The 115343-nt window shown below is 33.5% G+C and carries 106 protein-coding genes and 1 tRNA gene (2 of these 107 only partly in view); 57 read left to right on the forward strand and 50 right to left on the reverse strand.

Annotated features, from left to right (window positions below; genetic code table 11):
• Positions 1-549 carry the end of a hypothetical protein gene (locus NEF87_RS18755; RefSeq protein ID WP_457917024.1) on the forward strand. It extends 576 nt beyond the left edge of the window, so the window shows 549 of its 1125 coding nt (coding positions 577-1125); its start codon lies off the left edge, out of view; its stop codon occupies positions 547-549.
• A 42-nt stretch (positions 550-591) separates the two neighbouring features.
• Here NEF87_RS18755 and NEF87_RS18760 read toward each other — a convergent pair whose 3' ends face one another.
• Both NEF87_RS18760 and NEF87_RS18765 read right to left on the reverse strand, forming a co-directional pair.
• The gene (locus tag NEF87_RS18760; protein WP_457917025.1) at positions 592-1236 is read right to left on the reverse strand and encodes a cyclase family protein; all 645 of its coding nucleotides are present in this window, start codon (positions 1234-1236) and stop codon (positions 592-594) included.
• A gap of 66 nt (positions 1237-1302) precedes the next feature.
• Positions 1303-2139 (reverse strand): tetratricopeptide repeat protein, encoded by an 837-nt coding sequence (locus NEF87_RS18765; RefSeq protein WP_457917026.1) that lies wholly within the window; start codon positions 2137-2139, stop codon positions 1303-1305.
• A 222-nt stretch (positions 2140-2361) separates the two neighbouring features.
• On the opposite strand from NEF87_RS18765, the gene NEF87_RS18770 reads away from it, so the two are divergent.
• The 6 genes from NEF87_RS18770 (at position 2362) to NEF87_RS18795 (ending at position 10592) form a co-directional block, all read left to right on the forward strand.
• The gene (locus tag NEF87_RS18770) at positions 2362-4335 is read left to right on the forward strand and encodes a hypothetical protein (protein WP_457917027.1); all 1974 of its coding nucleotides are present in this window, start codon (positions 2362-2364) and stop codon (positions 4333-4335) included.
• Between the two features lie 49 nt (positions 4336-4384).
• The gene (locus NEF87_RS18775; protein WP_457917028.1) at positions 4385-5581 is read left to right on the forward strand and encodes a cysteine desulfurase family protein; all 1197 of its coding nucleotides are present in this window, start codon (positions 4385-4387) and stop codon (positions 5579-5581) included.
• 22 nt (positions 5582-5603) lie between these two features.
• A complete protein-coding gene (locus NEF87_RS18780) occupies positions 5604-6542 on the forward strand; it encodes a PadR family transcriptional regulator (RefSeq protein ID WP_457917029.1) in 939 nt (312 codons plus the stop codon).
• 89 nt (positions 6543-6631) lie between these two features.
• On the forward strand, positions 6632-8002 hold the full coding sequence (locus tag NEF87_RS18785) for an MFS transporter (protein WP_457917030.1): 1371 nt from the start codon (positions 6632-6634) through the stop codon (positions 8000-8002).
• Positions 8003-8057: 55 nt separating this feature from the next.
• Positions 8058-8924: a class I SAM-dependent methyltransferase gene (locus NEF87_RS18790; RefSeq protein WP_457917031.1), complete on the forward strand. Its 867-nt coding sequence runs from the start codon at positions 8058-8060 to the stop codon at positions 8922-8924.
• A gap of 81 nt (positions 8925-9005) precedes the next feature.
• Positions 9006-10592 carry a Gldg family protein gene (locus tag NEF87_RS18795; protein WP_457917032.1) on the forward strand — a complete coding sequence of 529 codons (1587 nt, stop codon included), beginning with the start codon at positions 9006-9008 and terminating at the stop codon, positions 10590-10592.
• Here NEF87_RS18795 and NEF87_RS18800 read toward each other — a convergent pair.
• On the reverse strand, positions 10585-11424 hold the full coding sequence (locus NEF87_RS18800; protein WP_457917033.1) for an HAD-IIB family hydrolase: 840 nt from the start codon (positions 11422-11424) through the stop codon (positions 10585-10587). The genes NEF87_RS18795 and NEF87_RS18800 overlap by 8 nt on opposite strands.
• Here NEF87_RS18800 and NEF87_RS18805 point away from each other — a divergent pair.
• Complete coding sequence (locus tag NEF87_RS18805) at positions 11418-12227, forward strand: histone deacetylase family protein (protein WP_457917034.1); 810 nt, start codon at positions 11418-11420, stop codon at positions 12225-12227. The genes NEF87_RS18800 and NEF87_RS18805 overlap by 7 nt on opposite strands.
• Before the next feature lie 6 nt (positions 12228-12233).
• Here the strand turns inward: NEF87_RS18805 and NEF87_RS18810 are convergent, their stop codons facing one another.
• Together NEF87_RS18810 and NEF87_RS18815 are read right to left on the reverse strand one after the other, a co-directional pair.
• Complete coding sequence (locus NEF87_RS18810; RefSeq protein ID WP_457917035.1) at positions 12234-13220, reverse strand: MJ1477/TM1410 family putative glycoside hydrolase; 987 nt, start codon at positions 13218-13220, stop codon at positions 12234-12236.
• A gap of 31 nt (positions 13221-13251) precedes the next feature.
• Positions 13252-14277 carry a serine hydrolase domain-containing protein gene (locus tag NEF87_RS18815; RefSeq protein WP_457917036.1) on the reverse strand — a complete coding sequence of 342 codons (1026 nt, stop codon included), beginning with the start codon at positions 14275-14277 and terminating at the stop codon, positions 13252-13254.
• Between the two features lie 123 nt (positions 14278-14400).
• On the opposite strand from NEF87_RS18815, the gene NEF87_RS18820 reads away from it, so the two are divergent.
• Complete coding sequence (locus NEF87_RS18820; protein ID WP_457917037.1) at positions 14401-15144, forward strand: endonuclease III domain-containing protein; 744 nt, start codon at positions 14401-14403, stop codon at positions 15142-15144.
• Between the two features lie 12 nt (positions 15145-15156).
• On the opposite strand, the gene NEF87_RS18825 is transcribed toward NEF87_RS18820, so the two are convergent.
• The 3 genes from NEF87_RS18825 to NEF87_RS18835 form a co-directional block, all read right to left on the reverse strand.
• Entirely contained in the window at positions 15157-17007 is a 1851-nt protein-coding gene (locus tag NEF87_RS18825) for a hypothetical protein (protein ID WP_457917038.1), read from the reverse strand.
• Between the two features lie 217 nt (positions 17008-17224).
• Entirely contained in the window at positions 17225-17914 is a 690-nt protein-coding gene (locus NEF87_RS18830; RefSeq protein WP_457917039.1) for a response regulator, read from the reverse strand.
• Between the two features lie 83 nt (positions 17915-17997).
• Positions 17998-19854, reverse strand: coding sequence for an ATP-binding protein (locus NEF87_RS18835; protein WP_457917040.1), 1857 nt, complete (start codon positions 19852-19854; stop codon positions 17998-18000).
• A gap of 133 nt (positions 19855-19987) precedes the next feature.
• Here NEF87_RS18835 and NEF87_RS18840 point away from each other — a divergent pair, with 133 nt between their 5' ends.
• Complete coding sequence (locus NEF87_RS18840; RefSeq protein WP_457920135.1) at positions 19988-20458, forward strand: arsenate reductase/protein-tyrosine-phosphatase family protein; 471 nt, start codon at positions 19988-19990, stop codon at positions 20456-20458.
• On the opposite strand, the gene NEF87_RS18845 is transcribed toward NEF87_RS18840, so the two are convergent.
• Positions 20455-21093: a histidine phosphatase family protein gene (locus NEF87_RS18845; RefSeq protein ID WP_457917041.1), complete on the reverse strand. Its 639-nt coding sequence runs from the start codon at positions 21091-21093 to the stop codon at positions 20455-20457. The two genes, NEF87_RS18840 and NEF87_RS18845, sit on opposite strands and share 4 nt — an antisense overlap.
• Positions 21094-21157: 64 nt before the next feature.
• On the opposite strand from NEF87_RS18845, the gene hisJ reads away from it, so the two are divergent.
• The 5 genes from hisJ to NEF87_RS18870 all read left to right on the forward strand — a co-directional run bounded on the left by hisJ (position 21158) and on the right by NEF87_RS18870 (position 30087).
• Positions 21158-21997, forward strand: coding sequence for a histidinol-phosphatase HisJ (gene hisJ / locus NEF87_RS18850; RefSeq protein ID WP_457917042.1), 840 nt, complete (start codon positions 21158-21160; stop codon positions 21995-21997).
• Between the two features lie 78 nt (positions 21998-22075).
• On the forward strand, positions 22076-22426 hold the full coding sequence (locus NEF87_RS18855; protein ID WP_457917043.1) for a hypothetical protein: 351 nt from the start codon (positions 22076-22078) through the stop codon (positions 22424-22426).
• Between the two features lie 358 nt (positions 22427-22784).
• Positions 22785-25154 carry a right-handed parallel beta-helix repeat-containing protein gene (locus NEF87_RS18860; RefSeq protein ID WP_457917044.1) on the forward strand — a complete coding sequence of 790 codons (2370 nt, stop codon included), beginning with the start codon at positions 22785-22787 and terminating at the stop codon, positions 25152-25154.
• Positions 25155-25393: 239 nt separating this feature from the next.
• The gene (locus NEF87_RS18865) at positions 25394-26758 is read left to right on the forward strand and encodes a hypothetical protein (RefSeq protein ID WP_457917045.1); all 1365 of its coding nucleotides are present in this window, start codon (positions 25394-25396) and stop codon (positions 26756-26758) included.
• Positions 26759-27153: 395 nt separating this feature from the next.
• Positions 27154-30087: a hypothetical protein gene (locus NEF87_RS18870; RefSeq protein ID WP_457917046.1), complete on the forward strand. Its 2934-nt coding sequence runs from the start codon at positions 27154-27156 to the stop codon at positions 30085-30087.
• Positions 30088-30093: 6 nt separating this feature from the next.
• Here NEF87_RS18870 and NEF87_RS18875 read toward each other — a convergent pair whose 3' ends face one another.
• Complete coding sequence (locus NEF87_RS18875) at positions 30094-31902, reverse strand: methyltransferase (protein WP_457917047.1); 1809 nt, start codon at positions 31900-31902, stop codon at positions 30094-30096.
• Positions 31903-31961: 59 nt separating this feature from the next.
• On the opposite strand from NEF87_RS18875, the gene NEF87_RS18880 reads away from it, so the two are divergent.
• The 5 genes from NEF87_RS18880 to NEF87_RS18900 all read left to right on the forward strand — a co-directional run bounded on the left by NEF87_RS18880 (position 31962) and on the right by NEF87_RS18900 (position 36468).
• Positions 31962-33089, forward strand: coding sequence for a hypothetical protein (locus tag NEF87_RS18880; RefSeq protein WP_457917048.1), 1128 nt, complete (start codon positions 31962-31964; stop codon positions 33087-33089).
• Positions 33089-33826 (forward strand): MBL fold metallo-hydrolase, encoded by a 738-nt coding sequence (locus NEF87_RS18885; RefSeq protein ID WP_371803025.1) that lies wholly within the window; start codon positions 33089-33091, stop codon positions 33824-33826. Before NEF87_RS18880 ends, NEF87_RS18885 begins: the two co-directional genes overlap by 1 nt.
• 56 nt (positions 33827-33882) lie before the next feature.
• Entirely contained in the window at positions 33883-34350 is a 468-nt protein-coding gene (locus NEF87_RS18890; protein WP_371803026.1) for a hypothetical protein, read from the forward strand.
• Between the two features lie 109 nt (positions 34351-34459).
• Positions 34460-35683: a TGS domain-containing protein gene (locus NEF87_RS18895; protein WP_457917049.1), complete on the forward strand. Its 1224-nt coding sequence runs from the start codon at positions 34460-34462 to the stop codon at positions 35681-35683.
• Between the two features lie 191 nt (positions 35684-35874).
• A complete protein-coding gene (locus NEF87_RS18900) occupies positions 35875-36468 on the forward strand; it encodes a Rab family GTPase (RefSeq protein ID WP_371803028.1) in 594 nt (197 codons plus the stop codon).
• A 14-nt stretch (positions 36469-36482) separates the two neighbouring features.
• On the opposite strand, the gene NEF87_RS18905 is transcribed toward NEF87_RS18900, so the two are convergent.
• From NEF87_RS18905 to NEF87_RS18920, 4 genes are all read right to left on the reverse strand, one after another.
• Positions 36483-37271 (reverse strand): TrmB family transcriptional regulator, encoded by a 789-nt coding sequence (locus NEF87_RS18905; protein ID WP_457917050.1) that lies wholly within the window; start codon positions 37269-37271, stop codon positions 36483-36485.
• The gene (locus tag NEF87_RS18910; protein ID WP_371803030.1) at positions 37268-37987 is read right to left on the reverse strand and encodes a hypothetical protein; all 720 of its coding nucleotides are present in this window, start codon (positions 37985-37987) and stop codon (positions 37268-37270) included. The genes NEF87_RS18905 and NEF87_RS18910 overlap by 4 nt, the downstream gene beginning before the upstream one ends.
• Positions 37988-38073: 86 nt before the next feature.
• A complete protein-coding gene (locus NEF87_RS18915; RefSeq protein WP_371803031.1) occupies positions 38074-39147 on the reverse strand; it encodes a polyprenyl synthetase family protein in 1074 nt (357 codons plus the stop codon).
• 80 nt (positions 39148-39227) lie between these two features.
• Positions 39228-40142: a B12-binding domain-containing radical SAM protein gene (locus NEF87_RS18920; RefSeq protein ID WP_457917051.1), complete on the reverse strand. Its 915-nt coding sequence runs from the start codon at positions 40140-40142 to the stop codon at positions 39228-39230.
• Positions 40143-40267: 125 nt separating this feature from the next.
• Here NEF87_RS18920 and NEF87_RS18925 point away from each other — a divergent pair, with 125 nt between their 5' ends.
• A complete protein-coding gene (locus NEF87_RS18925; RefSeq protein WP_457917052.1) occupies positions 40268-41122 on the forward strand; it encodes a hypothetical protein in 855 nt (284 codons plus the stop codon).
• Positions 41123-41141: 19 nt separating this feature from the next.
• Here the strand turns inward: NEF87_RS18925 and NEF87_RS18930 are convergent, their stop codons facing one another.
• Entirely contained in the window at positions 41142-41672 is a 531-nt protein-coding gene (locus tag NEF87_RS18930; RefSeq protein WP_457917053.1) for a hypothetical protein, read from the reverse strand.
• Positions 41673-41726: 54 nt separating this feature from the next.
• The gene (locus tag NEF87_RS18935) at positions 41727-42242 is read right to left on the reverse strand and encodes a metallophosphoesterase (RefSeq protein ID WP_457917054.1); all 516 of its coding nucleotides are present in this window, start codon (positions 42240-42242) and stop codon (positions 41727-41729) included.
• Between the two features lie 29 nt (positions 42243-42271).
• Here NEF87_RS18935 and rlmN point away from each other — a divergent pair, with 29 nt between their 5' ends.
• The 3 genes from rlmN to NEF87_RS18950 all read left to right on the forward strand — a co-directional run bounded on the left by rlmN (position 42272) and on the right by NEF87_RS18950 (position 45494).
• Positions 42272-43342, forward strand: a complete 1071-nt coding sequence (gene rlmN, locus NEF87_RS18940) for a 23S rRNA (adenine(2503)-C(2))-methyltransferase RlmN (RefSeq protein ID WP_457917055.1) — start codon at positions 42272-42274, stop codon at positions 43340-43342.
• Between the two features lie 343 nt (positions 43343-43685).
• On the forward strand, positions 43686-44945 hold the full coding sequence (locus NEF87_RS18945) for a hypothetical protein (protein WP_457917056.1): 1260 nt from the start codon (positions 43686-43688) through the stop codon (positions 44943-44945).
• A gap of 81 nt (positions 44946-45026) precedes the next feature.
• Positions 45027-45494, forward strand: coding sequence for an ester cyclase (locus NEF87_RS18950; RefSeq protein WP_457917057.1), 468 nt, complete (start codon positions 45027-45029; stop codon positions 45492-45494).
• Positions 45495-45496: 2 nt separating this feature from the next.
• Here NEF87_RS18950 and NEF87_RS18955 read toward each other — a convergent pair whose 3' ends face one another.
• Entirely contained in the window at positions 45497-46348 is an 852-nt protein-coding gene (locus NEF87_RS18955) for a nitroreductase family protein (protein WP_457917058.1), read from the reverse strand.
• A 99-nt stretch (positions 46349-46447) separates the two neighbouring features.
• Here NEF87_RS18955 and NEF87_RS18960 point away from each other — a divergent pair, with 99 nt between their 5' ends.
• The 3 genes from NEF87_RS18960 (at position 46448) to NEF87_RS18970 (ending at position 47960) form a co-directional block, all read left to right on the forward strand.
• On the forward strand, positions 46448-46648 hold the full coding sequence (locus NEF87_RS18960; RefSeq protein ID WP_457917059.1) for a hypothetical protein: 201 nt from the start codon (positions 46448-46450) through the stop codon (positions 46646-46648).
• A 67-nt stretch (positions 46649-46715) separates the two neighbouring features.
• Positions 46716-46973, forward strand: coding sequence for a hypothetical protein (locus NEF87_RS18965; RefSeq protein WP_371803041.1), 258 nt, complete (start codon positions 46716-46718; stop codon positions 46971-46973).
• 96 nt (positions 46974-47069) lie between these two features.
• On the forward strand, positions 47070-47960 hold the full coding sequence (locus tag NEF87_RS18970) for a hypothetical protein (RefSeq protein WP_457917060.1): 891 nt from the start codon (positions 47070-47072) through the stop codon (positions 47958-47960).
• Here the strand turns inward: NEF87_RS18970 and NEF87_RS18975 are convergent.
• Complete coding sequence (locus NEF87_RS18975) at positions 47952-48227, reverse strand: hypothetical protein (RefSeq protein WP_457917061.1); 276 nt, start codon at positions 48225-48227, stop codon at positions 47952-47954. The two genes, NEF87_RS18970 and NEF87_RS18975, sit on opposite strands and share 9 nt — an antisense overlap.
• Positions 48227-49879 (reverse strand): DUF362 domain-containing protein, encoded by a 1653-nt coding sequence (locus tag NEF87_RS18980; protein ID WP_457917062.1) that lies wholly within the window; start codon positions 49877-49879, stop codon positions 48227-48229. The genes NEF87_RS18975 and NEF87_RS18980 overlap by 1 nt, the downstream gene beginning before the upstream one ends.
• A 133-nt stretch (positions 49880-50012) precedes the next feature.
• Here NEF87_RS18980 and NEF87_RS18985 point away from each other — a divergent pair, with 133 nt between their 5' ends.
• Positions 50013-51215, forward strand: a complete 1203-nt coding sequence (locus NEF87_RS18985) for a hypothetical protein (protein ID WP_457917063.1) — start codon at positions 50013-50015, stop codon at positions 51213-51215.
• Positions 51216-51235: 20 nt separating this feature from the next.
• Here NEF87_RS18985 and NEF87_RS18990 read toward each other — a convergent pair whose 3' ends face one another.
• Positions 51236-51637, reverse strand: coding sequence for a hypothetical protein (locus NEF87_RS18990; protein ID WP_371803046.1), 402 nt, complete (start codon positions 51635-51637; stop codon positions 51236-51238).
• Between the two features lie 108 nt (positions 51638-51745).
• Here NEF87_RS18990 and NEF87_RS18995 point away from each other — a divergent pair, with 108 nt between their 5' ends.
• From NEF87_RS18995 to NEF87_RS19015, 5 genes are all read left to right on the forward strand, one after another.
• Positions 51746-52915, forward strand: a complete 1170-nt coding sequence (locus tag NEF87_RS18995) for a hypothetical protein (RefSeq protein ID WP_457917064.1) — start codon at positions 51746-51748, stop codon at positions 52913-52915.
• Positions 52916-52949: 34 nt separating this feature from the next.
• Positions 52950-53837, forward strand: a complete 888-nt coding sequence (locus NEF87_RS19000; protein ID WP_371803048.1) for a DUF2156 domain-containing protein — start codon at positions 52950-52952, stop codon at positions 53835-53837.
• Between the two features lie 139 nt (positions 53838-53976).
• Positions 53977-55560: a hypothetical protein gene (locus NEF87_RS19005; RefSeq protein ID WP_371803049.1), complete on the forward strand. Its 1584-nt coding sequence runs from the start codon at positions 53977-53979 to the stop codon at positions 55558-55560.
• An 805-nt stretch (positions 55561-56365) separates the two neighbouring features.
• Complete coding sequence (locus NEF87_RS19010; RefSeq protein WP_457917065.1) at positions 56366-56536, forward strand: hypothetical protein; 171 nt, start codon at positions 56366-56368, stop codon at positions 56534-56536.
• A 171-nt stretch (positions 56537-56707) separates the two neighbouring features.
• Positions 56708-57535, forward strand: coding sequence for an MBL fold metallo-hydrolase (locus NEF87_RS19015; RefSeq protein WP_457917066.1), 828 nt, complete (start codon positions 56708-56710; stop codon positions 57533-57535).
• Between the two features lie 104 nt (positions 57536-57639).
• Here the strand turns inward: NEF87_RS19015 and NEF87_RS19020 are convergent, their stop codons facing one another.
• Together NEF87_RS19020 and NEF87_RS19025 are read right to left on the reverse strand one after the other, a co-directional pair.
• A complete protein-coding gene (locus tag NEF87_RS19020; protein WP_457920136.1) occupies positions 57640-58521 on the reverse strand; it encodes an SDR family oxidoreductase in 882 nt (293 codons plus the stop codon).
• A 93-nt stretch (positions 58522-58614) separates the two neighbouring features.
• Positions 58615-59538 carry an aldo/keto reductase family protein gene (locus NEF87_RS19025; RefSeq protein ID WP_457917067.1) on the reverse strand — a complete coding sequence of 308 codons (924 nt, stop codon included), beginning with the start codon at positions 59536-59538 and terminating at the stop codon, positions 58615-58617.
• A 124-nt stretch (positions 59539-59662) separates the two neighbouring features.
• Between NEF87_RS19025 and NEF87_RS19030 the strand changes: the two genes are divergently transcribed.
• Both NEF87_RS19030 and NEF87_RS19035 read left to right on the forward strand, forming a co-directional pair.
• On the forward strand, positions 59663-60028 hold the full coding sequence (locus tag NEF87_RS19030) for a winged helix-turn-helix transcriptional regulator (RefSeq protein ID WP_457917068.1): 366 nt from the start codon (positions 59663-59665) through the stop codon (positions 60026-60028).
• Between the two features lie 213 nt (positions 60029-60241).
• The gene (locus NEF87_RS19035) at positions 60242-60766 is read left to right on the forward strand and encodes an N-acetyltransferase family protein (protein ID WP_457917069.1); all 525 of its coding nucleotides are present in this window, start codon (positions 60242-60244) and stop codon (positions 60764-60766) included.
• 69 nt (positions 60767-60835) lie between these two features.
• Here NEF87_RS19035 and msrB read toward each other — a convergent pair whose 3' ends face one another.
• The 3 genes from msrB to NEF87_RS19050 all read right to left on the reverse strand — a co-directional run bounded on the left by msrB (position 60836) and on the right by NEF87_RS19050 (position 63548).
• Complete coding sequence (msrB, locus tag NEF87_RS19040; protein ID WP_457917070.1) at positions 60836-61231, reverse strand: peptide-methionine (R)-S-oxide reductase MsrB; 396 nt, start codon at positions 61229-61231, stop codon at positions 60836-60838.
• Positions 61232-61300: 69 nt separating this feature from the next.
• The gene (locus NEF87_RS19045) at positions 61301-62197 is read right to left on the reverse strand and encodes a DMT family transporter (RefSeq protein ID WP_371803069.1); all 897 of its coding nucleotides are present in this window, start codon (positions 62195-62197) and stop codon (positions 61301-61303) included.
• Positions 62198-62216: 19 nt separating this feature from the next.
• Positions 62217-63548, reverse strand: coding sequence for a Gfo/Idh/MocA family protein (locus NEF87_RS19050; protein WP_371803070.1), 1332 nt, complete (start codon positions 63546-63548; stop codon positions 62217-62219).
• Positions 63549-63685: 137 nt separating this feature from the next.
• On the opposite strand from NEF87_RS19050, the gene NEF87_RS19055 reads away from it, so the two are divergent.
• From NEF87_RS19055 to NEF87_RS19065, 3 genes are all read left to right on the forward strand, one after another.
• Positions 63686-66436 carry a leucine-rich repeat domain-containing protein gene (locus NEF87_RS19055; RefSeq protein WP_457917071.1) on the forward strand — a complete coding sequence of 917 codons (2751 nt, stop codon included), beginning with the start codon at positions 63686-63688 and terminating at the stop codon, positions 66434-66436.
• A 314-nt stretch (positions 66437-66750) separates the two neighbouring features.
• Positions 66751-67449, forward strand: a complete 699-nt coding sequence (locus tag NEF87_RS19060) for an ArsR family transcriptional regulator (RefSeq protein ID WP_371803072.1) — start codon at positions 66751-66753, stop codon at positions 67447-67449.
• Between the two features lie 311 nt (positions 67450-67760).
• Positions 67761-69071: a hypothetical protein gene (locus NEF87_RS19065; protein ID WP_457917072.1), complete on the forward strand. Its 1311-nt coding sequence runs from the start codon at positions 67761-67763 to the stop codon at positions 69069-69071.
• Positions 69072-69109: 38 nt separating this feature from the next.
• On the opposite strand, the gene NEF87_RS19070 is transcribed toward NEF87_RS19065, so the two are convergent.
• Entirely contained in the window at positions 69110-70186 is a 1077-nt protein-coding gene (locus NEF87_RS19070) for a linear amide C-N hydrolase (protein ID WP_457917073.1), read from the reverse strand.
• Between the two features lie 188 nt (positions 70187-70374).
• Positions 70375-70572, reverse strand: coding sequence for a hypothetical protein (locus NEF87_RS19075; RefSeq protein WP_457917074.1), 198 nt, complete (start codon positions 70570-70572; stop codon positions 70375-70377).
• Positions 70573-70915: 343 nt separating this feature from the next.
• On the opposite strand from NEF87_RS19075, the gene NEF87_RS19080 reads away from it, so the two are divergent.
• Positions 70916-71821 carry an SDR family oxidoreductase gene (locus NEF87_RS19080; RefSeq protein WP_457917075.1) on the forward strand — a complete coding sequence of 302 codons (906 nt, stop codon included), beginning with the start codon at positions 70916-70918 and terminating at the stop codon, positions 71819-71821.
• Positions 71822-71869: 48 nt separating this feature from the next.
• Here NEF87_RS19080 and NEF87_RS19085 read toward each other — a convergent pair whose 3' ends face one another.
• The 3 genes from NEF87_RS19085 to NEF87_RS19095 form a co-directional block, all read right to left on the reverse strand.
• Positions 71870-72415 (reverse strand): GyrI-like domain-containing protein, encoded by a 546-nt coding sequence (locus tag NEF87_RS19085; protein ID WP_457917076.1) that lies wholly within the window; start codon positions 72413-72415, stop codon positions 71870-71872.
• A 68-nt stretch (positions 72416-72483) separates the two neighbouring features.
• Complete coding sequence (locus NEF87_RS19090) at positions 72484-73461, reverse strand: hypothetical protein (RefSeq protein WP_457917077.1); 978 nt, start codon at positions 73459-73461, stop codon at positions 72484-72486.
• Between the two features lie 24 nt (positions 73462-73485).
• A complete protein-coding gene (locus NEF87_RS19095; RefSeq protein WP_457917078.1) occupies positions 73486-74265 on the reverse strand; it encodes an endonuclease V in 780 nt (259 codons plus the stop codon).
• Positions 74266-74304: 39 nt separating this feature from the next.
• On the opposite strand from NEF87_RS19095, the gene NEF87_RS19100 reads away from it, so the two are divergent.
• Positions 74305-75627, forward strand: coding sequence for an MFS transporter (locus NEF87_RS19100; RefSeq protein ID WP_457917079.1), 1323 nt, complete (start codon positions 74305-74307; stop codon positions 75625-75627).
• Positions 75628-75775: 148 nt separating this feature from the next.
• Here the strand turns inward: NEF87_RS19100 and NEF87_RS19105 are convergent, their stop codons facing one another.
• Together NEF87_RS19105 and NEF87_RS19110 are read right to left on the reverse strand one after the other, a co-directional pair.
• A complete protein-coding gene (locus tag NEF87_RS19105) occupies positions 75776-76264 on the reverse strand; it encodes a hypothetical protein (protein WP_457917080.1) in 489 nt (162 codons plus the stop codon).
• Between the two features lie 2 nt (positions 76265-76266).
• Positions 76267-76599 (reverse strand): DUF6290 family protein, encoded by a 333-nt coding sequence (locus NEF87_RS19110; protein ID WP_457917081.1) that lies wholly within the window; start codon positions 76597-76599, stop codon positions 76267-76269.
• A 426-nt stretch (positions 76600-77025) separates the two neighbouring features.
• Here NEF87_RS19110 and NEF87_RS19115 point away from each other — a divergent pair.
• Positions 77026-77131 (forward strand) — tRNA-Asp (locus NEF87_RS19115).
• A 92-nt stretch (positions 77132-77223) separates the two neighbouring features.
• Here the strand turns inward: NEF87_RS19115 and NEF87_RS19120 are convergent.
• The 4 genes from NEF87_RS19120 to NEF87_RS19135 all read right to left on the reverse strand — a co-directional run bounded on the left by NEF87_RS19120 (position 77224) and on the right by NEF87_RS19135 (position 84124).
• A complete protein-coding gene (locus NEF87_RS19120) occupies positions 77224-80520 on the reverse strand; it encodes a hypothetical protein (RefSeq protein WP_457917082.1) in 3297 nt (1098 codons plus the stop codon).
• 262 nt (positions 80521-80782) lie between these two features.
• Positions 80783-82930: an ATP-binding protein gene (locus NEF87_RS19125; protein ID WP_457917083.1), complete on the reverse strand. Its 2148-nt coding sequence runs from the start codon at positions 82928-82930 to the stop codon at positions 80783-80785.
• A 149-nt stretch (positions 82931-83079) separates the two neighbouring features.
• Positions 83080-83355, reverse strand: a complete 276-nt coding sequence (locus tag NEF87_RS19130; protein ID WP_457917084.1) for a hypothetical protein — start codon at positions 83353-83355, stop codon at positions 83080-83082.
• Complete coding sequence (locus NEF87_RS19135; protein ID WP_371803083.1) at positions 83348-84124, reverse strand: hypothetical protein; 777 nt, start codon at positions 84122-84124, stop codon at positions 83348-83350. The genes NEF87_RS19130 and NEF87_RS19135 overlap by 8 nt, the downstream gene beginning before the upstream one ends.
• Positions 84125-84261: 137 nt before the next feature.
• Here NEF87_RS19135 and NEF87_RS19140 point away from each other — a divergent pair, with 137 nt between their 5' ends.
• The 3 genes from NEF87_RS19140 (at position 84262) to NEF87_RS19150 (ending at position 86719) form a co-directional block, all read left to right on the forward strand.
• Positions 84262-84756 carry a hypothetical protein gene (locus tag NEF87_RS19140; protein ID WP_457917085.1) on the forward strand — a complete coding sequence of 165 codons (495 nt, stop codon included), beginning with the start codon at positions 84262-84264 and terminating at the stop codon, positions 84754-84756.
• 35 nt (positions 84757-84791) lie between these two features.
• Positions 84792-85523, forward strand: a complete 732-nt coding sequence (locus NEF87_RS19145; RefSeq protein WP_457917086.1) for a metallophosphoesterase — start codon at positions 84792-84794, stop codon at positions 85521-85523.
• Between the two features lie 125 nt (positions 85524-85648).
• Complete coding sequence (locus NEF87_RS19150; RefSeq protein WP_457917087.1) at positions 85649-86719, forward strand: hypothetical protein; 1071 nt, start codon at positions 85649-85651, stop codon at positions 86717-86719.
• Between the two features lie 11 nt (positions 86720-86730).
• Here the strand turns inward: NEF87_RS19150 and NEF87_RS19155 are convergent, their stop codons facing one another.
• Entirely contained in the window at positions 86731-88227 is a 1497-nt protein-coding gene (locus NEF87_RS19155; protein ID WP_457917088.1) for an amidase, read from the reverse strand.
• Positions 88228-88360: 133 nt separating this feature from the next.
• Positions 88361-88993 (reverse strand): histidine phosphatase family protein, encoded by a 633-nt coding sequence (locus tag NEF87_RS19160; protein ID WP_457917089.1) that lies wholly within the window; start codon positions 88991-88993, stop codon positions 88361-88363.
• Between the two features lie 453 nt (positions 88994-89446).
• Between NEF87_RS19160 and NEF87_RS19165 the strand changes: the two genes are divergently transcribed.
• Positions 89447-89878: an iron-sulfur cluster assembly scaffold protein gene (locus NEF87_RS19165; RefSeq protein ID WP_457917090.1), complete on the forward strand. Its 432-nt coding sequence runs from the start codon at positions 89447-89449 to the stop codon at positions 89876-89878.
• On the opposite strand, the gene NEF87_RS19170 is transcribed toward NEF87_RS19165, so the two are convergent.
• On the reverse strand, positions 89875-91821 hold the full coding sequence (locus NEF87_RS19170; protein ID WP_457917091.1) for a hypothetical protein: 1947 nt from the start codon (positions 91819-91821) through the stop codon (positions 89875-89877). The genes NEF87_RS19165 and NEF87_RS19170 overlap by 4 nt on opposite strands.
• Before the next feature lie 166 nt (positions 91822-91987).
• On the opposite strand from NEF87_RS19170, the gene NEF87_RS19175 reads away from it, so the two are divergent.
• The 4 genes from NEF87_RS19175 (at position 91988) to NEF87_RS19190 (ending at position 95752) form a co-directional block, all read left to right on the forward strand.
• Positions 91988-92956 (forward strand): hypothetical protein, encoded by a 969-nt coding sequence (locus NEF87_RS19175; RefSeq protein WP_457917092.1) that lies wholly within the window; start codon positions 91988-91990, stop codon positions 92954-92956.
• Positions 92957-92977: 21 nt separating this feature from the next.
• The gene (locus NEF87_RS19180; protein WP_457917093.1) at positions 92978-93811 is read left to right on the forward strand and encodes an SDR family NAD(P)-dependent oxidoreductase; all 834 of its coding nucleotides are present in this window, start codon (positions 92978-92980) and stop codon (positions 93809-93811) included.
• Between the two features lie 133 nt (positions 93812-93944).
• Complete coding sequence (locus tag NEF87_RS19185) at positions 93945-95021, forward strand: zinc ribbon domain-containing protein (protein ID WP_457917094.1); 1077 nt, start codon at positions 93945-93947, stop codon at positions 95019-95021.
• 53 nt (positions 95022-95074) lie between these two features.
• Positions 95075-95752 carry a GTPase domain-containing protein gene (locus NEF87_RS19190; RefSeq protein WP_457917095.1) on the forward strand — a complete coding sequence of 226 codons (678 nt, stop codon included), beginning with the start codon at positions 95075-95077 and terminating at the stop codon, positions 95750-95752.
• A gap of 17 nt (positions 95753-95769) precedes the next feature.
• On the opposite strand, the gene NEF87_RS19195 is transcribed toward NEF87_RS19190, so the two are convergent.
• From NEF87_RS19195 to NEF87_RS19210, 4 genes are all read right to left on the reverse strand, one after another.
• Entirely contained in the window at positions 95770-96969 is a 1200-nt protein-coding gene (locus tag NEF87_RS19195) for a DUF2085 domain-containing protein (RefSeq protein ID WP_457917096.1), read from the reverse strand.
• 25 nt (positions 96970-96994) lie between these two features.
• Entirely contained in the window at positions 96995-97699 is a 705-nt protein-coding gene (locus NEF87_RS19200) for a hypothetical protein (RefSeq protein ID WP_457917097.1), read from the reverse strand.
• Between the two features lie 76 nt (positions 97700-97775).
• Positions 97776-98492, reverse strand: coding sequence for a winged helix-turn-helix transcriptional regulator (locus tag NEF87_RS19205; protein ID WP_371803096.1), 717 nt, complete (start codon positions 98490-98492; stop codon positions 97776-97778).
• Positions 98493-98528: 36 nt separating this feature from the next.
• Positions 98529-98966, reverse strand: a complete 438-nt coding sequence (locus NEF87_RS19210) for a hypothetical protein (RefSeq protein ID WP_371803097.1) — start codon at positions 98964-98966, stop codon at positions 98529-98531.
• Positions 98967-99102: 136 nt separating this feature from the next.
• On the opposite strand from NEF87_RS19210, the gene NEF87_RS19215 reads away from it, so the two are divergent.
• Positions 99103-102837 (forward strand): hypothetical protein, encoded by a 3735-nt coding sequence (locus tag NEF87_RS19215; protein WP_457917098.1) that lies wholly within the window; start codon positions 99103-99105, stop codon positions 102835-102837.
• A 160-nt stretch (positions 102838-102997) separates the two neighbouring features.
• Positions 102998-104344, forward strand: coding sequence for a hypothetical protein (locus tag NEF87_RS19220; protein WP_457917099.1), 1347 nt, complete (start codon positions 102998-103000; stop codon positions 104342-104344).
• Positions 104345-104388: 44 nt separating this feature from the next.
• Here NEF87_RS19220 and NEF87_RS19225 read toward each other — a convergent pair whose 3' ends face one another.
• Together NEF87_RS19225 and NEF87_RS19230 are read right to left on the reverse strand one after the other, a co-directional pair.
• Positions 104389-105159, reverse strand: coding sequence for a class I SAM-dependent methyltransferase (locus NEF87_RS19225; protein ID WP_457917100.1), 771 nt, complete (start codon positions 105157-105159; stop codon positions 104389-104391).
• Between the two features lie 29 nt (positions 105160-105188).
• The gene (locus tag NEF87_RS19230) at positions 105189-105476 is read right to left on the reverse strand and encodes a hypothetical protein (RefSeq protein ID WP_371803101.1); all 288 of its coding nucleotides are present in this window, start codon (positions 105474-105476) and stop codon (positions 105189-105191) included.
• Positions 105477-105865: 389 nt separating this feature from the next.
• On the opposite strand from NEF87_RS19230, the gene NEF87_RS19235 reads away from it, so the two are divergent.
• Positions 105866-106393 carry a hypothetical protein gene (locus NEF87_RS19235; protein ID WP_457917101.1) on the forward strand — a complete coding sequence of 176 codons (528 nt, stop codon included), beginning with the start codon at positions 105866-105868 and terminating at the stop codon, positions 106391-106393.
• Between the two features lie 22 nt (positions 106394-106415).
• Positions 106416-107222, forward strand: a complete 807-nt coding sequence (locus NEF87_RS19240; protein ID WP_457920137.1) for a RuBisCO large subunit C-terminal-like domain-containing protein — start codon at positions 106416-106418, stop codon at positions 107220-107222.
• 155 nt (positions 107223-107377) lie between these two features.
• Here NEF87_RS19240 and NEF87_RS19245 read toward each other — a convergent pair whose 3' ends face one another.
• Both NEF87_RS19245 and NEF87_RS19250 read right to left on the reverse strand, forming a co-directional pair.
• On the reverse strand, positions 107378-108136 hold the full coding sequence (locus tag NEF87_RS19245; RefSeq protein ID WP_457917102.1) for a hypothetical protein: 759 nt from the start codon (positions 108134-108136) through the stop codon (positions 107378-107380).
• Between the two features lie 234 nt (positions 108137-108370).
• The gene (locus NEF87_RS19250) at positions 108371-109795 is read right to left on the reverse strand and encodes a hypothetical protein (protein WP_457917103.1); all 1425 of its coding nucleotides are present in this window, start codon (positions 109793-109795) and stop codon (positions 108371-108373) included.
• Positions 109796-109982: 187 nt separating this feature from the next.
• Here NEF87_RS19250 and NEF87_RS19255 point away from each other — a divergent pair, with 187 nt between their 5' ends.
• Both NEF87_RS19255 and NEF87_RS19260 read left to right on the forward strand, forming a co-directional pair.
• The gene (locus NEF87_RS19255; protein WP_457917104.1) at positions 109983-110750 is read left to right on the forward strand and encodes a hypothetical protein; all 768 of its coding nucleotides are present in this window, start codon (positions 109983-109985) and stop codon (positions 110748-110750) included.
• A 4-nt stretch (positions 110751-110754) separates the two neighbouring features.
• Positions 110755-111123, forward strand: a complete 369-nt coding sequence (locus NEF87_RS19260) for a transcriptional regulator (protein ID WP_457917105.1) — start codon at positions 110755-110757, stop codon at positions 111121-111123.
• 43 nt (positions 111124-111166) lie between these two features.
• On the opposite strand, the gene zupT is transcribed toward NEF87_RS19260, so the two are convergent.
• Together zupT and NEF87_RS19270 are read right to left on the reverse strand one after the other, a co-directional pair.
• Entirely contained in the window at positions 111167-111991 is an 825-nt protein-coding gene (gene zupT / locus NEF87_RS19265; protein ID WP_457917106.1) for a zinc transporter ZupT, read from the reverse strand.
• Positions 111992-112414: 423 nt separating this feature from the next.
• On the reverse strand, positions 112415-113155 hold the full coding sequence (locus tag NEF87_RS19270) for a hypothetical protein (protein WP_457917107.1): 741 nt from the start codon (positions 113153-113155) through the stop codon (positions 112415-112417).
• Positions 113156-113523: 368 nt separating this feature from the next.
• Here NEF87_RS19270 and NEF87_RS19275 point away from each other — a divergent pair, with 368 nt between their 5' ends.
• Together NEF87_RS19275 and NEF87_RS19280 are read left to right on the forward strand one after the other, a co-directional pair.
• On the forward strand, positions 113524-114051 hold the full coding sequence (locus NEF87_RS19275; protein WP_457917108.1) for a hypothetical protein: 528 nt from the start codon (positions 113524-113526) through the stop codon (positions 114049-114051).
• A gap of 314 nt (positions 114052-114365) precedes the next feature.
• Positions 114366-114908: a hypothetical protein gene (locus tag NEF87_RS19280; protein ID WP_457917109.1), complete on the forward strand. Its 543-nt coding sequence runs from the start codon at positions 114366-114368 to the stop codon at positions 114906-114908.
• A 153-nt stretch (positions 114909-115061) separates the two neighbouring features.
• On the opposite strand, the gene NEF87_RS19285 is transcribed toward NEF87_RS19280, so the two are convergent.
• Positions 115062-115343, reverse strand: partial view of an LVIVD repeat-containing protein gene (locus NEF87_RS19285; RefSeq protein WP_457917110.1) — the end only. 756 nt of this gene lie beyond the right edge of the window; 282 of the gene's 1038 nt are visible here — the last part of the coding sequence; its start codon lies beyond the right edge, outside the window — the gene reads right to left on this strand; its stop codon occupies positions 115062-115064.

Genomic DNA, 115343 nt, shown 5'->3' on the forward strand with positions numbered 1-115343 from the left:
GTTTATATGACCGGTCATGCCTCTTCCTCCGGCACTGGGGAGTTGGGAAACACTCATATTCGAAATCAACAAATTCGCGATTATTGTGTTACAAATAATAAGATCTTGTTTGATTTTTATGATATCGAATGTTACAATCCTTCGGGAGACTACTTTGGCAATAAAAATGTAACAGATGCTTGCTCTTATGATAGTGATGAAAATGGTAGTTTGGATGGGAATTGGGCAACAGAATGGCAAGAACAACATACTGAAGATGTAGACTGGTATTCCTGTGGGGCCGCTCATAGTGTTGCATTAAATGCCAATATGAAAGCTTATGCTGCGTGGTGGATGTTTGCTGTTATTGCAGGTGCCGATATTAACACAGCAACAACTAATACGGATTCCAGTAGTTCCAGTTCTACTTCATCTAACACAGATCCAAGTTCTACAACAACAGGGGAATTTTTAGGGATGAGTTATAACACTCTAATCGGGGCTGGATTTGGTTTAGGATTTGTTGCAATTGTTGTTACCTTAGGTATTGTTATTAAAAAACAAATGTAATTTTTTTTTTAGTTCTACTTATCGCTGACACTGAGAGGTTTTTCATTCTCTTGGGAACAAAATTGCTCTCACTGGGGCAGCTTCCACATTTTCCAAGGCTAAAGGGAAACAGCTTAACCAATATTTTCCTGGTTTTACTTCATGCAGATTTATTCCTTCTAAGATCAAAATATTTGCCTTTAAGAGAAGCTTATGAATTGGAAATGCGATATTACCAAATTGTTCAATTGATAAGTAATCAATCCCAAGAAGTTGGAATTTTTTTTTGACACAAAATTCTGCTGCTTCTTCAGAAAGATATGTATAAGTTTCATAAAATTCTTCCCTCAATAATAAATTTTTTCGGGAATTTCGGGTTTTAAATAAAATTCCTTGACATTCCGAATCATCCAAGTTTTCAATTGCTTTGCGTTGGATAGATTCCTCATTCGAAATTTCAATCACACAAATTGGAATATGAAAACGATCTACTGAAAAATCTTGACTCATCAATCCATTTTTAATAAAATGTCGTGGAAAATCAATATGGGTGCCAGAATGAACGCTCATATGTATTTTGGATAGATTATAGGCGCATTTGTCTGATATTTCAGCATCTTTTTCTGAGTGAAAAGGTGTATCGCCGGGATAATGGATCATGGATTTTTTAAGAGGGATACTAATATCAATGAGTGAATGAGGGTCCATAGGGAAAAAAGGATGAGAAGGCTTAAGAAAATTGTTTAAATATTAAATGCGGTTGTTGCATTCTTGTCATAGTTTTCCGGCTTTTTTTTTCGAATTTTCAGTCCATTCGTTAAAATTTTCATCTAACGTTACTAAAAAATCAGAAACCGTTGATTTATTCACCAAAAGATATTCCCCTTCAATAGTAAATCCAAATTCAAATGCCCAGTCCACAATTTTACGGTTAAATTCTAGTCCAGACATATTTAATCCTTCCTGTAACCTATCTAATCGTAACTTAGTTGAAACCTGCAATGTTTTTTTTAACCGATCAATTCGTTCTTTCTGGATTATTTCAGTGAGAGTCCTAAGTTTTTGCCCTAATAATTCTTGATTCTCAGTATCCTGTTCCAGCAATTTTCCAAAAAGATCTTTCGCTTCTTCATAATTATGTTGAGCTTCGAAAAGTTCCCCTAAATTGAACACATACTCGAAATCATTTGGATCAGTTTCAATGGCCTTGGTAAAACTTCGTTCCGCCTCTTCCAATTCTTTTATTTCTTTTTGGATAAGTCCCAAATTATTCCAAGCATGGGCGTTTTTGGGGTTGAGCACTATTGCTTGCTGTAAATAACGATTTGCTTTCTCCCACTTCTGCAGCTGGATATAAAGAGCACCCAAGTTTTGTAGAGTTACATCATCATTTGGTCGTATTTCATCCGCTTTAACTAGTAAGCTTTCACAAGGAAACCATTGTTCTTCCGCAAAATAAATCGAAGCCAATTGAATCATCAAATCCGTATCATTCGGCTCTTTTTCTAACGCCTTTTTATATTTAATTTTTGCTTCTCCAAAATCTCCCATTGAGTAGAGGTAGTTGGCTGTTTTTTTCAACGATATTGCTTTTTTTTGCTTTCGAAACATAATATAACAACATTCTAACTTTTTTTGCACTCTTCTAATTAATTCTTACATAGTCTACCCCTTAATTAATTTATCTTGTTTGTGTTTAGATGTAAATCTCTATAGGCACCAAATAGAATTTTTCTATTCATCAGTTTATGCAATATTTTTTTAATTGATCGCAGGAATGAAATATGACACAATGTTTTTATAAAAAAACAACTCTAGTTGGAAGGAGTTGCTATGAAACGAATTCGAATTATTATGCTCTCATTTTTCATTATGATGGGATCCAGTTTATTTCTCAACCAAAATTCATCTGATACGATTGAACCTCAAAGTATCGATTATAATTTAGCTCCTATCAGTCAAGCGGAACCTATTATCGCGGATCACACTATTATAAATACCACTCGATTTGATCAAATTCCTGAATCAATTATTAATCAAACTAAGGATGCCCTTCATATTGCCTATGGGCATACTTCCCATGGATCGCAAGTTACAGAAGGGATGTCTCCTCTTTCTGCTTTTAAAGAAGCCAATGGGGGGACTGAGGGTTTATATGATTGGCATGATGGACCCGAAGCTGGATCTTTAGATTTGGACGATTACTTTATGAGTGGTGATCTGGGTCATAATGGTGATCTTGCTTGGGCCGCTTCAACACGTACATATCTTGATAACAGTGCAAATTCTGATGTTAATGTCGTAATGTGGTCGTGGTGTGGAGGGGTGTCTGATAACACCGAAGAAGGAATTAATATTTATCTTAATGAAATGAATTCTTTAGAATCAGAATATCCTGGAGTCAAATTTGTTTATATGACTGGTCATGCCTCTTCCTCCGGTACTGGGGAGTTGGGAAATACTCATATTCGAAATCAACAGATTCGCGATTATTGCGTTACTAATAGCAAAATATTGTTTGATTTCTATGATATTGAATGTTATGATCCTGATGGAAATGAGTATTTTACAAGAAATGTTACTGATGGCTGTTATTATGATGGTGATGGTGATGGTTCATATGATTCTACCTCTAACTGGGCTACCGAGTGGCAAGATTCACATACGCAAGACGTGGATTGGTATTCTTGCGGTTCAGCTCATAGTCAACCTCTCAACGCGAATATGAAGGCTTATGCTGCTTGGTGGATGTTCTGTCGCATAGCGGGATGGGATGGTTCGTTTTCTAGTTCGACCGAACCTTCTATCTCAGATGAAATTGGAGGTTTCATAGAATATTCTTCTTCTGTTCCATCTTTCACTTGGGATGTAACTAATTTCTTACCTTCACAATATGAAATTTTCATCAATGATAGTGGACAAGGATTGAATATCTCCAGTGATGCATCAATCACCTACAATTTTACTGGATACTCTCTTGGCACATATAATATTACATTGAAAGTTTTCAATTCCTCAGGAGATTGGATCCAAGATGATTTGTCTTTGACTATCCAAGATATGACAGCCCCTATCTTAGAACAACCTTTACAAAATATTATTGCGGGGTTAGATGAAAATCCTATTCCTCTTGCTTGGGACATATTTGATTTGCTTGGAGATTATTATATTCTTTCATTGAATAGTGTTGTTGAGGTGGAAGCTGTTTGGGATGGTGAAGATCTCTCCTATTCGTTAACGAATCCTGGGATTGGGGAATATAATGTCTCACTTTTCTTGAATGATACTAGTGGTAATTCGGTGATATTTTCCCAAATTCTCTATATTTCCGATAGTCCACAAATTTTATCCCACGAAAATTGTTCATTTGAACAAGGTAGTGAAAATAACTTCATAAATTGGACCTGCTATGATTCAAATCCTGCTTTTTATCAATTTTATGTAAATAGTGTGAGTCAAGGAATTTTTGCATGGGATGGGGCGGAAATTAACTTTGCATTTGATGGATATGCAATAGGAGTTTACAATTTGACATTGTGGGTGAACGATACAGAGGGCAATTGGGATCAAGAAACCATTTTTATAACAGTTGTAGCCCAGACAACAACCACAACAGATTCAACAACTACAACAGAAACGTCATCTACTAGTGACACGTCCACGACGACAAGTGATCTGCCACCTTCATCTGAAACAAGTGGGGGATTTCTAGGAATTAGCACAAATACTCTAGTTGGAGCGGGATTTGGTGCCGGTTTTCTGGGGGTGGTTGTGGTCATGGCAGTAGTAATTAAAAAACAACGATAGTTATCTTCCTCACAAATCTTTTTTTCATCTTTTACATTAATAAAAATAAATGTCAAACTCATCTCGGATTTATTTTGATTACAATGCTACTACTCCAGTACACCCTGAAGTAGTGGACATCATGAATAAATATTACTTGGAAGATTTTGGTAATCCGGGATCGGTTCATGAGTTTGGGTTAGATGCCCATGAAGGGCTAATCCACGCTAGAAAAACCATTTCTCATTTTATTGGAGCTTCTCCAACAGAAATTATCATTACTAGTGGAGGTTCAGAAGCTGATAATCTTGCTCTACAAGGTGTGATGTATAAATATCGAGAAATGCATCCCGATGTGGTACCACATTTAATTATTGATACCATTGAACATCCTGCAGTCTGGGAAACGGCGAATTTTCTCGAACGGGAAGGATTTGAAGTAACTCGGATTCCGGTAGATCGAGAGGGATTGGTTAATCCTCAAGACGTGAAAGAAGCAATTAAACCTAATACTGCCCTTATTTCTATCATGTATGCTAATAATGAAACTGGGACAATAAATCCGATATCAGAAATTGGCAAAATTGCTCATGATCATCATGTTCTATTTCATACCGATGCGGTACAAGCTATTACGAAAGTCCCGATTAATGTTAATGAAGAAAATATTGATTTATTGAGTGTCTCCGCGCATAAATTTTATGGCCCGAAGGGGGTAGGTTTTTTATATGTGAAAAATGCTCCCAGTGCTCAAAATTATGAATGTACTGCATCTCAATTGCTCCGTCCGTTGATGTATGGTGGTTCTCAAGAGTTTTCATTACGTCCCGCTACTGAAAACGTGGCTGGGATTGTGGGGATGGGGAAAGCACTTGAAATAGCACAAAACGACTTTGATGTAGAATATCAACGACTCACTCATATACGAAATAGATTGATCAAAGAAATTTTGGAAACAATCCCAGATACTAAATTGAATGGAAGTTTAAAATCACGGATTCCAAATAACATTAATATCTGTTTCAAAGGGGTATTTGCCTATGATTTAATGGTAGAGTTGGACAATCATCATATTGCTTGTTCTGTAGGGGCTGCTTGCCATGCAGGGGAAACAAAACCCTCTCGTGTATTGATGGGGATCGGCTTATCTGAGGATGAAGCGGCCAGTTCTTTGCGATTTAGTATTGGAAGGTGGACTACGGATGAACATGTTGATCAATTATTATCAAATTTAAAAGAATTTGTTCCAAAACTGCGAACTAAATAGAAAAAGGTATCCCATGATTTTTATGAATACTCGACAAATAGAATATGAAATCTTGAAAAGATTATTCAACAAACCTCATTGTGGGTATGATCTATATGTCTATTTGGAATTGCTGCAATTAGTGTCTAAACCTTCACAAGTCTATAAAATACTTCAGCGGATGGAAAACCAAGAGATTATCAAGATTCACTCTCTCGAACCTTCAAAATATGGTAGAAAGAAAAAAAACTATACGATAACACCGAATGGGGAGAGATCGTATTTAAAATCCATTATTTGGAAATTTATTGATTTGGAAGTGTTATATTCCACTTCAATAATGATTGAAACTCGGAAACAAATTGAAAAACATCCTTTTTATTTTCCATTTAACCAAGGATCTTCGAAATCAAACACTAAAATTCTATTTGATCACAGCTATATGTTTTACCCCCAAGAATTATATGAATTTTATGACTTTTTCTCAACCTTTGATTCCCAAGTTAATCTATATTTCAAATTCCAAAACATGTCGTATTATCAAGGAATCGTGAAAAAATTCAACAAAAAGAATCAAAAGATGCAAATTTATTCCGAAAATTCAAAAATATCCAATTTTTTAACATATGAATACATTTTTGCTATAGGTTTTGGTTCAACTAAACTCCTTAGGGAGAAATTTGAAGAACCGTTTGGGTGGCTCTCCCAATTGCAAACAACTGGAACTTTTTGTTATATCATGCCAAATGAAAGCGAACGAGGTAAATCTGATTCCATCGATTTAATTTTTACTCAATTTAAGCATGAAATTCGGAGAACGATTAAAGAATTAGCTGGGGTTTCTTTTGAAGAAGAATTATCTCCAATTCCACAGATTACGGATGAAGAAATAGAGCAAATACTGAAAAAATATTTTAAAAATATCTTGAAATTGTCTATAATGAACGACTTGGTCATTTTCCTCTGTAAAACATGGATCTAGTCCGAAATTGCATTATTTCATAAATTTGGATTTGAAATTAGGTGCGTTTTGGAGCTATTATTTTTAAATAAGGGTAAAAACTCAAGAGTATGATGAAGAAATTTAAAGAAAAATCCACGATGCAAGTAATTTATTTGATGGCTTTTGTGAATAGTGCCATCGGATCTTCCATGATCCCCTTGTTGGTCAAGTTATCTCAACAATTCTGGCCAAATGAACCATTCCATGCATTAGATATGGGGTTAGTCATTTCGGTTCAAGCGTGGAGTTTTGCCATAATGTGTCTATTGATTGGGCCTCTTTCAACTTATATTCGTAAAAAAACCATAATTATTATCCTGAATTCTTTAGTTGGGTTTGGAATTATTTTAATTTCTCTCATCAATCAATATCCGGCTCTTATTGTTGGAAATATCTTGATCGGGATGGGTGGAGGGATGGGTCCTATAATTCAAGCGTTAATTTCCGATGCTGTGGCTCCTGAAGAAAAAAGCAATGCCTATGGTAAATTAGCCATTGCATACACTGTTGGCTATGCGATTGGGATGCTCATTTCCTCCGTAACATTTCTTCCTTGGAATATCCTTTTAGCGTTATTAGGTTTCGTAGCTTTCTTAAATTCTATATTATATTTGTCATTTGGAAAATCATTTCGTTTAGCCGAAAATGATGCGGTTTTACAGAAGGTTATGAAAAATTCTAAAGCCAAATATGAGTATAAAATGAATTTTGAGAGTGTGAAAAGAATATTCAAATCAAAATCTAATCTTTTGATGATAATTGAAGGCTTTTTCTCAGTAATTATGTTCGGTATCATTGATGTTGCAATTATACCCTTCTTTCAAGTAAAATATGCGTTTATAGATACGTTTTATGTTGTATTACTTCTTGGATTGTTGAATCTTGTTGGCACATTAATAGGAACTCGTATTTTTGCTAGAATATCGAATAAAATTGGGAAAAGATCTTACCCTAAAAATTTCCATGGGCGAATTAAAGCAATCATATTTGCCTTTAGCTTTCTAATCTTTAGTCTGGCCTTCTTCTTCATTGTTCCGTTTTCTTCAAATATTCAAAGCATTCCAGAATTTTTCACGGATCCAATAATGTTGCTAAAATTTGCACTAATTCTTGTGTTTATGGCAACAACTTCCATATTTGATATTAATCAACCAATTGTAATCGAAGCTTTGAATCTTCCTGAAACTCGAAGCACCTTATATTCGACCAATCGATTTATTGAAGCGATAGGTCGAGGTATTGGTCCTGTTATTCTCGGGTTTTTCCTCCAAAAATTTCCAGGTAATTATCCGATTGCTATTTCGCTATCTCTTCTCTTCGTGATTCCAGGAATTATTTGTTGGCTCTTCATTTACCATTATTTTGAAGGAGATTATCAACCAATTCTAAAAACTTTGAATGAAAGAAAGGACGAAATTGAACAAAAACTTTCCAATTAATCTTCCCCAGCTCCAAATCGGAAAATTTTTTGATTATGGTATTTTTTTTATCTTAATGGGTTTTAAAGAAATGCTTCAGGAAGAATTGCTAAAAACTAATTCTATTCCTGAAGATCTATTACAACATTTACCCCGTGGTTTCCAAGAATTAAATCGACGTGCTATTTTGAATCTTAAACCTCCACTACAACCCTATGGAAAAGAGATTGCGATAGCCATGCACTCCATTCTGCATCGCATAGAAGCGGTATGGGTACGATCAGGTCAAATTGAAGGCAAATTCCGTCAACCTAAAGGTTTGACACATGTATGGGGGGATGAAAGTACCGAAGTAATTGTCTCTGAAAATGGTGTTCGCTATAAATTTGATTTTACGCGCATTATGTTTGCAAAAGGGAACACACATGAACGTTCCCTTCTTCCAAAGAAAATTAAGAAAGGTGAAGTCATTATTGATATGTTTGCTGGAATCGGGTATTTCTCCCTAGGGATTGCAAAGTCCAAAAAACCCCAAAAAATGTATTCAATTGAATGGAATCCCGAATCCTTCAAATATTTACAAGAGAATGTGAAGTTAAATCACGTTGAATCTATCATTACACCGATTTTTGGAGATTGCAAAGAAAATATCATGAAATTGGTCAAACAAGGGGTGCGAGCAGACCGCATTATTATGGGATTACTTCCTGCACCCGTAGATGCAATTGAATATGCTATACAAGCAACTAAAGATGAAGGGACCATTGTTATTTATGAAGGGGTAGAACCGAAAGAGTCTACATTGATGTTCGATGAATTTACCCAGATTGCGAATGATAATGGGTATGAAACGCAATTATTAGAACGGCGCTTAGTGAAAGCTTTTAAACCCCATGAATATCATGTTGTCATTGAAATTCTTGTAAAAAAGAAATTTCAATAAATCCCTTGCGGAATCTTTTTTATCTTGATTGATGATATTGTAGTATACGAAATTTATTTTATTTTGGTTAGGTGTTAACTCTTGAGTAAGAACAATTTAAAAAACACAATTTGTTTTGACTATTCCCATAATAATATGTTAACTATTGAGTCTCCTAGCTATGCTGATTTTACTCAATTTCTCTTTGGTTCTTCATTTAGCCTTGGAAAGATTCAAGCTGGCTTTTCTGGTATAGATAAACTCGAGAAGTATCGCATGGTTGTAATTGGAGGTCCTCGAGAATCTCAATTTTCTGAAGTGGAAATTAAGGTTCTGGTTGAATTTGTAAAAAAGGGGGGAAGCTTACTAATAGTTCATGATGAAGGGGGAGATTATGGAGCAAATACTAATCTTTCCGCTTTAACTCATCATTTTGGGTTTGAATTTTCAAACAATATTGTTTTTGATTCCATGAATTTTCAGGGGAAGCAAACTCGCGTAATCGTGAAGGATTTTGAAGCTCACCCCACGACTCGTAATTTAGATGGGATTGTTCAATCCAGTGCTTGTAGTATAAAAATAAACAAAATTATTGAAGCCGATGAGAATATTCATATCTTTCCCCTCGCTCGTTCCAGCATCAATGCTTTTCATACTCAATGGGACGGGGAAGAGTGGGTAAAAGAAGTAGATGCACCTCGCAGTGTTCTAGCCAGTTGTACGCATTTTTATAATGGGCGAGTTATTGCTCTTTGTACAGTTTCAATGTTTTCTTCATTATCGTCTGCCTATGGTTATTTTGCTTTATCCAATCAAGATTTCTTAACAAGTATCTTTACTTGGTTATTAGAGCCTCCAGAATCTGTGAAGGGGCTGTCTCGTGATGAAAAATTAATCAATATCCCTTTGAATTATAATTTATTCGTTTGGTTAGAAAAGTTAGTTCAAGAAAAAGCTTGGGATAATATCGGAGATATTGTTAACTTTGCGGTCAAATTTTTCAAGGATGATTATGTAAATATCATGTTAATGGGTGAAGAAAGGAGAAAACGTCTAAAAGCAGAACGAAAAAAGCAACTTATTGATTTACAAAAAATTGCAGATGGGACAGAACGAAAACGCCAAACAAAATTATTGGAGAATGAAAGTAAAATTTTAAATTTAGGTGGTTATGAAGTCGATACTGTGCGAGAACTTGAAGATATTATGTCGAGTCTTCGAGATATCACTGGTGGGGAAGTGGGAAACGATATTAATTTTAATGAATTAAAAAAATCTCCTCAAACTCCAAATAAGAATGATTCGGTGTCATTATCATCAAATAAAGAAAAAAAACAAAAAGAAAATTGTCTTGAATTCAATCAATTAGCCTTAGATGATGATAAAATTTTGAAGAAACAACTTTCCTCTAATACTCTTTCGGTTTCTTGTGAGGAACCAGGCGATGTTCCCCAAAACACTGTCATTAATGAACAAAATATGATTTCTGATGACATTCCTATTGAAAAGAATACTCGTAGGTCCACGCTCATTTCTGGGAAAGAAGTATCTCCAAAAATGCATTCTTTAAAGGCCCGAGCCGATGCGGCGTTGGATGCGGCAATGAAATCCCTTGATTCCTTTGATGAGTTTACAAAAAAGTTGGATGCTTTCAAAACATTGAAGGATGATGACGATCCTGTTAAATAAATTCGTCTAAATGTTCTTCAATATATTGAAACACTCCTCCTTCATGGTTTGAAGGAATAATAAGATCCGCAATTTTTTTTACTGAATCAACAGCATTTGCTACTGCAATTCCTTGACTTGCAATTTTTAGCATATCGGTATCATTATGATTATCTCCAATCGCTATTACATCTTCTATTTTTACATTAATTACTGATAATAAATGCTTAAGCATTTTGTCTTTTCCCGCTTCATGAGAATTAATTTCCAACCAGAACCATTCTCCCGCGATTCCTGATGTGGAGTATGCAACATCTTCAATATAAATGATATTTACTTGATTTCCATACTTTTCTTTAACCCATTTTAGTAAGGGATCGAGTTGTTCTTTTTTTGCATGGTATTGAATGCTAACACACTGTAATTCGAGTAAAGGATATACTTTATCGGATGATAAAAATGTTATTTCCTTTTGAGGTCCCCAAACACCTTTATTAAAATGCATTTGTTGCTTTTTAGGGTCAAATGCAGCAAAAACAATCGGAAAAAGTTGGAATTCTTGTCCTTTTTGAACTAGATGTTTACTGATATTATCATCAATATGAGTTATTTTCAGGTATGTTTCAGTTGCAAGTTCTGCTAGAATTGCACCATTGGTGAGAATTACGGGATATTTTAAAGTTAATCCATTAATTGCTTTCATCGTTTTTTTTAAATCTCTTCCTGTGGCGATTGTAAAAGCTAAACCTTGATCGATCCATTTATTAAGTTGCTCAATATACTTTTTTGATAATTTACCAGGTGTATCTAAGAGAGTCCCATCTAAATCTGTGATAATGAATTTCTTTGCCATTAAAAAACCTTAACTTAATAAAAAATACCGATGAAATAAATATACCGATGAAGATCATTTTTCATAAAGCTTTCTTAAAATCCTATGATCATACCCCCGCTGGAGATCAGAATCGTTTGCTTCCTTCTTGGAAATTATTGAAGTCAGATCCTTCGAATGAGTTTATTGAACCTAAACCTGCTGCAATTGAATGTTTAGAACGAGCTCATACCAAATCTCAAATCGAAGAAATTAAAAAACATTCTTATTATAAAACTGCTTCTCTGAGTGCTGGTGCCGCAATAAAATGTGCGGATTTAGCAAAAGATGGTATTAATTCTTTTGGTTTAATCCGACCTCCGGGTCATCATGCTTCACGGGATTCTAATTGGGGGTTTTGTTACTTTAACAATATCGCAGTATCTTTACTTCATCTACGAGCAACCTCTTCAATTAAACGTGCATTTATCCTCGATTTTGATTTGCATGAGGGTGATGGAAACATTAATATATTGTCTCCATTCCATGATTATGAAATTCTTAATCCTGATGCTTCTACAGAAGAAGAGTATTTGATGATCGTGGAAAATGCATTAAAGAATGCTCAAGATTGTGATATCATCGTTGCTTCTGCGGGATTTGATCAAGGAATAGGAGATTGGGGTAACCTACTAAGTGAAGAAAGCTATGATAAAATTGGGCGAATAATGAAAGAATTTTCCTTAAAGCGCTGTAATGGGAGAAGATATGCTCTTTTAGAAGGGGGTTATAATTCAGAACGCCTTGCACTGAATATCAAGGCATTCTTGGATGGTTTTAGATAAAAAATCTCAGTCTGGTAAGAAATTAGAATTCAACTGGATATTTGCTAAATTTCTAGGACCAGCATAACATAAATAGCCTTGATTTGTTGCTGAAGCATACACATCATTAATAAACCGCGGAAAAGTACAATATTCAACTTCAAGGACGAATTTTCCTGCAGAAAGAAATGTCTGTAAATACTGATTGGTGTAATCGCATTCTTCCTTTGAATTTTTCCAATTATCCTCATATTCCACATCTTCTCTTCCAATTCCATCGACATAATCGAGATATCCTTCAAGTTCTGCCAATCTTTCACCATTTTGTGGGACGATAAGAAATTCCGGATTTATTGATTTTGCGTATTGCGAAATGTTTTTGACAAAATTCACCATTTTTTGGGGGGCTAAGCTATCGCCTAGTTCTTCAAAATACTCAAATGCATCAATGATGTCCATATAGATACCTGCAAATCCTTGAGTTATAATCTTATCTACATAAGACTCATTTGTTCCGAAGATTATATTTGCCCATTCTTCTTTCCAAAATTTCACTTTATAATTTCCTTCCCAGTCTGGATTTTCAATATCTAACCAATCAGGTGCAGATTCATCTGGAATTCCATCATTATCTGCATCCCAATTCTGATCCCAATAGTCTCTATACGTTTCTGCTTCTCCAATTGAGATATAACTCAATAAAATTTTTGGTTGTTTAGAATTGAATTGAATATAATGAATTTCTTCTTGAGTCCAAGCTGTAGTATCATAAAAGGCATCCATGATAATCAAGTCAAAGGGAGTAGATTTAAGATCTTCTACAACCCCTTCTTTTGAATTATACTGATCATATTGGAGAATATAAGTGAAATCATTCACTTCAATATCATTTATTTGAAAAACATTTGGCTCATAATCGTTTCCTTGATAAAATGGATTATATATATAGAAAAATCCCCCTAAAATTATTATGATTAAGGCTGAAACGGTCAGAAGTAATATCTTTTTTTTCATAAACATATCTTTGCAATATAGATTAAAAAAACTATTTCTTAAGAAATGGAAGTAATGCTTTATAGATAGGAGCTTCTCCCGATGTAGTGTTCGAAATTATACTTATAATCCAATCTTTTTCTTCAACGAACTTAGTGTTAAATCCCACTCCGGCATCTTCACCCATTAATCCAATCAAAAGATTGGTATCGTTCCCAATTATATACATTCCCAATCCGTAGAATACATCTCTTGAAGGATTTATTTCAACATGTTTTGTTTTAAAGAGGGTTGTCAACTCTTCATTGAGAATAGAATATGAGTTGAAACATCTCCAAATTTTTTTTAGATCACTAACTGTAGTATAGGCTCCTCCGTCGGACGCGCCCCTGATTGGTAAATTGTAAATATTTGTTTGCCATGTCCCATCCTTTTTATCCATATATCCAATGGCAGTTCGATCTGGCAGTTTATTCATTGCAAAAAATCCAGAATCATACATTTCACAAGGTTTGAAAATTTGTTGTTTAATAAAATCTCGATATTTTAAACCTGTCACATCCTCAATAATAATTCCTAAAAGGATGTAACCTCCGTTAGAATAGCAGAATTTATCACCTGGCTGAAATTTCATGCCTTGATCTTGAAATATTGGAATGTAATCAGATGGGGTTTCTAAAAAATACCATGGTAAAGATAAATAGTAATTGTCAAAATCTTCAACTAAATCCTCATCATAATGGTCAAAAACCCCTGATGTATGGGTAAGGAGGTGGCGGACAGTTATATCTGGTGCAAAATTTGGAAAGTTTGATTTGACTAGATCACAAAATCTTGAGTCTAATTTAATCTTTCCTTCTTCTATTAACTTTCCTATTCCCAAAGCGGTAAAAAATTTGGAACCTGATGCCATTCCAAATCTTGTTTTGACTGTATTAAGAATTTTATTGCTCCGATCTGCATATCCATAAGCTTTTTCAAAAATTATTTTTCCGCATTCTTCTATCGAAATAACACCTGAAAAATGAAATTTTTCTGTTGCGTTTTTAATTAATTCGTGTATTTGCGGATATAGCATATTTAAAAATATCATTATTTTGAATTAAATTTTTCTTTGGGTTTTAGGAAATAAGTAAGGTTCACATTTAACTTAAACCCGAAAATTTTATTCTTTTAATGCAAACGTACATATAGAAATATAATGGTTGCAAGCAATTTCATAAAACCAAGTCAAAATAAAGCTACACGAATTCAAATGCTTCATGAAATGTTTGAACAGATTAAGGGAACAACTGTTCTTTTAGAAGAATTACAGCCGGATCCGAAAAATTATAATTTTGATTCCGCAAATATTCGTAAGGAACATGCTTTTAAAACTCTAATTGCCACCATGCTTTCCGTTCGATCAAAAGATGAAACAACCTTGAAAGTGATTGAAAACTTATGGAAGCATTATGATACTCCTCAAAAATTAGCTCATGCTCCTTTAGAGCATGTTGAACAATTAATTCACAGTTCTGGAACTTATCGCCAAAAAGCAAAGCGAATTATTGAAGCTAGTCGAATAATTCATGAAGAATATAATGACGAAGTTCCACCTTCACAAGAAAAACTCATGAGAATTAAAGGTGTGGGGCGAAAAGTGGCTAATTGTGTTCTTGTGGTGTCTTTTAACATTCCCGTGATTCCAGTGGATACCCATGTGCACCGGATTTCAAATCGTACTGGGTGGGTAACAACCAATTCTCCCGAAAAAACAGAATTAGCTTTGGAACAAGCATTTCCAAAATCTGAATGGTTAGTGATTAACTATACATTGGTATCTTTTGGAAAAACAATTTGTAAACCAATAGGACCCAAGTGTGAAATGTGCGTAGTAAATGATCGCTGTATGAAACGTATTGTTATTGCCCCAAGAAAACAAAAGAAGGTTAGTAAAAAATAATTTTGGTAAAAACTAACTAAGATCTACACAAGAATCAAAATCATTTTCGGAGCAGGGTAAAAGCCACATTCTTTGTTGAATTGGTATTTCTTTCAATTTTGATATGCTTTCCATCAATTCAATATAATAATTTTGCTTTTCTTTCCGTTTTTCGCTTGTTATTAACCTTTGTTGAAATTCTCGTTTAATGATGACTGGAATCTCTTTAATTAAGTCTTCAATTTTCTCAGGAGATAATATAAATTCAGTATCTTCACCAATTAACATTACATATTCTCGATTTAATTGCCATAATTGTTTTGCTAAATTTGAAACTAAAATAATGAAATCTATGAGTGATTTACTCTTTTCAATATATTGGCGTAATGCATAGATAATTGGTTTATATTCGTCTCTGTTTTCTGTGTTGAATCGTAAATTTTCAATTGGTTTGAGTAAATCCAATACATTTTTTTCAACATTTACTATTGAATAAAGAATTCGGCTGGCAATGTTAACCTCTTCTCGATATCCTGAAAAAACTTTATTTTGATTTAAACGAATAAATGCTCCTTGGAAAAATATCAAGAATTCCGAAAATATTTTGTCATCCGCTCCTATGTTTGTAACTGTATCTTCTTCCATGCTTTTCTTTTTAAGTATTTTTTCCAAATTTTTCCATTCTTTTTCCATTTTTCGTAATAATTTTAATTTCATATCGTTGGATTTATCTGAAACCTGAGTTTTATGATTGGATGAAGTGGCGGCGATATTTTTAATATGAATTCCTGCTCGTTCACATGTTTCTATGTCATGAAGTGGGATAGATGCTTGAAAACCTCGGGAAAATAGATCTGCTGTTATTTTATTGGTCGTTTTAATAATTGAATTGAAGAAATCTAATAGATCTTTTAAGGTTGCTTGTAATTCTTGGAAAATTTCATTATATTCATTCCAAAAAATCTTAAGTTTACGGAAGTAAGTTAAAAGATTTTCAGACGTGAAAATATCGGAAAAGTTCTCAATGTCTTTTAATGGGGGTAGCTGTCTGTTTTCGAGATCTATTATTGGAAAATGCAATTCGCCAAAAATTCTTTCAATTTTTTCAATTTCACAATTCATAGATGGTGATTTACAATCTTCAATTAGATTCTGATGGATATTTTTGATGTCTTTATCTTTAGTATCTCGATGTTTCATTGTTTTTAATAATCTATTCTGCAATAAGGTTATTTGAGTTGATGATCCCAATTTTTCTAGAATTTTATTTAGACGGCCATTAAATTCATCCGAATAATCTGTTGTAGAGATCATTGTTAATAAACTCATCGTATAGGCGATAATTCCATCATATTTCTGGGAAATTTCATTAATCAAGGGACCTTGAAGATTATTGTAAAGAATTTGTTCTTTTATATTGACTTGTTCTATTTTTTTTGCCCCTTTTGTCTTGTCCGAGATATCGGTACCAAATACAAAGGACACTAATTGTTCCCATGATAAAAATTGACTATATTCCTTATAATTTTGTCTTGAATTTTGTAAAATGTATTCTAAGATATGTTCAATTGTAGTTAAAGAATGATTTTGCATTTTTTTAATTGGTCTGATTTGTTCCTGTAAATTAGTAAATTTTTCTTGTTTTAAATCAATTTTTTGTGAAATATCTAGAGGAAATTCCAGTGGGTGTTCCGAAATAGCTATAATTATTAAATCCATGAAAATTTCCAAAGATTGAATTTTATAGTATATTTCATCAGATATTTCATCGGAAGCCATTTTAGAAATTGCTCGTGAATAAATTTGGCCTAAAAGATTAATTTGATTTAAATGCTGGTATAGCAAATGGAATGTTTCCTGTTCAAGATCTTCTTTCACGAGCATGGCTACATTCTTTGTTTCTTGAGAAACAATTTTTTCAATATTTGATGAAATTTGTCGTTTTAATTGGTTAATGCGAATATTAAACGTGGTGATTCCTCCAAAAACGAAGATCGATCTTTGTTAAGATACTTAATCTAACAAAGTATATGCTGTTATATTAAATTTTGGTGTAAAAGATTTGTGAAATCTAAAATCAAAAAAACATCGTTCAAAGTTGTTATTCTGGAAATTCTTTTAGTATTTTTTTTAAAGTTGAATTGTTTTGCGCGATGTTATTCAGTAACGTGCGTTGCTCTTCATTAAAATCATTTCCAAACTTCTTCTTTAGCGTTACCAACGATTTATGCATAAGTTCAATAGATTCTTTAATTTTCTTCAATGAGTCTGAATCTATCGCCGATCGTTCAAGATTGAAGAAAGATTGATTTAATGTTATTGGTTTTCGAGTATTATTTTCTAAAACTTCCAACTCATGTTTTTTCCTGATTAAAACATTTTGAATTGTCTCAATCAGCAATCCTCGGCTAACAGGTTTTTCTAAATAATCTGAAGCTCCAATATGAATCGCTTGCATTGCTGTTTCTAAATTTGGTTCGCCAGTAATAAAAATTATTGCTGCATCCAGATCAAATTCTTCTTGTAATGTTGCAATTAGTTTTATACCACTCATCTTTGGTAAGACGATGTCCGCTAATATTAAATCATAATGTAAATTTTCAACACATTTTTTAGCAGTTTGGAAATCAAATGCAGTTTCACAATAAAAACCCGCTCTTTCTAAAATTTTCTTGATACTTTGACGAAGCAGTCTTTCATCATCAATTATTAGTACTTTTGCTTGATTTTGAATGTTATTTGAGTCAGAATCATCTTTTGAAGTTGTCTTTGTTTTTGCTTTTTTACCCATAACCATCGTACTCCTAATTGCTTTCTTTACGCTTTAACACTAGGATTAGGATATTATTATAAAAAAAATTATCTTTTCACTCTTTATATTTCGGGAAAATCAATCGTGATTTTAGTTCCTGAATTCTTCCGATCTTTTTCATTTTGAGAAGGATCTAATTTTTTTCCTTCAACATTTATGTAAGCATGATGATTATGCAAAATAATTTGAGCTGTTGCTAAACTTAAACCAACATGATTTTCTTCTGGATCATTGGGATTTTGGTTTGGATTGTCCCAAAGGGTATAAAATGGTTCAAAAATTCTACTTATTTGATCCGTATTTAATCCAATTCCATTGTCCGATAATTCAAACCGAATATATTTCTTTTGATTCAGAATAAATTTATTAATATATATCTCAATTTCTGGTTGTCTGGAAGGATCATAAATTTTGGCTAAATTAATCGCTCGTGTTGAATTTTCCAACATAACGCGTATGACGTATTTTAGCTGATTAAAATTACCTAGGATTTTTGCTTTATTTATTTTTTTGGAAAGTTTTAATTTGATATCTGCATAAGCGGGTTCGTCTTTTAATTCATTGATAACTTGATTGATAACTTCAAATAGTTCTGTATTATCACGATAATGAACTTCTTTGGCAACTTCAGAAAAGTGTCTTAATTCTTTCAAAATGAATTTAATTCGTTCTCCTTCAGAGATGATATCTAAAACTTGCGGTTTTAAAAAATGACTAATATTTTCTGTTATTGTGTTTCCTCCCTGAATTCTAAGTTTTTCTAATTCCTCAATATCATCTAAATGAATAGATAATGCAGAAATAATTCCCATTAAAGGATTGTTTATCTGGTGGTTTAGCTTATCACTAATTAAGCCAATAGTTGCTAATTTTTCAGCGATGATCAATTCCTCTTGAGTCTGGAGTAATAATTCATCTTTTTGAATTAAAGCCAAATCTTTTTGATTTAATGCAAGATTGTACTCATCCACTTGTTTTTTTAGATTCTGTTTTTCTGAAATATCTTGTCCTGTCAAAAGGATAGAATCCAAATTTTCTTTTTGGTTACGAACTGGTACTAGAGACATATTGATAGTTCGATGTATTTCTGTTTCTGCACCTTTCAGTTTTTTTGTTTTGAGCAAAATTTTAAAATTGAAAATTGTTTTGCCCTTTCTTGCTTCCCCAAATTTTGAATAGAAAAATTCTTCATTTTCATCCGAAACTAAAGGAAGTTTTTGATTCATCATGATATTTGCAGGGAAACCTGTTGATTTCTCAGCAGCTTTATTCCAAAATTTAATTTTGCCTGTGAGATCTGTATTAATAATTATATCTGGGCTTGAATTTAATAATAAGTCAAGAAAATTTCTTGATTCTTCCGAATCTTTTTTAGAGTCTTCTAATTGTTGATTTAATCGAGCGTTTAATATTGCAATGCTCGTTTGTTGTCCAATTTCTTCTAAGAGGATTTCTTCATTCTGAGTTATTTTTTTTGTGCGTTCTTTAAAATAAAAGCACATTGTTCCAATGATAGTTTGATTATGTGAAAACAAGGGAATTCCGTATGCGTACTGATAACCGATAGGCTTCATAATTGCGTAGGCATCCATATTCTTGGAATAGTTAGATAAACAGAGTGGTTTTGTATGCTGTTCTCTAAAAATTCTCCCGTCAAGCCCTCCTTGTTCTGGAATGAGGATCATTCCTTTTAACGGAATATCATTTGGAATATTATATAGGGTATTAAAAAATCCAAGCTCGGATTCCCAAAATACTATTGTACTTGCATCTGCTTTTAAAATAGATGAATATCCTTCTAAAAACCTCTCTAAAACTTTTTCTGGTCTATCAATTTCTAATAAGAGATATAGAGTTTGTCGAATTTCTTTGATTTGCTGTAAAAAGGCTGGATCAATATTTGGGGATTCTTTAACCATTAAGCAATACTATTTTTTTTTACCTAATATCCTTTTGGAAATAAATAAATTCTAAGACGTTTTGGAATTAATTAAGTGTTTATTATTTATTTGGTGATGTCAAATTTCCCATGTATTTAAAGGTATAACCTCCATTGCTTTTGTATGTATTGATGATCTGCGATTAAGTCCGGTTGCTTCTTTGATTTTAAGAGATTTATTAATTAAATCTAAAAAATCTAATGTAAGGAATATTCAAGTAAGCCATGCTGGTTATAAAAGGCGTGGTTCTACCGTGTCTGATGCAACTAAGGGATTTTTGCAAAAAAGGGGCTTTGGTACGACAGACATGCTCGAACCGCATCGTGTCTCAAAAGCGTGGTTAAAATCCAAAGATATAATTTTCACAATGGATCGATTTTTGCGTCGGGATTTGATATATGATTTTTTCGCCAGCAATAGAAAAGAAATGGAAAATAAAATTTTAGTTCTCAATGATGCTGCTGGAATTAATGAAAAAATAAGAGATTTCGAAGATGATCACAATTCAGATAGTTCTGGTGTTTTTAATCTTATCGAAAGATGTTGCAATGAATTATATCTACAAATTGACAAAGTAAATTAGACAATTTGATTTTGGAAAGCAAGTTTTGTTTTATTAAGACTTATTTTATTGTATTCTTCTTCGTTTATTGATAAATTGCCCTCTGTTGATTTAATTTGAATTATTTCTGTGTTTGAAAGGTGGTCAATGGTATGAAATTCTTCTAATGTAATTCCTTTCGCAATAGAAATAAGAATCTTCAAGGGACTATTATGGGCTACGATTAAAATATTGTTTTTCGCCTCACTAATGAGTTCTGATAAGAATCGAGTAATTCGATTGTATAAATCATGCAATGATTCTCCTTTAGGTGGTCTAGAGTGCACTGGGTTGGTTCTCCATTCTTCCTTCAAATTTGGATTTTGTGAATGTACTTCTGACCAAGAATAATTTTGCCAATCTCCATAATTCCGTTCTCGTAACCGTTCATCTGCAATTAGAAGCGATTTTGTTGTTTTATTAATGATTTCGGCTGTTTGGGATGCTCGTAATAAATCTGATGTATAAATCCGATCAATTTTTATATTCTTAAATTTAGATGCTAATATTTTTGCTTGCAATCGACCTTGTTGATTGAGAGCTATGTCCATGTGTCCTTGGATTTTTCCTTGTTTATTCCAATCAGTTTCTCCATGCCGAATTAGGTAAATATTCATCTCACAAAAATGAATGTTTGATATTCAAAAAATTTTTTGAAAATCCCAATTTTTCATAAATATAATGAAATTTTGGGATAATCACACTCATAATTACTTATGTAATCATGCTAAAGGCACCGTGGAAGAGTACGTTATATCGGCAATTGAGAAAAACTTATGTGAAATAGGCTTAAGTGATCATTTTCCCATGCATTTAATTTCAAAAGAGGCTAACGTTGAACAATGGGCTATGCGAATGGAGCAGTTTCCAAAATATATTGCATCATGCCAACAAGTCCAAAAAAAATACCAAGATAAAATTATAGTTAAAGTTGCTTCTGAAGTAGATTTTACTCCAAAATCATTTTCAAATTATAAGATTGCCTTAGAACCATTTCTTGATGATTTAGATTATATTATCGGTTCTGTGCATGTTATAGATATTGATGGTGTAGGGGAACGTGCGGTTGATAGTCCAGACAGTTTTTCTTTAATGGAAGAAGTTGGATCTAATATTATATATAAAAAATATTATGAAACAAACATAAAAATGGTGAAAACTGGATTCTATAACATCGTTGGGCATTGTGACTTACCTAAGAAATTTGGGATATTGCCTAATGAAGAAATTTGGGAATATACATTGAAATTTTTGGATGCCGTTGAAGAAAGTGATATGGCAATAGAAATCAACCATGCGGGATTTTGTAAACCGGTTGCAACGCAATATCCTGATGATAAAATCATTCACGAAGTGATTAACAGAAATATTCCTATTACTTTTGGTTCAGATGCTCATGAATCAAGATATGTTGGTTACGGATTTGAAGAAACTTATAATAAACTTATGAAATATTGCAAGAAGCAAACTTCTCAATTAGTTTTTGCTAAGTTTAATAAACGAAATATATATTTTCAATAGAATTTTTTATTTCTCCAACTAATTTGTGTGGTGTTCTACACATCGAGGTGTGATTTGTTTAAATTGAATGGATATTGAATGAATGCTTTAACTATGCCTATGACCATTGAAGTGGAATTACCTTCGGATGTTTTAGCTCTTAATGACTCCCAAATTCTTCAATATTTCCAGATATATACGTTAGATGAATCGACGGATCAATGGGTATTCGATAATTTTACGAAAACCATTGATAGAACATCGGGAACTTTGATTATTGAGATTGATCATCTTTCTGTTTTTGCAGCAGGTTATGTGGCCCCTCCTTCTGATGGTACTGGTGAGGGCGATGGCGATGATGGTGGATTCAATATTCCTGAATATACTCCACTTTTCGTTGTTTTTGCTTCCTTGGGTGCATTAACTTTGATTATCAAAAAACGAAAATAAAAAATCTTTGATTTATCTAGTAATTCTTGACTGAGAAATCAGTCCTTTTTTCTCTTTTCTTTTGCATTGTATGTGATTCAAGTTACCATGCGGAATTTATCAATCGATAAATTCTTTGATTATTTCAATTCTTTTATTCATTTCTTTTATTCATTTCTTTTATTCATTTATTTCGTAAACGGCTTTAATCAGATTATTTCACAGATCATTGAATCATTGAGATTTGCGTTTCCCAAAACAAGAAGATCGATCAATTCTAAAATAATTTTATCACAATTGGGAAGAAATTTAGTTACATAAACTTCTAAAACAGTAATTTCTAATTTAGGGATATTCAGAAAACTATCTTGTGAAAACTATGCAAAGTATGAAATGGAAAACTATTCGCCAAAAAAAAACGCTTTACTTAATTCGCGTTTTTTTTGTTGCGATATTTATTTTAGGCGTTGGAAGTAGCCTTCTCTATAATGATTCGATGAATATGGCATCGAAATCTCAGACTGAATTACTCTTCAATGAAATTCAATCTGCTGTTGAGCACTCTCCAATATATATTAATGGGGATGCTGAATTGGATGCCTTCTGTTCTGGAAATGGCACAACTGGTTTGAGTTGGGCAACGGCCCATGTAATTGATGGATATGAACTTAATCGAACTGATGAAACATACGGAGTGTGGTTGAACCAAACCACCCGACATGTCATTATCAAGAATGTTCAAATGATACCACAATTTTCATATGCGATGGCACTTATTAATGGATCAAACATCAAAATCCAAAATATGTATACTAATGAAGGGGCATACTCGATTTTCATGGAAGGCTGCGAAAATATTACAATTACGAACAGTAATTTTGAAAATACTGGATATGGAATTTATATGGAACAATCTCAAAACGTCACTATTTCACGTTGTCGTTTTGGATTTGATGGTTCTGGAATAGTTATGACAAAGCCTTTATATGTGCTTAACTCCGCAAATATTACAGTTGATCTATGTGAATTTGATGATTTATACAAACCTAATAGCGGCGATTGTTATTGTTCGGTTATTGATTCCGTAGATTTTGCAATGTTCAATTCTACTATGCAAAGTTCACAATCTATGAATAGCGCCCCTGCCTTTTTGCAAATTTCTGGTGGCTCTCATTCGCAAGTGACTAATAATAGCGTTTCAAATACAGAAGAATGGGGATTACGTTTTCTGGATCATTCTGATTTCCTTGTATTAAATAATGTGATTGATGTTACCGATGATGACTCCATTTATCTCTCTGGCTGTCATAACGGCTATTTCGCTCACAATAACCTCTCGAACGAAGGAATTTTATTTCATGATACTGCAGTCTCCGAAAATATGACCATTGATACCACGAATTTAGTCAATGATCAACCACTTTATTATTATGAAAACACAAGCCAGATAGATGAAAGTTTGGGGGAAATTGGACAATTGATTCTCAATCATGTCAATAATTCTCAAATTTCAGAGACTCAGATCGGCGAAAATGCTCGTGCGATTCAAATGTTTGGATGTGAGAACATTACCTTCGATCAATTAAATCTTACAGATTTTCATAATTTTGGAATTTACAGCAATTATATCAATAATTTTACTTGTACAAATCTGACATTAGATGGGATTGGTTATGGCATTTACAGCTACGAAATAGATACCTTGCATGTAGAAGGTTGTAATATAACAACCACAGGCACTGCGATTTATACTCGAAATGCACAAGATGTATTCATAGATAATAATGAACTCCGAGCGAATTCAAGGGGTGTTAATTTTCAAGCCGCAGATACTGTAATTTTGACCAATAATGCGTTTATCGATTGTAGCTATGAATACAATTATTATGATGTAACCAATTTTTCGCTAGACGATTCCAATACCCGAAATGGTATCCCAATGTTCTATCGCACCGATCTTTTTAATCAAACATACAACATTGGGCCAAAATCTGAATTTCATTTAGTAAATTGTCGAAATTTAATAATTTACAACTTAGAACTAATCATTGGATCAAATGGAATTATATTGAGAAATTGCACCAACATTCAATTTGTAAATTTCACCATTACCGAATCAGAATACGCTTTTGTTTTCTCGGATTGTGAGAATGTCTTCATGATTAATGGCACCTTGACGAACTGTGATTCGGGAGGCGAACTGGAAAATTGTAATAATACTCTTATCCAACGCACCTTCTTTAATGGATCTACCGATTACCTTATTAGTCTTTATGACTGTTATGACCTTAATTTTACAGAAAATGGATTTTTAAATTTCTCATATGGGATTTATGCAGATACCTGCTTCAATGTTTCGATTGTCGATAATATATACGGCAATAATGATTCTGTCTTCATCGAAAGTGAAGATGTCAGTAATTTAGTGGTTGAAGACAATCTCGAAGATGACGAATACGATCGCGATTCTTTTGGACCATTATATATCGATCCCGATCCTTTTGGGAAGAAAGATAATTCTCAAGACCCAGGGGATGGGACAGACACATCCACATCAACTTCGACCAACACCACTACTGATACGACCGATACTAATACAGATCCACAACCTACCTCGGGGCTCGATCCATTAGTTATTATATTGATTATCGCAGGCAGTGTGTTAATAATTGGGTCGGTCATTTTCTTATTACTTAAAAATGATGTAATCCAGACTTCAAACAATCAAAATTCAACACAACACAAATAAGTGGTTAATTTTCATCTTTTTTCTTTTTTAAACTCCATTTCAATCTCAAATCCTTAAAATTTTCTTAAATTGGTTTATAATTAAAATATTTACAAGAGATTGTACCACTGCAATTTTTCATTTAAAAAGAATTCTTGCCAAAATTTCACCAATTTGCGGAAGATCTTTCTATAGAACTTAAAAGCTTTGGGTTCATATCAGTTAATATCTCACTCAAAAAAGTGGATGTTGTGATAAAAATGAAAAAAATTTTAGCTTTAAGCATGATTGCATTTTTATTCCTTGGAAGTAGTATTTTATCGGTTCAAGCTCCTGGTTCGGAAGAAAATTCTGGAACTGGAACTGATCCGATTTATACCTACGATATTAATGTGGGGGATAATTTTGTCTATAATGTCGTTTTTAATATAACTCTTGGATTTGAAAACCAGAGTGTCGTTTCCGAAATTGATCGTTGGTTGAATGAAACCTACTCAACTGAAGATTATGCCGATATTTCTGACTCTTGGATGTTTATTTCTGATTTAGTTGGTTTTATCAATCAAGATCTCCAGATTAATTTAACCATATCCCAAAAATACCTCGCATGGGAAAATAAAACCGAATATTATGGAGATACTCGATATTCTGCCTATGATGTTTTTAATGCATCAATTCGAATGCGGGAAAATGGTGATGACGAATGGATTACACCTGCCGAATTTGAGAAAAATAAAGTTGATGAATTTGTTGCTATTGCAGTAAATAACTCTGATTTAGAAGCTGATGATCCTTCTGTAGTGAATTATACTGCTGAAGCAAAAGAGTCAATCGATAACGAACCAATGGATTGGGATAATACTGAGATTTCTCGTGTCCAGTCGGATTACAAGTATTATTACGAAAACGGAACTTTATATGATCCTACCACTGAATCGGATTATGATCCAAACGAACCAAGTGCTCCTTTAGAGCATTTTGAACCTTCAGGTTTGCCTTTCTTCTTACCCAACACTTTCAATTTCTCCGAATGGTTGGGGTATGCTGAAAGTGATGTGAATTATGATGTTGCTCAAACGAATGTCACCGACCGTACTTTTGATTCTTTTGATGATTATATTTCAAAGATGGGAATTATTGCCTTAAATGCAAATGAACATGGTATTGGAATCGCTTTTACTTCCGATGATGCTGATGAAACCTTTTTCACTAGTGAAACGGGCAATAATTTGACAGAAATTAAAGAGAATCTTAAAGATTATCTCGCTGTGTTTCATGGTGCTATTGAATATGATGATAGTTTTGCATTGGCCTCTTTTGTATCCTACATGGATTTTTCATTTTCGTTAGATACAATGGAAACTTTAGCCAACAATGAAAGTGCTCCATATATCAAAGACGAAAAAATTCAGTTAGGTATTGTCACCTCTGTTGTACAAGATGGGTTTACTGCCCCTACTCCTGAACAGATTGAATCAGGGGAACTTGGTGATGATCGTGATATGGAAGTTGATGCTGGATTCTTTGGATTCTTAGACAGCATTCCAGGGTATTCCAATGTGCTCATTGGCATTTTAGGATTGGTCAGTGTTGTGGGTTTGATTGTAAAAAATCACAAGAAATAAACTGAAAAGTTTGTTGTATTTTACCTAAATGTCTTTTTTTTGGTTTTTTTTATCGTTTCATTTTTAATGCAATAGATGTAACCAATTGAATATCGCTTTCATCAATCGCATGTAATAAAATTCATTAATTTTTGTTGTATATGGGGATGGAAACGACCGTTTTTTTTTAAGTGGATTATGAAATACTACTTTAGAGAATACAATGATTTTTACAAATCTCTATTCTGTTATTTTGAAAGATTTGGAACAAAATTGCTCAAAAAAAAACTAAAGGACTGATTTGTTTGTGAATAATCATTTTTAAGATGGATAGATATATAAATTCAATTTTCATTGTAAGATCCTATACCTAAAACAAAGGTATTACGTTACCTTAAACTTAGAGGTATTACATTATGAAGCGAAACACGAAATTTTTAGTGTCCTTAGCCTTCATTTTTACCCTATCTTCTTTCTTTAGCAATGTTAGTGCTACTTTTCCAGAAGATTGGGGTGTTACAGAAGGAGATACGATATACTATACTGCTGGTTTTGATTTAGAAATCAACCTTCCAGATGCAGTATGGAATGAGATTAATGAATCTTTATGGTATGAAATTAACCAGACACAATTTAATGATATGGGTGTTGGTTATAGTAATTCCGTTGCAGCCACTTTTGATGCAAAAGGTATTTTTGACGGTTTACTGGCTTTACCAACAGTCTTTAACTTGAAAGTTGACATAAATGAAGTAGAAACTGTTCGGGAAGATAAAGGAGATTATTGGGTAGATTATGATGTTTTCAATGTATCAATCAATGCTGCTCTTCCTGGTGAAACATATCTTCCCTTCGAGAATTTCACAATGAACTATGCTGAGAATATCATTATCCCATTTATTGATGATGTATTTCCCGAAGTCATTGCAGAAAATTTAACTGCTGAACTTCAAGAAAGTCTTGATAACGCAACGGTTAGCTTTGGTGGGGAAGGGTATGATTATGCATTACATGATTTTGACATCCTATCTTGGCCGGATGACACCAATGAAACAATTTCTGAAGATGGAATTCAAAATTTGGTCAGGGATAGTTTTGCATTCTTCGATGGTGGGGATGGATTTCCTATATTTGTGCAAAAAGATGTTGATTTAGGCAAGATTGTTGATGAAATGAAAGATGAGATCAATTTAATATTATTACAAAGTCATCTACTCTATTTAGGTGGAGTAAATGGTTTGTTAGAAGAAATTGGTCTTGATTTGATTGTGTCTGAAAAAGAAGCATATATGGCATGGAATACTAATAGTCCAAAAGACATCTTTGGTGCTTTATTAGATGCTGGGAAGATTGTTGGAATTGATTTCTTGAATACTAAAATTAATGAAACTCGAGATTGGGATTTACAATTATTAGATGATTCATTTTATGCTGGTTTTAAAGCTGGTATTAAGTGGAACTCAGATGGTATTTTAGAAAACATGCATTTTGAGGTTGAAGCCGGAGTTGATACCGTTTCCGTTGAAGTTTTTGGTGTGAAATTGGTTGTGGATGTTTCCGAAGGTGCTCGATCAACTTTAAATGGCAAGTATACTGGTAAACCGTCCAATCCTACAAAATACGCTCCAAATGTAGATGAAGATTGGGGAGTGACTGAAGGAAGTAAAACCGAATTTACATCTGGATATGATTTCAATCTTGAAATGCCTCAAGCCGTATGGGATCTAATTGATGAAGAAGTAACTAAATTAATTAATAATACTGACGCATTCAATTTAACCGCAGGTCAAGAATTTGATTCTGAAATGTTTTATGATTCCATTATTAGTAATATTCCACGAGTTATGAACATTGAATCTTACATTACAGATATGTTCAGTGCTGATTATAAAGATACTGAGGATAATAATGGCACTTCCGAAGAAGTAAATGCCAATTTTGATGTTTTGGTCTCCCAATTTCGATCAAAACTTCCAGGCGAATCTTCTTATCGTCCTCCCTTGACAATGATCGAAGATATTTATAATGGAATTGTTGGAAGTTTAGCAAATGGTCTTCCTGCTCCTGTAGCAGATAATGTTACTGCCATGTTGGAAGAATTTGAAGAAGGATTGCTCAATCAAACAGATCTTGGAGGAGGTTATGATTTAAATCTTCTTGATATTGCCTCACAAATCGTACCTTCAATTCCTTATTATTGGGGAACATCTGCAAATAGTTCACAAATTCCGACCTTCCTTAATGAATTTGGTGTTTACAGTGAATCATGGGCAGATATTCTTGGCTATGCTCTTCCATCAACACTCTATATTCCAAAAGATACTAATTTAGCTGATGCTTATCAAGGTTTTTATGATTTCATGGTAGCTGAAGGTGAACTTAATGCTGGGGAATTAGAAGAATTCTTCTTAAACATGTCTGTTGATCGCTTTGAAGTCTATGAAAAAATGGCTTACCTTGAATGGGAAGTTGAGGGTATGGATGATATTTTCTGGAATACTACGGGCATCCCAATAGATGGGCTTAATTACTTATGTGATATGTTTAATCAAACCTTTGGTGTTGAATTGGATAATGAATCGATTTACTTGACAATGATTGCAACCCTTCGTTACGATGACAACGGAATATTAGATAACATGCACTACCAAATTGGTTATGAAATGACCACCAATACGAGTGAAAAACTTTCCTTTGAATATGAAAATGATATCTCTCAAGGTGCTTGGAAGAAAATCAATGAGCGGTTTTATGGAGAACCTTTGATCGAAATTTATGACCATTGGGTTGATCCAGATGATCAGTTCACACTCAACTTTGGAGCAGGAGTAAATCAAGAATTAATAATTGAATCTGAAGAATATGATACTTCAGTCAAAATTGGTTATGATGCTATATCTGCAGGAACTTTATCTATTCAAGTGTGGACTAAAAACCCTTCTGATGGAACTGTGAACTTTACTGGAGAGGCGATCTATTTTGCAGTGGATGTTTCGAGTGGTAATGCTTTAACATTGCCAATTACCATTGAAGTTGAACTGCCTGCTGATGTATTAGCTTTAACAGACGATGAAATTCTGCAATATTTCCAAATTTATACATTGGATGAGTCAACAGATGAGTGGGTATTTGATAATTTCACCAAATCCATTGAACGATCGACCGGAACTTTAATTATTGAAATCGATCATTTATCTGTGTTTGCTGCAGGTTATGTTGCCCCACCAGCTGATGAAGGAAATGGTGATGGAGAAGATGAAGGAGGATTTAAAATTCCGGGCTATACTCCACTCTTTGTTGTCTTTGCTTCATTAGGTGCAATTACTTTAATCATTAAGAAACGTAAATAATTTGTTCTAAATTTTTTTTAATTTTTCCTTTTTTTCCCTTTCCCTTTTATTTAAAAATTGAATAAAATTTTGTTCTGAAATGTCCCGATCAATTATATTTCTTAGTGTTTTTTGATAATAATCTTCAATTTGCCGATATTTAGTTTGTTTAATGAGTTTTGATAGATCAATACGCATCAGAATTTCCTTTGTATAGGGACGTTTAGCATCAAGAAAAGTGATTGATTGCAGAAATTTTTTGATTTCAGGGAGATTTAAGACAATCCAATAATAAAAAGCTTCATCATAGTCATCAAAAGAGATAAAATAGCACGTATCATCCAATATAACTGGTTTATTATTTTGGGGGGGAATTAAACTGAAGTGCAAGTCTTTATAAAATCCAGAGATTCCAATTTTATATGGCTTAAAAGAATAATCTCCAATCCCAAAAATGGAAAAAACGGGTTTGTTTACATAAATTTTCGATTTTCGATTTTGAAATTTTTCTCTATGGATGTTCAAATAATTATATAACTGAGGAAAGTCCGTTTTCAAATAATCTGTAGATTGTCCTACTTTTTCTTGAGTAATAATGACTTGATACCTTGTGGAAGTTATCAATTTTTTTTTCAAATCTGAAGATTTCAAGAAAGGATAGATTTTTTCTTGTTCAAGCGCGATTGTTTGGTTTAAACCATTTTCATATAATCTACTTGTTGAATTAATTTGCTTAAGTACCATTATTTTGGTGAGATCATGCTTTACACCTTGTCTCCATGCTGGATAAAATATACCATCAAAATATGCGTACTTTGAATATTGACAAATATTGGAAACAAATTTATTATTAACCCAACCAAATTCTGAACTAGATGTTTCTTCTACAGTCTTATCTATATGCTGAATTCTACCTTTGTTTTCTGCTGTTTCTCCAAAAGAAGAATAAAAAAGTGCTGCTGCAGCGTGAATGTTGAATTCCTTTTTTGCATCAATTTCAACTGCTTTAATGTTGGAGATTTTTTGAGTCTTTAATCGGTTATTCTTAACAAAGTTGCGAATAACTGTATTTTTGCATAGTATTGCAGTATTTCCCTTCAATTTTTCCTTAGTGAGTTTCTGCACCAAATCATTAATGATAAATTCGGCGATATCGAAATTGCTCTTACCCGTAATAGAATCGATTCCACGAAATTGTTTAATTTTATTGGATTTCTTTGGGATATTTTGCGATCTTAACGAAGAAAGTTCAGAATTAGTTATCCAAGGGGGATTTCCAATAATTAAAATCTTGGATTCTGAATGAATATTTTTTTTTATATTTGTAGTGAGAGAATGGTGAAATATGTTATCACAATAAAAATCTATAATGGGATGAATTGGGTTTAAAATGGCGTAATGGAGGATATTAAGCTTAAAATCCCACTCATATTTCTTTTGTAACTCCACACAATAGATGTATTCAAGATTTGGGAAGTAATTCAATGCAGATAGAATGAAATTTCCCTTTCCGCAGGTGGGTTCAATTATAAGCGTTGGATTTTCACCATTTTCTATTAAATATTTACAAATTTTATTTGTAAGGTGAATTGGTGTCTGAAAATCTCCCATATCTGCTTTTGGTTTTTTTTTTTTTTTTTTCTTTTGCTTCAATGTGGCGAGATGTTTTTTGATTCTCTCTAAAAAATGTTCAATTTCTTTCTTATCATGAAAAAAATTAGAGATTTTTGTCTTAGATTGGAAAATGTGATTAATTTCTTCACATTTTTTTGAACTTTTAAGATAATATTTGAGGTCCGTAAATAATGTGAGTAGAAATTCTTCTGAAAAGTTCATTGAATAATGTAATCCAATGAAGTTATTAAAAGGAATCATTCACTGATTTATTTAAGAAAATGAAGGCTGAAACAAATTCTCATGAAATCAATGATCCAAGTTTATCAATACCGGAAGAAAATATTAACTCACCAAGATTTGAATGGTTGGATCAATTTCGAGGGATGTGTGTCATCCTATACATTATTGGGATTATGTCTTGGGGGTTATCTGGTGAGATTGTAGATGGAATATTGCCTGTTGGCTCCACTTTTTATAATCATGGATGGGCCATCTCCTTTAAATTATTTGATCAAAGCCCCTTTGATTTTCCTTCAATAATTACAATTATTGATTTAGGTCAACCCAATCTGATATTCTTAGTTGGATTTATGCAAGCATACAGTTTTAAGAGGAGAGAGAATCGTTTCAGTAAAAAATCCGCTTGGATCCATGTTTTTAATCGTTTTGGATTATTATTGGCAACAAGTGTTTTATTCGAAGATATACTACTTTCTCATGGGTTATTCACTGCCCTATTTGCGGGAACTTTTGCTTCCCTGGCATGGGCATCATTGTTTGGTGGCGTTTCTGCAGCCTATATTAGGAAAGCCGATAATCGAGTTATGATTGGCCTAATAATTATGACTATTCATGCTATTTTATATGCTATTCCAGGACTAAACTCTTTTGAATTTGGTTTCGAACACCAAATATTCTATATTCCTTGGAAAATGATTAATTTATCTGCAATATCTATTGTTGCATCTGGATATAGCATATATTTCCTCGGACAAGGTGAAAAATTTGAACCTGAAAACATTTTATTTCGATCACGTATATTACCGCTCTGCTTAATTATGTTTGGGGCAAATTATTTAATTGATTTTCTTCAATGGGCTGATAATCCCCATTGTACGACATCTTTAGCCTTTTTAACCATCGCAATTTCCAGTTTGGGAATGTTCGTTTTTTATGAGTTCAGTCGGTACGATTTTAAAATACCTTTCTTTTCAGCATTTGGAAAAAACATGTGGATCATGTTTATTATATCTCCCGTATTAGAATGGATTTTGATTGCATTAATTAAGGATGTTGTAATGGCAAGCAGATGGATGGCTTTACTTCTGGCGGGAATATTTCCCTTGGTTCTTATGGGCTTTATTGCAAAAGTTTTAGAAAAAAAGAAAATTCTAGTGAAATTATAATGTTCGGAAAACAACGAAAGAAATACTATAAAGAAATTTTGCCTAATTTATTTTATTTTAGTGAAGGTCAGATGCTAGATTGCAATATGTACATAATCAAAGATATTGATGAAAACTTATGCTTGATTGACGCAGGAAATGGCTTGTCTCTTTCTGGATTAGAAGCTGCTATTGAAGAATTAGGGTGGGATCTCATGAAGTTAAAGAAAATTCTCATTACTCATGATCATTTGGACCACATAATGGGGTTGTATCCTCTTCTTGAGAAATTTCCTGCCAATAAACCCCAAATTATCTGTCATGCATTTACTGCTGATTTACTTGAAGAAGGAGATGAAAAAAAGGTTGTTCCAAGCGGGTTTGGGATAACTGCAGATCGGTTTGGTATTAATGTTATTCCATTATCTAATATTGATCGTAAAGATGAGGGAGATAATGTTTCCTTTGGTGATTATTCCTTTATCGTGTATTATACCCCCGGTCATAGTAAAGGGTCTATTTGTTATTATGAACCACAAAAAAAATTGCTCTTCTCTGGTGATGTGGTGTTCCCACAAGGAAGTTTTGGTCGATACGATTTTCCAGGGTGTTCATTAGCTGATTTAAAAAATTCCATAAAGAGAATTGATGGGCTTGATATCGAAACACTTTGTGCTGGACATATGGCCCCGGTAGAAATAGGTGCAAATAGACAAATAAGTATGTCAAATCGCAACATAAACAGCTCCATGTGGTAGTAAGAAGATCAAAACCAAACCTTAATAGGTATCAGAAACCAACTTACAACTATACAATGGCAATATTAGAAGCCTCAATCCTTTTTCAATCTGATTCGGTTTTAGAAACCCAATTTTATGAAACAGAGGATGTATTGGATCGCAAAATTCGAAATTCATTACTCCAAGCAATCACCGATTTAACTAGTGAAGCATTTGGCGAAGAAATGCAAAGTTTTTCACTAGGAGAATATTCGATTGTGTTTATCTCTCATAAAGTAGGGGTGTCAACTGATGAGGATAATTCGGAAAATATCGCAAATGAAGAAAGAATAATGATGTATTGTATTGTTAATAAAAATACAGATGAAAAAATCATTTTAAAATCAATGAATGATGCTTTGTTTCAATTTACAAATCGATATTCAATGAATGATCTGTATCAACGGAAGTTAAAGAAATTTAAAAAGTTTGAAAAGCGCTTGGAGAAAATTTTTGGTGATCTTATCCTAAAAAGTGAAGATCGGTTCAAGAGTTTGTTTTAATCTTTTTTCCTTTGTTATACATGATAAATATAAAAACAAATATTTTCAAAATGCAATGCTTTGTTTTATTTGAAGAAAATTGGATCCGTAATTTTGGAGGTAATTTATTTTGAGTTCAAATTTGACATTAGAAGCGAAATTGGCATATCAACGTTATCTTGACGCTAATGGAATTGATGCTCGGATACAATATTTGCAAGAATTTCTTTCAGAAGTACCAAAACACAAAGCTACTGAGAAGATTGTTGCTCTAAACAAAACTAAACTTTCTAAATTAAAGGCAGAAAAAGAAACTATAGAACTAAGAAAAAAAGCATTATCTGCGGGGAGTGAAGATCCATTTGCCGTTAAACGGGAACCACACACAATCCAGGTTATGATGATAAGCGATTTAATGGATAAAGGACAAGGTGTTGGGAAATCAACGTTGCTAAAGAATCTCACAGGGGAGTCTTCAGTAAAACCAGGAATATATACACCAGAACCCAAAGTGGGGATTTATGATTGGGAACATGTTAAATTTCAGGTAATTGAAATGCCTTCTTTACAAAATTCTTTAAATCTTTCCAAAATTTTAGCAAGCATTAGAAATACGGATATACTAACTATTCTTCTGGATTTATCCCAAAACCCTTTGGTTCAATTTAATAACATAGTTTCTCTTCTTACTGACCATAATATCTTTTTAAATCGTGCTCCACCAAATATCAAAATTGAACGTACTGGATCTGGTGGAATTCAGTTATTTTTCCATTCAAAGGAGGCTAAAAAATCCGAAAATATGTCGGAATTCATATTAGAAATGGTGAAGGCATATGGTTTACAAAATGCTACGATAAAAATCTATGAAGAAGTAACTGTAGAAACTTTAGAGATGGCGTTTAATCGGAAATCTGTCTATAAACCCGCAATTATCTTAGCAACTAAGGCAGATGTGGCTAATACTAAAAAAAATTATGAACTTTTTAAGAAAAAGGCTTCTTCTGTAATATCCACACCTTTTGAAATATTACCTGTTGCAGTCATATATTCTTCAACTGGAGAACAAATTAGGAAAGGAATGGATCATTTTGGTGAAAAAATTCTCCAACATTTGAATCTAATGCGAGTTTATACTAAATCCAAAAAAGGGGTAGCTGAAAAGCCGTTGGTTGTTCCTTATGAATCAACTATTGGAGATGTCGCGCTGAAGATACATAAGGATCTTTATCACGCATTCAAATTTGCGTATGTATACAGAGTCAAAGGAAACCATTCAACTACTCGAATACGTACTGGGCTAAATTTTCTTGTGCAAGAAGATGATGTGATTGAGATATTTTCCCGATTTTAATCACATATACTATTTATTTCAGTGATCCCAAAACTCTTTATAAATTGCTTCACTAAAAGATTTAGAAATATTTTTGAAATGTTCTTAATATGTTTGATTTAATAGATTTCTTCCATATTTTTTATATAAGCGAAAAGTGTTACGTTTATACGATCGAAAAAACAATTTAATGCTTGCTAAGAGTGCAAAACATGTCAAATATTGCCGAAACTGATGACCCGGAATCCATTAGATATCAATTTAAAATTGTTCTATTAGGTGATGGTGGTACTGGCAAAACGTGCCTTGTAAATCGGTATTGTTTCAATGAATTTCTCGATACCAAACTTACCATTGGGCTATCCTTTAATTCTTATTCTATTCCCGCAGAAGAGAACGGAAAATCTTTTCGCATCGGATTATCAATATGGGATTTTGGTGGTCAGGAACGTTTTAGACCGTTATTGCCACAATTCATTAGTGGGTGCAATGGGGCAATTTATGTATTTGATCAACTCGCGTTCCATTCGCTTGAAAATTTGCATAAAGAGTGGAAAAGCTTACTCCATTCAAATGCAGGAGAAGTGCCCTCTATATTAGTGGGTACAAAAGCAGATTTAATTGATGAATCTCACTCCTTGATCGAGAAAGATACTTTGATGGAATATCAGCAGAATTTAGGAGTCTCGAGTTTTGTTAGTACTTCGGCGAAAACAGGTAAGAATATTAATGAAATTTTCAAACATTTGGTACGGGAAATTCTAAAAAAGTCACCCTTTGCCAAACGGAATATCATAATTCCCTAAAAAGTGTTTTTTGCCTATTCTATAGCTTTTTCCCACATTCTTGAAAATAATTCGGTTAGAAACGTGACATAAGAAGTTGAATTGGAGCTAAAGATGGAGTATTCTAATTCTTTTGGTTTTGCAATGTTAAAATTACCCTTGATCAGCTGAATTCCAACGTTATCATCAGAAATGAGCACTCCTTGTTCTACATTTGGATAGAATTTGATGGTGCCATATTTCTTCAAAATACTGATAAATGATCGTTCTCGAAATCGTTCTTCAATGATTAAATGGGTTTCAATTCCTTTAGCACGAAGAAAATCAAGATTCATTTTAATAATTGGAAATATTTCATTCATGTTTTTAATAAACGCTTTAATTGATCGATTAGTTCCATTCAGAACATTCCGAAAGTGATCCGTAGATGCTCTATTGCCTTCATAAATCGTCAATTGTTCTTTTTTTGCTGGATGTTTTTCCCCAAACAATTGTTTTAGAAAGGGGAGGGAACAATCCATATTTTGTTGAAATTCAGTTTCTTGGGTTTTTTTTATATTTCCAAAAACTTCGGAAGGATCATTTCCAATAAATGTACTTGGGCGTCCTTCTAATTTTGTGATTATCCTTCGCTTAACCATATCATTTAACACTTCATAAATTCGGGAATAAGGAACACTTGTTAATTTACTTAACTCGTGGGCGTTCATTTCTCCAGAATCTAAAAGAGCAATGTAAATGTTGGTAAAATAATCTGTAAATCCTAAATTTTTCAAGGCACCACGAACATCAGAATCAATTTTAATATTTTTCCCTAATTTCAAAAGTTTTCACCTGTATATATTTTTGATAATTCATTATCCATTAATTCTAGCGCAAATTCGTAAAGCCTTCGCATGTATTTCCAGTCTCGGATGTTCCATGTTGGTTTATAAAATGGGATATTGATAGCATCTAAATTTCGTTCAAAACAATCAATCATTTGATCAAAAATGGATAAAACTGCATCTAAAGCTTCTTGACATAATTCTTTCGTGGCATACTTTTTACGAATTAATTCAGATACAAATTTTACATCTGGTTCATTGCAGTTAATAAATCGAGTTGCTTGGATGATTGAAATTCGATAGGTAAGCCGACTAATTAATTCTAACTCACTTCGGATGGGATGAGAGGAAGATGTGTGTTTCAAACTCCAATCTACATTCGCGTATTCAGCAAAAGTTTTTTTAACTTTTTCATCTAAAAAGTCCGGATCAATTAAATCATCTTCAATATGGTTGAGACATTCAACAGCAGAATTCAAAACAATACGAATCTGAGTTTTCCCTTTTCGTCTAATATAATCCTTCAAAATATAGTCGTAATAATTATTTGCGGTAAATTCTAAGAAGCTAGAATCTGAGTTTTCTTTAACATATATCCTTCGCAGAAAATCTAACCCGGAGTCTAGAAGATTAATGAGGTAGTGGCGAATCAGGTTATAATTACGTTTAATGATAGGATCTGGGATATCGATAATTAAGGGATTTGAGGACATAATAATGACTTGGGTAAATTAATTGGAAGATCAGTTTTTTTAGAGAGGTAAGATTGCAAAATATTTGCTAATAAAAAAGATTTTTCCTAACTATTTGTGATGTAAGTTAGGAGTTGACCATAAAAAGCCATGGAATCATTGCGTAATCCAGGATAAATTTGTTTTAATGAGTTGTAAACTTCATTTATCAAACTTTTGGAATACATTTCTGCAAAATTTGTTGCTCCTGTTGTCTGATAGATCTCTCGCACTACTTGAAGTTGATCATTAGTTGCTTTTGGATTCCCTAAAATTTCATTTAATTGTGTTTTTTGTTCTTGGTTAGCATTTTGATATGAAATAATTGTTAAGATTGTTGATTGCCCACTTTTTATATCATGATCGATAGAGTGCAGTTTTGGATCTCCGAATGTGCCATTGATATCATTCTGTATTTGTTCAACAATTCCTACTTTATTCATAGCCTCCATTAATGGTTTCATCTGAGATTTGCGTGCATTTCCAAAAATAGCCCCTAAGGCAACTGCTGTTTCCATTTGTTTTGCTCGTTTATCTGCTAAGATAAGATAATTTTCCAGGGTGATCTTATCAAGAGAAATCTCTCGTTTATAATATTCGTCTAACAAATTACTCCGAGTAACTCCTGCTAAACCCGATAAATAAACTTGAAGTGCCTTTGATTTACGCTTATGATCGAACTTACTATCGGTGATGATTTTTGAACCAAAGATCGATGTTAGATTTCCTCCATAGATTGCGGATGCTGTCTCGTAATTTTCTCCATTATTGTGCTTTTTTGTAAATTTTTCTCCCATAAACCGATGAAAAGTTTTCTTTCCTCGTCTGAATTCTTCTTGATCAATTAAATCATCCAACATTAGATTGGAAATGTGCATTAACTCAATCGCAATGCTGACTTGGTATATTTGTTCTGCATTATCTAATATATTTCTCTCGGAACTAATACCTTTGAACGTTTCTATCAAACTAATTGGGTGAAGTCTTCTTCCTCCTTGAATCACAAATTGAGATCCATAGGTAAGAAATTCTCTCAAAAATGGTTCTTCTTCTAATTCAATTGCCTTTTTATAAAAATTTTGAATAAGTAGATCAATTTTTTTCTTTTCTTTCTTCAAATGTTTAGCAAATTCCACATCCATCAATTTTCCCCCTAAATTATCCTATACTATTAAATAGCCAAAGAAACCTTAAAGAGTATTGATATAATCTCGAAAAAAAATTATAACCCTCGGAAATATTCTGGTTTCAAAGATTGAGGGTTCTTTATTCCTTGATCAATAGTAGTCAACAATTTTTGTTTGTCTTTGGAAAGGATTCCTTTCAACGGAAGATAATTGGATGCATGATTGGCTCGAAAAATGCAACCGTTCAGATCATCCGATATGTTTTCAATTATCATTCTTAATTCTTCCAAAATTTGAAAGCTACTCATGGGGTGTAATTTGTGAGATAGAACTTCTTGTTCTATCGGTGTTCCTGGAGGGATCATCAAGGTTAGTGCCGAAATATACCATGTTGTTGGCGAAAGTGGATTCATGTGATTAATTAATTCCGCTGTCTTAATTGCATGTCGACGGCTTTCTTGTTCATTACTTCCTGCTAATCCTAATATAATTGTTCCGCTAAAAACAATTCCTGCTCTATGACATTTTTGAGCAGCTTTTGCCAATTCTTCTGCATTAGTGCGCTTTTTTATTCGGTCTAGTAGGATATCATCACCCGTTTCAATTCCTACGTATACCATATTTAATCCTGATTGAGCGATTTTTCTTAAATCCTCATCTGATTTTCGATTAATATCCTTCGCATGTGCATAAGCACTAATCCGTTGCAAATTTGGGTGAATCTTATAGCCATATTCAGAAATTTCAATGAGATCTGCTGGTTTCATCACAAAAGCATTCCCATCCAATAGAAAAATTCGTTCGATTTGATTTTTATACAGAATTTTTGCAGTTTCAATGTCCTTTTTGATATCAAAAACATCACGAATTGCAAATTTTTTATCCTTGTAAGGGTAGCAGTAGGTACACTTGAAGGAACATCCAATAGTTGCAGTTAATAAAAGAGATTTTTTTCCTTCGGAAGGAGGTCGATAAACTGGTTCACTATAAAACAATTCTGGAGGGGTCACAAACTAGTTAAATCCATTAAAACCAAAAAATTTTTTTTAAATGGCACTTTTTTTTTTTACACCGGTCTTTATTTTACGATTACGATTATTAACATTGAACTTATGTAATTTTTAGAGTGTGTAAAATGGCAAAAAAAGCATCTAAATCCAAGAAAAATATTCGAACAATTGCGTGTAAACACCTCGAATCCATTAACGCGGTAAGCAATGCGGGAAACCCTCTTTGTTACTGTTCCAAACGTGAATTTACGATTTCTCCTTATAATTTAGTTTGTCAAGTTTGTGATATCTATAAACCAAACCCTCAAGATATATCTCATGCTGAAATGTATGTGGCAGATGATGCTGGGGATTTTGAATATAGCATTGATGATATCGAAATTAGCGATGATGATTTTGAATCTGAACCCGATATCGAAGAAGATGAAGAATTTGATGATATTCCTGTAAAGAAGAAGAAAACTAAAAAAGCCGCTCCTGTCACCGAAGAGGATGATGATGAAGACATCGAAATAGAAAAAGTAGTTGAAGAAGAAGATGATGTCGGAATTGTTATTGGACTCGAGAAAGAAGAAGAAGAAGAAGAACTCGATTATGTGGACGAGCGCGAAGAAGGATTGGGTAAGAAACACGGGACTCTTGGAAAGGATGACGACGAAGAAGAAGAAGAAGAAGAACTTGATGAGGAGTTAGATGATTTAGATGATGAATTTGATTCTGCCAATTCTTCTGCTGATGATGGGGATGATGATAGTGATGATGAGGATGATGATTACGATTTTGAGGAAGAGGTCATCGCCAAAATCAAAACAATCGGTGATAAAGAAATTTGTCCATTCTGCCAAAAATCAAAAGTATCCGTTTTACGTCATATTACAAAGTGTAAACGAGCCCCTGCCGAAGCGATCGCCGCTTATGCAAAATATAAAACCAAGAAAAAGAAAACAACTCGCAAAAAGAAAACTACTGCGAAAAAGTAAGTTGTTTTTGGATTTTTTTTTAACTTGATTTTCCAAACAGTAAATTCTTCAAAGCCAAATATTCTTCTTCTATTGATTGAGGTTTATTGAAGAATTTTTCATTTAAATGAGTTCGGATAGAATGTATAAGATTGGTGATGTTCTGATTTGTTCTTCCCACTGAATTTAAATTCGTTAATTCCATATCAGATTCTAGTTTTTTCTGAACTTGTCGAGCTATTTCCTTGAGATCAATGCCAAACGCATGAACTTTCATTGGAATTATTAGCATTATGGCATAGCGTAATAAATTCCCACGAGCTTGTTGATTATTGGCTTGAATTCTCTGAATTCGGATCATACATGGTTGATCGAACTTATTCAAGATAAAAAGGGCAAGATCTTCCGTTTTAGATGCTAGCGAATCTTGCAATATGTTCCTTTGTATTTTCTCAGATAGCAAACTTAAATCCGAACAATCGCCAATATATAGGGGACCTAGTTTAGTATGGTAATGAGCCAATGCCACTCCAATTTTGGGTTCATTTTCTAATGAAGATTCTATCTGCATGGGGGATTCTCCTTAACTCGTTTTATTCAAACAACAAGCTGCTAAAAACTACAACTAAATATCTATTATAGATATTGCTGAAGTATTTAAAGGTTCGGTGTTAAGCTCAACAATAGCGAATGTTGATCTATCTGCCAAAAACCCCGATACTGTCCCAGGATTTAAAACTATAGTTCGTCCTTCCTTCTTGATTTGAATTTGATGGGTGTGGCCGGTGCATACAAGATCATATTGCTGAGATTTAATGATATTTTTAAGAAGGAGGGGATTTGTCCCGTGATAAATTGCTATAGATTTTCCATCCCAAACGGTTTCATAAAAATCTCCTTTAAATTGTAATGTTTCTCCAAAATGTTTCAACATTCCGGCTCTTTCTCCATCGTTATTCCCAAAGACTCCTATGGCTTCAACACCTGTTCCCTCTAATTTCTTCATTGGGCGAACCATGAAAGGTGATATCACATCCCCACAATGGATAATTTTATCTACCTTCTTTTGTAAAAAGATTTCAATCGTTTGCTCAATTTTATCCCATTGATCATGGGTGTCGGAAAAAACTCCAATTTTCATAGATATCAATCATCATTTCGGGCTAAAAAATGTTGTTTATTAACGAAGGAGCGCTATTAAAGGTAGGAATGAAAGAAAATATCTTATCGTTTACCAGTGAAGAATTAAAATCCGTATTCAAACAAAAATATAATCAACCCTCCTACCGAGCAGTTCAAGTATTTGGCTGGTTATATAAAGATATTTCGTCTTTCGATGAAATGCAAAATGTTCCTAAAAAGTTACGTGAAAATTTGACCCGTGATTTTTTTAATGGGCAGATGGGGATATTTCAATCCCACCGATCTCATGATGGAACAGAGAAATTCTTGTTGAAATGCCAAGATGATAATATCATCGAAGCGGTCAAGATGGAATATCATCATGGAACATCTGTCTGTATATCTACCCAAGTGGGGTGCGAAATGGGGTGTATTTTTTGTGCTTCCGGTAGGGAAGGATTAGTACGAAACCTCTCTGCCGGGGAAATGATCGGTCAGATTTTGGCTATTCAAAAACATGCAAAAAAACGAATTTCGAATATTGTCCTTATGGGTGCTGGAGAACCTCTCCAAAATTTTATAGAAGTACAAAAATTTTTGGAACTTGTTCATGATCCTAAGGGTTTGAATGTAGGGTATCGTCATATCACACTTTCTACTTGTGGATTAGTTCCAGAAATATACAATCTCGCAGAATTGAACCTTCCTATCACTCTCGCCATTTCATTGCATTCTCCTTCAGATATAGAACGTTCTCGTATCATGCCGATTAATAGAAAATATCCTCTTAAAGATTTAATTTATGCTTGCTTGGCATATACTAAGAAAACTAAGCGTAGAATCACTTTTGAGTATGCATTGATTAAAGGTAAAAATGATACCATCGCTGATGCAGAAGCCTTGATCAAATTAATTAAACCGGTTTCGGGTCATGTGAATTTGATTCCAATTAATACAACTGATACCAAACTTCAGGCTCCGGATCTGCAATGGGTTCAAAATTTCAATGAGTTTTTGAATTCTCATGGACAAAATGCAACCATTCGAAGAAATATGGGCTCTGACATTAATGCAGCATGTGGACAACTTCGATGGCAATATTTGAAAAAGTCTGAATAGGGAAGAAATCATCGACCTTTTTATAGGTTTTTAGAATATAATTTTTTATATATTCCGATTTTTTTGTGGAGACTCTAAAAATGGTTATTTTAAATTTTATTTTATAAAAATATTCTTTAAATATTCGCACAACTTGATTATATCATTTTATTGCTTCTAATTACGATGAGATTCATTTTCGATTGAATTCATCAAATTCGAAAAATGGATTTTTTCTTGTTTTTATGCTTATACTAAAGAACTTAGTCTAATTAATTCTTGTTAAGGACTCCAAAATCGAGCAATCATATCCTTTAAATAGGAGATAAAAAATGTAATTCTCTAAGTAAAAAAGTGATAGAAAATGAAAAAAAACGCTTTGCCAATTGGGGAACAGGAATCTGATAATGGGTTCTTTTGTGATTGTTGTGGCTCATCCAGCGTGTTTCATGATGAATTTGGTCATTTTGTGTGCCATGATTGCGGGTTATGTTGTGAAGATCCTGTAATCAACGCTTCCTTAGCTCCCTTGAATAAAAATCGGGAAGGAATCCTTCTCATGCATCATTCTACCAAAATCGGAGAAGGTACTTTGATAGGTTCCAAGAAGGAACGTTCATCACGAAAATTTGCTCGCTTATCTCGATTACAAAATATTTGTAATACTACTCCAAAAGATTCGGCTTATATCCATTTTAATCAATTGTGTGCTGAATTTGATATCGTTTTAGATATGTCCCTCTTTATGAATCTTTTTGAAAAATTGTTTCACAAGATGCCTGCTTGTACGAAAGCACGTAATATTTCCAAATTTTGTACGACCCTTTTTATTATTGTTTGCCGGAAATTTGGTCAAGACTTTGAAATAAAAAAAGTCTTAGACTTTGCCCAAATGGGTTTGAAGGATTACTATGCAATTCGTCGTCCAATCCATAATGTTGAGCCAAATACAGATCGTCTTTCAGTGAAGGATTTGGAAAATTTCTCGGTGAAACTTATTTCTCGACTGGTGGATCAATATGAGCTGGGTTTTACAGTATTTCGCCTAACAAAACACCTTATCCGAAATTATCGTCAATATTTAGGGGAGAAGGTTCGTATAATCGCAGGTTCTGCTTTAATTGTTGCCTTAGAATATTTAAAACATCCAATTAAATTGAGTGCTTTCCAAATTTCCAAAGATTTAGGTGTTTCTGCCTCTACAGTATATACTCGTAAGAAACAATTTCCAATGGAAAAATTGCAGTGGAATTCTGAATTAGAAGAAACAAAAACTATTAATTTATCACCCAAATTAAAAACTGACTTAGTTGGAGCTTTGAATCAAAACGTTAATTCTATTGTATCGGCAAACTCTATTATTAAATCGAACAAAATTCGAGGAGATTTGAAAAATCCAACCCAATGTGGTTCAATCAATACATCCTTCAAATTTCATTTGAATAGCATTATATCAATTCCATTACAAAATTATTATGGAAATTGGCTTAATCTCATATTAAGAGCAAAAAACTATTCTGATTTGTTTTTATACTCAAGTCACGTTCCCTTAATATCTCCTCTTAGTTGGACTAAGAATTCAATCAATAGTAATGCAAATAGAGGAGAGTTTCATTCGTCTTGAGCTTTTTTGTAAATAGCATTAAAAATTTTTAAATAGAAAATGATTATCTTTTTTTCCTTAAACTTTAAACTATTAAATAACATGAACGATAGAAATCTGGAATTCATTGGAAAACAATGGTTTGAAGTAATGTGGAGTCTCCCTGACTTAGATTTAGCAGATGAGTTGGTTGACACTTCTTATCATCCTGATTGGATTCAGATGGATAAGCAAGGCCCTGCCCTAGTTCAACATGAAATTAGATATTTTCGTTCCATTTTTCCTGATTTATCCTACAATATCTTGGAGATGAAAGCAGATGAAAACAAAGTATGGGTATGGTATCGGGGAACTGGAACTCAAGAAGGTGCTGGATGGGGGTTCAAACCTACTGGAAAAACCATTTCTTTTGAAGGTGCTGCAATTATTTATGTAAATTTCGAGGGAAAAGTTAGTAATCTCAAAGATGCGTTCTCTTTTTATGACATTTTTGTGGATTTGGGTGTAATTCCTCCATTTTGGGAATTGTATTCTCATCTTAAAGATTTTCCCAAAAAAAAGGGGCTTTAAGATTATTCAGCTTTCCAAGAAATTGTATATTTCCATTCGCGGGTGGAAGGAATTTCAGGGTTATTAAATAACCAATGTCCCGATACGCTCCGTTCTTGCATAGTAAGGTCAAAATGGCAGACTGCAATGCCTATGTCAAGTTTTCGCATTTTTTGATACGCCTTAGCCATTTTACTATCTTCATTTAGTATGTAAAAATGAAATAGATCGAGTTTCTCATCCTTAACTATACGCCATGGTTGTTTATTACTTGCTGAAGGGCCGAGTCGAACATTTTCCAAAGCCTGTTTGTATTCTTCTCTTGTTTCTGTTACTAAAGGTGTTGTGGCATCATTCAGGAAAAATAATTTATTCCAATCAAGACGTTTTTTAGCCTTTATGGCTTTGCGAATAATATTTTCTTTGATTCTTCGCTTTTTGGGCAATCCAATTGGAACTATTGCTGGGATTATTTCATTTTCTTTCAAGGTCAATTGTTGTGCAAAATTCGACTTATTAAATGTTCCTCCCAACCAACAAGTCCCTAATTTCATCTCGGTAGCTGCAAGGATAATGTATTCTAATAAATATCCACAGTTTTCCCAACTATACTTGGATTCAGATATTGTGCTTAGAATAAAATGTTGTGCACCTTTAATCATTCCGTAGGTACCATATTGTTTTTTTTCCGAGCCAGCAACATCTGTCATGTCAAACCATGAAAAACGGCAATTTCCTCCAAATGGACTTGTGATATTTTTACATTCAAACATTTCTTTCAATTTATCCTGTAGTGGGCTAGAAATTGGTGTCTCCTCAAAAGTACGCCATGATGTACGTTTCAAGATCAGACTATCTAAAGAAGTTGAAAACATATATAAAAAAAAGTTTGTTTCCCATAAGAACGTCATCATTGGAAATTATAAACATAAGAAAATTTTCCGACTTTTTATAGTTTGGTTTTAAAAATTGTTATGGCAATTGCTTCCAAACTTGCTTTTAATATTGCAACTGCAGATTTTCTTTTGATTTGTTCTTTTTGTCGGAAGGTAAAGTTAGATGGTGTTTGGACTTCGTTCTCATCTGAAGAGGAAGCGATCTTTCATGGTCGTTTTTCCCACGGCTTGTGTCCTAAATGTATGCAACTTTACTATCCAGAATTTGTAGATGATTAATTACTTGACTACCAATAGAGGTTTTTTTAGGTTAGGAATCATTTGTGTCTTTGTTTAGGGATAATAAATGACAAATTTCAAATCAACTAAGAAAATGAGACAATTTTCCATCGATTTGGGGACTGCTGGATCTGTTTCGTACATGATGAATACAGAAACAATTTTTGAAGATTGGCCCTTAGAAATGAAAATGGAATGTTTGAATACAATCCTCATTCTGAAATCTTTAGGGATGATCTCTCCGAAAGTCTATGATCAGAAATACAAGAAAATTGTCGAAGAATATTCGTTAGATCTTCAAGATTTGCTTCAATTCATTAAATAGTAAATATTTTTCTCAATTTTATTTTAAATTTAATTTTACTCCGAATTGGAATGTAATTCTCTTAAGGAATTGCACATAAAGTAAAAATTAATTCTTATGGCTTTAAAAACTTCCATGAAAATATATGATATGGATCATCATCGCCAATCATTTTTTGGGCAAAAAACAGGATTGTTATTGGATTCTGCTAACATCACAGATCCTTTTATTTATCTACGGTTTTTGCAGAAAAAACCTTCTGGTCAATGGGAAAAGCCTTCCCAAAAAGAAGGAAAGAATATCAAGTTGAATTTATTGGAAATTATTCAAGTCATACGAATTTTCTCCTCGGAAACGGCAAAATGGTCAACGGTTCACAAATTTGGGGATGAAAACACCTCGATTACTGTGGAACGTTCTAATGGGACTGTGAACTTCTTTGTCTCGGGGTATAATAAGTATTTTAAATATCCTGAAACGAAATTATTTGCAGATTTGCTCGATCATATTTATCATGAAAAAATTGAAAATGCCACTGGGTCAAAACAGAATCAAATTTCTCAATCTAATATTTCTGCCTCTTCAATTCATTCTTCTTCTTCTGTAACTCCAAATATCCCAACTAAAAACATCTCTTCTTCATCACAATCTTCTATGCAAACAACCCCCTCTTATTCAGATCAAATTACCCAATTGAAATCTGCCCCCATTGAATACCCTCCAGAATTAGATGATATTCCTCCCACACCATCCACCTCTCCAAAGCTATCTTTTACTCCCGAGGAATGGTTTAATGCTTTACAGCAAAAAGAAGAATTTCGTTTAGTTCCAGGGGATGTGATTAGAACTAGTGGGAAAGCTCTTGCGTTCCAAATTTTGGGACATAATGAAATATGGGTGCCGAACTCATGTGTAAATAATGTTAATGATTCATCTACTCACGGTTTGTGGATAAAAGAATGGTTTCTTAAAAAAAAAATAGATGACATTTTTTCTACTTCAGCTTAGCTTCTTAGGTTGAAACATTCCCTTTTTAACGGGAATCCACCATGTGTAGCCGAAGATTAGACAGTAAATTATGATGCGACTTGGTGTATAATGTGTGGATTTAGTGAGTATTTTTCCTAACAGCAGTAATTCGAGACCATGAAGCCCAAGAAGGACTAGCAAAGGCCAAAAAATCATATTTATAATAGCCAAGATTAAAAAAAATATCCACAATCCTACTACCAGTCCTTCTTGCACTCTCCAAAGAGTCTTGTTGGTAAATTTCATTATAATTCTAACCTTTCCAACTTGAGAAATTTCTTTTTTTGTAGATTTGTCATTTCAGGAAACGGCCATTCAATAAATTGTTGATTTTGTTCTTCCTGTGTTATAATTCTTGGTTGGTAAATACGATCCTCGGTTTCTAACGGACAATCGAGCCAAATTCCTTTACGGATCAATTTGGATCGAACTCTCCATGTTTTTAACATTCCTTGCAACATTCTACCCAGTTGACGGTTTTTAAATGGATTGAGGATATAATTTTTAATTCTTAACACCTTAAACAATGCTAATAACGGATCCAACGGTTTTGGCATACATCCCTCAAGGAATATGTCTGTCTTTTCTTTTAACCAAGAAGTACAACTTCCCATTGCTATTGTAATTCCGGGGAGTTCTTGAATTTTGTCTTTCGAATAGAAATGGCCAAGATTGTCAATATAATAGTGATCATTTTTAATTTTAAGCCCTCCCCCAATTATTACATTTAAATCAAAATCTGTACGATGACCCATATATCGAATGTATTCTAAAGCCGTAATTATTGATGGGACGCACCCCCCATCACATGCGGTACTTATCTGAGTTTGTTGAATCGAAGTTAATTGCTCCAAATCTTCAAGCGAATCGAATGTTGGGGCAGTATTTTTAGAATGTCCTACATAAAAATGAACATTAGGATATGTATGTTTCATTTTCCTAGCAAAAACATTCCGAATTGCAGCTCGAAATGGAATTAGGGGTTCTTCACCAATTATTTTGACTTTATCATCCCCGAACCCGAGTTTTGTTGCTTCAGTTATTAATTGAATTGCATCGGGATCATGCCCTATAATTCGAGTTGCAACCCGATCTGTCTCCACACTATTAGTACCACTAATTATAACTCGAGAATCCACAGGATCGACTGGAGCAGGTGTGTTGCCTTCCCCGCCGACAATACCATCAATGATTACCAGATCAGGTTCAAACAAATAGAGCATATCAACTAATTTTTTGTTAATTTGGTAATTATGATTTCGTTGCCGTAAGTTATAGGGAATTATTCCCATTGCATTTTTGAACCCGAGCGTAACTCCAGTATAGAGATTAGTTTTCAGTTTAGGTATTGAGATGTAAAATGCTTCTCCTGTCACCACTTCATGAAACACATCGGGAACGATAATTTCTTTCATTACCTGAGCTTGAGGGAGAATGTATCGTTTCATGGGTCGTTCTTCCAAAGGTATCAATTTAAGCTGGTGATGCTTTGCAATTTTATTCAATCCGCTAATTTTAAAGCTGGATCGAGTTGGCATTCCTCGACCAGAAGATTCAGCAATAATAATTTCTTTTGCGTAAGGTTTGACAAATTGGACAATGGCATCAATAACTCTTGGATCCGTCGACTCGGGGTAGTTATCTTCAACAAATCCACATTTATGAAAAACACTGACTAAATTAGGTTTGAGAATAACCTTCTTTCCAGTGAGTTTCTTAATGAAGTGCGTACTATCATCTAAAGAAGTAAGATTATTGAAAATTGTTTCTCGAATTGCCTTAATATCAGACCGATCAAAATAAGAGGGAGTTCCATAATTTTTTGGCAATGCCACATAATTTTTCTGATAATCTAAGGGAGGAGCACGTGAAATTACTACTGCATTCGTTTTGTTCATAGATTTCCATCTTTCTTCTGTTTTTTTTCTTAAAAAAGATATCCAGATAAAACTCATTAAAAAAAGTGAAAAAACAACGTGTTAGAATTTAAATAATGCAAAATTTAAATGCGATTTCCCTTTTTCATTGCCTATGAAAAGCCAAAATCCTCAGTTGAAATCATATTTTTCTAAAGATTTTCTGATGGTTTATATGATATTTTTCTGGTTTTACATGATCAAAGAAATCATTGTGAATAATTTTCAGCTAATTTATGGTATAAATGAGATCGTGGATAATTTCTTCGCTCTATCTCAAATATCCATAGTTTTATTACCATTTGTAATTCTAAAATTAAGTAATAAATTTGGAAATATTCTCCCTGTAAAAATAGTCATGTTATTTTATTCTTTGATAGGATTATTTTTTCTTTTCCATACGCAAACTATGTTAATCTACATCTTCATTTTACCAATAATTACTCGTTTTGTTAACAATTCGTTAAATCCTTGGATTATAAAGAAGTCTGTAGATGTGAAATTAAGTACCACTTTTGCGCTTAGAGATCTCTTCATGTATTTAGGATTTGGTATTGCATCTGTGGTGAGCTTAATCATGGCTGGAGATGTAAAAAATAACCGTGCTCCAATCATTGGTAGTGTATTTATTGTATTTTTTTTAACATTTCTAATGTTATTCCTTAAAAATGATAATCTGAAGAATGAAATTAAAATTGACCACTTATCTGAAATTCCAAATAATACATTTGATATCAAATCTTTTAAAGAATTATCAAATAAACGAGTGTTTCTTGCTTTTTTAATTATCGAGTGTTTAATTTCATGGATCTTAATGACCAGTATACAATTGGTTCGAATTTTGGATTCATATGATCTTAGTCAGCGCTTGATTTTTTCGTCTCTTTCAATATCGTATTTACTCGTAGGGATTATCAGCACAATTTTATCTTTATTTCCAATAAAATCGGAGAACAAGAAAAAAATATATCTATTTGATTTAATTTTTGATGTTATACCATTCTCAATGTTTCTTTTATCCCAAGGGAATCAAATTGTTAGGGTGATCGCCATATTCTTACTTATTGCCCGAGATTTTGTAAAACCATTTAGCATGGATTATATATATTCTTGTTTTGATAAAACAGAAATAAATTATGTTTGGGGTATTGTAGGTGTAATTCCTGCCTTAATTGCAGCGATTACGACTTCTCTCGTTGGGAAAATCGATGGTATTGCTCAGTTTAACGTGATGTTGATTGTTTCAATTGGTCTTGCAATTACCTGCACTATTGTTGCCATTGTTTGGCTACCAAAATCGTCAGCGAAAGATTGCTAAAAAAGTGTGGTAGAATTGATTTAATTATGGTGTTCTTCAAGCTGACGACTTAACGCTTGACACTTCCCTATCCAACACTTTTCATATGTTTCAGTATCTACAATTTTATGTTTCAGATCCTCTACATGGAAAATTTTCTCATCTTGGCACCATTGAATACAAATTTCGTACATCTTCCAGTCATATTCTTCAGTTTCCCAATAAACCGGTACTTTTTTTAAACCATTCTTAGAGGCTAAGAATGCCCGGGTGTGTCCATCCAGAAATACTGTTTTTTCCCCAAATTTTCGTATTGAAATTGGAGGAATGTTTTCCAAAGCAAAGGGATTGATTTGGTTTTCTAAGGTTTTGATTTTATCTTGATTTAGAAACAATTGGCTTGGAGTCAAATCTGCTAAATCCATGTAGAATGTTTTCTCCATAGGTTTGAAAGTTCATAATAGGTTAAAAAATTTCTAACACAAGATTTTCCTTTTTTATAGATTCATAAAATAAGATTGTAGATATATGGGATCGGAGGATTTGGCTTTATGGGTGTAAAATTGAAATCTCTCATCATTAGTGAAAGAAAAGAAATTGATGATATAAAGGGATCCAAGATCGCGGTGGATGGCATGAATGTACTATTTCAAATTTTGTATAATCCCATCCAAATGCAAAAAAAATTACCTGATACATTTTATCTGGATTCCACCCGTCGTGTTATCACCCATCTCTATGGATGGATGCAAAAGATTAAATATTTTTATAAACATCAGATTCTTCCCATCGTAGTTTTTGATGGAAAACCCGATCCATTCAAGCGTCTTAGTACTAAGGATTATGCACGGGATTTCCTTGCGGTCGAAAAAATGTACAAAGATTGCATAGATAAAGGGGAAAAAGCACTCGCAAAACGTCACGCACTCAGTCGTTCTTATATGTTCATGAATTGTGTTCATGAGTCTAAAATTTTGTTGGAAGCCTGTGGAATTCCAGTCCTAATGGCTCCTTCAGAAGCGGAAGCTCAATGTGTGTCATTACAACAACAAGGATTAGTGGACTATGTGCTTTCCAATGATTATGATGTTCTCCTATTTGGAGCTACCAAGGTTATCAGAAAATTAACTTTCCAAAGCCGAAAAAAAATCAAAGGTAAGTGGACAATTTATAAACCAGAGATCGAAATTTTGGATGGTCCTGCTAACTTGAAACGACTTGGAATAAATCTCCATCAGTTAATCGATTTGAGCATTCTTTTAGGGAATGATTATTTCTCGGGAATTGCTGGAATTGGTTCAAAAAAGGCTCTGGAATCCCTTGAATATTATGGATCTATTGAAAAAATGCTCTTATCTCATCCAAATAGGTTTTCTGGGCTATCGATAAATAAATTGCACAAAATTAGAAATTTATTTTTAAATCCTGAAAACATTAAGATCTCCGAATTGTCCTTCAAAACCTTCAACGAATCAAAATTACATGAATTACTTCTGAAAGATCATTCTCTTAATCCAGAAAAAGTCAAGAGGAATATAGTATCACTTCACGCACTTCATGACAAAGTGTGTAAAAAAAAAAATTTATCTCATCCGCAAAGTGCTCAAAAAGTCTTTCCTCCTTTTAACAAGCACCTCCAACGTCGTTTGGATCGAGCAAAAAAAAAAAGAAATCTACCCGATCTTCCATCGCTGTCCTTCACTTCCGCTGATCACCTATGAACCTTTTAAATAATATAAGCACAGAATTTTACATATGAGTTTAAAATTGCTCAAACCAATTACCTTGGCCGATAAACAGCTATTTCAAAAATTTCTTCAGCAATCAAATTATCCTATCTCTGAATACACCTTTCCAAATTTGTACATATGGCGCAATTATTACAATTTTCAGTGGATTGTCTATAATGAGACTCTCCTTTTATTCCAAAAAACACCGAATGATGGTTTAATTGCTTTTCCTCCTCTTGCTTCATCGATGAAAGTAGCATATCAAACATTAATGCGATATTTTAACGATAATGATCTCGCTCCAGAAATCCACAGAATTCCTGAATGTGCACTTCAAATTTTACGAGAGTTAGATTTAGGGGGAACTATCATGGAAGATCGTGACAATTGGGATTATATTCATGAAAAAATTCAACTGGCTACGCTTTCTGGGAAGAAATATCAAAACATACGGAAAAAATTGAATAAATTTGAACATCGCAACAATTGGAAGTACGAAGCCATATCTTCCGAAAATGTTGAAGAGATCTTCGATATGCAAAATGAATGGTGCGACTTCCGATCCTGTAGTGAAAATGCATCATTAAATCAAGAAAATCAAGGAATTATCGAATTACTAAATAATTGGAACGATTTTGAGTTAATGGGAGGTGTGATCAGAATTGATGGTGTTATTGCAGCTTTCACAATTGGAGAATGTCTCCCTAAAGACTGGATGGTTATTCACGTGGAAAAAGGAGATGTTAATTTTGATGGAATTTATCAAGCGATAAACTATAATTTCATAAAAAATATCCCCAATACGATATTGTGGGTCAACCGTGAGCAAGATTTGGGTCATGAAAGTCTTCGAGAGGCTAAAATGCGGTATCATCCCGATCATTTTAGTAAAAAATACACTTATTGGAAATGAGCTGTCATTTTGAATAAAAAGAAGAAAAAATAGTTCTAAAAAATCTGAAAGTGAAAATTTTAAAATGCTTCGAGTCTTACTAAAACGAATAGTCGAAATATGATTTTTCTCTTTAAATAGAAGGAAATTAATATTAAATATGGAATCGTTTCTTCCTAAAGAGTCTCAAAATTCATATCTTTGCTCAGATTGTTCATCAAAGCTTAAAACTGATCCAATTGGTTGGTTAAATCATATGCAAGAATTTTCTCTCGATATGCTCAGCTATAATTTTCTCGAACTTCTTGGAGAATATCAGAAAATCCTTTTAGACCATAAAAGGTTTGGAAAATTTGATTTACAAAAAGCTAAATATATGATTACGCGCTATGAGCACATCTTTTCAGCTCATACTCTCGATTTTTTAAATGATTACATTAAATCGTCTGAAATTTCGGAACTTGAAAAATTTAAATGGTCTCTAACTCGCGATTTAGTTTTAGAATATAAAGCCCAATTCTTACTTTTTGAAGATGTCTTTAATATTCAATATAAAAAACATATGATGAGTGTTCCTCTTGAAGGAAAACAGTCTGTTCCGGTATCTAAAGCACTTTCAATGATTTTTGATCAAAATAATCCTGATTCACATGTTATCATGCAATCTTATATTCGTGAAATGGACAAATTAAATCCGATTTATTTAAAAATTATCAATAAGTATCAATCCCAAGCCCAACTTTATGGTTATGCTTCCTTTTTAGATTTAATGAAAGATAATCATCAAATGGATCTTGATCGTATTTATTCCAAAACAAGGGAGTTTTTGAAGTCATCTTTTACGACCTATCAAGAAAAATTAACAAGCCTAAGTAAACCTTATTTGGGTAAAACATGGAATGAAGTATCCTACGCAGATATGTGGAAATTATTCTCCGGGTTTTGGCTTCCTCATCAACCTATCACAGGTGAAAAGATGGTTTCATTTTTCAATAAAACTTGTAATCATCTTGGTTATCAATTTGAAGGCAATTCATTGATTGAAATTGATCTTGATTCTCGAAGCGGTAAACTGGGGAATTCTTATTGTGGCTTTCCCCTCGGGGAAAAGAATAAAAAAATTGTGTTAGTTGTTTATCCCTATTTTCACCATAATGATTTATCTACTTTTCATCATGAATCAGGTCACGCAATTCATTTGTCGAATATTTCTCCTTCCTTATCTCCTCTTTTTCGCGCCATTGGTGATTTCGCAGTTGCAGAAACACCCGCATATTTATTTCAAAAATTGCTCCATAAACCATCCTATATTGAAGATATTCTAAGCTATTCTTATGAACACGCCCAAAAATTTGCTCAGTATTATTCCTTTATTCATTTATATAAACAAAGGAAATTGTGTTCCCAATTTATTTTTCTTTATAACATTTTTCAGAATTCGTGGCAATTGACTCCTACGCAATTTGAAAAGATTTTTTATGACGCTGAACAACAATATAAACTTGATTTTGGCTTTGAACGGAAATGCTATGATTTTGTGCACATGGTAGAAGAAAAACCCTTCATTGCAGCTCATTATTTGAGAGCTGAAAACGCTTCTTCCATAATTGAATCAAGGCTGACTTCGAAATTTGGCTTAAAATGGTGGAATTCGGAAAATGCAGGGAAATTTTTGCAAGAAAGATATTTTTCACACGGATTTGGTAAGTCTCTTGAATTTCTTCTTCAAAATTTTATGAAGTAACGATTGTTCATATATTGTCCTACGAAGATACAATTTTAGAAAATATTATCTAAAAAAATTCACTAAAAATTTAATAAGAAAAACTGTGAATCCAATTTCATTTTCAATTGGGAAGTTGTATTTTCTTTTCTGTTGTTGAATAATTCAACGTTTAAATTTGGGACCGATAATCCTTTTTTGGCTTGGAAATGAAACAATTATTCACCTATATAAATGATGGTAAGATGCTATAGAGATAATCCGAATTAAATCATTTCGAGTTTTAAAACTCAGTTAAGAAGGAGTTTTACCTTTAATTATATAGATAAGTACTATTATAGGTGAAACTAAAAATGAAAAAACAAATTACCTTCGTAAAACCAATGCCTGAACGCTTCATTTTCATTGCATAAAATGAAAAATGAGCACAAAAGTGTTCGTTGCCCTTTTTTTCTCTCTCTTCAATATTTTATTAACTTCGAAATAAACTATTCATTTTTCTCCGAAATATCGTAGGTATCTTAATATATTTTAACTCTTGATGAAAAAATCTATGGATATTCTGAAAAAAGTCTTGGTATTCTTCGACAATTTTGTCAAAACTAATCGTATTTGGGAAACATCGCAAGAATTTCTAGAGATTGGATCGATATTGTTATAATAATATTTCGAAAGGAGATTAAACCCTTTTTTTTTGTCTTAGTTTTGATGATCATTAGAATGTGTTTTGGAAATATTCCAAGATACAAGCTATATAATTTCAAGTTCAATATTTGATATTAGTAAGTAAACAACAATACAAATACTCTCGGATATGAATGAAACCATGCCAAACATCGAAATTGACTTTCAAAAATTTCTTCCAAGCTTAGGAACTTTCTATAATTACTTTGAAATCTTAAAAGAACATCATTTTATCCACGATATTCAAGTAGTACAAGCTGAGGGAAATCCGATGCTCCGAGTGTTCCGTAATGATGAACTAAAGTTAATATAATCAACTGTATTTTTTTTACATCTTCCGCTTATTCATTTTATCACACAGTTTCTGGGAAGGATAGCTAATTATTCCTTCTCCAGAATCCCTTTCATTTTTATGAGAATTTTTGGTTGACAAGAAACACAAAATATAAAGGGTTTTGTTGAGTTATTGGATTGAAGGGAAATAATGGACTCAAAAATAACGATTACCATCTTGGGATCCGGTACGCCAAACATTTTTACAGATCGTGAAGGTCCAGCGATTAGTATCTCTGTTAATGACAAAGTGTATGTTTTTGATGCAGGTCGCGGAATAATACGACGTGCCCTCCAAGCAAATATTCCGTTTGATAAGTTAAGTAACTTATTTCTTACCCATCTACATAGTGATCACACAGTTGGCATCCCTGATTTTATTTTTACTGCAGGAGTTATCGGTAGAACTGGACCTTTTCATGTGTATGGGCCGTTAGGGACCCAAAACATGATCGATCATATCATGGCTGCATATAAGGACGATTTACGAATTCGCATTGGAGGTTTGGAACAAGCAAATAATGCGATTTATGAATATCAGATTGAAGAAATCGCCCATGATTGGATATTTCAAGACGGGAATGTGAGTATTACCGCATTTTCTGTTCATCATGGAGATTGGGACTGTTTTGGGTATAAAATTCTTGTTGGTGAAAAATCAATTATTATCTCCGGAGATACTTGTCCTTGTCAAAATTTAATTGATCAAGCCACAGGATGCGATATTTTAATCCATGAAGTTTATTCCTATAAAGGTTTTCAAGAAAAAAATCCAAAATGGCAATCGTATCATTCAATTATGCATACATCGTCAAAAGAACTTGGGGAACTTGCCTCCATTGTTCACCCCAAAACGCTTGTTTTATATCATCAACTCTATTGGACTGGCTCTGATGAAGATATTATTCTTGATATTAAAGAAAAATATAAAGGAAAAATTATTTCAGCCAAAGATTTAGAATCAATTACTCTGAAGTAATGAAATTAAGCTTTCAAAAAATAAGTTTGAGGTCATTATTTTTCACAGGCAAGATCAAAATTGATTATTTGATTTTATTTTAGTTCTTCTTGATTTACTACATCCTAATTGATTGTACGTAAACGATTAACGAGAAGATCATCCTTTATGATTTGATTTTTCATTTGCATTAATTCATTGACGTCCCAGTTACTACTCAAGTACCGTCCTTTAGCCCAATCGGCTTTGCCTGAAGCAAGCCAAACTATGAATCCTGCTGCTAATTCCGGTTTGTCAATCAGATAAGGATGCATTTCTTCGGGCATTTTTTTTCCTAAGCTTGTAGGAACACCTCCAGGATGAATTGCAAAGCATTTAATGCCATCGTCTGCATGATCAACATTTATAAATTCGCAAAGACGATTAACTGCGTGCTTGGATGTTTGATAATCTGATGCTCCAGGAGTTAACAGTTGTGCACCAACCGACGAAATTAAGATTAAATGACCGCTTGTCAATCCTTTGGTCGAATACTTACGTGCAGATTTAATGAGATGTGGTAAGCAAAAACGAGCCACAAGATACGTACCTTTTAAATTGACTTCCCATGATTTCCACCAACCATTGATGTTTGATTCCCCGATCTTATCCCATTTGCCAAGATAGCCTGCATTGGCATCAGCAACATCGATTCCGTCGAATTTGGATACACAGTCTTCAACAGCTGACTTAACTTGATCGTCAATAGTCACGTCACACACCTTATATGTACATTGTGTCTTCGAGTTCACCTCCAATATTTTACTCTTCGTTTTTTCAAGTCCTTTTACTGACCTTGCAATGAGATATATTGCTTCCGCACCTGCCTGAGCAAAAGCGACTGCTGTTGCTTGCCCAATACCCTGTGAAGCGCCTGAAATAAAAATAATTTTACCCGATGCACTTCCTTTCAGAGTTGTCTTTGGATCGATTTCTGAATATAGTGAGTGATGACTTTTAAGATTCAGAAATTGTGTTTGAATTGATGACATTATCTTTTCTCCATTTTTGAAATTTTATAATCACTAAAAAAATATTGGTGTTTCATTGTTATAAGAAATTTATTCAAGGGCTGGAGCGAATTCCATCGGATTAATACCACTCGCAGCCCAAGCTATAGCTTGATTCTGATTTAGTTGATCCAATCGTTCTATGTCCCCCTTAGGAATTTCAAAATCAAATACTCTTAAATTTTCTCGAATGCGTGTTGGTTTACTGCTTTTCGTTAATACTGAGTAACCATGCTGTAATCCCCATCGAAGAAGTAATTGAGCTTCTGATACATCAAGTTTCTTAGCAATTTCTTTGATGATCAACTGTCCTTCTTCTTTTTTCTCTGCAAGCACTTCCCCTCCTTGTCCTTTTTCAACCCTCCAAGTGGAAAGAGGTGCTAACGAGCTATAGGCAATCGGTTCAATGGAATTTTCCTTCATGTACTTTGTCAAATTAATCTGGGCGCAAATCGGGTGGAATTCCACCTGGTTTGCTTCAGGTTTTTCCAGACCTTTGTCAAGTATTTCTCGTATTCTATCTTCATTATAGTTTGAAACTCCAATATATTTAGCTAACCCTTGTTTTTTAAGTTCAATTAAAGCTTTCCATTGTTCAATCCTCAATTCAGAAAGTGGAGCATGTATTAAGTAAAGATCAACATAATTAAGCTGGAGCTGCTTTAGCTGCCTTTTTAATGTTTCAATGGTTTGATTGTAGTCTTTTTCTGTGGATCCCCATTTCTTATACCCTGGGAAAAGCTTCGTGGTGACAAAAATATCATCCCTTGAAACACCCGTTTCTTTCAGCCCTTTTTTTATTCCTCTACCGGTTCCTTCTTCATTTTCATAGCCTTCAGCAGAGTCTATATGTCTAAATCCTGCTTTAATTGCTTCACTTACACAGAATTCTGCTTGTTTAATTGATAATTGATATGTGCCAAATCCCATAAGGGGCATACCAATTTTATTGCATGTTGATTTTGATATTTTCATTTTCCATATTCCTCTAAATAATAATTTAAGTTAGTTTCCTTTAAGTACTAAATAAGGTTTAATTATAAGGTAACAAAAGATTACATTTATACTATTTGTAACCTTAAAGAAACCAGGTGATTTCATGGTTACTGATAAAATACGATGTGAAGCGATATTTTCAGAATTATCTCGAAAATGGTCAATAACAATTATTAAAGATCTTTTTCTGGGATGCAAATCCTTTAGTGATTTTTTGGTAGTTAATAAAAATTTATCAAATAAAGTCCTTTCAGAACAATTAAAGAGACTAGAAGAGCTGGGTTTCATTAAAAAAGTCATAGTCAGCACCACCCCATTAAAAGCTAATTATGTTTTATCTGAGATGGGAAAAGACCTTAATAGATTAGTCTATGAGAAGATCATGTTCGGATTACGTAATAAATTATTTGATAGAGATTATCCCTTAATTGCTGGTAAGAATCTTGAGCATGTATTTGGGATTAAGTAGGCTGTGTACTTTAAAATGATACGCCTCTTAATAAAATGAGGTAAAATCTTTTCTTTTTCTAATAAATCTGAAATGAATATATCTTCCATATTTTTAAGATTTTATAGGATCAAATTTGACCAACTAAAAGATCTTTTGAAAATTTTAAAGGTAATGTGAGTAATATTTTCCATAACTTAGTTACTATAGATTTCTTATTGTAAGGATATAATTATGGAAATTGCAAAAGAACTCATAATTCGGGATATTGAATTATCTGATATTCAAAAAATATCCCAAATTAACGTTAATGTATGGAAATCAGCATATAAAGGCGTAATCCCTGTAAGTTATCTTGATTCTATTAATTACCAAGATAATTTCCAAGCGTGGAAAAAAATATTTAACAATCAAGGAAAGGACGAATTGTTTCTTGTTGCAGAATTAAATTCTGAAGTAATAGGGTTTGTTTGGGCTGGACCCGAAAGAGAAAAAGGTATAAAAAATCAAAGCGAATTATATGCAATTTATATTAAAGAAATAAATCAAAGAAAAGGTGTTGGAAAAAAACTATTTACAATAATCTTTGACGAATTTCAAAAGAGAGAATATCAATCAATGGTATTATGGACATTGAAAGAAAATCCCTACCGTTTTTTCTATGAATCACTAGGAGGAGAACTAAATTCTACTAAAAAAGAGGATTTTAATGGTACTAAACTCTTTTTAAGTGAGTATCATTGGATCTTAATGCCTTAGACAAATCCATGGAATGTCCCTTTACCATTGGAGCTTTTTATTCACCAATAAATTCTTTTATTGGATTCGTCAATTCTCTTTAAATTTTAAAGCGGTTGAATTTATACAATAACGCAGTCCTGTTGGTTTTGGGCCATCATCAAAAACATGTCCTAAATGGGATTTGCATTTTTTACACACAACCTCTAATCTCTTCATACCATGGGATAAATCCTCTTGTTGCAAAGTTGATGTTTTAGCTAATTCTTTAGAAAAACTGGGCCATCCACATCCGGATTCAAATTTATCCTTTGAATCAAATAGTGGTGAATTACAAGCACCACAATAATATGTTCCAGATTCAAAATGGTTCCAATATTGACCGGTAAAGGGTCTCTCCGTTCCTTTTTGACGGAGAACATAATATTGGTCCTTAGTAAGGATATCTTTATAGTGCTGTTCTAAGTCTGATTTTGATTTAGTCATATCCTATTAAAGAGATTCCATTATTAATAGCGTTTTTATTTCCTTTTAGAAGTGAAATTTCTATTCTTCTTATATATTGGAAGTTTCTTTTTGTTGAGTTACAACTGTAATTATTAATCCGGTCAAAATTAAAAGCCCTCCTAGAACAATTTGCCACGTAATCAATTCTCCACCAAAAATTCCTCCAAAAATCGTGGCAAAAACGGGTTCAATGGAAATAATTATGGCGGCTCGGGAATCCTTGATATACTGTTGACCCCAGTTCTGCAATAAAAAGGGAATTGTTCCAATAGCAAGTCCCAGATAAATTAACAGACTCCATTCACTCAAGGTTGTAGTTGAGATTTGGTAGGATGGTTCAAATATTAATGCTAAAATAAAACTGAAACAAAATGCAAAAAAGGTTTGATAAAATGCTAAACAGAAGAAATCTCCTTCTTTAAGCCCTTTACCTAGAACTATGATATGCAAAGCGATACATAAAGCGCCTATAAAATTCAGAAACTCTCCTATTCCCACATTGAAAAAACGAATCGTTGGATCATAAAACATGATGAATAAACCAATAACAACTATTACAATTGGAATGATGAGAAATCGGGAGATTTTAGTCCGAAACAAGACCCAACTTAATAATGGGGTTATAACAACAAATAATCCACTAATAAAACCTGCTTTTCCTGCTTCAATCGATTTCAATCCTTCAGTTTGGGAGACCACTCCCCCAAAGAAAATTAATGCCAGAAAAAATCCATATTTTATAGAGTGCAAATCAGTCTTGCGTAATTTCTTAATAAAGGGCAGAAAACCGATCATAGCAAAAAGCATACGAAAACTCGTCATCCAGAATACAGGAATTGTTTCATTTGTGATTTTTGCTAAAATATAAAAGGATCCATATAAAATGGGGACACAGAACATAGCGAAATATGGTAATGCACTTGATTTCGGAGATTCTGTGGTCATAAAATGGTTGCTTCCTGTACTACTCTTCCGGAGTATAATATGTACTCGTAAAAGGGCTCATAAAACGATATACAATTTCTTCAAGCAAAAAGTTCTGAGGACAATCCCCTTCAAGGATTTCTGCATAAAAATTTTCCAGATCCTGGGGTGTTATAGGAATACCCATACTTGATTTTCGGGAAGATTCAAAAGATCGAAGATTGGATAAATATGCTCCAGACACGATGGTTTGGATTGTGTGGGCAATTTTTTCATCAGCAATTGATTTTTCCCCTTTTAAAATCCGATTTACAAAGTCCACTATTTCCAATTGATGACTATCACGGGCTTGAGGAGGAATAGGGTGAGTTTTGGTAGGTTGTCCATTTTTGGCAATTTTAATAATAAATCGTTTCATTTCATCTAAATCGAGGTAAGCTTTTCCCAAGCTACCCATAATTTCAACTTCCTGATATGTTTTGGACCAGGATGTGACAATTGTAGCTTCAACTTCTTTGCTTTCGTTTTTGGAATTTACCTTAGCTTCGTTATTAAACCACACTTTAATTTCAACATCATCCTCAACCATGAATTTATGTAAATAGTATTCGTTCGCTCCATCCGAATCACGTAAAGTACGTTCCTTTTGAGTGCCAGAATTCATTTTTATTGATTGAATCTGCTTAAGTTTGAAAGCTGGATCGAGTATTCCTAATAACAATCCAATTGCGTGAATTCCCATATCTGATAAAACTCCTCCACCCGAAAGTGAAGGATTAAGGAAGTGATTTTGCCATCCCCAAGAAGGTCCTCCATGTCCTAAACGAATATTGATCTGTTTTATTTCCCCAATTTCCTTCGAGAGAATTAGTTTACGAAATTCTCGAATATATAATTGCCAAAAGAAGTTTTCATTTACTTGGTAAAAGCCTTTGGAATTTTTGACTGCCGTACAAATATCTTTAGTTTCTAATGAGCATAAAGCAGGGGGTTTTTCAGACATGACAGAAATATTTTTTTTTAATGCCCAAATTGCATAGGGGGCATGGGCGTAATTTGGAGCTGAAATATCAATAAGGTCCACATGTTCAAGTAACTCTTGCACATTATCGTAGACTTTGCATTCATTTTCAAAGATTTCACATCTTTTTAGATGATTAATATCTTCTTCTTCATGTCTTTCTTTGGCGGCTTCTTTAATTAAACACATATCTTCTGATAGTTGAGCTTTCCATTTTTCTGCTCGACTCCGAATTCGATCATAGAAAGCCGTCACCACCGCATTCGGATGGTCTGGATAAGCTTGACTATGACTTTCAAATATTTTTCCGCATCCGATTATTCCTACACGTAAGATCTTTGGTTCCGCCATTTAGTCTTCACATCACTGAGAAAAAAGAAATATTTTCTTCGCTATATTCTTTAATTAGGTTAGTTCAAAAAAAAACTCTTTTTATTTATTTCAAAAACCAATTACTAAATAGGATCGTTTTTTCTCTGTGATTATAGATGTCAAAAAAACTGTTGAAGCAGCTATCAGATAAAAGTGAGAAGAAGGCTTTACAAGTCTTAATCTCTCGTCTTTCACTTCAAGAGTTCAATATTGCCGTAGAAAACGGTCATGTGATTGAATTAATCTTAAAATACAAAAATTTGACATCTATTCCTGTAGAAATCTCTTATTTTCTCTTTCTCAAACGTCTAGATTTGAGCCGCAATCGGATCAACTCTATAAGTCGCTTAAACTCTTTGCAATTACTTGAAGAATTATATTTACGGGAAAATGATCTTTCCATACTTGAAAATTTTGAAACACTAAGTCAATTGAAAATTCTCGATCTCTCAAATAATCAAATTGATCAGATTGATGGGTTATATAATCAAGTTAATCTCGATATTTTAGACTTGAGCAATAATAACATTAAAAAAATAGTTGGTTTGGAAAAATGTTATAAATTGACGGAACTTAAACTAAATCGCAACAATATAAAAGAAATTTCTGGTTTAGATTCATTGGAAGAATTACGAATATTATTCTTAGCAAATAATTCCATTGAAATCATCCAAGGTTTAACTCAATTGGAAAATTTAAAAGAATTGAATCTTTCTTTAAACAAGATCCGAAAACTGGAAAATCTTGATCGCAATTCCTACTTACGTACTTTGAATTTATCAGATAATCTCATCACTAAAATTGAAAATTTAGGGCATTTGAACTTTTTACGGGAGTTAAATCTTGCGGGAAATAACTTTTCTGCTGAAGATCAAATCCTTGTCGAAAAAGGGGCCATGACTGTTGTCAACCATTGCTTAGAAATGGAGAAAGAGCATTTGCGCCAAATCAATGAAAAACAAAAAATTGCCATCAATAGGGAGTTAAATGTAGATACGGAGATTATGGGAAGAAATCAAACCAGCTCTTTACGGAAGAAAATGATTGGTTTTTCCGAAAAAAAGAAAAATCCTTTTTTGGAAACACCTCCTTCTGCAGCTAATATCTCCCAAGATCCAGTTTCAAGAAATATAAATGCAAAAAAACCTCAATCCTTTTTCCTTCCTAACAAAACGCCGATTTCGGAGAGTTTAGATCAAAATCCCGTTGTTGAAATACCTTCACTCATTCCCCAAAAAAAACCTTCTCGAATAAAAAAAAAGAAAAAGTTACCCAAAATCAAAACTATAGAGCCGAAACCAGTTCCTGTTCCAAATCCCCAAATTCTTCCTGTCTTAGATCAACAATTTTCTACTGAAGAAGAATGGATGGAATTTGGAAATACTCTTAATCAAAAAGAAGATTATCGTAATGCATTACTGGCATATCGCAACGTAATTCAGTTGAATACCAAAAATGTGGATGCTTGGATGAATAGTGGGATTGCGTTCAATAATCGAGGGGATTATAGGAGATCAATTCGAGCTTTCAAACAATCTTTAGCCATTTCTGCCAAACACTCTACATTATGGATGTATTTAGGCATTGGTTTCTATAATGTTGGTGATTTTGCGCAAGCGGTTAAAGCTTTTAATGAGTCTCTTTCGTTGGAATCAACGAATGTATTGTCCTTGGAATATTTGGCGAAAATTCCGGATGAATATAAAAAAGATCTCAATTTAATGGAGAAACAGGCGGAAGACCTTGCTAAAGAATCCCAGGTTGTTGAAGATCGATTATTCAAACAACTGCAGAAGCTTTCAAAAGCGTATCAAGAAATTTCTTACGTTGATCTTCTACCTCAGGTTATTAATCCTCCCTATATCACAGATATTCAAAGTTTAAAACATAAAATTTCGGATCTCATAATGCAACAAAGATTCAATGCGAAAATGTTTTTAGACCACCTCACTTTTGCCAAAACAGAAATTAAAACTCCAGAACGGGAAGTTGTGAAAATTGGAGAAAAATATAATGTCAAGCAACTTTTAGCTTTCACCAATTATTCTAAGTTGTGGTTAGCTGAGGACTTAGACACTCGAGAAAAATATGTGTTAAAGCATATTATCTATAAGGGAAATTTCTCAACCCGAAAATTAATTGAGCATATGGCTCTTCGTGAAATAACTTTACTTTCAAAAATCAAATCCGCTCAAGTAATTCCCTTGTTAAAATCTTTTCTTGGGGAATATCAAGATAATTTTGGATACATTTTACAATTGCCCTATTATCAATATGGAACCTTGGAACGAAGAATTAAAGAAATTGAAGAAAAAAACCCCACTACCCACAAATTGATGCATCCTTATTCAATTTTGACTATTTTCACAGGTATGGTTCAAGCAATCATACCAATCCATCGGGCTGGAATTGTTCATCGAGATATCAAACCTTCCAATATTATTATCAACAGTAAAGCAGAAATTCCTAGCCCCCAAGATATTGTCTATATCGATTTTGGGATTGCCACTGCTCCCGTTCAGATAAGTGGAACCGATTTTACAATTGCTGGAGGATGTGGAACTCATGGTTTTTCAGCCCCGGAGCAATTATCTTCTCCCCATGTAGATTATAGTGCAGATGTTTACGCTATTGCAGCCACCATCTATTATTCCATGACCTTGCAGAAATACAAAGAAGGTGCTACTTTTTCAGATGAAATTCGCACTTACTACCAATCCATTCACTATCTCTTTCCTATTCTCGAACGTATGCTAAATATAGATCCTGAAGTGCGCTGTACTGGGATCAATATGTTAAAACGCATCGTAAAAAATCTCAATATCATTATTTCGAGAGAAGTGTTCAAAGTTGTAATAAATTTGTAGACTTATTAACCTCCCATTAAAAAATTTAAAATGGTATTTCAGAAAATCTAGGTTTGTATTGATACTTTATTCGTGAGCAACACAGACTTGATAATTCAGGAATTCTGTTATTCAACATTTTTGAGCTTCCAAGATTTTCTATTTTTTCGAAATAATACGTTCGAAATTAATATTCTTAAACGAATACAATATTATAAATGTTTGTGTTGTAATATTTATAAGGTAATCCTTTAAATACAATTACTGCCTAATATTAATTAGTAAAAAAAAATAATTTTCTATCAATTTAGAAAAAAATTGGTTTTGAACAATCTATGACCCAGGAAAAAAAAGAAGCTTCCGTGAAAGATATCTTCAAAAATAATCTCCGATTTCAAATGTGGGGATTATTTAGCATGTATCCAGAATTAACTCTCGCAGATCTGAGTGAAAAACTCGGCAAAAGTAAATCAACCATTCATCCTCATCTTAAAATCCTCGAAGAACTTGGAATCATTGAAGAAATTCGTGAGGAGAAAGTTAGGGGAAATATTAAAGCGAAAGTTTATCAACTGCAACATGATTATGAAGAGAAGCTCACTTCGTGGGAAAAGAAATGCGATTGTCATGAACGAAAAGAAGTCGATAAGGCAATGGGTAAGACTTTGATTGAAAATACCATTTCTCGAGTTAAAATCATGAAGAAAACCCTCGAAACTGAAATGCGATTTTTAGAAAAACTCCAAAATTCTGGTATTGATGGTCCTGATGAATATGCCCTTCAAATTCTTAATGATATCTATTCTTTCGATCCCGAACGTCGTTCTCGCACCTACTCTCTTTTTGATTATATGTCACATGATTCTTATATGGAGTATATGAAGTTTTATGATAAATTCTTTAAGGAGATAAATATATTCGAACGAGCCGAGATGAAGGCAAATCCAAAAGCTGAAAAACCCTATCACGCCTTTACTCATATCATCCCCTTAAAAACTATGCTGGAATATTTATACCCAAAGAAGAAAAAATAAATAGATATCACTACAAACTACTTTTTTTTTGCTCTGTCTAAAGACTTCATTTAGTTAAAATATTCATGAAGCATAATTTTCTTAATGTTTTCCAATCAATAGTTTCATCACTTCTTACAGTTCAAATTTCTGTTCAAAGTTAGAAAAGTATCTCTTGTAAAGGTGCAAATTGTAGTCCATTTCAATATTCGTTCATTTAGTATTTTTCAAACATTTTAAACACCAAAGAGGCCTTCATCTTATTCTCGAATGTACTTAATTAAAATTCTGTACCACTCAAAATTTATCTGCATTTCCCGCAAGAATAATTTATGACAGAATTGGATTTAGAAAACATTTCACTACAGAATCGACCTAACCAAAGTAGACTCACTCAAGCAATCATAGGTCGGTTTGTTTTAGCGATTATTGTATCTTATTTAATTGTGAGGTTGTTTATCGATTTTGATTTTAGTTTTGGGATTGTATTTGGGGCACTATTTCTTTCAGTACTCGTGATTATACCTTTATGGAGCAACATCAATTATCTTCAAATTAAAAAAACAAACTATGATTGTGTATCGGTTAAGAAAGATGGGATATCGCTTGAAGAAGATGGCAAATTGATTCATTTCATACCTCAAACTGAATTATCTGAAATTAAGTTAACCTTCCACGCTAGTATTTTAGATGAACTGAATATTTTTCGGGATTCATTTAAGACTAAAAGCCAAATTAGAAGTCAAGATCGGATTGACCGTCGATTTTATCTGAAAATTTCTGTGAAAGTAAAGACAAGTTCAAAGAAGCAAAATTTTTTTTGCATAGGCTCAGAATATGATGAAAGTCGCACCCATAAAGTGATGGCAAAGTTGATACCCTATATCTCCCAAAATTATAATATTTCATTCAAGTACAGTCGGAAAAAATGGGTAGATGGAGGTGGAATCCAAGTAAAACCTGATTTATATGATTTTACTCCAGAGAAAATCATGGAACAAAAGGAAAAAGGGCTTGTACTCACTGTAAAAGATGGGCAAGAATATCTCCATTTTCGATACAATAAAACACTTAAATTGCCTAATTTAATCTTTATGTCCATTTTTATATCCATTCTAATCGGTGTATTTAGTTTATTTTTCGTATTTTTTAATCTTGAAGTCGTACCTGGTCTTTTATCTGGTGATATAAAATCAATCATGGGATTTTTATTACTAAACCCCGCTTTTTTGGTTATTTTAAGTATTTTTGTAAAAACTATTTTTGATTCCATCGCAAAATATCGTTATCGAAACATTTTGTTTTCATTTACCCCTAAGGGAATTCAAATTCAGGATACCAGAAAGGAAGGAGATATTGATTTAGTCCCTGCAGAAAAACTTCAACTAATCCGCCTTTCAAAGCCTTGGTACTCAACTACAAGAGGAAATTCAAGATCGGCTCAAGCTAGAAACCAAGTTATATATTATGACTTGACGCTAAGAATATTTACAATCGAAGGTCAAAAAAGAGTCTTTCGCACTTTCCTTACTACAAAAAATGAAGACGAATCGCGAGAAATGGCTGGTTCCATTGAATCATATGCTCGTGATACTTGGAATGTTCCCGAAATAATCAATCCATATCATAAGGAATTATCCTAAGTCGTTTTTTTTTCTTATTTCATATTTTAACCGTGTTTTTATGGAAAAGTAAAAGTATGCCATTTTTTAGAATAGTCCATTCCGATCACGATCGATATCTCCTTAGTATTCATATTGAAAATATTCGACCATTGCGTTCCTCCCGTAGACCAATCTTGAGCAACATCTTCTAATAAATCCATTGCTTCTTGGGTGGATAGTTCTCCGTTTTTTTCCTTTAAGACACTTTCTACTAATGAATATCGCCAGCAATTTACTTTATCTGTTGTATCGCTTTCATATAAAAGAAAGTTGGTTGAGGTTTGCCATGGATTTTCAGTAAGTATCACTTGCATTTCTCCGTCAGTAAATTCAATAATTGCCGAATTTCCAGATGCATCGGCTATTAAATAATGTAGGGGGGGTCCACCAACAAAATCTACACTATAGTTTCGCCATAATAATATTGTCTCATCTACTGATGTGGCATAATCTAATGCTAATCGCATTACTTCCAATGATCCCAGTTTAATTTTATTCAAATTTAAGATATTTTCAGAACCAGAAGCGGTCATGCACCCAATAGATAATCCATACTCATTCATCCCATCTAAAGGACAGTATGCGGCTTGAAGGTATTCATCATACGATGCATCAAGGAAATTTTTCTCTGAAGAAAAACCCAATATTCCCAGATCCACCATTGAATAAGAAGCGTAGGCATTAGTGGCATTGGTAAATACTAAAAGTTTAGGTCCATCTTTCCAGTCAAAATTGCGGCCATAAAGAAAATCGTTATTATTATTTAAGGTGGCAAATATCGAACACGCCCAAGAATTTTGTGATGTTAATCTTTCAGGTTCTGCAACCCATTCATTGATGCCTGCTTGAAGATATTGCTCAAATCCATAATCTCCCCATAATTCGATATAATAAAATGGATCTGTGTCCAATTTGACTAAACTCTGGAGAGTTAGTTCCGAATTGGAACAATCAATACATTTTTCTGAATTTTGATTCCAGATTTTTATAGACCAGGTGGTTGCAACGCCAATTATACAAAGGAGTATTATACCTAAAGTAATTCGTCGAGATGATTTTCTTTTTTTATCTTGGATTGTTGCTTTTTCCACCATGGTTGCGCGCCCTATCTTACATACTTATCTTTACTATTTAACATTCTTTAGTTAATACATTGAAATGTTCATTTTCGGATGAACTAACTCTCGTTTATTAACATAGTAGTGGTTTGAAGGATAAGGAAAAAAAGGATAACAATTCATAATAGAATTCAAGAAAAAAGACATGAAAATGATTATTTTATTTATTCGAAGTGCTTATCTTTACAATCGGGACAAATTGAATGAGAAAAGCGCCCAAGAAAGTTATTTAAAGATAAGTTATTTGGAGTGATCCAATTTTCTTCGATTGAAATTGAATTACACCACGCACATTGCACTAAGTAGGCTCTGTGGTCTAATTTGTAGGGAAAACATGGAGAATTTGTGGATTTTGAGGACATTATTACTTTCACTGCTTATATTTGATTCAAGTATTTAACAATCACTTTTTTTTCTGATTTTTTACTCAGATGGTGTTACTTCTTTGAATGGAAAAAAAGATATGGTCTCATGGGAAACCAATTTTTAGCAATTTCTTGTTCGAACTAATGAAATCATTTTCGTAATCTCAATAATTTCTAAAATTTATAAATTAATTTAAAGTCGGACGGAAAAAAAATCGCTTTTGTATCAAAATTTCATGAACATTCTTGATAGAAAAAAGCTCCCGACAGAAAAATGCGAAAGAAATATAAAATGAATTAAAATTTTTAACAAATCTATGGTTAGAGTACTTGATACGTAATGGCAAATTTAACAGATGTCAAAGGACCGGTTTTAATTACAGGGGCAAGTTCTGGGATCGGATTCAGAACAACCTTGCATCTCGCAAGTATGGGGGTTGTTGTCTATGCTGGTGTGAGAAAAGAAGCTGACAAATCGCTTTTTAAAGACACAGAAAATGTCATACCGGTCATTGTTGATATAACCAAGATAGATCAAATAGAAGATTTGGTGAAATTTATCGAGAAACAAAAGCGCGGATTATTCGGGCTGATAAATAATGCGGGTGTTGGTGAATTAGGATCGATTACTGAATATTCCGATAAATTGATCCAACATCACTTTGATGTAAATGTTTTTGGACATATGCGCATCACACGAACCCTTCTTCCCTTCTTGAAAGAATCTCAAGGTAGAATTGTGATTACTGGGTCAATGAGTGGGATTTTGACCTCAAAGATTATGGGGTTGTATTCTATGTCAAAGCATGCTATTGAAGCCTTTTCCAATGTTTTACGTGGTGAATTGGCTGAATTTAACATTCAAGTATCCTTAATCCAACCGGGCAATTTTAGATCCAAGGTATTGACTAGTATGGTATCGAGATATAAAGAAGGGATTCATAAGGAAGAGCAAAATTCATTTATCCATAGTAAACGTATGGAAAAATTAGCTGAAATGGGTGAACAAGATGCGGATCCTGTTCAAGTTGCGAAAGTGATGGAACAAGCTTTATTTTCCGACCAACCAAATGCAAGATATTTTGTAGGGAATAAACAGGAAGCTCATGTTATGATTGAAGGCATTATGACTAAAATGTTGCAAATCAATCAAAATGAGCATCAAATGACTCGTGATGAATTGGTTGAACTATTAGATCAGCTTATTAAAGATTATAATGAACCGAAACCCTATCGGTATATCTGATGATTCTTAAATATCAAACAAGTTTTTTCTTTTTCTGTAATTTTTTCATTATCTTTCTGGGATATACAGTCTTATTTCTGAAGAAGGCTTCGACCAATGAAAACGGTGATCATAATGCTCTAGATGGTCGATAATAAGTGGAGGTGGTGGGAGTAAAGGCTCTGGCTCAATATTTTTCTGTCTTTTCTGTTGTGTGATGTGGTCAAGGGTTTCAGGAAGGTGAATAAGGGCTCCCCGATGAATATGTTTTTGACAATGTAAAGATGGGATTTGAAGACCTACCATAGAAGCAATTTGAAATTTGAGATCTGAAACTTCAACACATGCCATATATTTCAAGATTTTCTGTTGAGTCTCATCAAATTGATGATAGAGGATTCCCCACTTTTCCCATCCCTTCGTTTTCTTTCGATTCGGAATCTGCTGCAATCGGTGGTTGAATGTTTGCCATAATTGACGACTCGCTTGGTATTCAGGAAAAATCTTATGTTCAAAAACAATTTCCATACCGATGACCATCATGGAGGGTAGCTGGATCATATTCATTGGAGGGCTTTTTTGATCGATAAAAGAAGAAAGTTTTTGCTGTTTCATACCTTGCAAAGGGAAACTTGGGATTTAATCCCAATTGTTAAGTGACTAAGCCATGGAGAAATCTTGAATTATGACTCAAATTCCATTAAATTTGCCCTTTTTAGTACGTGTAATGCATCTAATGTAACCCATGGGTTCATTTTCCGTTTTGCAACCCCTCCCCAATGCACGGGAGAATGATTTCGGCCTTCTTTTCCTAAATAGTATCTTATCTCGGCTGGAAAGCCTCCATCAGGTAACCGTTTTGAAACTAAAATATCTAAAGCTGGTTGACAGCGAGGATCTTTGAGTTTTTCTCCTTCTCCCAGAATTTTTAACGCATTTAAAATATTATAATGCCAGTACGATGGATAGGATAGTTGTATCCATTTAGGATGAATTGGGAGTTGAGTATGTTGGCTCACATAAAGTTTTCGTTTGAGGAAGACTTCACTGGCGCGTTCGATGGTTTGAGCTAAGGAAGGGGAAGGGTGAGTGTGATGATAATGGATCAAAGCTCGATAGGGGATAAGGCTTTCATTATACGATGAGTGGCACGCTTTGGGATGTTTATCACAATTCCATCCTCCATCCTCCCATTGGTAATCTTGCAAACGTTGGATTAATTGTGCACATCTCCCATCATCCAAACCCAATTTGGTGAGTGCAAAAATTGCATTTCCCTCGATAGAAGCACAAAACCGCCGCCGTCCTTCCAAAATGGGTGTTCGTTTCCAGTGGTGATCACTCAGTAACCATTCTAATTCCGCATCACGACTGGGAATCAGCGTTTTATCCTGAGGCGGATACTCGAGATCTGCCAAGATCGCCATAATCCAATGAGCACCATGCCATTTATGATAAACATCATAAGGCAAAGATGAATTTCCTTGAGGTAGATCTTTGAACAACTGTTGGACTATGGGCGACTTTTGCTTTAAATCTCTACAAATTTGCTTAACTTCTACAGTATCTAATTCATGATCCAAAAGGGTTCGATAAGTTTTCAACCGGATCAAAGGTTCTTTGGATTGCAATAATTGCGTGATGATAGGTAAAGTGGTCATTCTTTCGTCCTTTGTAAATCGGGATTAAGAGTTTAAAATGGTTCGGATTTTTTCTCGGGAGAGTTGATCTGCTTGGAAAACTGGATCGGGTTGACGATGATCTGAGGTAGATTTCAAAGTGAGTCTGATGGCAAGTTCAATATCTACACGATATCCTTCGCTTATAAAAATGGGTTTTCGTTCATTAGCAGCACATATGGCATATCCAAGAATTTTATTCTCTTCTCTGTTCGGATCAAGTTCATTTTCATAAACGGGTGTTTTTTCTCCTCTTTGTCGAGTCAACTCTTTCCATGAGGATGTGCCTACAAATGGTGTTTTCGCAGCACCGAAGGTTGGAATGTCGAATACTACTCCTAATTGGATCGCTTCCCCAAATTGTAATGGATGGATAAGTCCATGACCATCACAAATAATTATCTGGGGTTTTCGGTGTAATTTAAGGATGGCTTGTGCAATCGGTAAACATTCCCGAAATCCTAAAAAACCGGGAATATAGGGAAAAAGTAAATTTTCTTGATGGAATGTGGCTTCTATCAGTTTTCCTTCTTGAAGATCCCAAAGCGTGACACACGCTATTCCCCAAGTCGGATGTTTGTCCGGAGGAAATGAAATATCTACTCCTGCAACATATCGTAACGCATCCAAATCTTCAATCTGTAATTTCTTTTGATTCGCATTTTGATAGAAAATTCGCCATTTATTTTGAAGGGATAGTGCTTCTTTCTCGGTTAAATCGGTTCGCATTAGATCATGCTTTAGAATATGATGTTTTTGTGAACTGTCACACCAACTTGTTTCCATTGGTTTAACTAAGATGTTTCTCTATTTAATGTACTTGAAATGTCAGAGAGTTCCACAATAACTTCCATGAGTAAAAAGGATCAACATGCATTGGAATCGATATCTTTTGTTCAAAATTTTTCCAATGGGTTAATCGCTCCCTATATATCTATGATTGCATTAACTTTAGGTGCTACGGGGATTCATCTCGCTTGGATTTCGAGTATCTCAAATCTCTTTGTCTATTTCTTCAATCCCCTCTTTGGACGCTTGTCAGATAAAACACGGAAGCGCAAATCTTTCATTATTTTCTCCAATTTAACATGGTTCATTCCCTATATTTTGATCCTTTGGGCTAAAACCCCTTTAGCCATTATTGTTTGTGTGGGTTGTGTATATATTTTATTGAGTATCGGTGTATCCCCTTGGAATGCATTTCAGAATGAACTTTTTCCTGCCAAAAAACGGGCCGAATTATCCAGTAAATTATTTTGGGTGTCAGCTATTGCCACTATGATCGCTACTTTTATCACAGGGTTTTTTTTGACTTTGGTGTTTGGAGAGATTCCATTCCAACAAATAATCTATTTACCTGTGATCATAAGTTTTCTCATGGCTAGTTTTGCCAGTTTCCGCCTTTCAAGGGTGGAACAACCCAATAAAAGATCAAATTCTTTGACTTTTGATGCATCTCGTTTGACTAATAGTGAAAAAAATGGGCAATTGAGCGAAAATAAAACAGCTTTACAAGGGATACAATCAATATGGAATAATAAACCCTTTCGGAAATATGCCATTTTGAGTACTTTCTATTCGTTATTCCAATCCATGTTTTGGCCAATGTTCAGTTATAAACAAGTCTCGATCTTAAATGCATCCAACTTAGAGATTGCTCTTCTGGCCATTTCTATGAATTTTGCCATTTTTTTAACTGTGCGGCCGGGGGCTCGCTTATCAGATAGGTTCGGGCGGAGATACTTCATTTGGTTAAGTCGGATTACTCCGGCGTTCTTTGTATTCTTTTATATTCTTGCCACGGAAGTGTGGCATTTAGTTTTGATTCATATTGTAGTCAATGGGATCTTTAATCTTTGGGATCCGAGTAATCGGGCTTATTTGATGGATATCATTCCTGAAGATGAAGGTGGTACTTATTATGGAGTCTTTAATTTGTTTACTGGAGTGGCATGCTTTTTTGGAGCTTTACTGGGAGGATATATTTTTGATAGTGCTAATGCACTATATTCTACCACGACTGCATTCGCGATTGCTGTCGGGATCAGTTTAATTGGGCGTTTTTGTCTTAGTTGGGGTTTTTTAACTATTAAGGATGTTAAAACGTTTCCGGATTCCTTTAAAAAAGTGTTAAAAAGAAGACATTAGTGTCGATGATAGATTTGTATCCTATCTTTCGAATTTTTTTTGGGGATTTAAATAAAAAAAAGGGAAAGTGGGTGATTCTTGGACTCCTGATGAGAAATTCACTACTGGTGATCTTTTAGACGCCGATTATCCCTCTTTTCCCTCTTTTCTATAGTGAATGGTAAATTTGTTTGATTTTTGCTAAAACTTTTTTATCATATCTTTTTCTTTGTTCCCAATTATGGAAACACTTATAAAAAATATTCTTTGAAAGGAGATCTGCTCTTACTAAACCGAGAAGAAAACTCCATAAATAATCACAATTTATTTGATGAGCTTGGCATTGAAGAATCAAATCTCTATCATTTGAAATTATTACAGATAGATCCCTATGTCCAGTTATGAATAATTCTTGATCTGCTTGATCTAAATGGTGGAGTAAATATTGATTAACATATTTTTGGCGTTCTTCTTCAGATATTTCTACTGTAAAATCAATTTGTATTAAGGAATTTAGTTGATAGTGGTGGTATTCTTTGAGTAATTCTGCCGTCACTCCTATTCTAAATGCTTCAAGATTTTGCTCAAAATGAATCTTTTCTTCTTTCGTCAATCTATTGATTTCAAGAAGCGCACAAGTATCTAAAAATAGAAGCATTATTAGTCCCTATGTTTGAGTAATTTTGAAAGATCAAAATTCAAGGCAAAATTTTCTTCTCTCGCTAATAAATTATCTGGAATGATTTCTATAGCATCTCTTTGAGCCCATTCTAAAAGAAATTTCTCATATGATAACCCAGACAATTTCCACGCTTTTTTAAATCCTATTTCTCCTTCCTTTAATCGTTGAAATGCTAATTCAATTCTTTTTGCTTGAATTTCTTTCAGTAAACTGCGTTTAGCAATCTCAGATAATGACATACCCTTGCTTTTAGCGACTTCTCGGATAATTTCCATATCCTCGGGATCAATTCGAAAATTAATTTGACTCACGATAGAAAAAATAGCATCGTATCTTAATAAATCTGTGTATAAAAAATATTACCAATATTTTCTCTATCAAAATTTGGTTTTTTCTGAAATTTTAGAGGAAACTTAATTTTATTGAACAAATTCTGGTTTATTGGGATTATATTCTCTAGATCACCACTTTTTTTACTTTTTGATTTCATCTTGAAGTAAGAACCTATTCCACCATTTATGATTACTTAGTTATTACCTAATTTTAAAGATTTAATTTAAAAAGATCTCGCTACGGTATTAAGAATTTCTCCTTAATATTCATCTTCCTATGCGTTGCTGAGAGCGGTCGATGATCTGATTTAAGTCTTTTCCTTAATCTGAAAGGAATTGTGCCACTTCCATAACTTTTTAATAGGATGGCACACTGATAGAATTACTACTAAACGTAGCATCCGTGCCCCGATAGTGTAGTGGTCAGCATGAAGGACTGTCACTCCTTCGACTCGGATTCGAAAGTTGGCTGAATTTCTCATCCAATACGAAAATTCCGGTCGGGGCGCCATTTTTCTTCTTCTTATTGAATATCTAATTTTCTGCGACAATGTTTTAATTTTATTTCAAGAATTTCACAAAAAAAATTTTGAATTGGTCATATTATGACCATTCAGATGGATGAAACCATTCAAATTGATTAATTCTGTTAGTTAAGAGATAATACATCATATCTCCAAAAATATCTAATGAAACAGGTTTGCCATATAAATCGTTTAAAAATTGTTTATTAGATTCATCTTTTAAGTAATCAACCAGGTATTTATTACTTGATTTCTCACAAACAGAGCCATTCCAACGGGATTTTTCTTTGTTATATAGAAGAGTTTTTGAACTCAGATTTCTCCTAACCAAATTTTCCCAAGATCGTATCATCATTAGATAAAAGAGTCGCATATCGATAACAATGGATTTTGGAATCCTTTTCATTTTTTTATCAGCATCTAATAAATATTTTTCAAAATTCCATTCAAATCGTTCCACATTATTTGTTTTTGGATTAACTCCATTACATATTTTGAGCCAATTGTATACTTGCCTCTTCTGCTCTAGATTCAATCCATTTTCAATTTGAACATTTATTTCCATTTTTGATCGAGTTTCAATTACAACAGGCTGGTTTATTTGGGGGTTCCACCATGATAAAATAGATCCAAGATTTTGATCAATAAATGAATTCAGCTCTTGATCATAAACATCTAAATTTTGAATAACTTCAATGTAATCAACATCATTTTTCAATCGCTGAATCTGATTAAACAATCTATATATTTCAGCGGTCATTAATGGATTTAATCGACCTTGAAATTTGGAATTAGGGACTGATATTCCAAAGTTTTCAAAGTTATCACATAATGCATAATCTTGCCAAGCATCTTGAGATTTTACAATGGAGATTTTCGGTTGACATGCAAAGAAATTGCCCCAAGCAGATTGGATTTTTTCCATATGATATTCTCTTCCCGATGACGTTCCATCTCCTTCATCAAGATATTCTACCCAAATAAGGTATTTTCCTTGGGCGGATGCTCCAAGTTGCACTAATTCATCTGGTTTTATGAAAGTGCCCTGATTGCATCGATAAACTTTGAAATTTGGAGTTTGACAAATGGATTGCAACTTTCCTCTACCAAGGACAACATAATATTTATCACTACTTTTTGTAGGGTTGATCTTTCCTTGTTCATCCACTTTCAATTTGGAGATCATTCCAATTAATTCATGGTTATTTTGAAAATCTAACAATCTTTTGAATTTTTGGCCAGATGGCGTAAAAGTTGAAGAAATTTGTTTTTTGACAAAAATTGAATTGTCTTTTCCTTGATCTTTGAATTTTGCTGCAATTAATTCAATTGAATTTCCTATTTCATATTGATAAGAAAAAGCAGTAGGATCTTTGAAGAGATTCATGCGATAATATGATGGGGAATTTCCTCCAAAAAGGTGGATTGGTAGCTTTCTTTGTGTAAAGAGATTTTTTGAATGCTTGTAAATGAAATCATTGAAATGATCCACATTTTCAAATAACACACAATATCGATCCATCCCAAGCATCCTCAAGTAAAATTCTTGTAGGTACAAATTATATTCTGATTGTAGTTCAGTCCAAGTTCTCGAATATTTCTTACTTGCTCTTTCTGTTGATCCAGCATATATTTGTACATTTTTATTCCCAGTCAGAAAATCAATTGCTGCAAATGAAGCTTTGTATATTTTTCTTTGAACTGATGAGTTGAGAGAAGTTGCCGTGATTTGATCACCGATCACATTTTTTCCTTCTTGGCATTCTATATTGTATATTCCTTGGAGTTTTTCTAGCCAATTAACTATAGATTCTTGCTTATTGGGATCCCGATTTTTGAATAATTTCAACCTATTAGATTTTTTACCTAAGAAATCATCTACTGACTCATAGGGAGAATTTTTCAATTTTGCTTTTAAAATGAATTTAGTGAAATCTATTTTCTCCATAACTAACCAATTTGGAAAATCTTGGGAAATAGTGTGTTGCTGGAACCAGTTGTAAATGTTGCCTTTAAAAGATGGATATGAACGGTTATCGGTGATCTGTGAATTGTTTAACACTAATTTGTTCAATAAACTAACAAACAATTCAAATCCTTTACTGTGAACAACTTTCCTTTCTCCTAATGAATTTGTAAACACTAAATCTGAAAAACCGGCTGAGTGGACAATACCGCCTAAATATCGACAATATTTAAAAACAATCCATAAATTATCTCCCTTTATTCGTTCAGAGGGAGTTCCTACGATTTTTACAAAATTAAAGTGCTTCATAGAAACATTTTGATCCATTTTTTCAATTAAGTCATGAAATCTCATTGGAACATTGTGTCGATTATACATTCTAGATGCATGCCCACCTGAGACCGTTTCAGCATTTCCACAAAGGCGTCCAGTTATACCAATCATTATTAATTCGGTCAAAGCTAAATTTGCTGCAACTATTTTTCTATATAGTTTATCCAATGAAGAATGATTTGAATCTCGATTTGTGTTTTCAAAGGCTATTTGAGGTATATATTCTTTATTTATTGCTTGAATATCTGAATTATTTGATCCACGGGATGGAAAGAAGTATTGTATTTTATCCAATTCTAGTAAAATATGAAGAGGTAAAATTAACTGATCATTGAATCGAATTATGAATTGTGGTGTGATGAAATCCATATTCTTAACTCTGATACCCGGGGTAACTCGCAAATCATTAAACGCTTTCACTGTTGAAATATCATATTTAATCAATTGTGAAAGCAATTTTGGATACTTACCTCCAAATAATTCAAGATGTTTTTCATAAATTTGAGTTATATTGGATTCAAGTAACTTTCCTCGTTGAATTTCGAGAATTAATTGTTCACAAATATGATTTGAATCCTCGCTCTCCATAAATAAAGTTTCTTCTAAGTGATCTTTGAGTGCTTTTTTTTTTTTAAATTTTATTTCCTTAGAAATTTTATTGCTTACATAGAAGCCAATTCCTGTGAAAGCAAATCCTCCGATTATTTTGAAATGTGGGTTTGAAATTCCACGAAGTTTGATGCTTTTTTCTTTAATATTAGTTGGTATCTTCATTATTACTTTGTCCTTAATTTTTTTCACATTCTTTTTAACCCTAATAGGGATTTGATTTGTTAGATTTGTCTCAATTATGAGTTTTATTTCATTTTCGCAGTTTTTAATAAACTTAGAAATGGCAATTTTTCCTACTTTATCTTCTTTTGAAAAACGATTGGAGAAAAAATCAATATCGTGTTCTTTGTCAGTTTTAGTTAAAGGATTAAGCCAGTTAATGACAAATTTTCTTGCATTTTCACCTAAATTATTTATATTAACTTTTTGAAAGGCTTTAGTTATTTTTTTTCTTGTTATTTTCATTTAAGATCATTCCATATCGAGTTTTTAAATTTTAAACTCTAACTATGGATTTCACTTAGTTAATACCTTTAAATAGAAAATACTAAAAATGATTTTTGATTGAGTGAAAGAACATAGGGAAAAAAAAGGAAAACTTATTCTTAAAATCTTTAATAAACCATTGTCTAAGGTTATTTTTTATAGTAAGGCACTTTGCTCATACATTAAATTAAGAAAACCAATTCAAAGGGCAGATTAAGTAAAAAATATAAAAAACGGATGATTAATGCTTCTTCATTCTTTGAATTTTTTTAGCTAAATCCACAAGTTCGAAGGGTTTAACCATGACTCCCAAATCGTAGTGATCTTTAGGAGGTATGTCTTGTTCAGAATAACCCGTGATAAATAAAATTGGTTGCTTTGGATTGATTTTTTTAATCTCTCGATATATATCAATACCATTCATTCCAGGAAGATTTATATCGAGAATCACTAAATCGAATTGCTGGGGGAAGGATTTATATAATTTCAATCCTTTTAGGCCTAAACCTTCGGAGTACATTGTAGCACGACATTTTCTTAAGAATTTTTGGATGGAATTCTTTACCATCTCTTCATCTTCGATTAATAGAAGTGTAAGATCGTGAAAATCAAAGAACAAAGGTTCATCTAAAGTAATAGCTTGAGATTGGTTTAATTGTGAATGAAATTGACGATTTAGTATTGGAAATGTGAGTGTGAAGGTCGTTCCTTGATTTTCTTTGCTCGTTACTGAAATATTTCCATCCATCGATTCCATTGAGCTATATACAATGGTAAGCCCTAATCCTGCCCCTTGCCTTGTTTTTTCTTTTGTACTAAAGAATGGATCGAAGATTTTGTCTTGAATTTCTAGTGGGATACCCATGCCCGTATCCGAAACCTGAATTTCTAAATCGAATTGGGAATCATAAATTTTTGAAGATGGGATATGTAGTTGGTTGGTTGTTATCCGTTCTGGCGTAGATGGTGTTTTTTTAGGAGCCAATCGACTAGTTACTTGAATTAATCCAGAATTATTTCCAATAGCATCACGAGCATTTATCCATAGATTTAGAAAAATCTGATTAAATCGGGAATGATCACCTAACAGATAGATCTCTTCTTCAACAAGTTGAGTTTCCATTGTAATTCTGCGATCTATCATTTTTCGGAATCCTTTGAGCAAATCGTCAATCGCAATGTTCGCGTTAATTAGTTTTAGTTCGACAGATGGAGATCTGGAGAATTGGGTGATCTGATTGATAATTTTACCTGAATTTTTTATTAGGGATTGAATCTCTTGTAGATCCTCATCGATTTCAAGCAAAGTATCTTGTCTAGATTTCACCAATCCTTCCTTAAGATCTTTTAAATTCATATCGATTAAAGATACATTTCCTTGAATACCTGCCAAGAGATTATTAAAATCATGGGCCATACCTCCTGCAAGAGTTCCTAAACTTTCCATTTTTTGTTGCAAGTGCAATTTTTGCATGAGTTCTGCCTTTTCTATAGATGATATGTGAAGAAGGTTGTTTCGATTTATTAGAGATTGTACTAATATCGCCACGACAGCAGCAAGGGTGAATCCTAAAATTAGCGTTGAGCTATTATTCCAAATTGATAATTCTGCAATTAATTGAGCTAATGGGCGTAAAGCAATGAGTATTTCAAATGAATCTAAAATGTTTAGTTCTTTGGAAACTGCATAAGGATCACCTTGGGTAAAATTTTCTCCTTGTTGGTAGATTGGTTGGTTGTTAAAACTAATACTAACGGAATATTGATCAATTCCCACAAAGCCATATTCTGGACGAAGGATTTCCCCACATAAAACACTGAGTTCGAAGACTCCATTTAAGTATCCTGTTAATGTTGAATTTACTATAAGAGGAATTATTGTTATAAATCCATATCCGCCCTGGTACAAAGTAAAAACGCCCATTGTCCCCATTTTTCCGGTTTCTTGCGCATCTTTAAATGCGATATTTAAATCACCATTAGCGATATAGATTATGGATTTATTTAAGGCTCCAATATTGTCTTCATATGGATAAATCCACCGGATCGTTCCATTAACATCTATCCAATTGATGGCTCTAAATCCAAGTGTAAAATTAAAATATCGGGGGATTTCTGATTCGAAACGGGTCGGTGAATAACAATCTTCAATATTATCAACTTTGATCCACGAATCTCTTAACAACATTAAAATATCGACTCGTTTTTCAATTTCACTGTGAATCGCAACGCTGACTTGAGAAATCATCACTTCAGTTTTTTCATTCTGATGAAATTTCAAATCGTTTATGTCTCTAATGGTTAAATAACTGGAAAAACTTAAAATTAATCCTATCGAAATTACCGAAGCATATTTTATAATTTGCTTTTTAAACACAGAATCAGACATGAATTAATTTCAAACAACAGTTTCCTCCTCAATTATTTTTAGTTTTAGTAAATTTTCAAGATTTTACTGGAAATATTTCAAATGTCAGACTATAGTTAAAGAGGGGCTTTGGAAGAATATGATTTTAAAAAAAAGATATGCAAATTAGATTATACTTGAGCCATAGTGATCAAAGATTGATTTTTTTGAGCTACTTCTTTCAATTTATTGATTACAGTTCCAATGTTTGTTGTTTTTGTTCTTTCCAATCGTTTTTTTAATGGATCCTCTATTACTTTTATCCATTCATTGAATTTTAAGGTATCGGGATTTTTATCCCCTAATAAATCTTTTACTGAGAGTTTCAAAAGAGCCCGGTTCAGAATTTGCGTTTTTTTGGTAAATTCAATTAAAGTATCTGCAAGAATGTTCAGGAATTCACTCACTGTCTCCATCCTCCATAAATTTAGCCATCAGTTCTTCCTCGCTTAGTTCTTCTTCTGAAGATAATTCCTCTACTTTGGGACTCCACCCTTGATTTAGTTTTTCTTTGAATGATTTGGGCATGACCCAAATTAAGAAATTGATCATTAGATAGATCAAACTTGACAGAGAGACACCTAGGAATAGAATTGCCGTCCCAACACTATCATAGACTAAAAATATGAAGAAGCTAAACGCTCCTGTATAGAAAAGAGCGATTGAAGCCACTAAATAGAGTTTGTACCTCTTTTTGATATAGGGTTCAAGTTCAACCTCTTTTATTTTGCGATAAGCCTCACGGGCAGTGTAATATTGCCATGAACTAATAATCATCGTTAATAATCCAAATAAAATATCGGACATGGCCCTAAAGAAGGCCGAACCATTCGATTCATAAATACCATAAGATATACAGATCAAAATGGTTGACAAGAGTGCGTAACTTAAGTAATACGTGGTCCATTTTTTATTTCCCTTTAAGAACGTCATGTAATTAAAAATGAGTAACCACGAAATCCCAACCGCTCTAAAAAAGTGATAGATTAGAGTTCCTCCTCCATTTGCTAAGTAGAAAACGAAACAAATGTCAATAAAAATAAGCGATATCGCTAAATGAAGTAAGGAAGTCAATCCCGTTTTCTTAGCCCGATAAATAAGATATCCCGCAATTCCAGCGTATAAGGCCATATTAAAGCCCATCGAAATATATAAGATCAGTAAATAAAATTCCATAAAAATCTCCTAAAAAATGTAATCGTTTTGATCCTATAAATCTCGGTTTAAATCAGTTTTCCACATTTTTTGAAAAAAATCCCAATAAAAAATGCTAATTCAGAGCTTTTCATATTCTACCTCAAACTGTACTTCATATGACTAACCCGATAAAGGACAGCCATGTTGGCGCTCTCGCAATTTCTCGCAGATATCGAGATTCTAACCCTGATATTGATCTTAAACTGAGCTCATTTTCTTTAGATTTGGAGGATGCTACGAGGGATGAATTATCGGTTTTACAACAGCTTCCAGTTTCGATTGAAATGAAGCTAGCCTTGAAATTATTTCGTCATCCATACATTCTGGATGAAATTTCTGAAGAAGGTGAATTAATCACTGATGAGATCATGATTTCAGATTTCAGTCAGGAAGTGCAAGGTAAAGCAGTATTAATGCATCATTGGCACTCTATCAAGGATGCTGTTATATGGGGATCATATCTTGATAGAGGATGTGGGTGGCAATATGAAGAACATTCTTTCTCTGAGGATGTGATGCAGGTGTGTTTGGTGAATATAGATGACTCTCCGGAAGAGTGGAATATTTTATCCTTTTGGGTAGTTGAAAAAAGTTCGATTTTGCTTGAATAATATTTTTTATAATTTTCGACAGAAAGAGGATACTGATGAAAATTCAAATTGTGAGTGATCTCCATCTAGAATTTGGAGACTATACCTTGCCTCAATGTGAACGGGACTTGTTAATCGTTGCAGGTGATGTTCATGTGGGAAAAAAAGCTGTATCGTTTTTAAAAGAGCAACTTGAATGGAGTCCCGTGGTGTATATTTTGGGCAACCATGAATTTTATGAACATGATATTGAAACGATAACTACTTTCTATAAGGAACTTCATCTTCCAGGATTACATGTTTTAGATAATTCTGGATTTGAAATGGATTGTGTTCGTTTTTTGGGTTGCACTTTATGGACTGATGCAAATCAACAAAATGCAATAGATATCCAAAATGTAAAAGGAGGTCTCAATGATTTTCGGTTGATTAAAAATGGTGATCGCATATTTACAGTCCAAGATTCTATTAATCGTCATCTTGCAAGTGTGATGTGGTTATCTAATGAATTGAAGAAGCCATACAATGGTAAAACCGTGATAATTACTCATCATTTACCCAGTTTGAGATCGATTGATCCAAAATATTCTTTCAGTGCATTGAATTATGCTTTTGCGTCTGATTTGGACAATATAATCGTTGAAAATGCTCCCACCTTGTGGATTCATGGGCATACTCATGAGAGTGCGAATTATCAGATTGGAGCGACCAAGGTGATTTGCAATCCAAGGGGATATTACAATGAAATTAATTCCAAATTTGATCCTCACTTGATTATCAATTTGTAACTCTCTATATTTGTTATTTACTATATTTTAATAGATTTTGCGACTTATCTGTCATTTTTCTTCGGTAACTCTAAAGCATTGAAGTGTCCTATCATATATATTGAATTATTCCTATCCCAAACTTGGTGACTACAATTTCACTTAGAGAAATCGAACTTGGTATCTGGTTGACAATTGCGATAATCCCCTTTGTAGGGTCTCTTCTAAGTGCCAAAGGATATAAAAAATGGCAAATTAAGCCATATTTACTTCTAATTTTGATGAATGTTTTTATGAGTTTGTATGGGATGCTGTACTTTGTTGGACGTTTGATCAATAACGTTGAATTTATTATGGCTGGGTTTGTTTGCGTGAATGTTGTTTTAATGCTCAATACCAGTTTTATTTTATCCATTTATAGTCCTCGTATCCCGAAACTTATATTGATTCAAATTCAAATTATTTTTTTAATCTTATCCATTCATGCTACTTTTTCTACCCCACCTCAGCTCTCTGATGAACAAATGCTTTTTCCGATAATGGAAAAAATTGGAATGATAGGGGGGTTATTCATCTTTTTTATAACTATTATAGGTTATTCGGTTTTTTCTTTAAAGAAAGTGAAAACAAGGAATCTGCCAAAAAAATTAAACATTTTTCCAATTACATTATTAATAGGTATTTTTTCGACCTTAATTCTCTATCTTCTCGTAATTTTGATCAACATTCCTCTTTTCTTCGCTTTAATTCCTGGTCTACTTAGTTTTTCTTTAGTTGCTTTTATCCTACTATTTATTCCCTCGTCATTATTTATAACTCCAATTGAACCTTTACATCTTGCTATAATAAGCCATACTGGAAAAACTCTGTTTAGCAGAAATTTTCAGCAAGATATCAAAGATGAAGTGATACATGGTGCCATCTCGGCAATTAATGTGATTTTTCAAAAATATTTAGATCCCAAATCACAACTTAAACAACTTCTCTTTGAAAATTTAGTATGTTATGTGGAATTTCGTCCACATTATTTTATCATACTCATTGATCGATATTATTTTAAACAAATGGAATCTACTCTTAGACAATTTGTGAGTTCTGTTGATCCAATAATTTCCAATCTACCTTCTGACTGGGATGGTGATCTTCTCTCTTTGGGATCAGATATACTTCCCATTTTCGAGCAAAAATTCAAATTTATTCCCGAAATGCTACGTTAAATTTGCTTTATTTATATTGAAGGTAAGAATTTTGGAGGATGGCGGACTTTAATTGCTTGCTCTAAAGCGTAAGCAAAACCTAGTAATTCTTTTTCCGAAAATTTTGGACCAATAAATGAAATTCCTACGGGGAGTTCAAAGACGTATCCCATTGGTATTGTAATACTCGGATATCCCGAAATTGCTGCAGGAGATGTGCTGGATCCGGTGTGATGATCTCCGTTTATATGATCAATTGGCCAAGCTGGGCTTCCCGTAGGTGCAATTATGACATCGAGATTAAATTCTTTCAATGTGGTATCCAATCCTTTTTCTTGGGCAAGAGTTTTACAAGTTTGAATCGCTTTGAGATATTCTTCAGTTTCTAAGGATTCTTTCTCATGAGCCAATTTTAAGATTTCTTGCCTGAAAAAAGGCATAGTTTCTGTACTGTGGGAAGAATTAAAATCAATTAATTCTTCCAGTGAGTGTACGGGGAGTTTTGCGTCTAAGTTTACTAAATATTTGTTCAAATCTGTTTTAAATTCATAAAGTAGAGCCAAAAATTCTGCATCGCCAACTTCATCGGGAAAATCAATATTCGCAGGATCAACAATGATACCGCCTAATTTTTGGATAGTTTTGATCATTTCTTCCATTAAAGGGTCAACATGATGATTTACTCCGAAAAAATTTCGAGCAACTCCAACACGCTTGCCTTGTAGAGCATTTAAATTGAGGTTTTGAGTATAATCTGTTTGAAACTTATTAGTTGGATCCATGGTGCTAGGATCAAGTGGATCTTGAGGTGATGGTCCAACCATCGTTCCTAATAAAATTGCCACGTCTTCAACTGTACGACCCATAGGACCAGCGGTATCTTGACTGTGGGCAATAGGAATGATCCCTGTCCGACTTAACAATCCGATTGTGGGTTTTAAACCTACTATTGAGTTGATGTGGGAAGGACAAATTACCGATCCATCCGTTTCAGTCCCAATTGCAACAGTGCACATATTTGTGGCTACTGCTACTGCAGATCCTGAACTTGATCCACATGGACTCCGATCTAAAACATAAGGATTTTTAGTTTGCCCACCTCTACTGCTCCAACCACTCGCTGAATGGGTTGATCGAAAATTCGCCCATTCACTCAGATTTGCTTTAGCAAGAATAATTGCTCCCGCATCCCGCAAATTTTTCACAATGAAAGCATCTTTGGAAGGAAAATTGTTTAGTAAAGCTAAAGATCCTGCTGTTGTCATCATTTTATCTTGTGAATCAATATTATCTTTTAAAATAACTGGAATCCCATGAAGTTCGCTTCTGATTTTTCCCGTTTGCCTTTCTAGATCTAATTGTTGCGCAATTTTTATAGCATTCGGGTTGATCTCTAAAATTGCATTAACTTTGGGGCCTTTTTTATCGATTTTTTCTATTTGTTTTAAGTAAAGATCAACCAGTTTTTCAGAACTGAGTTCATTTGTCTTAAATAGTTTTTGTAATTCCGTAATTGAATATTCTTTCACAATGATCCATCCTAAGAGTAAGAAAACCTAACAACCTAAGAAATAAAAGTTTTTTTGGATGAGGGAGTGATATCTTTTCTCCTGGCAACGAAAGACTGATTTATTTGAATTAATAGAAAAAATTAAACGATTTTTACCCCGTCCGTAAATCTGTAGGAATATGGGAAATTACGTTGAATTGATGTAATTGAAAACTCTGAAGTGTGGAATTATGTTGGATTCTCGTAATACTGCAATTGTAGACTGGAAATCCCATGTTAAATCGATGACCGAAGGGTATATTCAATAATCCACATAAAATTACTCGTATAACTCCTCCATGGGCAACAAGTGCTACTTTTGAATCATTATTTTGAATAAGTTGCTTTATTAAAGGGGATAATCTTTGAAAAACTTCGTAACCACTTTCTCCGTTAGGATAATTGAAATCTGTGTTTCTTCTACAATATATCCTAAAAATCTCTGGCGAAATCGTTGTAAAATTCTCCCATCCCCCTGTTTCTAAATCACCAAAATAAATTTCCCTTAATTCTGGTTGTGGAGTTACTGGTAGCCTTATTTCCTGTGAGATCTGTTCAGAGGTCTGGATGGTTCTTAACATGTCACTTGAATATATTTTGTTTATAGATTCGGATTTTAAAAATTTTCCCGTAAGTTGAGCTTGTTGTTTTCCACGTTTGGTCAGAGGAGGATCATTTCTTTTATTTATGGGATTAAACTGGGCTATTTTCTGTTTTTCACCATGTCGTATTAAAATTAGTTCCACAAGAAAATAAGATATAAAATTCCATATAAAGTTTATAAAATATGATTAAAGTCAAGAAACCTATTGAATCAAGTATTAATTGAATTGATGGATGATTCTAATTAATTTTGTCCTTTATTTTTTGCATAGAGGGTTGTTCAATTTTAGGCTCTCTTATTTCCATTGGTTACCAGAATTATTATGGGAAAATTCATTGCTCTGATTCCTTTCTTTGATTAATGGATGAGAAAAAACTTCTTTGTAGAAATTGAATACAATTTTTTAATACATATCTATAATATTTACTTGAGAGCAATAACTTCAATTTTCAGACAAAAACCACCACAAATGTAAAAATATTTTTTTAGTTTTCATGGAAGAATTAATAGGTTGCAAAGCTTCCCTCCGTTTGCAAATTAGATTAATTACTGCATAATCATTCAATTTTTAAGGAAATATTCTAATATATCAATGATGGATGAGTTTGATGATTTAGTTAATGATTTACAAAACCAGGTGAACCAAAAAGATCAAGCTGATTTTTCACCTTATGCTTTAAGTCTGGCCCAAAATCCTTATCATAACATGAAATTGGACCCTGAACCTGACGTATACATCCACGAATGGCAAGGTCCATGTGGAGATTCTGTATGTTGGTATTTAAAAATTGTTGATAACTTTATCCAAGAAGCATATTTTAGCACGAATGGATGTATGACTGCAATTATCGCCAGTTCTCAGACGGCGAAAATGGTTCATCATCAATATATTGCAGATGTTCGTAAGTTAACCCATGAACAAGTGCTTCATGCTTTAGGAAAATTTCCTGAGGCAGATCATCATTGTATTACTTTAGCTCTAAATTCTCTCAATTTAACTTTAAATCTATATTGTAAAACACTTTAGATTAGTTTTTGTTTCTTTAATGCTTTTTTTTTCTGTTTGATTTCTTTTTTAAGGAGTTTCAATTCCAATTTCCAAGATTTTAATCTTGTTTTGATTTCTTTCTTCTCTTCCTTGGATTTCCCTTTCTGTTTTTTTAAAGTATTAATATTATTTGTAATTTCGGTAAATTTCATCACCAATTCATTATACTTATCTAAAGGAGATTTTTGAATTTGCTGTTCTTCCTTCTCTTTTTTAGTTGAAATTGGTATTTCGGGCGATTTATCAAGAGATTCAAATTCTGGTTTAATTATCGGTATAGTTTCAAGTAATTGTTGTTGTTTCATCTGTTTTTGATCAATGGTTTCTTGTTTTCTTTGTTCTCTTGCAATTTCTTCCTGTTCTTTTTGTTTTAATTGTTTCAATCGTTCACTTTCTAATCTTTCATGTTCTAATCGCATATGTTCTTGATGCTGTTGTTCGATTCGTTCTCTTTCCAGTTGTATTTCCTTTTGCTTTTCCAATTCGATTTGTTCTTTCTCTCTTTGAATTTGTTCTAAGCGTTCTTGTTCCTTTTGTTCTTCTGTTTCTATTGCTTGAATCCAAGAGTGCACATCTTCTAAATACTTTTCTTTATCTCTTGGGTTCAAACCAAAACCAAATTTTTCCTTTTGCAAAATATTTGCAATTTTACTCATATTCCAGATATAATCGGTATGTAGTTTCAAATCCTTAATTTTGTCCCTGACTTCACTAAACGCATTTCCAATCTCAATCATTTCGTAATCTTCGATGATCAATCTTTCCAAATATCTTAACATCGCTTTAATAGAATCTTGCGGCATCGGAGGTAGAATTCTTTGTTGTACGCGAGGATTTTTTTGAAATCCAAACTGAAATGTTGAATTAGATTCTGTCGGCCCTTGCTTATACGTGCTTAAGATTTTCTGATATTCGGGTGACAAATCGGTTGATTTTTTTTCTGTTAAGGCGATTTTTGGAATTGATTTCTCTTTTGATATTCCCCATATTTCAAGCGTTTTTCGTGGAAATTCTTCCGGCCAAGGGGCGTCCAGAGAAAATATAAATGCCGTTTGAATCAGTCCTTTTTGAATTTCAAGGGGGGTTATAAGTGAAATTCCCGCGGGTATTATAGGATCTGATTGTTTCATCTGTGATAATAAAATGTCACTATTTTCAATTAAGGAAAATGGATACATAGGATCGAACTGAATTTTTGCGAAGACTTGTTCTTGACGTTTCAATAGTTTTTCAATATAGGCCAATTCCATAAATGAAAAATCTTTTTCCAAGACTTCTTTAGCTTCTGTTGAAATTCCGTTTAGACCTGCTGTAGATTCTAAGTATTCCTCTTTGAATTTATCTTGTAATTGATTTGATATAAGGATGTGATTGAAATGTCTCTTGTCAGCACTTAAAATTCTGTGGTGAATGATGGGGTAATCTATATCAATATTATGTTGAATATAATTCACAAAATCGACAATTGTTTCCTTATAGGGAACAAAAATTTCCCGATTGAGGGTTCCCTTAAGAAACGATTTTTGAGTTTCAGATTTTTGATATAGTGATAATGGGATTTTGTAGATCAACTCCTTTAAAATCATATCTGACCCCTCCATAAATGTAATATCTTTTGATTTATTGAGAAATTGGGCAAGAAAATCTGGTATTTGGAGTGCAGTCAGCGGTCTTTTATCAATTATGTATTTTCCTTGATCTATTTGGAATTTAACATAATAATATCCGATTCCAAAGATATAATGGGTTGTTTCTGAAGCATTTTTAATCGTGCATTCCATGCTAGAAAGGAAAACCACACTGTCCGCTCGAATATCTGTTATTTTATGGTTTTTATACATTCCCAAAATGGGATATCCCAACACTTTTCCCCAGCTTGGAATTATCCATAAATTATTCGAAGCAAAAATTCGTTTTTCCATTTATAATTAATGTTTTGGGCTGTCTCACTATTTAATTGTTTAATTTTTTTTTTTGATCACGGAATTGGTTTCAGAAAATCCAAATTTAACTAATCTATATGTAGACTTTGTGAAGTCTGTCCAAAAACCTTAATTTATAAGATTGTTTGAGAAAACTGTAAAAAAAATGGTCGATTCAATAGTAGCAAGAACTCTCACGATGGACTTTATTTATTTAGATTTACTTTTTATCTCAATTTGGGTAATTTATCTTATCAAAAAGAGATATTGGATGCCATTGATCTGGGGTTTTGTTGGGTGGCTTGTCTATATTTTTGTAGACTATTACTTATGGTATCGAGTGATGGGTGTAAGAACGTATGAAGGACCGATCAATGACGTTCTGTTTTTCCTGTGGTTTTGTTTTTCTCCTGGATTTGTGCAGTTTTCTTATGTTTTTACTATGTTTGAAAAGCGGAATCGTAAGGATATTATTCTTATTACCTTAATTTTTTATGTTGGGTGGACGCTTATAGGGCTTGGTTCTCAATTATTGCCCAAAGATGATAGAATAGTTCGAGTCGCGCGAAATATGAATGAAGCCGCTCAACGAATTTCTTTTACTGCTTTAGTTCTCTTTAATATTTGCATCGCCTTCCTCTTGGTTTGGAAAAAGAGACTTTCTTGGCAAGATGTCGGTTATCTCTTTCTTGTAGGTACCCTTGTTGAGTTTTGTCTGGAATTTTCTCTCGCCATATCGGGTATTCGTTTGGAACAAGGGACTTGGAGTCCAATATTGATGATCGTTAATACTCTAATTGAATTCAATATGGGAATTGTGTTGATGTATCTTATCTGGGGGGGATTCAAGTGGGTTCGCGATAGAAATGTGGGCCGTCCCTTGCAATATCAAGATTTTAAATATATTAAAACAGATTTTAATGTAATTTCAAGGCTTGGGTCTGAAAATTTACCCAAAATTTCCCCAAAAATGGCTAATCGTGTTGTTAAGTTATATAACAAACAAGAAGTTATTTTTGACCTGAGATATTACTTCAAAAAGTATTCAATAACTGATCGAAAAATTGAAGATGCGATAAAATTGGTTGAGCAAATATATTCCCGTTCGATTTCTCAAGTTTTATTAAGCTCTTGATATAAGTTAAAATAGATTAGTATGAATATGAAAAATGAGACTGCTCTAATTACGGGTTCTACAAGCGGGATAGGAAAAAAATTAGCAGAATTTTTTCTAAAAGAAGGATGCCAAGTGGCAATCTGTTCCCGATCAGAAGAAAAATTAGCTCCAACTCTAGCTGAATTTAAAAATATTTATGGAGATCGAGTTATCGGATTAATCTGTGATGTCACAAAGCCAGAAGATCTGAATAAAATCGTTTCCGAAACAGTTCAAACTTTTGGTTCTCTTCGAATTCTCGTAGCTAACGCCGGAATTAATCTTTCTTATGGTCCTTTTGATCATATGCCAAGTGAGATGGTTTTAGATAATGCTAAAAGTGTGATCGGAGTCAATTTATTTGGTGTACTCAATTCTGTTGCTGCAGTCATGCCTCAAATGAAAAAACAGAGATACGGGCGCATTATTACACTCTCGGGAGGGGGGGCGGATCGACCATTGACACATATGACCATTTATTCTGCTTCCAAAGGAGGGGTAGTTGCGTTCTCAAAATGTTTTGCAGAAGAGCTTAAAGAGAAAGAGATGGATATCAAAATAAACATTTTTCAGCCCGGAATGTTAAAAACGGGATTAACTAGTAAAGTAGAAGCAGTTCCAGATTGGAGAAGCAGTGAGGATGTTTTAAAAGAAACAGCTACTGCCATGGATTTCATGGGAGGGGATATAAATGAAAGTGTGTCTAAAGTTCTTCCCTATGTCTTACCTTCATGTACAAAAAATGGGACTGTATTTCGTGGTTTTTCTCTGTTCAAATTGATTACTGGGGCAATGAAATTACAGAAAGCGATAAAAAAAAAAAATAATTCATGATTTTTTATTCTTTTTAAAAGCATCAATCATAAGTTTTTTTCGAAATATTTCCAACAGAAATTTTCAAACTGAAACTAAAAGAGAAAAAAAAAAAGTTAATCCTTATAGAAATTGATTTTGGATTTGATAACTTATGACTGAAGAAGAGAATGCAGCTCAAAAAGCTGCCGAAGAAGAAGCCGCTAAAAAAGCTGCTGAAGAAGAAGCCGCTAAAAAAGCTGCTGAAGAAGAAGCTGCTAAAAAAGCTGCTGAAGAAGAAGCAGCTAAAAAAGCTGCTGCAGAAGACGCTGCCAAAAAAGCTGCCGAAGAAGAAGCTGCTCAAAAAGCTGCTGAAGAAGAAGCCGCCAAAAAAGCTGCTGAAGAAGAAGCCGCTAAAAAAGCTGCCGAAGAAGAAGCCGCCAAAAAAGCTGCTGAAGAAGAAGCCGCTAAAAAAGCGAAAGATAAAAAAAAACAAGAAGAAGATAAAGATAATCTTAAATTCTGTATGGGAACTAGTGATCTACTATTCAAGGTTCTTAAAGCAATTGATTTTAAGGGTGGAGAATGTTCAGTATCCTCATTAACTGTTGCATTAATGTTAGATGAGAAAGTGTTCATTGATGGGTTAAAAACTGGTTTAATGTTGAATTTATTAGAGAAAGATGGCGATATTTTTGCAACAACCGATTTGGGTGATCGCTTGCTGAGTTTAAGTAGTGTAGAACAAAAATCCTTAATTGCGAAAGAATTTTTAAAAATTGAATCGTACCGAGATATTGTATTTCGGATGAAAATGGCGACTGGAAAAGAAATTCAGATCAAAGAACTTGAAAAAGCAATTTATATTATTTTACCTAATATTCGGGAAGAAATTCGGAAGCAAATTACATCTGCTTTCATTAATTTTGCAAAATATGCTAATATTATTGAAGAATTGGCACATGCGGGAAATCCAAGTGTTAAATTGACTACAAATGGTGAATCTCAATTGGATGCGGTTCTTCAAGAACGAAAGCGGAAAAAGAAAGGGGGTGCAAGTTCAGGACCGTCTTCATCAAGTGCTCCAGCAATTGTTAGTGATTTATCTTGTCAATCTTGTGGGAAACCTATTATGTCTGATTACAACATGTGTCCCTATTGTGGAACCGCATTGAAACGTTCTTGTTCGAATTGTGGCAAGGAACTTCAACCTGGGTGGAAAATGTGCCCATTCTGTGGTACTGCACAGTAAGATTGATCAAAATGCCATAACTTTTTTACTTTCTTCTTTTTACAATTTATTTAATGCCGAAATATTATTCCACACCAAAATATGTGTCCATTGATTTGTTCGGAAAAGTTGATGTTGGAAAAACAACCATCTTTGAATTATTTGCTGGAACGCGGTTATTGAAAGATGGAGGCAATCTATCCTACGATTTTCGCACGTATTACGCGAAGTGTTGGGTTTTGCAGCAACGATGGGAACATACTATGGTTTTTTTGGCAGATCCAAAGTTAGAAATGCGATGGAAAGACCTTCGGGCTAAGCAACTGCGGAAACTTATGGAGCCTACCAACATTTTGATTTTAGTTACTGATTCAACCCTTGAAGATGTACGGTCCATTAAACAATCCTTCGAAATGTGGCCAAAAATTAAAAAAAAATTAATTATTTTTGTAATTGCCAACATGCAAGATAAGGAAGGACGACTATCTGTAGAAGAAATCAAACAATTTCTTGAAATGAAAGATGTTATTGGAATTTCGGCGATTCAACCGGGAGCAAAGGAAAAAGTGGAACAATTCATTGAAGATGCTACTTTGCGTTTTTTTGGAATGCTGGCAAAACGGGGGCAAGCTCTATTGCTCTATGATGATGATGAAATTGGATTTGGAAAAACTCCAAAAGAGAAGAAATCTAAAAATGGGAAGTATTCTTCACGAATTAGAAAGTTACAAAAAAAACTCGATGAAAGTTAATCTGTAGTGTCTCTTTTTCATATATTCGCAGATTTGGATAGAAGTTCTTGTTCAATATCCCGTTTTTCCCTGAATTTTTTTCGAAATATACTTAAAACTCCGAAAATCAGGAAATATCCAAGTATTATAATAATTAGGGTTGTTTGGTGCGAATCTGCGAGTGTTATCATGTTCATTGCAACCCCAATGATAAAACCTGTAAACAATCGGCTGGAAGTGGTTGCTTTACGAATAAGTAATGCTTGTAATCCCCAATCTGTCAGTGGTAGCAAAGGTAATAATGCTGCAAACCAAAATGCCCATACTCCTGATATTTGTATTTCCAAACTATAGGTAATCAATGAAATGATAAAAAATGTGACCGCGGCCCCCAAAATCATGGCTGTGCATCGAGTACATAGATAAACACGTACTTTTCCCAGTTGAATTACTATGGTATGATCATCTTCAAAAAATGAATGATGGGTTAGACTTTGGACATAACATTCCCCTGGCTGAGGAAAATAGGATTTTAATTGTTCATCATCTTCATTTTCTTCTTGTGCTACTAAGATGGCTTCTTCTTCTTTTGAAAGAGGAAAGTATGGGCTTAATAATCGATCCAGAATCCACAAACCTAACCATGATGGAATAATAATCAACAAATTATTTACAAAGAAATTTGCTAATAATAGCCATCGCGCTGTATTAAGGGTCAATTCTGCTGTAAATGTAGTATTAAAAATAAATCCAAAAAATAATATTGGAAGAAAGAGCAGGAGTTGTGCTAAACTAAAGCCTATTTGTTTGAATACATGTTTTCCTTGATAATATTCGCCTCCTCTATATGGGCGAAAACTTTCCGCCAGAATACTCCATCCTACATAAACAATTAGTATCCATTGGATATTTGTAGAGTGAGTCCATTCTAGGAAAAATTCTCCTGCAATTCCCGCGAAAAATACTGCATATCGATTAAATATTTTTGCTAAAATCCACAAGATACAAAGCGAAATCCAAAATAGAATGTGAAAATGTAATAAAATTTGTGGATTTAGGGAATAGATCGTTAGATAATTAAGTGCTCTAATACCGATCGCAAGGAAATAATACAGCGAAAAGCTCAATAAAAATTCAAAGAAATAAAACAAACTTTGCTCAAAGGCGCCTCGGTGAATATTTTTCAAAGGATCATGATGTCGTTTCAAAGGTTGAGCTATATTCGTAGATGAGTCCATTTTCACGGGATAAATTTAGAAAGAACTACGCGAAGTTATAAATATTATCAATCGCTATGTTAAACTCTTCAATTTTAGCATTAAATCCTTTCTGAAGAACTCGAAATATCATTGCTCGAGCAGCGGGCGAAGGAATGTCTAATATAGAAAGGTCTTCCTTAATAATATTCTGGCCTATAATCATATGATCCGTTTGGTCTTTTAAAATCGCTTTACATTCGTTAGCGGTTGGAAAAGCACATCGACATAATTCATAATAATCCTTCACATCATTTTCAATGGTTAAAAAGGGGTAGATTCCTAAAACTTGAGCTTCAAAGGTTTTCTTCAAATTTTCGCGCAATCGAGTGAAATTGGGATGGTTTTGTTTGCATTGTCGACCTGTTTGGTCATTTTTCAGATAACCCGGAAATTTGTCTTCCAATCGTCGATAAAATTCTTCACTTTGGGGTTCCACTCCATCAATAACCATTTGTTTGGTCATTTTCAAAGTCCCATTTATACTTTTTCGAGTACCATGCTCTAAATCTTTTTGAACCATTTTTGAGTAAAATGCTTTAACAATAGGTCGTAAAAGAATCGAAATTCCACTCATTTCTTCATGAATTAGTTGACTCCCAATATCTAAAGATGACTTCATCTGTTTAAATAGATGTTGACGCACGAGTTCAACATTGTGTTCAAGAGTATCAATGGAGATCGAAATTGGTGAGAGTGAAGAATTTATCATCGTGCTAATAAATAATAATCCGTCTTTATTAAAAAAAGCATTTGATCATACTACGAAAAATAAATCAAGTTCATATTTATGTTTCAGTATTTGGAGGATCGGGGTTTTCTGCATCAGAATCGCTCAAATTTTCCAATAAATCGGTACTCCAGTTTGAAATATCGATGGTGAGTTCAATATCATCTTCATTGGGACATACTACTCGAATTGTCAATTGCTCCGCAGTTCTGTCAATGATTTCTGGAAAATGACAATCATCTGCAAGTTTAGAAACTATAAATCGAATATATGCTTCCGAGAAAACTGTTAAGGATCCTTGCAATATTTCCTCACCTAATCTTCCAATATGAAAATGGACTCGTTTACCCTTTCGTTCTTTCTCAATCAATTCTGCATCGACTAACCGAACGGCATGGTGGCGAACTGAGTCATGATGAATATTCAATTCCCGTGCAATTTCATTTTGAAAGCAATCGGCATGATTTAAGATATAGAGAAATATCAGTAATGCATTTTTATTTTTGATAAGCATAAACGCCCTTTCCATTTCTTTAGTACGTAAGTTTTTTGGAAAGAAGAGTCGTTTTCCATCTATTTTATCTGATTTTATTATGCCATCTTCCTCAAGTTTGCTCAAATGATATAGTAATGTTGCACTACTAATTTTTTCATCCCCTTGCGACATGAGCTTATAAAAATAAGTTCCAGGGTTTTCACAGATTATTTTGTAGATATTTCTCCTGGTTGGATGAAGTAAGAACAATTTTTCGTCAGAGTGGTGTCGCCGGGGCATATTTTTCACACAAAGTTTTATTATTTTAGGATTTCTTTATTCTTCGAGCTCGATTCGTTCGAAAAATGGTTTTTTAACATGGGTTATTGATGACATTTTTTCTTTAATTATATCAAATTTGGCATCAGTGTCTTCAAAAACGCCTTCCCAAACACAGATCTCGTCTTTGAAACAAATTCCTGTGGAAAAGAGGTTGGTAAGATCTAATTCTTTTAATGTTTTTCTCAATGATGTGAAAAATGATTCATTTAAGGAACTTTTATCCAAAATTAGTTTGACAAACAACACTCGAGAGGCATTCGTTAGAAAGAATGATAATTTCTTTGAATCTCCTGGAATGACTGCTACTAAATTTTGTCCCAAGGGAAGTAAAGCATCATATATTCTTTTCGGAATTTTTATTTCCTCAGACAGCTTTGCAATAAATGCTTGAGCTAACTTTTTTGATTCGTAATATTCCTTTTTATCATCCATGATATTAAATTGGAAGAAATGCATATTAAATCTTGCATCAAAGGGTAAAATTAAAAACCACAAAGCGTAAAATTAAATTATCGAAGAACCGAGTCGTTAAAATAAAAATAAGAAGGTCGAGGAAAAAACGCAATATATGTTTAGTTTCATAGTTCTTGGTGATTCAGCGGCAGCCGTTGATTATTTCGATCATGCTGGCCTTTCGAATATAGATCAAGGTGATATTTCGAAATGGGAAAAACAGTGCACCTTTCAAGATAATGAAATTGATTTGACCCTCGATGTTCCATTAACTGATGGGTTTGAATATGATGAATTTTTACCGATGGCAGATGGTATTTTATACTTTCTAAACCCAAATTTTCCCGAACAATTTGCCTTATTTGAAGATATTGTTCAAATCATTCAGAAAATAAATCGAAATGTACCCTTTGCTTTAGTTTTCCGGGATTCTAAACGTTTGATTCAAACCTCAACTAATCAATTACTATTTTCTATATGGGAAAAGTATTCTTTTGAAGCTTTTATCGCAGATTTAGGCAGTCCTAATTATACAGATTATATTTTGGAAAGTATTTGCGAGAGTATTATAACTCGCCAAGCCATTATTAATCTTGATACTGCTTGGATGCAGGTACCCTTATTATATTCAAAAGTAAATAGGCACATTAATACTCAAGATTGGATCTCTGCGGCCCGTTTGGTGGAAAAAATTGCACTTATTTCACAAAAATGTAAAAATTCTGATTGGCAAATTTATGCTGAACAAGCCGCTTGGTTATATGCAAAAGGTGGTGCAGTGTTAGATGCTTCAAAGATTATTGGTAATTTTAATGAAGTTTACGCTGAACGTTACAAAAAAATTTATGTGGATCAGTTAATTTATCAAGGTAGAGTTCTTCACAATGAGAAAAATTTTGCCCAAGCTGCCCAACAATTTGAAACGGCGGGAAATTGGGCACGTTTCGAACTCAGTGATTCTATTTTAATTAAAAAATCCTTAAAAAATGCAATATATTCTTGGATCTCCGCTTGTGAAATTCAAAATGCTTTTTCTCTTTTGGAACGATTTGATCATAATGAAATGATTGATATTTTAGAAGAAGTTACTGACAAAATTGCTGGGGTTGCTGATTTTCTCACTTCTCAAGGGCAAGATGATTTTGCCAAAGCACAATTATATCTCTGTTTTCAAAAGTATCAAAAAGCGGGATTATTTGATTCCATCAAAGTATTTGCTAACAAAACAGTTAAAATTCTTAAACGAATTTTAGAGCGACATCTGCGAAATCTGGATGTTGATTCTGCAAAATTGACTCTTGACGAACTTTATAATATTTGGGAGACTTTTGGTATTGAATCTGAAAACATTGACTCGTATCTTTTGCGAGTTGGAACTTTATTTATCGAAAGGCAAGATTTTCAAAAAGTGGAAGTTATCCTTCCCAAAATTGAATCTGGTGAAATTAAAAATCAACTTTCAAAAGCTCGTATGGATGAAGAAGAACGGATTAAATCAGATTTACGACAAGACGAATTGGAGGATTTAACCGATGCTGTCGCTATCCTTAAAACGTATGTAGATGAAGAAAAAAAACAAATTTTGGCATATAATAGTCAAGTATATCAAGAAACTCAAGATCTCCTCGAACAAAAGCAAATTTCGTCAGGTTTAAAATATATTCATCAATATTTTCAGTGGTTAACGTTTATTGGTGAATCTGAATTTTCTTATGATGTCTACGAGCGGATTCTCTCTTTTTATCTCACCTTGGGATCTTTTGATAAATTTATTGAAGAAATCTCCCATTTACCCGAAGGACGGAGAAAAGTGTATCTTCGGGAAAAAGTGTCGATTATTATTAATTCTTTGAACAATCTCATGGTGGATGGCGAGACTACATTGATTTTACACTACTCAACTTCCATCATCAAATTATATCGAAATCACCTGCTTTATGATGAGTCTCGTGATTTTGCCGAACTCTTGGTCAAGTTTTTACTTGAAAAAAGTAAGACCATGGCTCAGCAAGGAATTTTAGCAAGTATCAGTGAATCTATCGGTCTTGTCTCTCAAGTTGAAAACATCTCAAAGATGTATTTGGATTCAAAACAATTTGATTTGGATCCCATCTATTCCCCTATTGTTATTTTTTATATAAAAACTGCTGATTTCAAGGAAGCTCGAAAATACAATGAGCGAATTAATTCGGATTCTCTAAAAGAAACGTATTATTCACAAATTGAAGAAATCGTGGGCGAAAAAAGTCGATCCAAAGCGATGGAGGCTCAACAGAAACAAGAAGTCCAATTTTTCGTGGAGCAACTCTCGCAATTACGAAATTTGGCTCGAGATCAACGAATTACTTCTGAAAATCTGTTGCGAATGCGGTTAGGTTTAAGAAGACGGTATTTTCAAAAACCCATTGATCTTATTCTGAAGGGAGAGTTTCCAGACGCTGCTCAACAATATTTTGAAGTCGCAGAAACTTTGATTAAAACAAAGAAATTTGAATTGGCAGGAATTAGTGCGGGTATAGGAACTATTCTCTGTCTTTTAGTAAAAAATGTTTCTCTTCTAAAAAATCACTTAGATAAACTTAATCTTATGGCTGGGGTATCCATTTCAATATTTAAAGAAATATTTTCCGTGAAACTAATCTATTACATTCTTAAAATGATTGAGATTAATAATCCAACGTTAATTATAAATTCTTTGAAGCTATACGAGAGTTTGGCCTTATTTCCTGAAGAAAAAATGGTCCTTGATACTTTACTTGGAAAAGATATTGATTTTGAAGCATTAGTTCATTCCGATCTCAGTTCACGCATGGATTCAGGCGAAATTAAGTTTTCAACGAATCACCAGCATCTTATCGATAAAATCGCGTTTGATCCATCTCAACGATCAAAACGAAATTCCATTGAACAGAAATTTTGGGAAGAAGCACAAAATTATTTAGCCCGACAAGAATATGAACAAGCATCTTTAAGTTATTTAGCCCAAGTAGATCACTTAGTCGTTCGCAATAATGAAAAATTTGCCATTATATCCATCGTAATGGCCTTTTTAGCCTTATTGAAAGCGAAAAAACCTGCAGAAGTTTATTTCGAATATGAAAAATTTTATTATCAATTTGATAAAAAATATGAACGCGTGGCAAAATCTGAATTATTTGCTTTACTTGAGATAATATTGCAATATTGGGTGAAAAAAAGTGCTCAACAGACGATTCGACAGATCCTTTTGGCATTTCAATCGAAATTGCCGTTATTTGATTGGGAATCTTCTCTAATTAGTGGCTTTTTAGGGGATTTTGAAGGAAAAGGATCTCAAATTTCATCAAATACGGATAAGAATGTGCATCTTGGTTCTCCTGATGAATTTGATGATTCAACTCTTCAAACTCAGCAAATTGTGGTTTTAACCCAAGAAATCAGTGATATGCAGTCGAATTTCGCTGAATTGCTCCATAAACGTAATTCAATGGTGAATTCTTATTATAAAGACATAATTTCTTACCTGACCGCCGAATCCTATTTAGAGGCTGCTACTGAATATGAAAAGCTTGGGAAACGCATGGCACGACGAAATGATTTTAATGCTGCAAGTTTAATGCTTCTCTTATCTCTGCTTTCACGCTTAAAACATAAACAATCGGTGAATGAAATCACTGTTGCCCTTGATACCGTCTTGGGAAAATTAGGAATAGTTAAAAAAATTCTTGACGATCACTTTGGAGTCAAAATCGCTTATTTTGTTCTGGATGTATTAAAATCTAAAAATGAAAACTTAAAAACAAATATCCGAAACCTCCTCCAATTATTACCGCTTCTATCTGCGGAAAAGGTACTTGTGCAGTTGGAATAAAGAACCCGGACTTTTTACTTTATTTTCTCTTCTACTCTTTCCAGTGAAAATTTAATGGGTAATGTTTGCTGAAATTCGAACGCGAATTCCTTTAGGTTTAAAGGACTTAGATCTCTTTACTAGGTAATTCTCGAAAGAAAAAGGTGATCAAATGGGATTTATGGAAAAATTAAAAGAAAGTTTTTCTTCTGTGGCAGCGCAGATGAAAGAAAATACTAAACAACTTGAGAGTGTAATCAAAGAAAACTCGGAATTATTGGATTCTCATGATAAACTCAGTAAAGAAAGTGCAGAGGGTATCTTAGAATTAAAGAAATATGGGGAAAAAGAAACTCCTCTCTTAAAAGATGCTTTTGTTGGTCTCTCAGAGACACTCAAAATGGTGGAAGGAGAACGTGCTAAGATGACTTCTGAATTAAGAAGTCAATTTTTACAACCTATGAAGGAATTAGTTGCTCAATTTGATCAATTAGAGCGCGAAATCAAAGAAGATGAATCTGCTGCCAAAAAATTGGCAAAAATTAAAAAGAAATTGGACAAAGAAAAAGCAAAACCGGCTGAAAAACAAAAACCGGGAGCGATTGAAAAAGCTGAAGCTGATTATCAAAATGCAGTCAAGATTGCTGAAAAGGAACATGATGATGTGATCAAGGCAACCGCTGCATATCAAGAACAAAAAATCAGGAAAATTAAAGAATGCTTGGCTGTGATTGTTGCCCAACATAAAGGTTTTCATCAAATTGTACTATCGAATTTAACCGATACTAAAATGTATATTGAAATGATTGTGCCGGAACAGAAGGAAGAGGTCAAAGAAGCTATTGCAGAAACCCTTGAAAATCTGGAAGAATCGCTTAAAAGTTGTGATCAAATATATACTGTCATCGCCCATGTCAAAAAAGATTTACACTCCGTTATCAAGGAAAACATGGAAATGTTGAATGCTCACCTGAAAGTCACTAAAGAAAGTAAGGAAGGAATCAACGCTTTTAAAGATTATGGATTGAAAGAAAGTCCTGCTCTCGGTGAAGCTCTATCTTCTTTAGGGGGTTCACTTGAAATCATAGAAGTTAATAGACAAGCTTTTGTCGAACAAATGAATCATGAATTTATTCGCCCCCTAAAAGAATTGATTGATACTTGGGATAAACTCCGAGAATTAATCAAAAAAGATGTTAAATCGCTTAAAAATGATCAGAAAATAGTCCGAAAACTCGAAAAATTGAAAATGCAAGATCCTACAAAATTGAAACCTGGTTTATTGGAGGAAAAGGAGAAGGAAGCTGCGTCTATTCGAGATGCGTCTACGAAATTGCACAAATCAATGCTCACATCCTATCAAGAATTCACTGCTGCTAAGTCTAAAACCATGAAAAGTTGCTTAGGGTCAATGGTGGAGCGCAACTTAAAGTTTCATAATCAGGCTTTAAATATTATTGATAATGCAGAAATTTTAGTCTCACAAATTGATATTTCAAAAGAAATGGATTATGAATTGGACATTTAATTACCATTGTTATTTCTCTTTTTTTTCCGTTTTCTCTAAATTCCTTATATCACCGTTTTAGTGGCATAACAGAGTAAGCTGTCGCTTTCCTTTGGGCGCAAGGGTGATTTTTCATAGGAATCCCAAAAAATAATTTCCGAAAATTCATATTCCCTTAAAATATTCTTTAATTCCTCTGTGGAAGGTAAATACCAAGAGCTAGTATTCACTTTTTGGGAAAATTTTTCCTCCGCAGCTTTCTTATAAAATGTAATGAAATCTACATGTTGAATATGGGTTGTTAAATCAGGATCGAAACGTTTTGAGGTGAAAATTTCATATCCATCCTTCGAATGAACAATTTTCGAAGTCCAATATCCCTTTCGCGGGTTCTCACTATTTAAAATTTGAAAAAATAACCGCCCTCCATTATTGAGGCTTTCACTAATTTTCTTAAAGGTCTCGGTGGGTAAGTATTCTCCCCACATCAAAGAAATCGAATTTCCAAGTGAATAAATCACATCAAATTTTTGTTCACATATTGGTTCCTTCACAAAATCTTTTTTAGAGAAGGATATCTCGGAATTTGAGTCCTTTATAGCCGATTGGGCGTATTTAATTGAATCCTCACTAATATCAATGCCCTCAAATTCATGGGCAGGATAATTTTTTGCGAGTTGGGTTAAATGAATTCCGGGACCGCAGCCCAGGTCAAGAATTCGTAATCTTTTTTTCTGGGGAAATGTGTTAATTATTTCTTCAATAGTTGGTAATTCTCTCTTCAATCGGTTCGTCCAATTAATTGTTTCCAAATACGTTTCCATTTCATTATACATTCTGGTTCCCCTTTGATATCCTACTTCTATTATAGAATTTCACAAATCTCGCAGAGTTCATTTTTAAATTCAGCCCATTTTCCAGTTGATTTTAAATAATTTTCTTTAATCAATAAATCTTTAAGCCCTTCGTTCTTCCCAAAATCATTTACAAGTATTTCCGAAGGACCCAAATTTACCGAAGGAGAATTTAAACTGATCTCATAGTGTGGATATTTTGTTTCATCGATTAGCAAAACGGTCATGTTCCCCTTGGAGGCAAAAAATTTCTTCACTAAAATCAAGTTTTCACCTTTCCACTGAATTTTTTTCACCATAGGGAATCTACGTCCAAATATCTTTGTTGTAGTTCAAAACTTTTCCTCAATTAAATAGCTTACACCTTAAATTTATCGACTTCATCTTTTTAATGTTTTGGCTACTTAGTTAATTCTCATCAATCTTCAAAAAAAGTGTCTAAAAAAAGTGATTGATTCTGTACTTTTTTTTCACATTCTTCTTGCCGAATTTGCATTTATGTTGATCATATGAGACTTACTGTTCGTTTTTTTTCATAAATGTGATCTCCTTTTTCCAAAAAAAAGATCAATAACCTTTTATTAATCACTTTTTCTAATTATGATATAACACTCTGTTGAGTGACTCGTGTGAATTTTTGATCGAGCATCACCCAATTTTTAAGTGATTATATTACGGTGAAAACAAAATGCCAATGGCTGAATTTACAGATTTACTGACCCAACCTTGGGGGGTTTTTGATGGAGTTGATATCGAGAAGTATATCATCGGAACCTATATTGTCAAAGTCGGAAAAAAACAAAATGGACTTACTATGGGACAGTTCGCGGCTGTCGAACAAAGCACCGGAACATGGATTCGTGTTCCTGCTGAAACCGCGGAAGTACGCAAAGATCATGTGGCCAAATTATTAGGTTGCTATGAAATTCCTAATTGGGAATATGAAATTCCAAAGGATGTGGAAAGTCGCGATTATGTAATGATTATCGGCTGGCCTAAGGTCAACTTGCTCAATGAAGATAATAAATTGAACTTTGCTCTCCTCTTTACGGCTTTAATCGGCAATATTTCCATGGGTGGCAAACTCAAACTCATGGATATTTGGTTTCCCAAAGATATTTTGGCTACCATGCCTGGACCGAAGTTTGGAATTGAAGGGATTCGCAAATATCTTGGAATAGAAAAGCGACCTTTGCTCAATAACATGATCAATTAAGAATAGGATTTCCCTATCTTAGATTAAACCGTGTACTGGGCATACGGCTGCTGTCGCTGGTGATTTAGCTTACCAAGTCGCTCTTGGAGGTGTGGATGTTGTCAAGGATGATGAACTTATCTCCGGGCACGCGTTCAATACCATTGAAGATCGTGTCACTGCCGTTATGGCGGGTTTAGATAAAGCCAAAGAAGAGACCGGTGAGAAGACTATCTACATGATCAACGTCACCGACAATCTTCCCAAAGTGTATGACAATATTGCAACCGTTCAAGCCCATGGGGGTAATGGTATTCTTATTAACTATTTACCACAAGGTCTCTCCGTCGTTCAACATATTGCGGAAGATCCAAGCGTCAAAATCCCAATTCAGATGCACATGGATTTCGCCGGAGTATGGTATTGCGATGCGTGGAGTGGCGTTACCAGCAAACTTACGCTTGGTAAATTGCCCCGATTAGTGGGTGGGGATGTAGTTGTTATGCCTGCTCCTTATGGTAAAGCTCCAGTGGTACCTGAACGATTTATTCAAAATGCTATGGAATGTGTATATCCTTTACCTGGCATTAAACCGATGATGCCTATGCCTAGCGGTGGCATAACTCCTGGTATGGTCGAATTTGCCATGCGAGATATTGGATCAAACATCATGATTGGTGCTGGTGGTGGAATTCATTCTCACGAGATGGGACCAACATCTGGAGCCATTGCCTTCCGTCAAGCCATTGATGCCTTTATGGCCTGTATTCCTGCCAAGAAAGCGGCCAAAGAACACAAAGAGCTTGGTGTGGCCATGGGTATGTGGGGCAGCAAAAAAACTGGCAAGTAAAACAATATAATTCCACCCTTTTTTTTCACGTTTTTTTTTTTTGAGTTTTCATTTTCCCTATTATCTAACAATTCAAAGATCCCAGTAAACTAATTTCCCAATTCATCCTTACTCCTACCAAAAATTGTTTTAAGAGGTAAAAAATAAAAAAAGTTTTAGTTTTTGAATGGGGGAAAAGTTTCACTGCCTAGTTTTTTTCTTTCTTGCAGAATTTTTTCAATAATTAATCTAATAACCAGAAATATATTACCCAATCCAATTAAAAACCACATGATCTTAATACCCGCTCGATAAGGGATATTTATGTTTACTGCCACACTCCAAAATACAATCAGAGCTTCAATTATCAAAACTGATAGTTTAGTAAGACCTGATTGTTCTACTAGTATTTTTTTGGGAATAAACCCAAGAAGAAAAAATAGCGAACAACTATAAAAAAAAACATCTAATTCCTTCCAAGGATAATGTATTGTCCGACTTTGTATATGATTAATTGCGAAAGTTAGTCCAACACCCAGTGCACCCATTATGGGATAATATAAGAATAAATTGAAAAATTTTGTAAGATGATGAATTGTAATATTTCTATCAGGATAATTTGTTAAAAAATTGATTGTAAGTAGTTCTTTCTGATAAAGGACCAATAAAACCTTCAAGAATAGCATCAATATCAGCATTATCATGATAACAGTATACCATACTAATATTCCAGCAATCACGAAGCCGTAATATAACACAAGACCGGAGTAGAAGATCTGCTTATCACTTTTTGAATGGTTCTTTACTTTTGCTTCGATTAAGTATATTATTATAGGGATAAAAGGAGATAATATGAGTATTCCCAGTTGAAAAAATGTCTCTATATTTGTTTGATTGTTTAACGGTGGTAAATATGCTGCATTTTTCCAAATCATGACAAAGAAAAAATAGTAAACAAAAAGAAATATTATTAGCCAATTCAAATCTTGTAGAAATTTCCACACAAGTTTTGGTTTGTTTTTTTGGGACTCCATATAAGGAATATCTGGTGTTAATTAATAAAAATAACTAGTAAATCTCTCCGCTTTTGAAAGATGGATGATAAATTTCCAATTTTAATCGGGATTATTTTATCTCAAAAATTTATTTTCTTAATGCTTACAATCAAATTAGAAATGGATAATAAGATTTGGTAAGGATTGTAATTCTGTTGTGACATTTTGGATCGGATTACCGGTCAAATCGATTTCTTGCAAATGGTGTAGCCATTTGATCGAGGCTGGAATTTTATGGAGTCCACAATTTTTGGCACGAATCGTAGTGATATGGCCGTTTTCACTTGTAAAGGTAAAATCCAATTGATTTTCGGGCTCATCGCCCTCAAATGTTAGAATATCCATAAATGATTCATCAAATGGTGATAAATTGAACTGATCTTGGAGTTCTAAAAGAAATTCGATTTCTTTAATCGAAGTGGTTGGAATGGATTGCAATTTCGCATACAGTGCTTTATAGGAAGGGTTTTTTGAAGTTAAAAGGTTATTCAAGGCGAGACGATGAATATGTAATTCATTTTCATGCTCCAAAGACAAACTTTGCCAAAATTGAGGGTGAATTGGTGCCAAAGGGTTATTTGCTGCGGCTTCCCGAACCTTTGCATCGCTTTCTGTTTCGATACTAAAAAAATTGCCAAATTCTGAAAACCGAGGTGCTCCCTCACTACGCGCCGCGGATTTTCGAACTTTGGGATCGGGTTCAGTTATTTCGGATAGAAATCGAATATATTCCTTAAAAGATGGTGCTTTTGGATTTTTAGCGATGAAGGTCCGCAGAAAGCCATGCTTGGAACTAAACCCTTTTCTGAAATCGGTTAGGGTTACTGCGGCGGGCTGTTGCAATAATTGTGTATAATCAACACTCTCAAGGAACAATTCAATCGGAGGATCCATTTGGAAGATTTTTATCACTATTTCCTCAAAAAAAGGAAATTTGGGATGGTTTGGATCATCGTAGATGTCAGGCACTTGGGAGGGGATATATTCTTCCGGAATATAATGTAACGTTTCTAAGACGGGGATCAGGTTGGCTATCAAGCAAGAATCATGCCGTTTGCCTTCATAATTGCAATCGGTAGCGATTTGATCTAAAAAATCATATAAATACTTAACATCAATTAAGCTCATAAAGCGAAGTAATCGATTGGATAAGGGAATTCCAAGCTGGCTTTGGTTTTCGATGTCTGCTTGAATTTTAAACGCGTCTTCTCCCATTTCTGCAATTCCTGCAACCCAAGAATTTAGGGCTTGGAAAATGTCTTCCATGGTGAGATCATCCACGATCTTGTCCTCACTGGATTCAGAAAAGATATGGGCTTCTTCAAGGTCGGTGGGATCATTTTCTTCAGACCAAGGTATTTCATCGGAAGTTGAGAGAGCCAGATGGATACAATCAATTTTTTCTTCCTGGATAATGTCTCCTGACTGATTATCTACCAATTGCATTATAACGGATTGTTTTCTGGATTCTGGATCGACATGTGCAATAAGGAATACGTCAGAACGGATGAATTGATGCTTGGATGTATAATCTCCCATGAACTACATTATATTATTTTGGATAGTTGAAGAATGATCTGCCTAAAAATGATAAGGCTCCATATATTTGACGATGCTTTATGCTTTATTGAATTTTGTTTAAAACCCAAATTTGCTGTTTTTCCTATGGTCTCTGTCCCGCAGATTCGATCCTACCTTTAAATACAAAAGAAAATTCATGTGAATTATGACTGAAAACGTTTCTGATGCTTTGCCTGACATTACAAATGCTCTTCATATCACACAACAATATGAAGAATATAATTTTCTCCGTCTTTGGGGAATTTTTCTTTTGATAGATAGTCTCATTTTTCTAAGTTCTCTTATCCCAATATTTCTCATAACCCACAAAGTCTATTATTTCTATAACAATCCGGGTAGAATATTGAGAATTGGGCTAAATTTTGTTCAATATTTACTGGTTTTCATTCTATTGATGAGAAGGGGGAGATCAAAAAAAACCAGCGTAAAACTAGGAAAGATGAAAGTGTCTTTTAATTGGTTGTTCCTTGGAGGACTAATTCTAATATTTCTATTAAGATCACTTCTAAATTTGATAACAAATTTTTTTTCTTTTAGTTTTTGGGGATATCCTTATTATTATTTCACTGATATAATAATTTTGAGTTTAACAACCCTCTTGTATTATAATCTGATGAGAAAAATCATTTCGCAACATAATTTTAAAGAATTGAAAATAATTACATTTGTTTTATTTGGGTGGATTGCTGCCCTCATAATACTATTACCTATCTTAAAAATAGATGAATTCTTTAAGTGGGATGAAATTTATGTCCCTTTATCCGGTCCTGAAACAGACACAATACAAAGTTCTGATCTTTTCCCAATATTTCAGTATATTGTGTCTCAATTAACAACTTTCATTTTTCTCGTATGTGAATTTAGATCTGGAATGATAGCCTTAAGGAAATCCAATGAATTATTGAAGAAGTGATGTTATGAAAATACTTGAAAACTCTGATGTGGAAATTGCAGATTCCCTTAAAATCAATGAATCCAAGCTGAAAATTCTCCAAGATCCCATTTTTTCTTCCACAACACGTTTAACAATTATGATGATTTTGAATGCGAATCCCCAAGTGGGATTTACCACCCTTCGCAAGCTCCTCAAGATTACTGCTGGAAACATGGATCATCATACCAAATCTTTGGAAACTGCAGGTTTTCTTGTAAAATTTAAAACCTTTAGATTCAAACAACCGATGACCGTCTTAAAAATTACAGATCGTGGGAGAACGGCTTTCAAAACTTACTCTGATATGTTAATTCAATTTTTGAATCCTGATATAGGCCAATCTAACAATTAAAAACCTGGAAAGACGAAAAAATTGTAAAAATAGAAAAAAAATGTTATAGCAGTAACAATGATACTGCCATAATGGCCATTCCGAGCACAATGCCTAACACAACTTGATCCCCTCTTCCGTATGAGTGGGCAGCTGGAATTAATTCATCCAAAGAAATATAGATCATAATTCCTGAAATAACGCTCATCATGCCTCCAATTAATTGATCTGTGAGAAAAGGAGCAAGGAATGCATATCCAATCAAAGCACCTAGTGGTTCGGTTAAACCAGAGAGGAAGGAAATTTTAAAGGCTTTTTTTTTATCTCCTGTGGCAAAGTAAATGGGGCAAGCTACGGCGATGCCTTCAGGAATGTTATGGATGGCGACGGCGATGCTAATAACAATGCCTAATTGTATATCTGCTAAAGTACTACCAAATGCGGCTAAACCTTCAGGGAAGTTATGAATCGCAAGGGTAATTGCTGTTAATGTACCAGTTTTAAGCATCTGTGGATGACTGGTTTGTTTATGGGAAGAAGATAAAGATTCTTCGTCTCCGTTCTTCTTATCTACATTCGATTCGATGAGGCACTCGCCCATATTATGATGAGGGTTTTCCACTTTGGGAATAATCCAATCAATAATCATGGTTAAGGCCATTCCTACAAAAAGTAGGAGTATTCCAAGAACTTCACCAACCGATTCAATTCCTAACGGGAGGAGATCCATAAAAGAAACATATATCATCACTCCGGCCGATGCGCCTAAAGAGATTGAGAGTCCGGTTTTGGATGGTTTTTTTGAAAAAACCATAATCAACCCTCCAATGCCTGTGGAAAGTCCAGCGAGGAGAGTAAAGAGGAAAGCATACGCTAATTGTTGTTCCATGAGTTGTTCACTTCCTTGTGTGGGTTAAAGGAGTGGTTATTTCTAATGATCTAAAAGGTGCCCTAATATATAAATGTTAGGCATGTCTAATAAATATAAATATAAAATTTGTGAAATATTCTAATACCCTTCAAAATCCATATATATGATCGATATAAACTAATGTATTATTAATAAAGAATAAATTGCTTCTATATTATATAAAATCGATTAAAAGACAAATTTATTCCAGTAAACACAAATTTTCAAAATTGCAAATCGAAGTCATAAAAATTTAAATTGACAAAAGCCAATCAGGAATATTTTGTTCTAATACAAAAGGTTCAATTTTAGAAAACAAAAGGTCGAAAAAATTAGAATTGTTTCGAATCAGATTAAAGATAACTTAGATAATCATGAAATGAAACTGAAAAAAAAGGGATTTTATGATTTTTGTTCCATAGGTTTATTTCTTTTTAACCAATTTTCTATTTTTGAGGGCCTAATTACTCCAATATACAGAAATAGAGAAACTAAAACAACCATAAACCATCCAAAATAATAAAAAATTGTGAAATTGGCTCCTAAAACTCTGTCTATTAAAAAAAAGATATAAATCATAATTAAAGAAATTGGAGCCAGTCCCAATATTCCCACGAAAAATTTATCCACCTTTTCATCCAATTTTCGATTTAATTGAAAACAACTATAAATGATATATGTGTCAACGATTAAGGATAAAATAAGAAGGAAACTCCAAATCAAAGTAGATAAATCGACTATAAACAGACCGAAAACCATTGTGTAAATCATATATGCGCCGGTGAAGACCGAAAAAATCGAAATTATGACTAATCTCGTCTTTTTTTGGATCTTTGGATGAAAAACATTTAAACCAAACTGCAAAAAGAAAATATTTGAAAGAGCAATAAATGAAACAGTTACAGCCAGGAGTTCAATAAATTTTCCTGGGGAGATCTCCCATATTTCAAAATATCTTAAAACCCTCGATATCGCAGCACTAAACACTGCCAAACTTAATGATAATATTACAAAAAAGAAATTTTTTATAATTTTTGTTTTAAGCCTACTATATTTTTTTCCAACTTGGAATGCTACAAATGCTCCGATGAGGGAGATGGAAAATTCATATAGCATAGGAACGAGATAATCTAAGTTTACCATAATATTTTTAGAAGTAAAAGGAAACCTAAAAAGATTGGTTTATTAATTTTTGAATGTTTTTGAAGTTATCATAATGCCGTATTTAAGACTTAAATGGGATGGGGCAACAATTTTAAAAATCACGACTCTTTGAACTGCGAATATCCTTTTTAGTTCATGAAAATATCCATTTAATGAAATTTGATTCCCTTCTAAAATATTATGACTTCTATTGAGGATAGGACCTCAAAGAAAAAAAAATGGACTTTTTCCTTCTTAATACATGGTTCCTATATATTTTTTTTCCAAATATGAAATTATGCTACAAATTGTGGAAATTTACTTACATTTTTTAGATTTTCTTTTCCAGAATACTACAAGGTGTATATATGACAGATCTTAATAATGTAAAAATATCAGGAAAAGCAATAACTCCCGTTTTAAAAGGATTATCAAATGAAAATTTGGCTCGAAAAATATTAAAAGAAGGAGTTGGCACTCAAGAGATAGATGAAAACAAACAATATCCCGCAGAGAAGTATGTTGAGTCTCTGAACATTATCGAAAAAAAGATGGGTTCTTTGGTCCTGAAAAAAGTAGGGAAATTCATGATGGATTCCGCAAAATGGCCGCCAAATGTTAACGATTTGGAAAACGCTTTGAAATCAATCGATGTTGCATATAAAATGAACCATACACCAAATTCATCAGATAAAATTGGAAGTTATCACTTCAAAAAGATTAGTGATAAAGAATTTGAAATACACTGTGATAATCCTTATCCATGTGGTCTTGATCTTGGAATCGTTGCTGGGGTTGCACAAAAATTTAATCCAAAAGCATATACACGTCATAAAGAAGGCGATTGCAGGGCAAAAGGAAAAAAATCTTGTGTATATTCAATTAAATTAAGCTGAATTTTTTTTTTATTCCATTAATTATATGTGATTTAATTTATTTTTCTTACTTATTCATTTAGCAAACTGTTTTTCCATATTTTTCCATCTACTCATTTATTATATTTAACTCAAATTCAAATCTCTAATAATGAAAAAACAATCATACCCTAAACCAGAATATCTTGGTTTGTTTTTTTTGATAGAACTGGTTGGATTTGAGTGCAATTTCGAGTATAGTGTACCTTTGGTCGGATCTTAGAATTTATCAACCTCGAATAAAACCCCCCAATAAAATTAAAAAAAACAATCGATTATATGTTAAGTGATAACTAATGACTAAATCCTCACCATCACCTCATAATCATGATTTTTCATGTGTTCCTTTCAAAAAAAAGGGGTTTTATTTTGGAATGACAATTCCCTTTTTATTGGTATCTCTGGGAATTTTAATCTTTTTGGGAGTTACTAACGTGTGGTTGGCCCTCCTTTATCTCTATTTATACTTACACACTTCTTTCTTCCAAGCTTTCTGTTGTGTGCATCAAGAATGTCCCTATATTGGAGGTTTTTGCCCAGCTGTAATCGGAATTTTGCCTGCTCCTTATATTGCCAAATGGTTGAAAAGCACGTTAAAATTACCCCTTTCCAAGAAAAAATTTGATTTCGTGATAAATGTGGCCTTTATTGGCTTTCTTGGATTCATTTTCCTTCCGATATATTGGCTTTTTCAAGCCTACTTCATAGTTGGCATATCCTACATAATTATTGTGGTGGTTTATCTGCTAGTATTTGGATTTTACATATGTCCATCCTGTGCTATTCGTGATACATGTCCTGGGGGAAAGGTTCATCAATTATTTAAACGTCAGAAATGATAAAGCCGAACGCGAAGGGACGAAGGGATGAGAAGGATAATTTATTGTGTTCTCAAATCAAAAATAGTCAAAAAAAGTTGAATGATGATCTTAACTCCTCTATATTTCCATGAAAGGGAATAAGGATTCGCAAGATCAAAACCATGAATTGAATCATGATTCATCTTCTATATTGAATTGCATTATTTTTAAACCATTAATACCATCGGCGAAATAAATATATCCCTCAGTATAGCATACATCAAAGGCTTCTCCTCCTTCATGGGTACGACCAAGTTCTTTAGGGCTATTAGGATTGGAAATATCTACAGCTACTAAACCAGTTTCATATTCTGTTGTATATACAATAGATTCTCCTATCGAAACTCCAAAAGGCGTATCATTGCTACGAAATGTGCTTATTTCAGAAATTTCTGAGGGATCTTCGATATTTAA

The organism is Candidatus Lokiarchaeum ossiferum, from assembly GCA_025839675.1.
In the GTDB taxonomy this organism is placed as follows: domain Archaea; phylum Asgardarchaeota; class Lokiarchaeia; order Sigyniarchaeales; family Promethearchaeaceae; genus Lokiarchaeum; species Lokiarchaeum ossiferum.

Coding starts and splice junctions, on each gene's coding strand:
- NEF87_RS18760 (WP_457917025.1), bottom strand. CDS start 1,236: ATGGACCCTCATTCACTCATTGATATTAGTATCCCTCTTAAAAAATCC.
- NEF87_RS18765 (WP_457917026.1), bottom strand. CDS start 2,139: ATGTTTCGAAAGCAAAAAAAAGCAATATCGTTGAAAAAAACAGCCAAC.
- NEF87_RS18770 (WP_457917027.1), top strand. CDS start 2,362: ATGAAACGAATTCGAATTATTATGCTCTCATTTTTCATTATGATGGGA.
- NEF87_RS18775 (WP_457917028.1), top strand. CDS start 4,385: ATGTCAAACTCATCTCGGATTTATTTTGATTACAATGCTACTACTCCA.
- NEF87_RS18780 (WP_457917029.1), top strand. CDS start 5,604: ATGAATACTCGACAAATAGAATATGAAATCTTGAAAAGATTATTCAAC.
- NEF87_RS18785 (WP_457917030.1), top strand. CDS start 6,632: ATGATGAAGAAATTTAAAGAAAAATCCACGATGCAAGTAATTTATTTG.
- NEF87_RS18790 (WP_457917031.1), top strand. CDS start 8,058: ATGGGTTTTAAAGAAATGCTTCAGGAAGAATTGCTAAAAACTAATTCT.
- NEF87_RS18800 (WP_457917033.1), bottom strand. CDS start 11,424: ATGGCAAAGAAATTCATTATCACAGATTTAGATGGGACTCTCTTAGAT.
- NEF87_RS18810 (WP_457917035.1), bottom strand. CDS start 13,220: ATGAAAAAAAAGATATTACTTCTGACCGTTTCAGCCTTAATCATAATA.
- NEF87_RS18815 (WP_457917036.1), bottom strand. CDS start 14,277: ATGCTATATCCGCAAATACACGAATTAATTAAAAACGCAACAGAAAAA.
- NEF87_RS18820 (WP_457917037.1), top strand. CDS start 14,401: ATGGTTGCAAGCAATTTCATAAAACCAAGTCAAAATAAAGCTACACGA.
- NEF87_RS18825 (WP_457917038.1), bottom strand. CDS start 17,007: ATGCTCGTGAAAGAAGATCTTGAACAGGAAACATTCCATTTGCTATAC.
- NEF87_RS18830 (WP_457917039.1), bottom strand. CDS start 17,914: ATGGGTAAAAAAGCAAAAACAAAGACAACTTCAAAAGATGATTCTGAC.
- NEF87_RS18835 (WP_457917040.1), bottom strand. CDS start 19,854: ATGGTTAAAGAATCCCCAAATATTGATCCAGCCTTTTTACAGCAAATC.
- NEF87_RS18845 (WP_457917041.1), bottom strand. CDS start 21,093: ATGAATATTTACCTAATTCGGCATGGAGAAACTGATTGGAATAAACAA.
- hisJ (WP_457917042.1), top strand. CDS start 21,158: ATGAAATTTTGGGATAATCACACTCATAATTACTTATGTAATCATGCT.
- NEF87_RS18855 (WP_457917043.1), top strand. CDS start 22,076: ATGAATGCTTTAACTATGCCTATGACCATTGAAGTGGAATTACCTTCG.
- NEF87_RS18860 (WP_457917044.1), top strand. CDS start 22,785: ATGCAAAGTATGAAATGGAAAACTATTCGCCAAAAAAAAACGCTTTAC.
- NEF87_RS18865 (WP_457917045.1), top strand. CDS start 25,394: ATGAAAAAAATTTTAGCTTTAAGCATGATTGCATTTTTATTCCTTGGA.
- NEF87_RS18870 (WP_457917046.1), top strand. CDS start 27,154: ATGAAGCGAAACACGAAATTTTTAGTGTCCTTAGCCTTCATTTTTACC.
- NEF87_RS18875 (WP_457917047.1), bottom strand. CDS start 31,902: ATGAACTTTTCAGAAGAATTTCTACTCACATTATTTACGGACCTCAAA.
- NEF87_RS18880 (WP_457917048.1), top strand. CDS start 31,962: ATGAAGGCTGAAACAAATTCTCATGAAATCAATGATCCAAGTTTATCA.
- NEF87_RS18885 (WP_371803025.1), top strand. CDS start 33,089: ATGTTCGGAAAACAACGAAAGAAATACTATAAAGAAATTTTGCCTAAT.
- NEF87_RS18890 (WP_371803026.1), top strand. CDS start 33,883: ATGGCAATATTAGAAGCCTCAATCCTTTTTCAATCTGATTCGGTTTTA.
- NEF87_RS18900 (WP_371803028.1), top strand. CDS start 35,875: ATGTCAAATATTGCCGAAACTGATGACCCGGAATCCATTAGATATCAA.
- NEF87_RS18910 (WP_371803030.1), bottom strand. CDS start 37,987: ATGTCCTCAAATCCCTTAATTATCGATATCCCAGATCCTATCATTAAA.
- NEF87_RS18915 (WP_371803031.1), bottom strand. CDS start 39,147: ATGGATGTGGAATTTGCTAAACATTTGAAGAAAGAAAAGAAAAAAATT.
- NEF87_RS18925 (WP_457917052.1), top strand. CDS start 40,268: ATGGCAAAAAAAGCATCTAAATCCAAGAAAAATATTCGAACAATTGCG.
- NEF87_RS18930 (WP_457917053.1), bottom strand. CDS start 41,672: ATGCAGATAGAATCTTCATTAGAAAATGAACCCAAAATTGGAGTGGCA.
- NEF87_RS18935 (WP_457917054.1), bottom strand. CDS start 42,242: ATGAAAATTGGAGTTTTTTCCGACACCCATGATCAATGGGATAAAATT.
- rlmN (WP_457917055.1), top strand. CDS start 42,272: ATGTTGTTTATTAACGAAGGAGCGCTATTAAAGGTAGGAATGAAAGAA.
- NEF87_RS18945 (WP_457917056.1), top strand. CDS start 43,686: ATGAAAAAAAACGCTTTGCCAATTGGGGAACAGGAATCTGATAATGGG.
- NEF87_RS18950 (WP_457917057.1), top strand. CDS start 45,027: ATGAACGATAGAAATCTGGAATTCATTGGAAAACAATGGTTTGAAGTA.
- NEF87_RS18955 (WP_457917058.1), bottom strand. CDS start 46,348: ATGTTTTCAACTTCTTTAGATAGTCTGATCTTGAAACGTACATCATGG.
- NEF87_RS18960 (WP_457917059.1), top strand. CDS start 46,448: ATGGCAATTGCTTCCAAACTTGCTTTTAATATTGCAACTGCAGATTTT.
- NEF87_RS18965 (WP_371803041.1), top strand. CDS start 46,716: ATGACAAATTTCAAATCAACTAAGAAAATGAGACAATTTTCCATCGAT.
- NEF87_RS18970 (WP_457917060.1), top strand. CDS start 47,070: ATGGCTTTAAAAACTTCCATGAAAATATATGATATGGATCATCATCGC.
- NEF87_RS18975 (WP_457917061.1), bottom strand. CDS start 48,227: ATGAAATTTACCAACAAGACTCTTTGGAGAGTGCAAGAAGGACTGGTA.
- NEF87_RS18980 (WP_457917062.1), bottom strand. CDS start 49,879: ATGAACAAAACGAATGCAGTAGTAATTTCACGTGCTCCTCCCTTAGAT.
- NEF87_RS18985 (WP_457917063.1), top strand. CDS start 50,013: ATGAAAAGCCAAAATCCTCAGTTGAAATCATATTTTTCTAAAGATTTT.
- NEF87_RS18990 (WP_371803046.1), bottom strand. CDS start 51,637: ATGGAGAAAACATTCTACATGGATTTAGCAGATTTGACTCCAAGCCAA.
- NEF87_RS18995 (WP_457917064.1), top strand. CDS start 51,746: ATGGGTGTAAAATTGAAATCTCTCATCATTAGTGAAAGAAAAGAAATT.
- NEF87_RS19000 (WP_371803048.1), top strand. CDS start 52,950: ATGAGTTTAAAATTGCTCAAACCAATTACCTTGGCCGATAAACAGCTA.
- NEF87_RS19005 (WP_371803049.1), top strand. CDS start 53,977: ATGGAATCGTTTCTTCCTAAAGAGTCTCAAAATTCATATCTTTGCTCA.
- NEF87_RS19010 (WP_457917065.1), top strand. CDS start 56,366: ATGCCAAACATCGAAATTGACTTTCAAAAATTTCTTCCAAGCTTAGGA.
- NEF87_RS19015 (WP_457917066.1), top strand. CDS start 56,708: ATGGACTCAAAAATAACGATTACCATCTTGGGATCCGGTACGCCAAAC.
- NEF87_RS19025 (WP_457917067.1), bottom strand. CDS start 59,538: ATGAAAATATCAAAATCAACATGCAATAAAATTGGTATGCCCCTTATG.
- NEF87_RS19030 (WP_457917068.1), top strand. CDS start 59,663: ATGGTTACTGATAAAATACGATGTGAAGCGATATTTTCAGAATTATCT.
- NEF87_RS19035 (WP_457917069.1), top strand. CDS start 60,242: ATGGAAATTGCAAAAGAACTCATAATTCGGGATATTGAATTATCTGAT.
- msrB (WP_457917070.1), bottom strand. CDS start 61,231: ATGACTAAATCAAAATCAGACTTAGAACAGCACTATAAAGATATCCTT.
- NEF87_RS19045 (WP_371803069.1), bottom strand. CDS start 62,197: ATGACCACAGAATCTCCGAAATCAAGTGCATTACCATATTTCGCTATG.
- NEF87_RS19050 (WP_371803070.1), bottom strand. CDS start 63,548: ATGGCGGAACCAAAGATCTTACGTGTAGGAATAATCGGATGCGGAAAA.
- NEF87_RS19055 (WP_457917071.1), top strand. CDS start 63,686: ATGTCAAAAAAACTGTTGAAGCAGCTATCAGATAAAAGTGAGAAGAAG.
- NEF87_RS19060 (WP_371803072.1), top strand. CDS start 66,751: ATGACCCAGGAAAAAAAAGAAGCTTCCGTGAAAGATATCTTCAAAAAT.
- NEF87_RS19065 (WP_457917072.1), top strand. CDS start 67,761: ATGACAGAATTGGATTTAGAAAACATTTCACTACAGAATCGACCTAAC.
- NEF87_RS19070 (WP_457917073.1), bottom strand. CDS start 70,186: ATGGTGGAAAAAGCAACAATCCAAGATAAAAAAAGAAAATCATCTCGA.
- NEF87_RS19075 (WP_457917074.1), bottom strand. CDS start 70,572: ATGTCCTCAAAATCCACAAATTCTCCATGTTTTCCCTACAAATTAGAC.
- NEF87_RS19080 (WP_457917075.1), top strand. CDS start 70,916: ATGGCAAATTTAACAGATGTCAAAGGACCGGTTTTAATTACAGGGGCA.
- NEF87_RS19085 (WP_457917076.1), bottom strand. CDS start 72,415: ATGAAACAGCAAAAACTTTCTTCTTTTATCGATCAAAAAAGCCCTCCA.
- NEF87_RS19090 (WP_457917077.1), bottom strand. CDS start 73,461: ATGACCACTTTACCTATCATCACGCAATTATTGCAATCCAAAGAACCT.
- NEF87_RS19095 (WP_457917078.1), bottom strand. CDS start 74,265: ATGGAAACAAGTTGGTGTGACAGTTCACAAAAACATCATATTCTAAAG.
- NEF87_RS19100 (WP_457917079.1), top strand. CDS start 74,305: ATGTCAGAGAGTTCCACAATAACTTCCATGAGTAAAAAGGATCAACAT.
- NEF87_RS19105 (WP_457917080.1), bottom strand. CDS start 76,264: ATGCTTCTATTTTTAGATACTTGTGCGCTTCTTGAAATCAATAGATTG.
- NEF87_RS19120 (WP_457917082.1), bottom strand. CDS start 80,520: ATGAAAATAACAAGAAAAAAAATAACTAAAGCCTTTCAAAAAGTTAAT.
- NEF87_RS19125 (WP_457917083.1), bottom strand. CDS start 82,930: ATGTCTGATTCTGTGTTTAAAAAGCAAATTATAAAATATGCTTCGGTA.
- NEF87_RS19135 (WP_371803083.1), bottom strand. CDS start 84,124: ATGGAATTTTATTTACTGATCTTATATATTTCGATGGGCTTTAATATG.
- NEF87_RS19140 (WP_457917085.1), top strand. CDS start 84,262: ATGACTAACCCGATAAAGGACAGCCATGTTGGCGCTCTCGCAATTTCT.
- NEF87_RS19145 (WP_457917086.1), top strand. CDS start 84,792: ATGAAAATTCAAATTGTGAGTGATCTCCATCTAGAATTTGGAGACTAT.
- NEF87_RS19165 (WP_457917090.1), top strand. CDS start 89,447: ATGGATGAGTTTGATGATTTAGTTAATGATTTACAAAACCAGGTGAAC.
- NEF87_RS19170 (WP_457917091.1), bottom strand. CDS start 91,821: ATGGAAAAACGAATTTTTGCTTCGAATAATTTATGGATAATTCCAAGC.
- NEF87_RS19175 (WP_457917092.1), top strand. CDS start 91,988: ATGGTCGATTCAATAGTAGCAAGAACTCTCACGATGGACTTTATTTAT.
- NEF87_RS19180 (WP_457917093.1), top strand. CDS start 92,978: ATGAATATGAAAAATGAGACTGCTCTAATTACGGGTTCTACAAGCGGG.
- NEF87_RS19185 (WP_457917094.1), top strand. CDS start 93,945: ATGACTGAAGAAGAGAATGCAGCTCAAAAAGCTGCCGAAGAAGAAGCC.
- NEF87_RS19190 (WP_457917095.1), top strand. CDS start 95,075: ATGCCGAAATATTATTCCACACCAAAATATGTGTCCATTGATTTGTTC.
- NEF87_RS19195 (WP_457917096.1), bottom strand. CDS start 96,969: ATGGACTCATCTACGAATATAGCTCAACCTTTGAAACGACATCATGAT.
- NEF87_RS19200 (WP_457917097.1), bottom strand. CDS start 97,699: ATGATAAATTCTTCACTCTCACCAATTTCGATCTCCATTGATACTCTT.
- NEF87_RS19205 (WP_371803096.1), bottom strand. CDS start 98,492: ATGCCCCGGCGACACCACTCTGACGAAAAATTGTTCTTACTTCATCCA.
- NEF87_RS19210 (WP_371803097.1), bottom strand. CDS start 98,966: ATGGATGATAAAAAGGAATATTACGAATCAAAAAAGTTAGCTCAAGCA.
- NEF87_RS19215 (WP_457917098.1), top strand. CDS start 99,103: ATGTTTAGTTTCATAGTTCTTGGTGATTCAGCGGCAGCCGTTGATTAT.
- NEF87_RS19220 (WP_457917099.1), top strand. CDS start 102,998: ATGGAAAAATTAAAAGAAAGTTTTTCTTCTGTGGCAGCGCAGATGAAA.
- NEF87_RS19225 (WP_457917100.1), bottom strand. CDS start 105,159: ATGTATAATGAAATGGAAACGTATTTGGAAACAATTAATTGGACGAAC.
- NEF87_RS19230 (WP_371803101.1), bottom strand. CDS start 105,476: ATGGTGAAAAAAATTCAGTGGAAAGGTGAAAACTTGATTTTAGTGAAG.
- NEF87_RS19235 (WP_457917101.1), top strand. CDS start 105,866: ATGCCAATGGCTGAATTTACAGATTTACTGACCCAACCTTGGGGGGTT.
- NEF87_RS19245 (WP_457917102.1), bottom strand. CDS start 108,136: ATGATTTGGAAAAATGCAGCATATTTACCACCGTTAAACAATCAAACA.
- NEF87_RS19250 (WP_457917103.1), bottom strand. CDS start 109,795: ATGGGAGATTATACATCCAAGCATCAATTCATCCGTTCTGACGTATTC.
- NEF87_RS19255 (WP_457917104.1), top strand. CDS start 109,983: ATGACTGAAAACGTTTCTGATGCTTTGCCTGACATTACAAATGCTCTT.
- NEF87_RS19260 (WP_457917105.1), top strand. CDS start 110,755: ATGAAAATACTTGAAAACTCTGATGTGGAAATTGCAGATTCCCTTAAA.
- zupT (WP_457917106.1), bottom strand. CDS start 111,991: ATGGAACAACAATTAGCGTATGCTTTCCTCTTTACTCTCCTCGCTGGA.
- NEF87_RS19270 (WP_457917107.1), bottom strand. CDS start 113,155: ATGGTAAACTTAGATTATCTCGTTCCTATGCTATATGAATTTTCCATC.
- NEF87_RS19275 (WP_457917108.1), top strand. CDS start 113,524: ATGACAGATCTTAATAATGTAAAAATATCAGGAAAAGCAATAACTCCC.
- NEF87_RS19280 (WP_457917109.1), top strand. CDS start 114,366: ATGACTAAATCCTCACCATCACCTCATAATCATGATTTTTCATGTGTT.